Consider the following 109,986-nt stretch of genomic DNA (forward strand, 5'->3'; position numbering starts at 1 on the left):
TCCTCACCCACTCGAGCTGTGAGCCAGGTCGACGCTTCCACAGCTGACCCGATTATCCCGCGGGTGCCTCGGCAGCGCCGTTAGGGTTGGGCCATGGAACACCGCTTCGTAGGATCCTCCGAACTCCGGGTCAGTGTCGTCGGGATGGGCTGCAACAACTTCTCGCGCCGGGGCACACACACCGAGACCCTCGAGGCAGCACGGAGGTGATCCGGGCCGCGGTCGACGCAGGTATCACGTTCTTCGACGGTGCCGACATCTACGGCTCGGCTCCGGGCGGAGCGAGGAATTCCTCGGGCAGGCCCTCGGCCCGGTGCGCGACGAGGTGGTGATCGCCACCAAGTTCGGCCACGAGGACTTCGACATGCCCGGCACGGAGGGCTGGGGCCCGAAGGGCGGGGAGCGCTATGTCCGGGGTGCGGTCGAGGCCTCGCTGCGACGCCTCCGGACCGACCGGATCGACCTTCTCCAGATGCACACACCCGACCCGGAGACCCCATCGAGGAGACCCTCGGGCCCTGACCGAGCTGGTGGGCGAGGGAAAGGTGCTCTACATCGGGCACTCGAACTTCACGGCTGACCAGGCAACCGAGGCGGCGGAGGTGGCGACCCGGGACGGCTACGAGTCGTTCATCTCGACGCAGAATGAATACTCCCTCGTGGCGCGCGACTTCGAAGCCACCATGGCGCCGGTGGCGGCCGCGTACGGTCTCGGGATCTTCCCCTACTTTCCGCTGGGAAACGGCCTGCTGACCGGCAAGTACACCCGCGAAGGAGGGGAGAGGGGCGGCTCACCCGGCTGAAGCCAGCGCTGCTCGAGGCGGCGGACTGGGACACGCTGGAGACCTACCAACAGATCTGTGACCACGCCGGCCACAGCATGCTCGACGTCACGTTCGCCTGGATGCTGTCCCGGCCGGGCATCGCCTCGGTCATCGCCGGGGCGACCCGGATCTCGCAGGCTTCGCAGAACGCCGCGGCTGGCAGGGCCCATGTCTCACCCGAGGTGGTCGAGGCCGTCGACAGGCTCTTCAAGCCATGAGCGGCCGGCCCGCGGCGGGGCAGCTGCGGGCGATCCTCGAACTTGGAGGCAGGCGGGCCGAGAGCGAGCTGCGAAGCCTCCGTGACGCCGCCATCGGCACGGCGAGGGACGAACTCTCCACCCAGGTGGCCCGCGCCCTCGGCCTGCAGGGCCGCTACGAGGAGGCGGACGCCGAGTTGGACGCGATCATGTCGTCCGCGCCGGTGGTGCTGCAGCGCATCGAGTTGGAGCGGGGAGACTGCTGAACAGCTCGGGGCGCGCGGAGGAGGCGATCGCCCATTTCGTCGAGGCCCGGCGCATCGACGCCGATCTCTACCTCAGTGTCGACGCGCTGCACATGCTCGCGATCGTCGATCCCGCCAACTCCGAGGACTGGACCCGACGCGGCCTCCACCGGGCCTTGACGAGCAGTGATGCCGAGGTGGAGGCGTGGCAGGGGAGCCTGCTCAACAACCACGGCTGGAACCTGGCCGACGCGGGCCGTGAGGTCGAGGCGCTGCACTTCCTCCGGCGTGCCGAGGTGTGGTTCAGCGACCACGGCACCGAGCGTCAGCGGGTGCTGGCGCTCTGGTCGGTGGCGCATCTGCAACGCAGGACGGGTGACAACCAGGGTGCGCAGAGGACCCTGGAGGCGCTGCTCGACGAGCACCCGGGCGAGCAGTTGGCGTTGGACGAGTTGAAGCTGCTCAGATAGTCGTGAACAACGCGTCGCCCGTTGCGACGTCCTGGCCGAGCACCTCGGAGGCGATCGTGTCCGGTTTCTGGTCCATCAGGACCACCAGCACGGTGCGTTCCATGTCGGGATCCGTCACCGAGGCCGGGTCCCACGCGACGACGGGGTCGCCGGCCTTGACGCTCTGGCCCTGTTCGGCCAGTAGTTCGAACAGGCTGCCCTGCAACCGGACGGTGTTGATGCCGACGTGCACGAGGATGCCGATTCCGTCGTCGACCAGCAGGATGAAGGCGTGCGGGTCGAGCTTCAGCAGCCTGCCGTCCGCCGGGGCGACGACGATCTGACGGCCGTCGGCCGGTTCGATGCCGACGCCCGGGCCGACAAGCTGACCCGAGAACGTCGGGTCGTTGACCTCGGTGATGGCGACGACGCGGCCGTCGCACGGTGAGAGCACCTGCATGGTGGGAGTCCCTTCGTTCGTTGGTGTGAGCCTAACGAACGCACGGTGCCGTTTCTGCATCAGGTGTGTTGAGGATCGCCCGATGGACGCGGTTCCTGCTCAGCCGTATGGCCGATAAGCGACATTATGTCATTTTCCAGGCGTAGGTGGGCTGCCGGCTGAAATCTGGGTCCTCCCCACGCTGGTTCCAACGGCCAAAGGTCACAGGGCTGCGAGGCACCTCTGGCAGGTCACGTCGCTGATGGCTTCAGATCCCCGCCGCCGCTGTCGAAGTCCCCACAAGCGGCGATTGGTTCTTCATCGTCGTCTACGCCTACCACGAAGTGGCATAGGGTTCGGAAGTACTCCTCGGCATCACGTTGCTGCTCGTATCCGGTGTCGAAGTGACCGTGCGGATCGTGCTCGTCGACGTCGGCTTCTTCTCCGCAAATGGGGCATGACTCACTGGCCATGAGGGTCTCCTTCTCGCTGCAGTCGAGCCTATTGCCACCTAGCTAGCTAGAAGAGCTTGATCAGGATTGGGTGTAGGTCGCCAACCACTCGTGCAACTTCGCCGCAGCGGCCCGGCCTGGACGACAACCACTTGATCAGGGACTCGATGCCGTGGCGGTATTCCGAGTCGGTCCGCATTCGATCACGGTGCAGGCCTACTTGCCCCTTTGTCCACATAGCCAGTCTCGTCGTGGCGTCCACCCGTCGGCCCCTCTGCTCGTCTACTACAGGCCACCTGTTGTAACCTGATGTACCTAGGTTGCCACTGAAACGCCGAATGCGCAAGGCTCCGACAGGTACTGGTCGTAGTCCTGTTGGCAATTGAGTATGCTGGTTGGCATGGGTGATGGCGACGAGGTCTGGTTGATTGCCGGTGGGCGGCCGGGGCCGTGCGATTTGGGCAGCTCATGCAGAGCCTTCGCAGGCAGCAGGGGCTTTCGGTCGAGAAGGTTGCAGCTGAGACTGAGTTGTCGGTGGGCAGTGTTCGTGCGATCGAGCAGGGAAGGCGTGCACCATCGGAGGCATCGGGTGTCAGGCTGCTTCGGGCGCTGCTTCCCGAGACGAAGGTTTCCAAGGAGGAGCCGGATGGGGAGGTCTTCCCGCCCTTGCCGACTTACTCCTTCATCGAGCCCAACTCTGGGGCACTTGTGCGTCTTCTGTTTCAGGCCAGGACCGCAGGTGACAATGCTAGCTGGGCCCAGCAACGAGCCACCCGGTCCAAGCTCGAAGCCTTAGCCACCGAGCTCTTTAAGGACCCTGCCCGCCGTGAGGCGCTTGCGGCGGCAGGGGAACAGCTTGCAGGGAACTTTGCCATGGTGCTTGAGCTCGCAGAACGACCCGCACGTGACGCTGAATTGGGTGCCATCGTGAGGCGCCTAGCCACGGTGCCCGCTCGTCGCATCTGGACCCTCGAAACCCTACTGGAGCTGTGGGTCCGAGTGGATGGAGGTACCGCGTCGGAGTACGAGCGCGACAAGGAAGCGCAGCTGAACGGCTTCTTCAACGAGTTCCAGATCACGTACCGCCGACCGGACGAGTCCTGGGATTAGCCGACTCGGTCGTGCGTTCCGGGCAGCTCGGAGTAGTCCCGCCATGCCAGCGTTTACATACCCGTCAGGTCGATGGGATGGTGCGACTAGCGGACGTCCCTCCCCGACGGCCTGTCCCGCCTGATCACCCAAGCCGGCCTCGACGCCACAGGCTTCTCGGTAGCCGCTCCGACCCGATGCGCAGCTTCGCAACGCACACCTCAGCGATGGATCCCAGCGCGGCGTCAGCTTCATGATGCGAGGTGGCTCAGGGTTCGCGGGTCACTTTGATGACGAGTCTCCCGTCGGCGCTCGAAGAGCGGATATGCAGCAGTCTCAAGAACCTCCCGCCCACGACGATGGTGCAGCCAGCACCTGTGCTGCCTCAGTAGAGATCACGTCAGCATTTCGCTCTGATCTGGGTCGGTCGCAGCTGCCCGCGCGTTCGGTGGCGTAGGGGCGACTGACCCAAGCTCGAATGTGGCCGAAACGCCTCCCGTATTACATCGGATTATCCAGAGAATCCGATGTAATAACCGGTAGGATCCCGGCATGGCCACCCGACGCCGACAGCAACTCGTCACCCGCGACGACGTGCCGCTGCCCCCGTACGAGTGGAGCCACGACCGCTCCGGTCCGAAGTCCGCGTGGGGTGTGAACCTGCCGATCTCGGAGCGCCATGATCTGCAGCTGATGGCCCAGCGCGGCACCGCCGGCCGCTGGACCTGGACGCTCACCATCTACCGCACCGGCAGCACCGACCAGGTGACCCGCATCGCCCGCGGCGTCCAGCCCACCCTGACAGCCGCCAAACCGGCGGCCGAGGCCGCCACCCGTACCTGGCTCGCCGAGCAGCTTGAGCTCCCCGACGAGTGCCATGTTTGAGGGCACCCAGTAGCCCTGGACAGTGCGGCTGGTGGTCTGGTCGCCGCTGATCATCAGGCTGGGATGTTGCTGCCGGAGGACTTGTCGCTGGATGCGGCCGAGGCTGCGTTCGCCTCGGCGTCGCGGGCCTCCTCGACGCTGCGCGGGTACCGCTCCGACTGGACCGAGTTCATCACCTGGTGCCGTGACAACAATCACACCGCGCTGCCCGCCACCGACATCGCGATCTCCCGCTACATCTCTGCCTTGGCCACCGCCGGCGCGAAGGTCGGCACGATCAGCCGTCGCCTCTCCACGATTCGGTTCGCCCACAAGGTCCGTAACCATCCCGACCCCACCCAGACCGCACGCGTGATCGCCGTCTGGGAAGGGATCCGCCGCCAACTCGGCGCTCCCCCGGATCAGGCCCGCCCCCTCATGCCCCGATCCTCCTCGACGTGGTCGACGCCTGCCCCGAGATGACGAAATGGAAGACCCGCGATGATGAACCCTCGCTCAGCGGGATCCGGGACCGGGCACTCCTGATGGTCGGGTTTGTCTCCGCGCTACGCGCCTCCGAACTCGCCGCCCTCGAGGTCGATCAGATCAAACCCCACGAGCGCGGCCTGGTGATCGAGCTCACCCACTCCAAGACCAACCAGACCGGAGACCTCGAGCTCGTGGTCCTCCCTGGGGCGCCCGCCCGGCTTACTGCCCCGTCACGGCATTGCGCCACTGGCTCACCACGGGCGGGATCACCGAAGGCCTGGTCTTCCGTTCCATTTCCAAAGGCAACCGGGTCAGCAGCCGTGGCCTCACCCCCGACGGCCTGTCCCGCCTGATCACCCAAGCCGTCACCCGGGCCGGTCTCGACGCCACCGGGTTCTCGGCCCACTCGCTGCGCGCGGGTTTTGTCACCTACGCCGCCAAACGCGGCGCCACCTCCCTGCAGATCGCCCGGCAGACCCGCCATAAGGACCTGGCCTCCATCGGCATCTACACCCGCATCGAAGACGCCTGGGAAGAGAACGCAGCCACCCAACTCCCCTGTGAAGAGGTCGGCGGGCTTGGCCTCGAATCGTCCCGGGGCCCGGCCGGAGGCCTCCCTGGCCACCCCGCTTCACTCTCATGCCGAGAGTCGGACGTTGTCGCTGTAGGCAGAAACCGCATCGCCGAGGCCACTGGAAGAACAGCTATGGTCTCGTCATGCCGTCGTTTTCAGATGAAGTCATCAAGTCCCACGGGTCGTACTTCGCCCTCTGACCGAGGCGGATGTGCCGGCGATCGCGATCGCCTGCTCCGACCCGCAGACCCAGAAGTGGCTTCCCTGCCCCAGCCCTATACCGAGGAATCCGCACGGTTCTTCGCGCTGGAGATCGCGCCTCAGGAGTTGGCCAGCGGCACAGCCTTGGAACGAGCTATCGAGGTCGACGGGCAGTTCGTCGGCGTGATCGGACTCAAGAACACCGACTGGGACGTGGCCAAGACTGAGGCCGGCTACTGGCTCGGGCCTTGGGCCGAGGCCGCGGCATCACCGCGCGAGCACTCGCCGCCATCACCGACTGGGCGCTCGACTCCCAAGGCATTGGCCGCGTGGAGGTCCTCGTCGCCACCGGCAACGCCGCCTCGCTGGCCACGGCCCGCAAGGCGAGGTTCATCCAAGAAGGTACGCTCCGTCGCGCCGGCTATGTCCATGACGGCAAGGCCGATCTCGTCATCTTCAGCCGGCTTGACGACGATCCCCGACCCCAGTTCTGACGCGCACCATTGCCGCCGACCGCGCGCTACTGGGAGTCGGGGCGGAGAAGGCGCCAAGTGCGGGTCGGGCGGCCGTACACGCTCGACGTGTTCGGATCAGGGACGAAGCCACAGAGCCGGTGGAGCCGCACGGCATCGAGTCGACCATCCTCGAATTCATTGATGGCCACTGCTGCCTCGGTGTCCTGCCAGACCCGTTCGAGCAGGAGATGCATGAACCTCATGCCAAGCCCACTTCCCGCCGAGCAGGTATCACGTTGAGCCCAATGTGAGCCGTGCCGTCGGTGTGGAGTTCGTAGTGGACATGGCCCAAGAACTCACTGGTCTCGTATTCTTGAACGAAGTACTAACCCTGCTGTGACGCCGGTTGCGCGAGTCGCGCCTCAAATGCCAGCCAGGCATCCTCCGGCCAGTCGATACAGCCTGTGGCGGGGTCGTACCCAGCAGAGGAGATCTGCCAGCCAGCGTTGTATGCCATCATTTCTGGATCGAGCAGCCATGCCTGACGGATCGAGAACTCGTCTCGGGAGGGAACATGAAGCCGAAGCACGTCTTCAGGCTACTGACCCTGGCTCATCCCGCGATCCCAACATCCTGTATTGCCTCGAACCTGGCGGTCTCAGGTGGTGGGTGTGTCCGGGGCTACTTTGCTTGCGTGCTGAGGATGGTCAGCCGCGCGGCGAGCCGCCGCATCGTGGGGATCCCGCGGCAGGTGACCGGGACGCCGATCAACCGGCTCAATACGGGCCCGGCGGAGATACCTGCGCCGGTGACACTCGTGACCGCGTGGCCGGAGGTGAGTTCGTGCACTACGAGCTCGCCGGTAGGAGCGCGTTCGACGTGAGGCAGGACGAGCTCGGGGAGTCGGTCGGCGTTGAAGAGGGCAACTTCTCCGGTGGGTAGGTCGGGGTCAATGTGTCCGACTGTGTCGATGAGCCAAGCTGTGGAGCGGACCACGACGAGGTGGGTGTAGGCCGTGGCTGCTGTGAGGCGGGTCACGACGGACTCCGCGAGTGCTGCTGGTTCGTCGCCGGAGAAGATCACGGTGCCGTTGGTCTGGAAGTTCACTGCGCTGGTCGCGCCGGCGGCTGCGAAGGCATCCAGCAGCTCGGGACTGCGCGGCGATCGGCTCCGCGCCTGGCCGAGGTTCATGTTCCGGAAGAACGCCACCTCGATGCTCACGTGCCGATCGTCCCATGCCGCCCCGGTCGAACATCCGCAATTGCCGCATATTGGTAGAGCTTTCCCCTTCCAGAGGTAATCCTGTGGCACTTGTTACCTGGGATGGGAGTTGCGGCGTAGAACAGATATAGAAGCGCTCGCAGTCGAAGGGACAGTGCATGGCGGCGGTGGAGGAGTTCGAGGCATGGCCAGGAGGGCCGTGCCGACGCTCTACTCGCGGGCCTGCCTGCTCGTCGGCGAGCCGCATCTGGCCGAGGATCTGGTTCAGGAGACCTTGACGAAGGTCTTGTTGCGTGGTCGAGGGTTGATCTAGCAGTCAATGTCGACGGGTACGCGATGAGAACTCTCTACCGCCAGTTCGCGTCCCACTGGCGACGACGCAGTTCGAGGGAGGTAGTGAGTCACTCCCTTCCTGAGCGTCTGCTGCCTGAGGCTGATCCGGCTGCGTGGGTCGATCTTGCCGATGCTATGTCAGAGCTTCAACCAGCCGAGCGGGCGGTCATCGTCAGTCGCTACGTCGACGACCTGTCCATCGCTCGGACTGCCGAGTTGCTGGGCCGCAGCGAGGGATGGGTCAAGGTCACCGCGGCACGGACGCTGGCGAAGCTTCGCCTGATGCCACAACTGTCTGAAAGTCACCGATGAAGGAGCCAGCTATGGATACCCATCTCCCACCGGAACGGGTGGACCGGCTGATCACAACTGCGGTGCGTCGGGGTCGACGTCGGCTGAACCTTCGACGCGCCGCCAGTGGAGCAGCAGCGCTGGCCGTAGTCGCCGTGATCGTTGTCGGGGCTGGCACGTTCCTCGAAAGGGCTGGCTCGGGACCCGCCCAGACTGCAGCAACGCCGGCCGCGACCGCCGGAACACGGTCGCAGTCGGAAGCACCGTCATCACCGGCTTCGTCACCCGAGACGACCGCGTCAAGAGAGCTTCCATCCGACCCTAACGCCACTGGAGACTTCTCCACCTACTCGCCCGCGGAACAGGAGCTCGTCCTCCAACACGTATCTTCCCTCCTCGAAGGGCGGGATCCCAGAGATTTCACAGCGGTCGTGTCTCGCACGACCTGGGTGGACGGTCTTGCGGCGCTCTCCCCGACGTCGAGGTGACGGAAGCAGACGATAGTCCCGCGCTCGCTGTGCGGATATGGGGCCTCTCGGGGAAGCCACGCGCAGGGGACCGCTTGGCGGTGGGAAGACCAGGCCGCCGAAGTGGTCGGTGCGTTCACACTCTTCGGGATCGATGGTCAGGGCTACACGAGCGCCCGCCTCTACCGCGCACCTGACGGCCAGGCCACGACCATGCCGCCCATCGATCTGCGCTACGAGCACAAAGCGGCCGTTATCGACCTCGAGCAGGTTGACTTGCCTCCGCTAGCCACAGCACCTTCCGGACTCTCTGATGACGAGCAAGCAACGGCCAGCCAGCTCGTGAGCCTCGTGGAGGGCTTCCTCCCGGCCGGGGTCGAGCTGGCAAACGTGTTGAGCTCTAGTCCCGACGGCGCGGTGTTCACCCTCACCGGTGCCCGTGGCAACGCCCGCGGCATGCTCGCCCTGTGGCACCTGACCCCCGGCGCCGAGCCCTGCCTCCACAGTCCTGACTGCAACCCAGTGCCGGTCGATGACGGGACGGTCTACATCGACAGCACTTTCGATTCGCCGGAAGCGCCGGCGCGCGAGTACACCTACCGGCGCGGCGACGATACGGCGATCTACTTCACGCTGACCATCCCCCTGGAAGAGATTGAAGCCGCCACGCAAGCGCTGTACCTGCCGCTCAACGACGAACAAGTCGTCTCGCTACTCACCGACCCGGCATGGGCCCCACACTTGGATCGCAAGAAGGCCGAACCACCCCAGTAGCGCTGTCACCGGCGGTCGCAATGTGGGGCTACAACCCGTTCTGACCAACATCCGCACATGCCGCTGGCTGGCTGGCGGGTGGCGGTGTCAGTCGACGCGACAGTGTGTCGGCTCCAGCGAGGGTGGACCTCGTTGGGACCTGCCGGCGCTATGCTACTCGCTCACCTCCCTCATTCATGAGGCGGCTTGAGAGCTGTCAGCTGGGCTGTCGCCCGACCCGATCTGAGGGCGGGTCGGGTGAGGACGTGGTTGTTGGCCGGCTGACGAAATGCCGGACGGCGGTTCGCCAGGTTTCCTCGAGTAGTGGCGGGCTGGGGGTCAGCCCGGTAGTGGGATCGCGGCGATCCGGGCGAACGCGGCCACGAGGTTCTCGACCCAGGGCCAGGTTTTGGTATACGCAGCCTTCGCCGTCGTCCGCCGTGGACGAGCCGGGCCCTGGCCAGGCAGAGACCTGTCACCCTCGAAATATGCGGAGGAGCTCCGGACTCGGCACAACCGGAATCTTGAACTCGCCAGCTGTGCGTTGCACCGCTTGATCATCCGTAACGATCGTCCACTCTTGCGGGATGAGTCGATCGCACTCGTCTTGAATCAGGGCTAGCTAGCCGACGCCCTCGTCCTTGAATGAAGAGTGACGCCTGTGATGACCTGGGATATGGTGGCTGCGGTCCCGTTCAGCCACTCCCCCGCAAGCGTGCACCAAGGATGTCCATCTGTCTCCACCCAAAGCCGCATTCCCCACCTCCTCGACCCGGGGGTCTGTCCATAGCCTAGGTGCTCGTTGAGTTGTTCGTCGAGGGCTGCTTCGACGACCTGAGCCGTCAATGCTCTCAGCAACCCGTCGGGCCGGTCAGGGCGATACCCGCATCGCGGGCCTGGCGCACCATCTGCGCGATCGCTTCACGCTGGGCCTTGTCGAGCTCGGTCGGCTCCTCCGGGATAGTGATAAATGGGTCACAGCTTCCAGTCTGGCCGACTCTACGGCCGACGAGCTGCTGCTGGTGGTTGTCTCGGTCATCATGACTCCTCCTGCCCTGACGGGCGATGGAGCCACTTACACCGTTTCTCTGACAGACCCTGGGGAACGAGCCCGGAACAAACACCACACTGGGCTAGGGTTGTGCGGATGGGTGGCGAATGCCGTGGTCAAAGTTGATTGCTATGGAGGTGTGTCGGGTGAAGCGGTTGTTGACGGGTGTTGTGGCGCTGCTGGTGGTCGGTTTCGCGGTGGCCGCTGGGTGGTGGGCGGCTCGGGCGACGTTGTCGTCATCGGCGCCGGTGGAGGTTGCCTCGGCTGAGCCGGTGTGGGTGAGGCTGCCGAGGCCACTGTTGGACGCTCGCTGGGGTATGCGACGACGTTGCGGCAGCCAGCGGTAGTGGCCGCGTCGAACGCTTTGGCGGGGTGGTCACGTCGGTTCATCCGGGCGAGGTCAATGTTGGCGATGTGCTGTACACGGTGGGCAACACGCCGGTGCGGGCGGTGCAGTCGGAGCGGCCGATGTGGCGTGACTTGGCGCGCCGCCAGTCTGGCGAAGATGTCGCGGCGCTGCAGCAGATGTTGGCTGGGTTGGGGCATTTCTCCGGCGAGGCCAACGGCACGTTCGGGCGGGACACGCAGCGCGCGGTGATTGCGTGGCAGAAGGCCGAGGGGCGTTCGCAGACCGGCACGGTCGCTCGCGGGAACTCGTTGCGCTGCCGCGCTTTCCGATCACGGTCTCGTTGGGTGAGGACATCGCACTGGGAAGGTGCTTGCCGGGGCGAGGATGCAGTGTTGGCACCGACCGGGGCCAGAGAGTTCGTGCTGGTGTTGACCGATGATCAGGCACGGCTCGTGCCGGCCGAGGCGACGATCGAGGTGACGTTCGAGGACAAGGTGTGGCCGGCGGTGATCGCGGGATCGACACCGGATCAGGGCGGCACGGTGTCGTTCGAGTTGGTCGCGCCTGATGGGGCGAGGTGTGCGGTGGCGATTGCGGCTCGTTGCCGCTCGATCCGCAGGTGACGCTGCGTTCGCAGGTGGTCGTGGTGCCCAGGGTCAGCGGTGTTGGGGTGCCGGCAGCAGCCGTGCGCTCCACCCCTGACGGTGCGACGTTCGTCATCACCGAATCCGGCCAATCGCCCGTGACCGTGCTCGGCTCTGGTCAAGGAATGGTGATCGTCGAGGGCATCGAGGTGGGCACCAAGGTCCAGATCTCCGACGGTTCCGCCGCCCCAGCGGCCGGGGAACCGTCAGCTGAACCGACCGAGGAGGGCTAGCCCGTGTTGGCGGTGGAGGGATTGTCGTTTGCCTACCGGCGCGGCGCCGAGGAGCTGTTCGACGGGCTCACCCACTCGTTCACCCCCGGCGTGATGACCGCGGTGACCGGTCCGTCGGGGCGTGGCAAGTCGACCCTGCTCTACGTGCTCGGCCTGATGTTGACCCCCACGAAGGGCCAAGTGCTGCTCGGCGGGGAACCGGTGTCAACCTGGTCGGATTGGCGCCGCTCTCAGGTTCGCGCCACGAAGATCGGGTTCGTGTTCCAGGATGCAGCCCTCGACCCGGCCCGCAAGGTGGTCGATTCAGTCATCGAGCCCGCCCTCTACGGCGGCGCCACCCCGCGCCAAGCCCGAGGCACAGCGCTGCAGCTGATGGAGCGGATGGGAGTGGCAGCCCGCGCCGATCACCGCCCCGGAGAAGTTTCTGGCGGCCAAGCCCAACGCCTCGCGGTCTGCCGCGCCTTGGTCACCGACCCCGCCGTCGTGCTCGCCGACGAACCCACCGGCAACCTCGACCGCGCCAACGCCGCCGAAGTCCTCGCCGCGCTCTCGGCAGCCGCCGACGGGAAGCGCACCGTCGTCATCGCCACGCACGACCCTTCGTGCTCGACCACGCCGACGAGGTACTGGCGCTATGAAAACCTGGGTCACGCTCCGCGAAGGGCTCGCCACCACCTGGGCCAACAAGGTGCCCACCGCCCTGGTCGCGTTCCTCGTGGCCGTCATGGTTGCCGGCACGCTGGCCACCGTCGGCCGTACCGCCGCCGCTGAGGGCAACTCGAGCAACGCATCGACGCAGCCGGCTCCCGCCAACTCGTCGTCATCGACGCCCGCAACCGTAGCCACCTCAACTCCACTATCGTCACGCAAACCGCCGGTCTCAGCACCGTTGAACGTGCCGTCGGGCTCCTGTCTGCCATCGACACCGTCTCCGGCCCGTGGGCCAAGGCGGTGACCGGGTCGCCACCTGGGGCGTCATCGGCGACATCCAAGCCCTCGCCACCCTCACCGAAGGCCGCTGGCCCGCACCCGGCGAAGCCCTCGTCTCCGAGGCCGCCATGACCACCCTCGGCTTCACCCATCCCTTCGGTTGGGTCACCGAAGCCGCCACGCCCTCGACTCGCGAGTTCAGCGTCGTCGGATCCTTCACCCCGCGCGAGCCCTTCGGCGACTACGGCTCCGGCATCATCTACAACGCTGGCGACGCGACCGCCTCCAGCCTGTCTGTGATCCTCAACCACGCCAGCCACGCCGCCCACACCCAACAAGCAGTCCTCGGCCTCATCGCCGCCACCGACCCCAGCGATCTCAATGTCCAATCGCCCATCGGACTGGCAGAACTCCGCGATCAGGTGCTTGGCGACTTCACCGCCTTCGGCCGCACTCTCCTCCTCGGCGTGCTGGCAGCGGGATCGGTGCTGATCGCGATCGTGGTCTTGGCCGACGTCCTCGTCCGACGCGCCGACCTCGGCCGCCGTCGAGCCCTCGGCGCCACCAGAGGCACCATCATCGCGATCGTCACCACCCGCACCATCGCCCCCGCGATCATCGGCGCAGCCCTCGGCATCGCCGCAGGTCTCCTCATCGCCGAACGCAGCGGCGCCACCCGCCCGCAGCCTTCACCGCGGGCGTGACCATCCTCGCCATCCTCGCCGCGGCCGCCAGCGCCATCCCCCAGCACTCTTCGCAGCCACCAGAGACCCCGTCTCCGTCCTCCGCACACCGTAAGCACTCCCCGACACGCACTTTCACGGTTCCCCACACTCCCCGCAAAGGATCATGGCTCATCACAGATGAGGGTGTAGGGGGCTGTTCGGCGCGTCGGGCCGGGTAGGGGTCGAGGTCTCCCGATGATGGAAGTTCTCACACTGCCCATCTGGAAGACCTCGACGTGTCTGATGCTACCCCTGTGGCGGGTTCGCCTGCCCTGACCTGACCTCGTTCTGTCGGCTCGACGAGCTCGGCTTGGAGGTCACCGGCCAACTGCTGGAGCCTGGCCGCGCGGTCCTCGCCTGCCGGGTGGTGGAGCCGGATCAGTGGTGCCGACGTTGCGGCTGCGAGGGCCTCGCGCGTGACACCGTGACGCGGCCGTTGGCCCACGAGCCGTTCGGCTGGCGGCCGACGACGTTGCTGGTCACGATCCGCCGCTACCGCTGCACCGGCTGCGGGCATGTGTGGCGACAAGACACCAGCCTCGCCGCGGAGCCGCGGGCGAAGCTGTCACGCCGCGGGCTGCGGTGGGCGTTGGAGGGCCTGGTAGTTCAGCACCTCACCGTCGCCCGCGTCGCCGAGGGGCTGGGGTGTCGTGGAACACCGCCAACACGGCGGTCCTGGCTGAAGGCAAGCGGGTCCTGATCGATGACCCGACCAGGTTCGACGGCGTGAAGGCCATCGGCGTGGATGAGCATGTGTGGCGCCACACCCGCCGCGGTAACAAGTACGTCACCGTGATCATCGACCTGACCGGCATCCGCGACCGGACAGGGCCTGCCAGGCTGCTCGACATGGTCGAAGGGCGCTCCAAGCAGGCGTTCAAGCAGTGGCTGTCCGAACGCGACCAGGCATGGCGCGACAGAGTTGAGGTCGTCGCGATGGACGGGTTCACCGGGTTCAAGACCGCCACCACCGAAGAGTTGCCCGACGCGACCGCCGTCATGGATCCCTTCCACGTCGTCCGCCTCGCCGGCGACGCCCTCGACCGATGCCGGAGACGCGTCCAACAGGCCATCCACGGACATCGAGGACGCACCAGTGACCCGCTCTACTCGGCGCGCCGCACCCTGCACACCGGCGCCGACCTCCTCACCGACCGGCAGAAGGACCGGCTCACTGCCCTGTTCGCGGGCGATGATCATGTCGAGGTCGAAGCCACCTGGGTATCTACCAACGGATGATCGCCGCCTACCGTGAACCCGACCGGACCAGAGGCCGGGCCCTGATGACCAGCCTGATCGCCTCGGTCAGCCACGGCGTCCCCGCCGCGTTGAGCGAGGTGATCACACTCGGCCGAACACTGAAGAAGCGAGCAGACGATGTGCTGGCCTACTTCGACCGGCCCGGCACCTCGAACGGTCCGACCGAGGCCCTCAACGGCCGCCTCGAACACCTCCGCGGATCGGCACTCGGCTTCCGGAACCTCACCAACTACATCGCCAGATCACTGCTCGAGACCGGCGGATTCAGACCCCGACTACACCCTGGATTGTGATGAGCCAGGATCATCTAGGCTGCGCACAGGGGTTCGGCACCCCATTGTATGTATTCGAAGGAGAGTCCCATGAAGAAGCGAAATAGGTCAGTACTGTCGGTAGTGATGTTGGCAGCAGTGGCGACCGCTGTGACAGCGCCAGAGGCATCGGCCGACGCATGGGCGCGACAGCTCTCCTGCCCCTTGGGGTACAGCCACTATCAGCAGCAACTCCTCCGTCAACAAGCGTGTCGAACACTACTACGACGGCGTCCTCCGTGGAAGCAAGAACACGGGCGGTTCGTTCACCACGTCCAAGCCGAACGTGTCCGGCTACGTGATGGCTTCGATCACGGCATATGACAAGTTGTTTTCACAATCAGCCAACTGCTACTGCCCTCCCGGGCCAACTGCGGAGGTTGACTCGGGCCTGCCTTCAAGAGGTCCCTAGTTCAAACGTCTTCCCCGGCGTATGTTTGGGCGTTCCGGCATGCCTAGGCCCCAAACAGGGTTGTCTTCGACCGCTTGAACAACCAGCATCACCAAGGCCAGCTAGCGCATGCGGTTGAAGACTTGACTGAGGGCTCCTGCGAACTCCATCCTCGATCTACTTCCACGGAGGCTCCAACAATGAACTCTCCCCGTCCAACGCTGTCGCTGGTCATCTCGGCACTGGTCACCTCACTGGGACTGGTGGGGTGTGCCGGACAGCCCCGGCCAGCAGCGAGTCAGCGAGCAGCATCCCCGCTTCGCAGCCACCTGCAGCCCAAGCGCTGCCCGACACGTGGGACCAGGCTCTCCAAGGCAGGTCCATAGACCAGCTCATTGAGGAGACCCGTCAGCATGAAATGACCCTGGCCCGCGAAGGGGCAGGATTTCTCCAGACCGTAAGTTGGACGTACCTCTGGTGAGAATCGTGGAGCCTCACGAGCATCCGTCTGTCATGGTTGATTGCATGAATGAGCAGGGATTCCACGCTGAGGCTCTAGCGGATGGCTCCCTTCAATTTGGGGATGTTCCTGCTCAGCAGGGAGAATCACTGAACTACGCCTTCTACACGTGTGTGATGTCCTACCCGATCAACCCATACTTTGGGTTGCCGTACCCGAAACAGGCAGCCGAAGAACTGTGGACCTACTGGACCGGTGAAGCGAGCGAATGCGTGAGAGAACATGGATTCGACCCCGGCCAGCCCCGAGCAAAGAGGCTTGGATGGAGGGCATGGCTCAACAACGCGAACTATGGTCGCCATTTACCAACGCTGACACCGACATCGCGAACCCGCCCGCGATGCACTGTTTACCAACTGCCCGAGACACCCTGCCAATTTCTTCCCGCACATCCCACAGCGATGACGCTGACGCAACATCCTGACTCTATAACTCTCTATACCCCTATATGTCCATATGTGGCATATATGGGTATAGCCTCGATATTTCATGACGGCCCTGTGTGGGCTGGTCGGCGCCGGTGGCGTCGAAGTTGAGCTGATTCTTGCAGGTGGGTGCGACAAGACCCGCGTGACGTCTGCGGTGCGGGTTTCCAGGCCGGGAGCTGCCAGATTCAGAGGGACATGTGGAGGAACATAGGGTCAGGTGGCTGGTGCCGGGAGGTTTCGGAGTCGGCTGATGCTGTCGATGATCAGCTCGGCCCAGCGGGATCGGTCGCTGAAGTGGACGACGGTGCGGCGGGCTCTTCTGGCGAGGGTCGCGGGATGGTGTAGAGCCGGTAGCGGAGCCGTTTCGGTTCCCAGCGGCGGGCTTCATGACCGGCCAGCGCCAGCATCGCGCTCCAGGCCTGCAACTCGGAGGCCAGGGCGACGATCTGGCACCAGATCCGATTCTGGTCGAACCCGTGCAACGGGAGGTTGGCCAGGCCTGTGTCTTTCGCGATCCGGATCCGGTCTTCGCAGCGGGCGCGGCGACGATGCCTGAGCTCCAGCTGCTGGAGGGTGCCGAGGGTGGTGTTGGTGGCGAAGGCGGTGAGTCGGTAGCCGTCGACGTCGTCGAACCGCAGCTGAGCGCCGGGGTGAGGGCGTTCGCGGCGGACGATCACCCGCATCCCGGCAGGCCAACCGTCGAGGTTCAGCAGTCCGGTGAAGTCAGCAAGATCGGCCCCTCGCGAGCCTCGCCATCGCTGTTGAGGGCCGGCACCCAAACCGGCTCAGGACCAGGTGGTAGAGGTCGGGGTGTCCATGGGGAGGGTGAAACCGACCGAGTACGCCACCCTGCGCCCGGTCAGCCACTTGGTGAACTCCTTCGTGCCGCCGGCCCCGTCCGCGCGGATCAGCACGCAGCCTCCGGGCCGCGGGTTCCGGTCGGGAGCTGCGCGAGAGCTTGTTTGGTGACGGTGATGTGATCGGCGGCGGTGTTCGAACCGGCGTTCCCAGGGCGTGGGTGGACCTCCAGTGCTTCACCGGTGCCCTCGGGCCCGTGGTCGGCGAACGCCATCAACGGGCGGAACCCGAAGCCTCGTTTGCGTCGCAGCCGCGCTGCTTCTCCGAGTGGGCGGTGATCAGCGACGCGTCGAGATCGATCACCACCGGATCCTCGGCAGTCGACTCGTGGTCGGGGCATGCTCACCGGCCAGCGACCAGACCCTGGCGCGGGCCTGCTGCCTGGCTCCGGCGATCGCCTTGATGGCCTTGTCTGCGTCCTCGGCCAGGGCCGCGATGAGCCGCGACACGGTCGGATCCGACGCCACCGGGCCATAGACCCCTGGTTCAGCGCGCAGGGTAGCGAGGTCACTCAACGCTTCACCGCCGAGCACCAGCGACACCGCCAGATCACAGATGATCTTGCCTGGGTCGTGGACCGCCAACGGTTTCCGCCACCGGGACAGCGCCTCCGACAGGGCCCGGTCCAGGCCGGCCGCGCGGATGGTTTCGGTCAGCAGGATCCCGCCAGCCTGCCCGACCGCGGTCACCTTCGCGGTATCGACATGAACCCTGGGATACGAGCCGGTACTCTTCACCTCGAAGGTGCTCCTCGCTTGTTGAATGATTGTGCTTCGCAAAACACATCATCCTAAGTCAGGGGCACTTTCGCCATCTCAGGCCACTACAGTCCACCCACCGTCATGAAAGCACGAGGCTAGGGCGCAGGCGATGATGGATGGATCAGCGCCACCCTTGTTGCGGTACAGATCCACTAGGCTGCGATCCCCGGGCGCCAGGGTGTCCATAACCTTTACCAGTTGCCTCAGCGTGGCGGGGGTGTTGTGCACCACAAGGTCCTCGAGCCCAGCTTCGATGTAGCCTCGAGTCTCATACATGACGTCCTCGGGATACGGCAATGGAGTGCGAACAGCCTGCTCGTACGCTCCTGGCTGGTGAGCTTCGACAGAGCGTTGCTGTCAACGAGGTACAGGGTGTCGATCATCTGATCGCCCTCCTGAAGTCAGGGATGTCATCGACGCGGATGCGGTTTCCGCAAACGTCGCGGCAGAAGTCTCTGGGGCTCATATGGGCGTCGTCGAGGGCCCGGAGCATGCGCCGAGAGAACTCTCGCCCGTTGTATTTCCGCACTGCGTTGACGGGTAGGGGCTCCTCATCGGCCTGCTCGGGCTGCTCGCGAAGCCCTTCGCCAGTTCCAGCAAATGATCGTTGGCTTCGCCCCAGGAGAGCTGTTTGAGGTGCGCGGCTCGGACCACCACGGCGCTGGGCGTGACTTTGAACTCGTCGGCCACAGTTTGGATGGCAGCCAAGCTGCACATGTCACGAGCACGCATGAGGCTGCTCGGCATGAGCATCTCCGAGACGATTCCGTACTCCCGAGGCGGCGTAGCAGTCAGTTGCGAGGTGCCGACGACGACTGGGGCAAATTGCTTGCGTGCCACGAGCGCAGCCATTAAACCGATGGTGAAGATCTGCCGTCCGAAAGGCTCACCCTTCTCCTCTTCGGACCCGCTTGCGACGAAGATGTAGGGCACCTTGTTGTCCTTGACTGTCAGCCCACTGAACTTCACCTTGCGGAGGCTCTGAGGCATGTACCGGTCCACGCTCAGGGCTACCAGGATCTGGTTGGCCTCCAAGCGCGCAATCAACAAATCCCGAGCGCTCTCCTTGTCACGGCAGGCATGGATGTCGGCTGTGGTCAGGCCCAGCAGGTCGAGCAGTACCTGTGCATCTTCAGCATCGGTTCGTCGGCTCCTGCTCAGCTTGCCCAATATCGGGTTCCTCGGTAGGTTCCGATCGAACTTCTTGACCAGCCCCTGCTTGCGCAGAAGATCTTTGACAATCAGCTCGACGTCGGCCAAGTCGATTGTGTCACGGGAGTTGACCGCGAACGTCCCCTTGGGAACGCCCTGCATGAGGGCTGCGGTTTTTGCTCGAAGCTGCGCCTCAACCACGGGCTCCGGAGCGAAAAACAGTGGGTACGGGATCTCGGCATCGCGTGCCAACTCCAGCAGCATGGTGAAGTGGATGGTGCCGTCGTCCAACGCAGCGTGGTAGCTCGCATACATGCGCTTGACCGAGTTACCCAATAGTCGTTCGAACACACTGCGACGGATGGGGATCCTTTCGTCAGTCAGCAGGATCTCGATCGTCACATAGACCTCACACGGGACGCGGCTAGGTGGTCTCAGAGTACCGTGTGATGTCTCGCGCGCTCCTCTCGCGCCGCGGAGGCGTGGCTTCTCGGTGTTCATATGAGCGCCGACGACTGCTCCGATCTGCTCCTCCCGGAGGCACGCCGATCCACCTGACTAACCGGAGGTAGGCCATGGCTCAGCAGCTAGCCGAAGAAGGAGATCCCGATCTCTACAACGATCCGTCCAAGCACCCAACAACTGCCACCTACCAGGAGCAGCGCCGCGATCCTGGAGATGACGAACCAGGGCGACCTGTCAGCGGGTGGTCCCACCCAATCAGACCCTTGGCCATGTGCCAAACCAGCCGAGCGAAGATCAGGATCAGGTAGGGCAGTACCAGCGGGAATGCGACAAGAGCGAAACGCTCCGCCACCGAGAGGGACCAGAACTCGATTTGTGCCCGGGCAACCTCATCGGAAGAAAAGAAGTTGGTCCCGATGCTAGACACCAGAAGACTCACCAGAACGGTGACTGCCGTGTTGATCGCAACGGTTCTTCCAGACATCTGAACCCCTCCCCAAAGCGGTGTCCCTGACAGCCGTGTCGCATCGAATCCAGCATGACAGGCGTCACCGACAATCCCACCACGACCCGCGTCGCCCAATGCCCGATCTCGGACGCGGCCGCTTGGACACCTTGTGGGTGGGCCTCACCCATATCGCCGGGTAGGGGTAACTTACCGGATCTGCCGCGGGGAGGGGCATTGAAGCTGGTGCGGTTCATCTTGGCGGAAGCAGTGGCCCCGACCTGTACCTCAACCAGCGGCCCGCTTAGCGAGCTTGATCCACGCCACGTTCGATGCTGCCGGACACCTCACGTACTGCCTTCACAAGGTCTTTGATTGAGCCACGAACGTGGTGCAGGGAACCATCGGGCGCATCCCGAGCCTCCCGCCACTGGGAGATGTCTATCTCCGTGGCATGTGCGGGTAGAGGGCCGTGGGGACCGTCGCCTTCGACTAGAACTGTGCACAGCTGGGGAGCTTCGCTGGCGAGAAGTTCGTGGCCCGCTCCAAGAGACCACCGGATTACTCGGTGCGGGGCGAGGGACTTCAGACCGGCGGCCAAAGTGAGCTCAACTTTTCGGATTGGCTCGACATGCTGCGGTCCAACAGGCAGGGAGGGTCGAAGGTCACTCTGACGTTGCGCGCCATGGTAGGGCCGCTATTGCCGACAACGACCTGCAGCATGGAGCCTTGTTGGGTGTCGGGTTGGATGTCGGCCCAAGCATAGGGCTGGGATGCCGCCTCGGCCAATTCGCGCTGGAGGATGGTCTGTTCCCGGGCAGCATTAACCTGTTCACGTTGAATCTCGGTCTGAGCTCGTGCAGCGTCGGCCTGCTTTGCGGTGGCGTATGCGGCCCAAACCGTGAATGGCAATGCGAGCGATGAAACGACGAGAGCGATGATGGAGATGTCGAGCATGGTTTGACTTTCTCACGTCGCACCGACAATCACTTGGCCCGATCGCCACTGAGCATCCGTCGAGACTTGCTCCGATGCAGATGCAGCTCTCTGCGTGGAACACCTACACGCCGCCGGACCATGTGGTTGGCCCCGCAAGAACATCCGATCATGCCGCCGTCGTGATGTCCGCGGCGGATCGACAAAAGCGTCAGTTGAACACCTGACGCGCGATACTGTCACGGTCATGATCACGTGGTTCGCCTACGAGTACTGCACCGACATTGCTGCTACCCGCGACTTCTACCACGACCTCGTGGGACTGGAGCTGATTTGGGATGAGCCCGATGACATCGCGTTCGTCCATGGCTGCGTGCAAATTTCCTTCCAGAGGGCCATCTCGCTCGAGCGCCCGAATGGTTGGGCTTTCCAACCCGGCTGGAGTCAGGGCCAACTCCCGGGCGCACCCGAGACAGAACAGGTGAGATCCATCTCCGTCGCGCTGCCGCCCATCGACTTCCAGAAAGCCGTGGACCGGCTCAAGAAAGCCGGAGTCGAGACGCTGCGAACTGAGCCCTTTTGGGTGGGCTACTGGTCCTTCGTCATCCTTGACCCGGACGGGCGAACAGTGGAACTGACCGACCCGAAATCACCGAGGACGTGATCGGGTCTTCCGTTCGGGGTTCCAAACGCACTCTCTTGCCGCGCCGCGGACAATAGCCGTCGGCTGATCGCCGCCACATCATCTGTCACGGCCAGGGTAGGCGCGCCGAGAAGCGTGAGATCGAGAGCTGGCTCGGCATCAGGTGGCTCGCGCGTGCGGCCGAACTGCCACTATTGCGGAATGACACAAAATGCGACATCGGCGGCCCAGGTCTGCATCTTCTGCGCCATTGCGGGAGGTCAGCACGAGGCCAGCGTGGTGTACGAGGACGAGAGCGTCGTGGCCTTCATGGACCGCTACCCCGTCACACGAGGCCACCTTCTCGTCGTGCCCCGCCTGCACGTGGTGGGCCTCGACGATCTCGACGCAGTCACGAGTGCTCACACCTGGTCGGTCGGCCATGAGATCGCCCGAGCTCTGCGACGCTCAAGCCTGGCCTGCGAAGGGATCAATGTCCTCGTCTGTGACGGCGAAGCCGCCTTCCAATCGGTCTTCCACTTCCACCTTCACATCATCCCCGGTACACGGGCGACGGCTGGACCATCAATCCCGAGACGCAGGAACGCGAGCGGCCACTCCTCGACAACGACGCGCAAGAAATCAAGCACGCCATGACGTCCATAAACCACTGGTGATTCGCGCTCATGCCGCACGTTGTGTGTCTGGAGCAGGCTCCGATACAATGACGTGTATGTCGGACGACGCCATTGACAACGCCATCGCTTCGGTGCTCAGGGTGTCTCCCGACTGGAGCGCTGACCCGGTCTGGGACCCCACAGGAATGGTGGATCTCGACGGTCTGCCGATCACCGAGGCGCTCCGCTCGGACCTGCGCGGGTGGGCCATGACGTGGGAGCAGCTTAGTGGCTGGTCCCCGGTTGAGAGCCCGGTCGCTGACGACGGACCGGCCTGGCAGAAGTGGCGCCGCCACGGGCAGCACCTAGCGAACTGGCTGCAGCGCGAGTTGGGCGAGGGGACCCGCGTCGAATACTGGCTCTGATGTTGTGCGCATTGGCGCATCTCGGTCATGCCGCGACCGACTGGATGGCTTCCGGCACGGCGTCCCCTCTGCCGCGGCGTGCGAAGGCATCTTGCCGGCTCGGTTCCACCCGAGCAGGACGTCCTCCTCTGCCGCGGTGGGTGGAGTTCCCTCGGTCAATCAAGGAGCTCGTCGGCGTGCCCACCATCGTCCAGACGCGAGCAGGACCGCCGCGGTCGCCAACAGCCACCACAGTTCGTCCATCCCTGGTGGATCGGCCCACGGGCCGAAGTAGAACATCGTGACCATGATGGCCGCCGTGACGATCGCCGCCAGGGCGACGCCGACGATCAGCTCGACGATGAATCGCATCACCCTGGGACTCCTTCACCTGCCGGCCGCGCGCACCACGCTGCCGTCGCGACTGCCCTTTCGCGATCACTGACGACGACGTAGCCCCAGTTGAAAACCGGCAACTCCGCTCACGACGAGCGAGCCGGCGAAGACCAGGGCTAAGCCCCAGACTTGTCCGGGCTGCAGCACCATTGTGGTGGACCACGGTTGGTCCGCTAGAGGGCGTAGGCGAACCACCCGAAGGAGCCCGGTCCCGGTGCCGTCATTGCGAAGGTGATGACGCCTGACGCAGTGAGAGCGGCGCCGAAGCCGCCTAGGGCCAACTGCGCTACGGCTCGTGTGTTCGCCATACATAGCAGTGTGGCATGCGTCGAGCGCACCACTTTGGCAGCAACTGCAAAGGCACTCATCTGCCGCCGTGTGCGAGGGTAGCCTTCGGCTTCGGTGTCCCCGAGCACGACCGCCCTCAATTGCCGCGAGTCGCACCTGTAGGGCGACAGCGCCGTGGAACTCCTGGCCGAGAATCTTCGTTATGTCACTACGTACGAACGTCCCCGCTCCTGTCACCTGGCCCACTGTTCCCCAACAGCGCCGGGTGATCAAGGATCAGACGCTGAGCGCGGCCCTGATATCGGCGCGGTGGAGCATGTCCACGCACCAGGCGAAATGTCCCTCGGACAGGTCCCGGCCGAAGACGGCGTGTGTGATCACCGCGTAGGCGCCCCGGTAGAGCGCGTAGGTGTGCTCATCGTGGGAGAACCGATCGACGAAGTACCCGGAGAGTCGATCCTCGGACTGCCGGGCATTGGTGCCGTACATGTCGTAGATGCTCGCCGCGATCGCCGCGTCGAACTGTGGATCTCCCAGCATGGTGAGGAACCCGAAGTCGAGCACTCCGGAGACCGTGTCGTCGGAGACCAGGATGTTCCCCGGTATCAGGTCACCATGGATCAGCGACCGGGTGGGCCCGTCAGGCAGTGCGCTCAGCGCGCCGGTGAGCCTGGCCATGACCCGGTCGATGTCGCGAACGCAGACGCGCAGGCTGTCCGCCGACGCCTCGAAGCGTCGCTCAGCGAGCCGTGCGAGTGCCTGCCCGAATGTCGCTCCGGTCTCGAGTGGTGGCTCCCCCGGCAGGGCCGGCAGGACACCGAGCCTCGGATCCGTCGCCAGCTTCAGCCCGTCGAGTACGTCGCCGATGATCCGAGCCTCCCGTGCCCCAGCGGGCTCCGCGGCGGGTCGCGGGCCCGGAGACAACCGGACCCCGCGCACCTTGCGCTCGATCGTGACGAGTCGGCCATCCAGGTCCAGCAGTTCAACCGCTCCCGCGGTGGCGAACGGGATCGGTGCGGCTCCGAGACCGAGCCCGAACGTCAACAGGGCCGTCAGGTCCTCACGGGAGCGTCCGTGCCAGACCTTCGCCACCAGTGCATCACCGAGGTCGACGACCGTACCCTCCATCCCGGCGCCGAGCACGTCGCCCGGGTGAAGCCCCGGCCAGCAGGGCGGTGAGCACGCGTTCATCCACGCGCTCAGGATATGCGGGCGGGGCCCCGGCGAACTGCCTGGCGGACGCCGACGGCATGGCGTCGGCCATCAGCTCTCCGACGCGTGACCGATGTCCGGAGCAGGTGACATGCTGGGCACATGGCAGAGGCAGTCACCGTTCCCACCGAGGCCGACGTCGAGGCGTTTCTCGAAGGCGTCCCCGAGCGTCGACGTGACGAGGCCGACGTCCTGATCGACCTCATGCGCGGGATCAGTGGCGAGGAGCCCGTCATGTGGGGCCCGAGCATCATCGGGTTCGGCTCGCAGCATTACCGCTACGAGACCGGCCGCGAGGGCGACATGCCGATCCTCGGGTTCAGTCCCCGCAAGGCTCGGCTCACGCTCTACTTCGACGGCTGGGACCGGTACTCGGACCAGTTGGCACGACTCGGCAGGCACAGGCTCGGTGTCTCCTGCCTGTACGTCAACAAGCTCGCCGACGTGGACCTCGACGTGCTCAGGGAGATGCTCGAGGCGTGCCACGCCCGAGGCGTCGCCGCCGACTCCCCGTGGCCGGCGACGATGTCGACCCCGTCGTCGCATACCTGGCAACCGTGCCACCGCAGGCACGGGAAAAGCTGGAGGAACTCCGCTCGCTCGCGGCGGAGGCGATCCCCGACGGGGTCGAGACCATCAGTTACCGGATCATCGGCTACCGGGTCGGCGGCCGGGTGAAGGCGTTCGTCTCGGGCTGGAGGGATCATGTCGCCGTGTACCCCGTTCCCGGTGGGGCCCTGCGAGAAGAGCTCCAGCCGTACGTGCACGGGAAGGGCACCCTCTGGTTCGCTCTGGATACCCCTCTCCCCGCGACCTCATCCTGCGCACACTGACCGCGCTCGCCACTGACTGACCAAGGAGACCACCATGACCGAACAGGGCCAGCCGCCCACGCTGGAGCAACTCCCCGACGACACCTTCGGCCGCGTCCTGTGCGTCGTGGCCCACCCGACGACGTGGAGTACGGGCTCTCCGGATGCGTCAACAGGTGGGTCTCCAATGGTGCAGAGGTCGCCTACCTGCTCCTGACAAGCGGCGAAGCCGGCATGCAGCGGCCCCGGCGGAGGTAGGCCCCTGCGCGCCGAGGAGCAGCGGCGGGCATGCGAGGTGGTCGGGGTGAGCGACCTGACCATCCTCGACCACCCCGACGGCATGCTCGTCCACGGCCCGGAACTGCGCAGGGATGTGGCCCGTCGCATCCGGCAGTTCCGCCCGGACGTCGTGGTGACCGGCACCTGGGAGGTCGAGGCCGGTTGGGGCTGAACCAGGCCGACCACAGGGCGGCCGGGCTCGCCGCCCTCGACGGCTGCCGCGATGCCGACAACACCTGGGTCCATCCCGAGCTGGCCGCGGAAGGTCTCACGAAGTGGGGCGTCACCTGGTTCCTCGTCCACGGCGACGCACGGCCGACGCACTTCGTCGCGCTCAGTGAGGACGACGTGGCGGCAGGTATCCGGTCCCTGGAACAGCACCGCGAGTATCTGGCCGACCTGGGCCGGACTACCCGGGCCCCGGACGAGTTCATCGGTGGGATGCTGCGCCCCGCCGGGGAGGCCGTGGGAGCCGCCGGGGCAGTCTTCCTCCGGGCCCACAGGCTGGCCTGAAGAGGTTGACACGAACTTCACCGGTTTCCGCCTCCCGCTACGGGTGCGACCGGTAGCGTTGCCGCCACGGCACGCGCCGCACGACACCGTCTCTCAGGAGTCACACATGACAGACATCTCGGAGCTGCTCAGCCAGCTGCCCATCGACCAGCTGGCCCAGCAGGTCGGGGCCTCACCCGACGAGGTGCGCGAAGCCGCAGCCAATGCCATCCCGGCCCTGGTGCTCGGCATGGACGCAAACGCCCAGGACCCTGCGGGCGCCGCGTCCCTGCAGGAGGCTCTGGGCCAGCACTCGGGTGATCTCTTCGGCAGCCTGCTGGGAGGGCTTTTCAACCCCGAGTCCGTCGACACCGGTGATGGTGAGAAGATCACCGCGAACATCTTCGGCTCCAACGAGGACGCAGTGATCAGCCAGCTCGGCGGTGCCGGCGGCTCGAGCCTCATCCGTAAGCTCATGCCCATCCTCGCCCCGCTCGTGATGTCGTGGCTGGCCGGGAAGCTGATGAATGTGGACAAGGCACAGGGGCAGCCCCAGCAGTCCTCGGGTGGAGGCATCCTCGGCGACATCCTCGGCCAGGTGCTGGGCGGCGGCGCCCAGCAACCCCAGGTCCAGCAGCAGCCCCAGGTGGTGCAGCAGCCGCAGTTCAAGCAGCAGACCGGCTCGGGCGACATGCCTACCATGCAGATCCCCGACCCCACTCCCCAGTACCAGGAGCAGACCGGAGGCGGCCTCGGTGGGGCATCCTCGGAGACCTGCTCGGCGGGCTCCTCGGCGGAGGACGCCGCTAGAGGACCTGACAACGTCCTAGACTCAGGGTCCGCGCGTCACCTCCGGGTGCGCGCGGACCCTTTGCTGATCCACGACGACACACCCGAGGTTTCATGAGCGGAACAGACGACCTACTTGCGCAGGAGCAGTGGCTGCGGGGAAACGGCCTGCCGCTCGTGGTGCCTGCGTCGAGGAGGTTCCGCGGGTGGTCCCGCGAACCGTTCCGCTGCTCGTCGCGTTCGCGTTCATAGCCACCGGCCTGCTGCTGCTCGACGCGGTCGTCTCGACCGATGAGCCGATCGCTCTGCTCGACCTTCTCGGTCGGCCCGGTACCATCATCGGCTTCCTGATCGCCGGAGTGGTCACCCTCGGGGCATTCCGCTGGCCGTCGCGTACGCCGGACTCCAACGGCGGCTCCAACCCCGCACCCGGTTGGCGTTCGGGCTGGTCATCATGATCTTCTGGATCGTGGGGCTCAGCCTGATCGCGATGGCCACGGGCGTCCACACCGGCATCCATCTCTCGATCGGGATCCGCGCGCTGCTGCTGTTGGGTGCCGCGCTGATCGGCTTCTACGGGCTGGGCAACATGCTGCGCTGGGCCGCCCGACGAGGAGCGCGCGAGCTGGCGGCCGCAGTCCCCGCGATAGCCCGGATCCTGCCGCTGCTGCTTCTCACTGTGCTGCTCGTCTTCTTCACCAACGAGCTGTGGCAACTCGCCGCGACGATCAGCCGCACGCGGATGTGGCTCCTCTCGGGGTTCCTCATCCTCATGACGGTGCTGATCGTGTTGCCCCCGACGCTGGACATGATCGACGATGAGGGCGACCACGACGAGGATCCGCTCCTGGAATCGACCCCGTTCGCGGGTCTGGAGGCGCGCCGCACCCGCCTGTCCCTCGGTGAGAGGTTCAACCTGCTCGCCGTCTCGCTGCTCGTGCAGTTTGTTCAGATCTCCGTCTTCGTCGTCGCCACCTTCGCGGTCTTCGCGGTGTTCGGTCAGATATCCCTGACCGATGAACTGATCTCGACCTGGACGGGCGCGGCCGCCCGACCGCTCGTCATCTGGGGTATCGCCCTCCCGCTCGAAGCCCACATCTTCCGAGTCTGCCTGGTGCTCGCCCTCTTCAGCGGTGTCTCGTTCGCCGCCTCTACGCTGCAGGACAGGTTGTACCGGACCCTCTTCCTCGACCGTGTAGCCGAGGACGTGCGGCGCAACCTCGCCGCGCGGCACCGCTACCGCGCCACCCTCGTCCAGCACGGACGGGCTCCGCAACGATGGCTGGCCGTAGCGGAGGAGTGAGGGGCCGCTGCTCGAACCCGGCTGCAGGCACGGGCCAGCCGCAGGCTACTCGAAGGGGCTCGGGTCTCCAGCGCCCACCCGCTCGACCACAGGCTCGTCGCCACTGAGGTCGACCACCGTTGTCAGACGGTTGCCCGCGTCACCCGAGTCGAGGACAGCATCGATCTGGTGGTCCAGTTCCTCCTTGATGGTCCAGCCGTCGGTCATCGCATCATCCGCGCCGGGCAGGATGAGCGTGGTGGACATCAGCGGGGCCCGACCGTCTCGAGGAGGGCGAGCGTCGTGCGGTGATCCGGGATCCGCACCCCGATGGTGCGCTTCTTCGGATGCTGCATCACCTTCGGGACCTCCCGGGTGGCCTTCAGGATGAACGTGTAGGGCCCCGGGGTCGCCGCCTTGACGGCGCGGAAGATCCAGTTGTCCATCTCCACGAACTGACCGAGCTTCGCGAACTCGTCGACGACGAGGGTGAAGTGGTGCTTGTCGCTCAACTGACGGATGCGGCGGATCCGTTCGAGCCCTCGCCGTTGCCGAGTGCGCAACCCAACGCGAAACCGGAGTCTGTCGGATATGCGACCAGACCGCCGTCCTCGAGGATCCGGGCGACCTGGGCGAGCGAACGCGGCTGGGGGTTCTGGGGTGGACGTCAAAGTACTGGGCCATCTCCCAAGCCTAGCCAGCCTCGGGCTCCCCCACCGGGCCTGCGGCCTAACGGCCCCACCGGGCCTGCGGCCTAACGGCCCCACCGGGCCTGCGGCCTAACGGCCCCACCGGGCCTGCGGCCTAACGGCCCCACCGGGCCTGCGGCCTAACGGCCCGCAGCGGATCGACCGGTGACCGGCGGTCCGCGTCGACGGTGAGCGAACCGGGCATGAACGGCAGCGTCACGTCCGAGAGGTCGACGACACAGGTGACCGAGACCCGCACGCTTCCCCGTTGCCCGGGTGCAAGGGAAATCGCGGCCGCGTCGATCTCGACCTCGTGGTCGGCGCAGGTGAGGCCGTGTTGCGCCAGGCTTGCCGCGACCGCCTCACGGGCCGCGTTGCCGGCGTGGGCCTGCGAGCGCTCGAGCGAGGCGGCCCGGGCCCCTGCGGCCGCGACGGCCCCCACGCTCTGCTCGGCCAGCGCGATGCGGGCGAGGGTGAGCAGCAGCCCGATGAACAGCACAAGCACGGGCAGCACCACCGCCGCCTCGACGGAGACGGCAAGGCCCCGCTGGTTCCGCCCGCTCATGAACCCGTGAGTCGTTCGGTGGGGACGACGACGGTGCTGCGCACGGAACGGGCCCACAGGATCGACCTGGCCCGGCCGGCCACCGTGACGGTGGTGCGGGTGGGGCCCCTGTCGACGGAAACGGAGACCGCGCTGAGCGACCCGTTGCCGGCGACTTCCCGGGCGGCGGCTCCTCCCTGTGCCTCCGTGGCGTCGAGGCGCGCCGTGACGGCGGCCCCTGCTGGGCGGCCGCCAACACCGTCGTGTCCGCCCACGACACGAGCGACCACTGCAGCAACAGCAGGAAGATCCCGAGCGCGACGGGCAGCAGCACGGTGACCTGCACCGATCCGCTCAGCCCCGCTCGTTCCGCATTGGGCCATACTTCCAAACCGACTGCCCGCGCGCTCCCGTTTCCCGATCCCTGTGGACGGCAGCGCCGGCAACGACCCAGCGACGACTCCGCCGGCGGGGTGCAATAAGCTGGGGTCGGCGCGTCCGGCGCCTTGAGAACTCATGAAAGGACCCTCATGGTCAAGAAGGTAGCCATCCTCACGGCCGGTGGCTTCGCCCCCTGCCTCTCCGCCGCGATCGGTGGGCTCATCGAGCGCTACACCGCGATCGCCCCGGAGGTCGAGATCATTGCCTACCGCCACGGGTACCAGGGCTGCTGAAGGGCGACTTCCTCGTCGTCGACGATGCGGTGCGCGCCAACGCCGGTCTGCTGGACAAGTTCGGTGGCTCCCCATCGGCAACTCCCGCGTCAAGCTCACCAACGCGAAGGACCTCGTCAAGCGCGGCCTCGTGGCCGAGGGCGACAACCCCTCAAGGTCGCGGCCGACCGCCTGGTCGCCGACGGCGTCGACGTCCTGCACACCATCGGCGGCGATGACACCAACACGACCGCTGCCGATCTGGCCGCCTACCTCGCCGAGCACGACTACGGCCTGACCGTCGTCGGCCTGCCGAAGACCATCGACAACGACGTGATCCCCATCCGTCAGTCGCTGGGTGCCTGGACCGCCGCCGAGCAGGGGCCATCTTCGCGCAGAACATCGTTGCCGAGCACAACTCCGGCTCCCGCATGCTGATCGTGCACGAGGTCATGGGCGCCACTGCGGCTGGCTGACCGCAGCCACCGCCGCCGAGTACCGCACGTGGGTGGAGGCCCAGCAGTGGCTTCCCGAGATCGGGCTCTCCAAGGAGGCCTGGGACATCCACGGCGTCTACGTGCCCGAGGGCCTCATCGACATCGATGCCGAGGCTGAGCGCCTCAACAAGATCATGGACGAGGTCGGCAACGTCACCATCTTCCTGTCCGAGGGCGCCGGGCTCGACTCGATCGTCGCGCAGCTCGAGGCCGCGGGCGAAGAGGTCCCCGAGACCCCTTCGGCCACGTCAAGCTCGACAAGGTCAACCCCGGCGCCTGGTTCGGCTCGAAGTTCGCCGAGAAGCTGAACGCCGAGAAGGTCATGATCCAGAAGTCCGGCTACTTCTCCCGCTCTGCGGCCGCGAACGACGCCGATCTGGCGCTCATCCGGCAGTGCACCGACCTCGCCGTCGATTCCGCGCTGCGGGTGAGCCTGGTGTCATCGGTCAGGACGAGGAGAACGGCGACGTGCTCAGTGCCATCGCCTTCGACCGCATCAAGGGCGGCAAGCCGTTCGACATCCAGCAGGCCTGGTACAAGGACATGCTGGCCGCGATCGGGCAGGACTTCCCCGCCCCCGCCGAGGCACACTGAGTCTGTTGACCCCGACGCCGGCCGCTCCTCCGGGGCGGCCGGCGTTTCGCACCTACGGCCGACGTTGCCTGGTGAGCCTCCGGGCCGCAGAAACGATGAGGGCGCCCAGCCCGAGGCCGGTGGCGGCGCCGATGCCGTACCCGAGCCCGAGGTTGAAGCGCATCCCGCGGGCGGCGACGCTCTGCCTGACGTAGCCCCGGCGCCCAGGTGTCGGCAGGGCGGTGTCCGCGTCGCGCAGCTCGTCGAGCGAGAGCCGCGCCGCGAGCCTGTCGTCGAGGGCACAGCCTCCGGCTCAGGTTGCGGTGCGGGCACGATGGGGCCACCGGCTCCCTCTCCCGGTGGGCCTTCTCCTCGCGGTCGTCGATCCGGCGCTGACGCGCCGCGCGCCACTCGGTCGACGACCCACCCAGGCTGCCGCGAGCATGATCGTCGTGGCGAGGATGTAGAGCATGATCATCAGCACGATCACGGGGCCGAACACCGAGGCCGCGCTGTTGAATCCGAGAAGGCCCATCAGCAGGCCGGCCAGCTGCTGCAGGACCGTCAGCGCAACGGCTCCCAGCAGGGTCCCGACGAGCCACGGCCAGGGACGGGCCGGTTGGTTCGGCAGGGCGACGAAAAGGAAGGCCATCAGGATCCAGCTCGCGAGCAGCGTCAGGGCGATGCTCAGCAGGAGGAAGAGCGTGTCGATCCCGGGGATGTGCGTCCAGCCGAGGAACTCGAGGGCGGTGCGGGAGAAGGCCGTGCCGATGGTCGCGACGCCGATGCTGAACACCACTGACGCCACCAGACCGAGGAAGATCACCAGGTTGAGAGCCAGCTCCACGAAGAAGTGCTTCCGCTCGGCCGCGTCCTCGAACTCGCGCGACCACATCACGCGCACCGCACGCTTCAGGTTGCCTGCCCACCGTGAGCCCGCGTAGGACCCCGTGATGATGCCCACGCCGAGGGTGGAGGCCCATTGCCGCATCGCGCCCGTGATCAGGTCGCTGATCGACTTGGAGAGATTGACATCGGAGATCAGGGCCTCGATCTGGTCCTGGACGACGTCCATCAGATCAGGGCGGATGATCGTCAGCGTCATCCCGAGCGCGGCGAAGCAGAGCATCAGGATCGGCACCATCGAGAGGATGGAGTAGTAGGCGATCCCGGCGGCGAACTGTGGGCCGAGGCGGGACGAGTACCGCTCGTAGGCGGACAGGGCATGCGCAACGGCGGGCCTGTCCATCAACCGCTCGATCCAGTGCTTCACTCCTGTGACCCTACCGAACGGTCGGGCCGTGGAGGCTACACCGCGCGGGCGCGGCGACGCGCAGCGAGCTCGTCGTCTGGGTGCTCCTCCACCGCGGCCGCTGCGGTCCGCTCGCCGGGGAGCGAGGACAAGGTGCCCTCCAACTCACGCCAGACGCTGCTGACCGAGATCATGAACATGCCCTGGCCACCGCGGGTCAGATCGAACAGCTCGTTGGCCGAGGTGACCTCGTAGACGCTGAACCCGTCGCTGACCAGTGTCAGCTCCGTGAGGTCGTCGACACCCCGGGCGTTCAGGTGTTCGATGGCGACACGGATCTGCTGCAGGGAGATGCCCACGTCCAGGAACCGCTTGACGACCCTCAGCAGGAGGATGTCGCGGAACGAGTACAGCCGCTGAGTGCCGGAGCCCTCCGCGTTGCGGATCGACGGAACGACAAGACCGGTGCGGGCCCAGTAATCGAGCTGACGGTAGGTGATGCCTGCCACGCGGTGCGCGATGGGCCACGGTAACCCGTGTCGCTCGGAACGGGTGCGAAGTCACCGTCAAAGAGCACCTCTTGCAGCGCTGGCTTCTCGGACACCTGAGCCTCACTTCGTCTCGTCGCCGACGGTTCCTCGGCACCCCATGAAACTAATCCCCGTCGAGCGTCGGGGTCAACGACACGCCCAAGCCAAACCCGAAACGGTGGTCACCATTTTTCGGCTACCCTTCGACCTGCCGGGCGGCCTGAGCGGTCAATCCTCATCTGACGAGGGGTTTTCATCCTCGAAGTCGTCCGCGTTGACGCTGTCCAGGAACGCCCGGAACGCCTCGACCTCGTCGGAGGCGACCGCCTCAACCTCAACCCCGACTTGATCCATCAGGGAACGTGGGCACTGGATGGGCCATCCGAGGCGGAGCGCGACGGCGACACAGTCGCTGGGCCGCGCGTCGATGATGTGACCGCCCACGTGCAGTTCGGCCTCGTAGACGCCGTCGTTCATCGCCGTGATCACGACCACCCGTCGACGGGGTCGATCAGGGTGAGGACCGCGGCGAGGAGGTCGTGCGTCATGGGACGCGGCGGCACCTCGTCCTCGAGCGCGGACGCGATGCTGGCGGCCTCCTGGGCGCCGATCCAGATCGGCAGCGAACGGGTGCCGCCCTCCTCACGGAGCAGCAGCACGGGGGATCCTCAGGGGTCAGCAGCCGGATGCCGATGACTTCGAGCACGATCATGGGCTCAACGGTAGCTCAGTGGATCTGCCCGTGCAGGAGCGCCGCGTGGGCCTGCATCACGATCCGGTAGAGATCAGCCGTCACCTCGGGCGGCGGGCCTGAGCGTCGGCGGTACTGCTCGAGGATCTGCTCGACGAGGGCCGCCTCCATGGTGGCCGCCTGCTGCAGTACCCGCAGCTGCCTCAGATCCACCCGTAACTGACCAGCTTCTTCGCCGACTGGGCCAGCGCGACGGCCTCCCTGCCGTAGAGCTGCGAGCCGCGCCTGGGCAGGATGATCCGGAGCCGCTCGAGTTGGATGAACGATGCCTCCCGAGCCCGGACTCATCGAGCACCTGGCGGCGGGTCATCAGCCCGCCCTGCGTGGTGGCACGCGGGGCCTGCCGTGGTTCCGGGGCCTCCTCCTCGACGGGAGCGGCGAGGCTCGCGGGCTGCTCTCCCCTGTCGAGGGCCTCAAGCTCCTCGCGGATCACCTTCAGCGGCAGATACCTGTCGCGTTGGGCGCGGAGAACGTACAGGAGCCGGTCGACGTCGTCCTGGCTGAAGCGCCGGTATCCGGACGGCTGCTGGCGATCAGGGGCGATCAGGCCCTCGGTCTCGAGATATCTCAGCTTCGATACGGAGATGTCGGGAAACTCCGGTCGGATCATCTCCAGTACGCGGCCGATGGTGCGCGCCGCGCCCGGCATCAGCTATGTCCGGGCTCGCTCAGCGAGATCGTGGCACGGTACTTGCCGATCTGGATCTCGTCGCCCTCCCGCAGCACCGTGCGGCCATCCAGGAGGGTGCGGTTCACGTAGGTGCCGTTGAGGCTGCCCAGGTCCTCCAGGTACAGCTTGCCGCCGCTGCGCACGAACTTCGCGTGATGCCTGCTGACGGTGATGTCATCCAGGAAGATGTCCGACTCGGGGTGGCGGCCCACGTTGGTGATGTCGGCGTCGATCAGGAAGCGGTTGGTGTCGCCGGGGCCCCGGTTCACGATGAGAAGCGCATTGCCCGGCGCGAGCTCCTTGACCGCCGCGAGCTCCTGATCGGTCAGCTCGACCGACTCACGCTCGTTGGCGCCGACGGCAATCATGGTTGTCGTGTCGACGGTGGGGTCGGTCAGCGCGGTGCCGCAGACGCTGCAGAAGCGTGCCTCGGCCGAACTTTCAGATCCACACTTGGGGCACTTCATATCTGCTCTTCCTTATCGGCATGGGCTGGGCAACGCATCCACCGCTTCCCGTGGACGCTACCTGAAAACTTAGCATCAGGGCACAACCGCGTTAACGCGGCCGGGCGAACTCATTGACGGGAGTGGCGACGACCGTCGCGATCTCCACGTCGGGCGTCTGCTCGATGGTCACCTTCCCCCGACCCTGTCGCCCTCGATCTCGCTGACGAGCCCGCCCCGGAACCGGGCCCGGCCTCGAGGGTGGCTGGATCGCCGATGGCATCGATGGTGAAGGGAGCCTCGAGGACGGTGCCATCCGCGACGATCCGGCCCTGTTCATCCATCACGAAGGAGGAGCGCATCACCAGGCGGACGGAGTCGTTGAGTTCGATCACCTCGGCGCCGGCATCGCGAAGCTCCTCCACGGCGTCGAGCAGCAACTCGGCCGTCACGCGTGCCTCCGGGTCGCTCACCCGGATCCGCACCCCGGGCCCGACCGCCGGGACCGTACCCGCAAGGATCTGCGCATTACCCAGTCGACGGGCGGCCTCCTCGCGTGCGGCCTGGTCGCGGTCCGCGCCGCTGAGCAGCTCGGTGCGGGCCGTCTCCAGTTCGCTGACCTGATCCTCGAGGCGGCGGGTCTCCGAGGTGACGTCGTCGAGCAGCTGGATCAGGTCGGCCTGGCGGACATTGGCGAACTCCGGCTGGTTGGCCTGCGACCGCAGGGTCATGACCACGATGAAGGCGGTGAGGAACAGCGCCACGCCGATGGCGAGCTGTCCCCGACTGGGTGTGAAGAACGCCCGCAGGAGGCTGGGCGCCCCGGGTCGGCCCGCCGAGGCTCCGCCTCCTCCCGGTCAGGCATGCAGCAGCGCCCTGCGGATCGCGGCGGCGTTGGTGAAGATCCGGATACCGAGTACGACGACCACGCCGGTGGACAGCTGCGAGCCCACGCCGATCTGGTCGCCCACGAACACGATGACTCCGGCTATGACCACATTCGACAGGAATGACACCAGGAACACCCGGTCGGAGAAGACACCCTCGAGGAAGGCCCGCGTGCCACCGAGGATCGCGTCGAACGCCGCGACGATCGCGATGGGCAGGTAGGGGCCAGCACCGGTGGCAACGTGGGCTGCAGGACGATGCCGAGCACGACGCCGAGGACGAGGCCGAGCACTGCGAACACCAGTTCCTCCTATCCCGGCTGCGCGTAGCGCAGCGTCATGCCCGTGTCGGCGGAGAGCGACAATTCGCTGTCAGCCTGCGTGATGGCCATCGTGACACCGTAGTTCTGGGTCAGGAAGTGCCACCAGACGGCCCCGGGGTCTCGTTGAACCGTGCCTGAAGGTTACTAGGGTCCCCAATCACGTCGAGCCGGTAGGGCGGCGTCAGGGACACGTAGTCGACCGTGATCGCCGCGCCCGCGGAACGGATGGGGTCAATGTGGTGAGCCGACGGCCGTTGATGCTGACGGCCTCGGCGCCGGCCAGCCACAGGCCGTTGACGAGCCGCGTGACGTCGCTCGCCAGGATGATGCCCTTGGTCCCCTCGGCGTCGGTGGCGTCATCGACGACCACGACGATGCCGGGCCCGGTGACCGCGCCCGCCCCGCTCGCCAGTTCGAGCCGCTCCAACTCGGCCCGCTGCGCCGGGTCGCCCAGTGCCTCCTGCCCGAGCGCACGCACCTCGGCGTCGAGAGAAGCAGCCGCGTCCGTCAGGTCGCTCTGCCGTTGCCGGGCCGTCCCGATCCGGTCGAGCAGCTCGGCCCTCTGCTCCGCGGCCGCCCCGCTGCCCTGCGTCGTCTGCAGGAAGGCCAGCGTCACGAGCACCGCCACAAGGAGCAGGGCGAGCAGGGCCACAGAAGGGCTGCGACGCCGGTGCGTCGTGGTGCGGTACTCGGGTTCGAGGGCGCCGTCCTGCACATCCGTCAGGAGCGACATGCTCGCGTCAGGACGCGTCGTCGCCACGCCCCAGCCTCACAGCTTCACGCACGTAGATGAACCCTGCCGCCCAGTAGAAGACGGCACCTACGCCACCGAGGATCCAGCCTGCCCAGTGCGCCCACACCCAGGCGAGCGACGTGGGAGCCCCACCAGGATCAACGGAAGCGCAAAAAGAATGAGGAAGGTGCCGATCTTCCCGATCCAGTTCACAGGGAAGGCCACCATGTCGTGGCGCCGTAGGCGTGGCAGCAGCAGCGCGAGCATCACGTCCCTGGCGAGGAGCACGACGACGAACCAGACCGGCACGATGCCGCGCACGAGCAGGGAGATCACCGCGGCGATGATGTAGAGACGGTCGGCCACCGGATCGAGGCGGGCTCCCAGTTCGGTGCGCTGTTTGAGGCGGCGCGCGAGGAAACCGTCGATCCAGTCGGTGGCGCCGAAGGCCGCGAGCAGCACGACGGCCGCCACGTCCTGGCCGAGGATGATCAGGGCACAGAAGACGGGGATGGACAGCAGCCGCACGAACGACACCACGTTGGGGATCGTGAGCACGGCGTCGGTGTCATACTCTTGCGGGGTACGAGCTGGGCGTGCACGTCCCCAGCCTAGGACATCGGCCCAATCCCCGTCGGATGTCACGGGCGCGGAGGTATGCATCCTCCACCGTCGGGCCCACGGCGTCCCAGCCGAAGCGTTGCACACCGGCCCATGCGGCGGTCGGGTCGACCGGGCTTGCGAGACGCTCAGCGATCATCCGCGCGGCGGCGGACGCGTCCCCGACCGGGAAGAACGACGAGGCCGGCCCCTCGGCGACGGCGCGGAAGGCGGGCAGGTCGCTCGCCACCAGAGCGGCGCCGTGCGCGAGCCCTCGACCAGCACCATTCCGAACGACTCCCCGAACAGATTGGGAGCGACCAGGACCGAGGCGGTGCCCAGCACCTCCTCCAAGTCGGCGCGCCCCAGCCTGCCGAGTTCCAGGACGCCTGCGGCGCCCCTCCCACCCGGCCCGACGGCCACGAAGTCGGCGCCGGGCACCTTGGCCGACGCCTCGACGAAGACCCCGTAGCCCTTGCGTGGCTCGTCCAGCCGACCCACGAACACCACGACCGGGCGACCGGGCGGTCGCGGTGACGGAGCAGGGGCAGCCGGACGGCGTTGGGGCAATGGTGGCCGCCACCCCGAGCGTCCCGGTCAGCTCGGCGGCGGCGGTCGAGACGGCCAGGCTCACGCGGTCGGGCAGGCGCGCTGCGCGGGCACGCAGCAGCCGGGCCACCGGTCGCGAAGGCGTGAACGCGGCATGGTGGGTGACGACCAGCGGCGCATGGGTCTGCGCGGCGACCGCGAACGCCACACCTGGCGTGAGTGGCTCGTGGACGTGCACGACATCCGCGCCCACGGTGGCGTCGAGGGCAGCCCTCGCCTGGCCGGGCGAAGGGCCAGCCGGGCCACCGAGCCGTTGAACCTCAGCCCGACGGCGGGTCCGAGCAGCGTGACGGGAACATCGGCATCGGCGGGGCGCTGCCCGGGCGATCAGTCGCGCGTCGTGGCCGCGCCCGTGCAGCCAGCCGGCGAGGCCGAGCGCGTGGGTGGCCACACCCCTGGAACGTCGAGCGAGTAGGGCACGACGAGCGCGATCCTCACCGGAACAGGCTCCGCAGCATCAACCAGTTCGACGGGGATTCGTCGACCGCCGCGGCGAAATGCTGGACCGCGCCCTGCATCATCTCCCCACCGTGCCCGGCTCGATCCGCTCGGACACCAGGATGCGGAGCCGACCGTCCTCGAACCGGGTGGTGGCGACACGCAGATCGGCCCGGGTCCGGCGTGCCAGGAGGGCCGGGCCGGCGGGCACCGACACGGTCCCCGCGCCGGGCCACTCGACGGGAACGCCGTTGCCGGAGAGGTCGCGGTCGCTGAGCAGGCAGATCAACCGACCCGCCCGCACGTCGTCGGCGAGGCGGCGCATCAGGTCGGGCTCGTCGACCGGGTAGATGTCCATCCCCATACCGGCGCGCGCGTCGCGGAACCGTTCGTACAGGCCCGCGGAAGGCGTTCGGCCACCGAGACCACCTTGATGCCGATGCGCGCGCACCAGGCCCCGGCGAAGTCCCAGGAGCCCATGTGTGGCAGGGCGAGGACGAGGCCCGGCCCGGCGAGCGAGGAACGCAGCTTCTCCACGTCGTCGTCGGAGACGGCCACCATGCGGAGGATCTCGTCGTCGCTCCACCGCGCGAGGCTGAACGACCAGGAGGTGTTGCGCAGCCACACCCGGACCAGGTTGCTCCGGTCGCGCCGGGTCATCGGTCGCCCGGTGGCGCGGCCTGCGGTCTGCTCCCAGGCCGCCACTGCCGGCAGCGGGAGCAACGAGATCAGTGGCGCGAGCACCGCCGCAGCCGCATCGCCCACCCGTCGGGGATGCGGCCGCCGACGGCCCACGCGAGGCCGGTCAGCGACACGTCAGTCCTGCCAGGCCTCGGCCAGCAGCGCACGGGCCTCGCCGAGGAGTTGCGGCAGGGCCCGCGTCTGCCCGATGACCGGCATGAAGTTCATGTCTCCGGCCCACCTGGGCACGATGTGCTGGTGGAGGTGCATCGAGATGCCCGCCCCGGCCACCGATCCCTGGTTCATGCCCAGGTTGAAGCCGTGCGGCCCGGAGACGCGCCGCAGCACGCGCATGGCCCGCTGCGTCAGCTCGGCCACCTCTCGTGTCTCGTCGGCCGTCAGGTCGGTGTAGTCGGCCACGTGCCGGTACGGGCACACCAACAGGTGGCCCGGCGAGTACGGGAACAGGTTCATCACCACGTAGGCGTGTTCGCCCCGCGCCACGACCAGGCCGTCCTCGTCGGTGCGCCCGGGTGCGGTGCAGAACGGGCAGTCGTGATCGCCGGTCGGCTTGCCCTCACCGTTGATGTAGACCATCCGGTGGGCGTCCACAGCCGTTGGAAGGCGTCCGGGACGCCCGCGAGGGTGTCGCTCGACTCGATCTCAGGCATCGGCGCTGGGCGACGCGTTGGAGCGCGACGCGATGAAGGCCGCGATCTCCTCGACCGCCTGGTCGACGGGCACGCCGTTGCGCTGCGACCCGTCCCGGAACCGGAACGACACCGCACCCGCGTCGCGGTCGTCACCGCCGGCGATGAGCACGAAGGGGCCTTCTCCTTCGAGGCGTTGCGGATCTTCTTGGCGAACCGGTCATCGGAGAGATCGAGATCGACGCGGACGCCACGGGCCTTCAGCTTGTCGGCGACGGACCCGAGGTACGCGTCGAACTCGGCGGCGACCGGGATCGCGGTGACCTGCACCGGTGACAGCCAGGCGGGGAAGGCGCCCGCGTAGTGCTCGATCAGCACACCCATGAAGCGCTCGATGGAACCGAACTTCGCGGAGTGGATCATCACGGGCTGCTGGCGGGAGCCGTCGGGGGCCGTGTACTCGAGGCCGAAGCGCTCGGGCTGGTTGAAGTCGTACTGGATGGTCGACATCTGCCAGACGCGGCCGATGGCGTCCTTCGCCTGGATGGAGATCTTCGGGCCGTAGTAGGCGGCGCCACCCGGATCGGGGACGACGATGAGACCCGACTCGTCCGCGATCTGCTGCAGGACGGCCGTGGCCTCCTCCCACTGCGCGTCGGAGCCGATGAACTTGTCCTTCTTCTTCCCGTCCTCGTCGCGGGTCGACACCTCGAGCGCGATGTCCGTCATGCCGAAGTCGGTCAGCAGCGACAGGATGAAGCGCAACAGGTGGCGCACCTCATCGGGGCCTGCTCCTTCATGACGTAGCTGTGCGAGTCGTCCTGCGTGATGGAGCGCACCCGGGTGAGGCCCTGCACCACGCCCGACTTCTCGTCGCGGTACACGGTGCCGAACTCGAAGAAGCGCAGCGGAAGCTCACGGTAGGAGCGGCCCCGCGAGGAGAAGATCAGGTTGTGCATGGGGCAGTTCATGGCCTTCAGGCGGTAGGCCTGGCCGCCCTTGACGACGTTGCCCTGCTCGTCGCGCTCCGCGTCCTCCAGGAGGGCGGGAACATCCCGTCGGCGTAGTAGGGCAGGTGGCCGGAGGTGTAGAACAGTTCCTCCTTGGCAATGTGGGGGGTGCCGACGTAGTCGAAGCCCTCCTCGATGTGGCGGGCTCGGACGTAGTCCTCCATGACGCGCTTGATCACACCACCCTTGGGGTGGAACAGGGGCAGGCCGGAGCCGACCAGTTCGTTGAAGCTGAACAGGTCGAGCTCGGTTCCCAGCTTGCGGTGGTCGCGCTTGGCGGCCTCCTCCAGGCGGGTCTTGTAGGCCTGCAGCTCATCCTTGGTGGGCCATGCGGTGCCGTAGACACGCTGCAGGTCCGCCTTGGACTGGTCGCCTCGCCAGTAGGCGGCCGACGTGCGGGTCAGGGCCCAACCGTTGCCGAGGTAGCCGGTGTTGGGCACGTGCGGGCCGCGGCAGAGGTCCTTCCAGGCGACGGAACCATCGCGCCGGACGTTGTCGTAGATGGTGAGGTCGCCTGCGCCGACCTCGACCGATGAACCGTCGTCGGCGGAGGCGCTGCCCTTGTCCGCGATGAGCTCGAGCTTGAAGGGTTCCGACGCCAGTTCGGTGCGTGCCTCATCGTCGGTGACGACTCGGCGCACGAAGCGCTGCTTCTCCTTGACGATCTGGCCCATCCGCTTCTCGATGGCCTTCATGTCCTCGGGCTGCAGGGGCGCGGTCTGGAAGTCGTAGTAGAAGCCGTCGGTGATGGGCGGGCCGATGCCGAGCTTCGCGTCCACGAACAGGTTCTGGAGCGCCTGGGCGGTGACGTGCGCCGCGGAGTGACGCACGATGCTCAGGCCCTCGGGTGAATCGACGAGGATCGGCTCCACCTCGACGCCCGGGGAGAGCTCCCGCTGCAGATCGTGTGCCTCGCCGTCGACGCGCATCGCCACGACGGTGCGGTCGTCGCCGAACAGATCGAGGCCCGTGGTCGTGGCAGTCAGCTCCACCGTTTCCACGTTGTCGTGTCGACGGACTGTGATGACTCCACTCATCGGATGCTCCTCGTTCCTCGGCGCGGCGCGTCTCGCCACCCGCCCCATTCTGCCGCTTCCGGCGGCGGGGGCCACACGGGGCCACTCCCGCCCGCCGAAGACCACGCGCCACCCGTCTGCGGTCAGTAGGCTTGCCCCGGGGAACATCTGTTCAAGGGAGAACACATGACCAGTCAGGCCGATCCGGTGCTGTTCCACGCGGAGGCCGGCATCGGCTTCATCACGCTCAACCGCCCGGAGCGACTCAACGCGTTCAATGCGGACATGGCCGCCGCCTGGGCGGAGGCCGCAGGGCGGCGGTTGCCGATCCCGGCGTGCGGGCCATCATCATCCAGGCTGAGGGTCGGGCCTTCTGCGCTGGGGCGACGTGTTCGCCATGGTGCAGGGAGGCGAGGCTGTCGGAGGTGGCGTCGAGGAACTCGCCGGGGTCATCAACAACGGCATCACGGCGCTGGTCGCCTCCAGCGTCCCTGTGGTCGCGGCGGTCCAGGGCACCGCGGTGGGCGGCGGCCTCGGGATCCTGCTCAGCTCCGACTACGCCGTCGGCGCAGTCGACGCGCGGATCGGCAGCCTCTACGCGGACATGGGTCTCACCCCTGACCTGTCCGTGACTGCGCACCTCTCCCGGGCCGTCGGTGAGCGCAGGGCACTGCAGCTGACGCTCACGTCGCGACTGCTCAGCGCCGACGAGGCGCTCGACTGGGGCTTCTCGCCGAGGTCAGCAACGCGGAGCAGGTGCGAGCCAGGGCGCTCGCCGTCGCCCGCGGCATCGTCGAGGGCGCGGCCTGGGCCTACGGGCAGGCCAAGCGGCTGATCCGCTCGAACCCGACGCGCTCCCTCGCCGAGCAGTTGGCCGAGGAGGCCCGCACCATCGCCCGTGCCGTCGGCACCCCGGATGCGGCCGCCAGAATGTCGGCCTTCGCGGCGAAGGCGGGCTCGTGAGCGGGCTGGAGGGCGCACCATCCTGATGTCCGGCGGCAGCCGGGGCATCGGGCTCGCGATCGCGCTGCGGGCCGCGGCCGACGGGGCCAACGTCACCCTGCTGGCCAAGACGGACACCCGCATCCGACGCTGGAGGGCACCATCCACACCGCGGCCGAGCAGATCCGGGCGGCGGAGGACGGGCCCTCGCCGTCGTCGGCGACGTCCGCAGCGACGAGGACGTGGCCAGGGCTGTCGAGGCGACGCTCGAGGAGTTCGGCGGGATCGACATCGTCGTCAACAACGCCTCGGTGATCGACCTGTCGGGGTCGCTCGACCTGACGGCCAAGAAGTACGACCTGATGCAGGACGTCAACGTGCGTGGCACCTTCATGCTGTCCCGGGCCGCGGTGCCTGCCCTCAGGGAGTCGGAGAACCCGCACATCCTGTCGCTGTCTCCGCCGGTGAACCTCGCCCGCGGTGGCTGGGCGCGCACACCGGCTACACCCTGGCCAAGTACGGCATGACGATGGCGACGCTCGGAATGGCTGCCGAGTTCCACGGGACGGGATCGCGGCCAACACGCTCTGGCCCGAGACGACCATCGCGACGGCCGCCGTCCGCAACGTGCTCGGCGGTGAGCGCCTGATGGCGGTGTCACGGACACCGACCATCTACGCCGATGCGGCCTACCAGGTGGTGACCACCCCGGCGGACCGGCTCACGGGCCACTCCCTGATCGTCGAGGACGTGCTCCGCGCCCGCGGGTCACCGACTTCTCCGGCTACGCGGCCGTGCCGGGCACACCGGACGATGCCCTCTTCCCGGACATCTTCCTGAGTTGAGGTACCTCAGGCCACCAGATCCGCGAACTCCTGATGCCTGTCGATGAAGCCGCGCACGAAGGAGCAGGTCGGGACCACCTTGAGGCCCGAGTCGCGGACGTCCGTGAGCGCAAACCCGGCGAGGCGGGAGGCGAGACCGCGGCCGCCGAACTCCGGCTCGGTCACGGTGTGGTACATCTCGACGGCGCCGTCGTGGTCGCGGTAGTCGAGGTATCCCGCCAGCTCGTCGCCGACAAAGATCTCGTAGCGCCGTCGGGACTTGTGGTGCGAGGTGGTGATGTCGTCTGCCATGCCCCGAGACTAGTGCGCCGCGATTGCCGCCACGCCGGCTTCGGTGATCCTCACGAGATCGGCCGGAGCGAGCTCGATGTCGAGGCCGCGGCGTCCGCCCGACACCAGGATGGTGTCGAAACCGAGCGCGGACGCGTCGAGCACCGTCGGTAGCGCCCGCTTCTGGCCGATCGGGCTGATGCCGCCCACCACCATGCCCGTGACCCGCTCCGCGACGGCGGGGTCGGCCATCGAGAGCCGCTTGTGCCCGGTTGCGGCGGCGAGCGACTTGAGGTCGAGCCTGCCGTCCACCGGGACGATGCCGACCACGAGCGCCTTGTCGTCGGCGGCGAGCAGCGTCTTGAAGACCCGCTCCGGCGGGTAGCCGAGTGCCTCGGCCGCCTCCATCCCGAAGCTGGTCGCGCGGGGTCATGGCCGTATTCGTGGACCGTGTGGCGGATGCCCGCGTCGGTGAGCACGCGAAGTGCCGCGGTGCCGGTGGGTCGCTTAGCCATCGGTGGTGCTCCTTTTCCCCGCGCGGACGGCCCCGATGGACGCCACGATGACGCAGGCCATGGCCACCAACTCCACCGGCCCAAGCCATTCCCCAGCACCAGCCACGCGAAGATGGCCGCAGCCGCGGGTTCGAGGCTCATCAGGATGCCGAACGTCGAGCTCCTGATCGTGCGCCGGGCGTGCAGCTCGAGGGCGTAGGGCACCACGCTGCTGAGCAGCGCGACCGCGGCCATCGTCCCCCACACCCTGCCTTGGACAGGGACTCCCCGCGAGGGCCAGCGCCGGGCCGGCCAACAGCAGCGCCCCGAAGGCGCTGCCCACCGTCAGGCCGCCGATGCCCTCCCACCGTCGGCCGACAGGCCCGCGAGGACGATGTAGCCGGCCCAGAGGGCGCCTGCCAGCAGGGCGAGGCCGGCCCGATCGGGTCGATCCCCGACGGTAGCGCCCCAGCAGCACCACCCCGCGGCCGCCAACCCCACCCAGAGCAGGTCGATCAGGCGCCGGGAACCGATCACGGCGAGCGCGAGTGGGCCGAGGAACTCCAGGGTCACCGCCACCCGATCGGGATGCGGGCGAAGCTCAGGTAGATGGCGGCGTTCATCCCGGTGAGGCATGCCCCGTAGGCGAGGACGACGAGCCAGTCGCGCCCGGATCGCCCCGTCAGGCGCGGGCGGGAGATCGCCGCCAGCACCAGGGTGGCGATGGCGACCCGCAGGTACGCGAGCGTGACGGGCGATGCGTCGTCGAAGATCCCCTTCGCGAGCGCGGCCCGAACTGGACCGACGCGATGGAGATCAGCACGAGCACGACCGGGTTGACGCGGCCCACCGCACCCCTCCGTCCCGTTGCACGACGATTCCGACCGCCGACGATGCTACCCGCCAGAACGGGCCGGCCCATTCTCCTTCCGGCCCGCACCCGGGCCGCCCCTTGGCTGCTAGGTTCCGCGCATGAACAAGCGCAGTCCGGTGCCGGAGATGGTGCTGTGGCTCTTCCCCGTCGCGGTCCTCGCGCTGATCGTGGGGCTCGTGGTCGGGCTCTTCGCCCTCGGGCGCTCCCTCGACTCCGGGACGCTCGGCTACCGCCTCGTCGTCTTCATCGCCGTCCCGCTGGTCATCGCGGTGGTTGCGGGGTGCGGGAGGCGCTGCGGCTGAGGCCGGAGCCGGCCGAGGGCATCGAGGTGGAGCGCGGCGACCACCCGGCACTCTGGGCCAGGTGACGGAACTTGCCGCGCTGGCCGAGACGGCGCCCCCGGATCGCATCGTGATCGTTGCCGAGGTGAACGCGTCCGTCGCCGAGGTGGCCGGGCGCCGGGAGCTGGAGATCGGGCTGCCGCTGCTCGCCGCGATGACGCGTGGTGAACTCCGCGCCGTCATCGCGCACGAGCTGGGCCACTTCGCCGGCGGCGACACCGCCTACTCGTCGCGCATCCGCGGACGGCTCGCGCTCATCTACTCCGTGCGGGAAAGGGTAGGCCCTGTGTGGCGGTGGTTCTTCACCCTGTACGGCGGCCTCTTCTCGCTCGTCTCCGGGGCCGACTCGCGACGGGCCGAACTGCGCGCCGACGAACTGGCGCTCGAGGCGGCGGGGCCGGACGATGCGGCCGGGTCGTTCAGGTCGCTCTACCGGGCGGCGGCCGCGTGGGAGGTCGTCGACGAGCACTACGCGGAGCTGTTCGAGGCCGCCGGTTACCGCGCGTGTCTCAGCGAGGCCGTCGCAATGGTCGCGCGCGCGAACAGGGAGGACATCGACAAGGCCGTGGAGGAGGACATCGCGACCGAGAAGGCGTCCGCGTTCGACACCCATCCCCCGGTCAGGGAACGGATCGCCCGGTTCGAGGCGGCGCGCGGCACCGGACCAAGGCGCACCGACGATGCCCCGGCGCTCGACCTCGTCGGCGGGCGTGGCTGGCCTCCGCCGAGGGTGACCTCCTCGTCCGCAAGCAGCCGCTCGCGGGATGGGACCGGGTGATTCCCGACGGAGTCCGCGGCACCGTCGACCACCAGACGGAGCAGCTGGGCGCCTTCCTCCGCCGCTCGGAGGGCGGCGCCGGTGACCTCGCGCAGATGCTTGCGCTCCTCGACCATGCGGACGGCGCCGTCGCGCATGTCACCGGCGAGTCGGGGACCTGGCCCGCGAGGACACCGTGGACACCCTGCTGGCGCCAGTGCTGTCCGCGTTGCTGGCCGCGGATGTGGCACGGGTCGAGGTGTCCTGGGACAGCCCCTACGCCGTGGTCGCTCCCGACGGCAGCCCACTGGCAGTGCGGGAGGCGGTGGAGGCCGCCGTCGACGCCTCCTCGAGCGCCGGTCTGGTGGCCTGGCTGACGGAGTGCGGGGTCGACGTCACGACGGCGACGCTGGCGCAACCCAGGCAGGCGACGTGGCTGGCCGCGGCCAGCCAGATGACGGGCCGTGGGAGGGACGCCGCGACGTGCACATCTGGAGCACCGGCGTCCTGGCCGGCCCGGAGCTCGACCGGGGTCTCGTGAAGGAGGCCAAGGAGCAGTACAACGAGGAGCACCAGCACCCCGGCTGTACGGGAGGCTGCGCGGGGCCTCGACGCGGGACGCGCGAGGCCGGGGGCTCTCTGGTGGGACGCCGGATCCATCGAGGAGGGCGACGTCGCCTCCCGCCTGACCAAGCTGCGGCTGCGCTTCTCCCTGAGGGAGGGAACCTCACATGAGTTGGTCTCCACCCTCGAGACGGCGATCGTCGACTCCCCCGAGGCGCTGGGTGAGGCATGGAGCTATCTGACCTCACCCAAGGCATGAGTCCCTGGGGTGCCCGGCAGACCGGCGCCCAGGGCGGACCGCCGTCCAACGAAGGAAGGCCGCTCAGGACCTGAGGGACCTTCTCGGTGGGCGATGCCACGGTTGAACCGGCGCTGGTCCGGGTCGGGGAAGCGGCATGTGTCTCTCAGCGTCACTGAGGATCTCGGGAAATCGCGCCGGACAACGGGCGATGACTCACACACCCCGCGGCGATGCAATGGAGTCGGATGGAGCCGTCTCGACTGTCGCATCGGAAACCGTGAAACGCGGCGGCGTGAGGCTACTCAGCCTCGTAGACGCAGTCGGACAGGACGCGCAACGGCGGACGCAGCAGCGACTGCGAAGTAGGGAGCAATCCCCCGTGCAGACGCGCAACCGCGGTCTCCGTGCGGTCGCCAACCCCCAGGTCGTCTCCCCGACGCTACCCGAGGCTGTCAGGGCGTCTGTGTCCGCTTGTCATTTCCAAGCCAACCGACCGAAAAACTCCCGAGAGAAATGATCCACAGGGACCCGGAATACACCGACCACCCGACAAACCACCCGAAGTCCGAGACCCACTCCGACGGATACGGGTAACCACAGTGAACCGATACACCAAGCGCAAGGCAGACCCCCGCTCGAACGGGCCGTGTTCGGCCCGAAGTCAGCAGGCGTGCAATCAACACGGCACCCACCGTGGCCAGGACGGACAGAAGAGGAGGATCCGCTGGTGAGTATCCAAAGAGCCACCCCAGCAAGTTGGGTACCCATGCCAACAGGGGCACCATGGCCACCAAAGGCACTATCCAAGCCAGTTTCGAAACGAGTGGGTTCCGCTCACGAATGGCAAGCCCGAACTGCGGTAGCCCATCATTGCTTCTCCACATTTGTGCATGTGGTTGCGATGCCGATGCTGGTACCTTACCTGGCGCCGCCCTCCCGGCCGGCGATGCCGGTGGCGTTGGCTAGTTCAGCTTGGGTGAAGTGGTCAGCGAGGATGTGTGAGCATTCATGTAGGAGAACTTCGGCTCCGAATCGGACTCCTTCTGCGGCGATGTTGTCGATGTTGAGGTAGAGCCGTCCGTGCCGGTCGACCGCTGCGTACGGTGTCGTGGTGGTGGTGACGGGCCGGAGGGTGTACAGCATTGGCGCCATGTACGGCATCAGGTTCAGCGCGGTGGCGCACCAGGCAGCGAAGTGGCGGTTCTGGTCGTTGGTGAGGGGACGCACACGCGGACTTGTCATGTCGTTCACTGTGTGCGGCGCGGCACTACGGCATGAGCACGAGGGCCCCGAGGGTCGGGCGAGGCGCAAGGCGACCGCAGAGGGCTAGAGCCAGGACCGAGTTGGCCCAACACCTTTGTCAGATGAGCAGTTACTCCCTTCGCCTATCGCGGTCTGAACGTGCGTAAGCGCTTACCGCCCTCCAAGCGTGAAAAATGTGCACGAAAGTAACTCTTGACACATGGTGAAAGAGTCTTAGACTCGCCGTATGTTGCAAACGCATGTGCGATCGTGTATAGCGCGGCCGAGGCTGATTCCCTCCATGATTGCCGTCGCGTCCCTACTCATGATGCCGTCCGCCTCGGATGGGCTGCCCCACTGAGCCCAGACGAAATCGCTGACAGCCCAACTTCTAAGACGGTCAGTCAGATCGTGCGAGGTACGGTCCGCAACAGCGACGGATCACTGGCCGCGGGGCGTCTGTCCTTCTCGTTGAATGGCCCACGCAATCCGAGACTGAACCTCTTCCTCCGATCGGCTCAGAACTCCAGCCTACGGTCCTAGTCAGGGACACAGTAGGCATGTTTGGCGACTTCGTCCTCGACGGAAGACTCCTGCGAGGCAGCACAGATCGACCAGTTGAGCTGGTAGTTGCCAATGGCACCCATGCGCTCACACATTCATTCTCTGTCACAGTCGACAATGTCATAACCGCTGCGCCAGTCGTCAAGGTCAGCTCGTCCGGTTCAGGATCCCCAGGTCTGGCCGTCAGCCTAACCGACGGCGACACGAGCGAAAAGGCTGCGCTAATCGTCGACGCGACCTTCCCAGCCCTGACCTCGAACAACCCGGCGCCGCCCCAGAGTCGCCCGACGCCGCCGTTTCCGAAACTGCCGCTATCACGGCAGGAGACCCCAACTGTAAACTCCTCTCCTACCACTACCCCTGGGCGGTGTTGAACAAGACCTACTCAACCGTCCAGGGCGGTCACACGCGGCAGTTCTACTTCGAAAAGGGCGCGACTACGTCCCTTCAAGCTGCAACATCCGTCACGACTTCCCAGGGCTACTCCTCTAGCGGCTACACGACTGTCAAGAGGAACTCAGTGGTTGCCAGTTGGCCAGTAGCGTCAAACAAGGGCGTCGCGGAACACAAGACGCAGTTTACCTACGGTAAGTATCGATGCACAGTCCCTCCCACATACGCCCAAACGTATTACTCCATGAGGCCCCTTGCTTTCCTTGGGTCAACTGTCAACACACTGAAGACGGATGCAGCCCCTACGGCCACGGTATGCGCGACCCTAAATTCGGGCGGAACGCTAACGAAGATCAAGGGGCGCGGAACAAGCATCGCGAATTCCATTGGTCTCTCGGGAACTATCGGCATAAACCTCGCCTCCAAGACCGATTACTCTACCAGCCACTCGGTCGCCATCAAGTCCACGTCAAGCAGGAAGCTCTGTATCAATGATCCGATTGGCCCGGCCGAAGGAGGAGGGTTCCTCGTTGTCAAGTAAGCGATGGACGATCTCACTCGTTGCGGCGAGCGTGTTGTTGACACTTTTCGCCGCTTCGGGAAGACCCGCGGGCGCAGGCGGGCTGGTTCAGTTTGGGGAGTCATACATCTCGCTCTGTTCACCTACAAACAAGGCCGGCGAGGGACGGCTAATGGGGAGCGCGGTCAAGAACAGCTCGAATCAGTCTATCTTCTTAACGGGAATTCGACTTGACAACGCACGCAATCTAACCTTAGTCAGATCCGCGTTCACGCCGTTCGAGAATGACCAGTCCCTAGTCTCGGCGTACGACGGGACGATGCAGGGGGCTGAAACTCTGACACTGGCGCCGGACCAGTGGGTTCAACTGGAAGTTGTCCTCAAGAACAACGACGTGTCAGAGCCCGGAACTGCTGCAAGCCTCATCGTTGAGGGACGCGACAAGAGGGGAAGAGCTATCGAGGTGAGCGTATGCGCTGGCCACGTCATTCCTCCCGCGGCGGCGCTTGCGGTGACGAATCAGCAGGCCCGGAGACAGACCCTGGCTACCTCATGAGCCTCTGTTGAAGATAGCGCTACCTTGCGTTAAGGATCCTCAGCGAAGGCAATAGCGCTACCTTGCGTTAAGGATCCTCAGCGAAGGCAGAGACTGCTGTCGACTCACCCCAGGTAACAGCAGCGGCTCGCAGGACGGCGTCAAGGATTCCGGACGCCGGTACGTTGCGCCCGACGCCAACGCGGAGGGCTTGTCCGTTGATTGGCGCTCGTGTCGGATACGGTCGCCACAGTGACACTTCGTGCTTGCGTGCAACTGACGGACGTCACGCGGCGCCGCTGCGGCCGTGGTGTAAATCTGGGTTCGTGTACGGCAGTTTGAGAGCAGTACCGATGATGCGGGGCAGGTCTGCCCAGCCGTCCATCCGCACGGGTGCTGGCGGACGTACCGGTTAAAGTCTCGACCGACGAGGACGTGGCGCCAGTCACGGTTCCCGGTGCCGCAGATTTCCGGTTTGTCGTCGAACAGGACGTCTCCCCGGATGACGGTCTTGTCGGTGGTCAGGATCAGCCGCTTGAGCCGGCCTGGGCCGTAGTCGCGGGTCAGGTCCGCCACTTTTCCGGCCACGCAGCCAGGGTTCAGCAGTGCCGGTGTGCTGACGTGGAACACGGGGCAGCCTGCGTCGAGGAATGCCTCGGTTGACTCGATCGCGCCGGGCACTCGGGGCATGTTGTGGTAGAAGTCTGGCCGGTTGAGGGCTCGGTGCAGCGTTGACCGGTCGTAGTCGTCAGTGGCTGCGAAGTGGTTGTAGTTGAGTCGCTGCCCTTCCGGCACGACGGGGAATGTCGGGTCAAGGTCGAGGAGGATTTCGTTGAGGCGTCCGCTCCAGTCGTAGTCGGTGTTGTCCATGTCTTTGAGGATGACCGGTTTGCGTCCGTGGAGTGTTTCGAACTCGTCGACGGCAGCTTGCACTGCTGCGTGTCCGATGTCGTGGCGGGTTGTGGTGTCGTTGTTCTGGTTACTCATGGTGGTCCTGTCCGGTGTTGTGCGGGCGGGTGTCAAGGGCGGCGCGGCAGCGGTGTCTGGTGTTCCATATGCGCAGCCGTACCGGTCACCCTGTGACGTTGTTCTGGGCTCTTTGATGGCGACCTTCGACAGCGGGGCGGCGGATCTGATGGGGCTGAATCCTGCGTCGATGATCTGGCTGCGGACGTTGACGATTTCCTGGAACAGGTCTGCTTCGACGGCTGGGTTCTGCGTGTGGGACAGCTGCTGCAGGAGGGTGGAGTATCTGCGGCGGAGGCCCTGGATGGTGAGGCTGGGGTGTGGCTCGACGATGAGGGTCACCTGGTTGGGGTCGAGGATTTCGATACGGGCGGACCGCAGTTCGGCTTCGTGTCGGGCATGTTCCTGGGCGGTGATGTCGCTGGCGGCGGTGCGGAGTTCGAGACCTTTCGCGACTGCCTTGTCTTGTTCGTCGGCGCGGAACACGTGCTCGTAGAAGTTGCGGATTGGTGGGACGCCGAGCAGGGCACCTAGGTGGTCCCCGGAGTTGTCGAGCCAGTACAGAGGCTCGCCGCATTCGACGTACACGTCACCGTCGACGATGAGGTAGCTACCGAAATGGGAGGTCACGTCTTCTGCTGTCGGGTGGGCACTGGCCGACGGTCAGTCCCTTGGTGCCTGCTTGAAGGAGGAGGTCTTCGGCGTCGTTCTCAACTTCGGTCAGCTTGCGGGCGGCGACTTCGCGGGTGCGGCCAACGACATGCTTTCTGACTCGTCGGCCGGTGACGGGGTGGACGCCGAGGGATGCGTATCCGTGCCAGCGTCCATCTGCTCCGAGGCTGACTCCGGGCGTCCGTTCGGCTGGCGAGGTTTTGTGTTTCTGGGTGGTTCGTTGCCTGTCGCCGGAGTGGAGGCGGCGATGAGCTTTCCAGGTTTCATGGTTCGGTCCTTTGCGTGCCCCTGTGGTCGCCGGTCAGGCCGCCTTGTTCCGGACGGTGGTTCCGACTCGGATTTCGCCGCGGAGGACCGCGTCAACCCAGAAGGCGGGGATCAGGTAGGTGCTGTTGAACGCGTTGAGGGGACGACCGGGTCGCCGTTGTCGTCGACGGTGTTGATCATCCGGTAGATGGACTGGCGGGAGACGCCGAACTTCTTGGCGGTCTCGCTGACGGTGAGCATGCCTTCGTTGGTGGGTTGCCGTTCCGTCGTGGCGATGGTGGTCAGCGTGTCTCGGAGGGTCGCGAGCGCGGTGGCGAGTTCGTCGATCCGTGCGATCGCTGCGTCCAGGGTGGCGGGGTTTCGTCGTTCAGCATGTTCAGCCTGTGTGCGGCAATCGGCTGCGCCCGGACAATTTTGTCTCTGGCTGTCACTCAGACGCCGATTATGTGACGTGAGAGTTGGCACACAATCTGGCACACAGTTGTGGGTGCGAACCTCGCTGTCCGCATCCAACTGGCCTTTCACAAGGCCCTTCTTGGTGGGCGATGCCGGGTTTGAACCGGCGACCTCTTCCGTGTCAGGGAAGCGCGCTACCACTGCGCCAACCGCCCGAGGTGGAGACGGGATTTGAACCCGTGTACACGGATTTGCAGTCCGTTGCCTCGCCTCTCGGCCACTCCACCGCTTGGAGGGGTGTCCTCCACACATGGGTTTGGGAGAGACTTTCTCCGAGCGGACGACGAGATTCGAACTCGCGACCCTCACCTTGGCAAGGTGATGCTCTACCAACTGAGCCACGTCCGCATTGCGCTTCCCGCTTCCGGCCTGTTGCCGTGGCGTTCGGTGCGTTGAGAACTCTAGCGCACGTTTTCAGCCCATGCCAAATCGAGGCCGCGATCCACCACGACGGGCGGCATAATCCCTTTTCAATCGCGTGTTGATGGGCTGACTGCCGGGTGGGGCGCCGTCCGGAGGACTGCGGGTGCGCCCGTGACGGGGCCCGGTTCACGCGTGGGGAGGGCCCGCCTCCGTGGGCCGGTGCGGTGCGGGGCCGGGGTGTCCGGTGTGTCATTCCGGGCAGGGTCGCCCGTGCGTGCTGCCCTGCGCCGGTGGGGCGGATGTACCGGGGCGGCAGCCACCTGGTGCCGGAAGGGCTCCGCTCGGCCCCTGTCCGACTCGCGGGAAGCGTGCCCCGGAGCCCCGGTTCGCAATCCCGCCGGAGTTCCACTAAACTTCGTCAACGCCGGGGCGATTGGCGCAGTGGTAGCGCGCTTCGTTCACACCGAAGAGGTCGGCGGTTCGAAACCGCCATCGCCCACAAGTAGAGGGAGCACCGGCACCCGGACGAAAGTCCGGAGCCGCTCGACCCTCGCACTTGTCAGAGTCACCATCAGATCCCTGCGGGGAAACCCTCCCGAATCCGTCGCAGGAGCGGCGAACAGGAAGGACGGAGATGGCAGCACCGGCAATCATCCTCGTGGCCGATGGGCCGAGAACAAGGACGTCGCCGACACGCTCTTCTCCATCGCCCGAGGCCTCCAGTCCTTCAGGCGCGACCTGCAGGTCCACCTCGGTCGCGTCGGTGGTGGCCGCCCGCGCTCGAGCAGGTCGTCGCCTCTCTCGTGGAGGAGGAGATTGCCGAAGCGGTGCTCGTGCCGCTCGATCTCGTCTCGGCGGCAGAGCATTCCGATGCCCTCGACGACTTCGACCACTCCCCGATATCCACCTTGCTGTGAGCCGGCCCATCGGCCCGGCGAGCGAGGTCCTCAACATCCTCGACGAGCGCGTCCGTGAGGCCCTCCATCGCGGTGGCGCCCTGGAGATCGACGGCCTCATCCTCGCGGCCCCGCAGGCGCCGACGTCCGGGGCAACTCACTCCTCGCACGGCGGGCGCGTCAGTGGTCGGCGCACCACAGGCTTCCGGTCCAACTGGCGGTGGACGAGGGCGAAGGTCGCGTGACCGCGGCCGCGGTCGCCTCGCTGCGGGCCCAGGGCAGGCGGCACATCGCCGTCGGCAGCCTCTTTCTGACCCCGACGCCCGCCTACCAGGCACACGCCCAGGCGGCGCTGCGGGCCGGCGCGATCGCCGTCACCGCCCCGCTCGGGACAGCGAACACCTCCGCCAGTTGATCCTCGCCAGGTACGCCTTCGGTGCCATGGAGCTGCTGGACGGCACCCCACCCAGCTTTCTGTCGAGGACCTGGACGGCGACGAGTCCTGATCACGGTGCTTGCCCGGCGATCTAGGATCGGGGCATGACCGAACAGTACGAGCCGTCGCTCACCAAGCCGGATGCCCAGTGGCGTGAGCAGCTGAGTGATCTTGAGTACCGCGTGCTGCGTCAGAGCGGCACCGAGGCGCCGTTCACCGGCGAGTACACCGACACCGAAACCGAGGGCGTCTACGAGTGCCGCGGATGCGGCGCTGAACTGTTCCGCAGCAACCAGAAGTTCCACTCGCACTGCGGATGGCCGAGCTTCTTCGCGCCGCTCGCCGAGGACCGGGTCCGCTACATCGAGGACCGGTCGCTGCCCGGCCGGCCCCGCGTCGAGGTCCGCTGCGCCAAGTGCGACGGGCACCTGGGCCACGTCTTCGAGGGTGAGGGCTATGACACGCCCACCGATCTGAGGTACTGCATCAACTCGGTGAGCCTGCGCCTGCGCACCCTGAGCTGATGCCGCCTCCGGCGAGTCACTCCGCGGATTCAGGGTCCCGGCGCTCTAGGCTGACCACGTGCCAGCAAACGTCACCAGCTTCACCCCGGAGGCATTCGTCCGCGCCCTCCGCGAGTTGGACGCCATGGAGTGGCGTGAGGGTCTCACCGTCGAGGAGATCGGTTCCCCGCAGCGGATCGCCCCGCATGCGGTCGCGGTGACGGCCGAACTGGAAGGCGATGGCGAGGATGCCGTCGCCACGGCACGCCTCATCCTCCTCCACGACCCTGCAGGCAACCCGCCTGGGGCGGCACATTCAGGATGGTCAGCTACGTGCGCGCGGAGGTTGAACTCGAGATGGTCACCGACCCCTCCTCCCCGACGTGGCCTGGTCGTGGCTGACCGACGCGCTCGCCACCCACGGCTGCGTCGCGGGAGAACTCGCAGGCACCGTCACAGCCTCGTTCAGCAAGGGGTTCGGCGAGATGACCGATTCAGATCGTGCCGAGGTCGAGGTCCGCTCGTCGTGGACGCCGACGCTTGATACCGCCCACCGGCTCACCCCCACCTCGGGGCGTGGCAGGACCTCATCGGGCTCGTCGCGGGCCAGCCACAGCTTCCTCCCGGCCTGGTGAAGCTGCCCGGCGGGTACCGCTGATGACATACGTGGAGAGCAGCCGCGAACCGTTGCGCCCGATCGTCGACACGCCCGCGGCCCTCGACCTCGTGCTCGGGTCCCTCGCATCGGGCAACGGCGACGTCGCCTTCGACACCGAAAGGGCGCACGGGCACCGCTACTGGCCCAAGGCGTACCTGCTGCAGATCCGGCGCCCCGGCGCTGGCACCTGGCTGATCGATCCGGTTCCGTTCGAGGGTGGCTCACAGCTGTCGCGCCTGGTCGAGGTGACCGGCGATGCACCCTGGATCATCCATGCAGCCAGCCAGGATCTACCGTGCATGCAGGAGCTTGGCATCGTCCCAACCGTATCTTCGACACGGAGATGGCCGCGCGGCTGCTCGGGAAGCCCGCCGCCAGCCTCGGGTCGCTCCTGGAGCGCGAGATCGGGATCAAGCTCCGGAAGGCGCACTCCGCCGACAACTGGTCGAAGCGTCCGCTCCCCGAGAGCTGGCTGACCTACGCCGCACTCGACGTCGACTACCTCGTTGAGCTCGCAGACGTCCTCCGTGCAGACCTCGTGGCTGCGGGACGAGCCGAATGGTCGGCCCAGGAGGATGCCGAGACCCTCACGAGATTCTCCGCCCGACCACCCCACGCGTGGACCCGTGGCGCAGGCTCAGCGGCCTCACGACTCTGCGGACCCAGCTCCAGTACGCGATCGCCCGCGAGCTCTGGATGGAGCGCGATGCCATCGCGCAGCGCCGCGACCGGCCGCCCACCTGGATCCTCCCGACGCGGCGATCCTCAGCGTCGCCGCCCTCAATCGGGACGCCGTTCCGACCCGGGACGAGGCCGAGCAACTGCGTGGGCTCCGGTCATCGCCCGGTCAGCGGTTCCTGACCAACTGGTTGGCTGCGCTCGACCGGGTCCGGGAACTGCCCGAGAGCGCCCTGCCACCCAAGCGGGCCCGCACACCGGGCTCGCCCAGCCGCGGTACTGGGACCGGATCAACCCGAGGCCGCTGAGCGGTGGAAGGTCATCCGCCCCGCTGTCGACGGGCTTGCCTGCGAGCTGGGGGCCTCCAACCCTCGATCGTCGCCCGCCACACCCATCCAGCAGGCCGTGTTCAACCATGTGCTCCCCACCCGCGCCCAACTGCTCGAGCTGGGGGTGCGTCCATGGCAGGCCGACTTCCTCGAACCCCTGATCTCGGAGGCGCTCGGCTTCACCACGGGAGAGTAGGCCAGCCGATGGGACGCGGTGCCCGGATTGTCGGGCACCGCAGCGGACGTGGCAGGATTTCAACCATGCGCATCCTCTCGATCCAGTCCTGCGTCTCCTACGGCCACGTCGGCAACTCGGCGGCCGTCTTTCCGCTGCAGCGCCTCGGCCATGAGGTGATGCCCGTCAACACCGTCGTCTTCTCGAACCACACCGGGTACGGCGGGTGGGGTGGCCAGTTGATCACCGGCGACGTGGTGCGCGACATCGTCCGCGGGATCGACGACCGAGGCGGACTCGCCGACGTGGACCTCGTGCTCAGCGGGTACCAGGGCGGCAACGACATCGGCGACGCCATCCTCGACGCCGTCGCGCTCGTCAAGGAACGCAACCCGGGCCGTCTACGCATGCGACCCGTGCTCGGCAGCGCCAAGTCGGGCTGCTTCGTTGCCCCTGAGGTGCAGAGCCTGATCCGTGACCGGGTCGTTCCCCGCGCCGACCTGATCTCCCCAACCAGTTCGAGCTGGGCTTCATCACGGGAACCGATCCCCACACGCTCGAGGAGACGCTGGCGGCGGTCGACATGGTGCGCGCCGTCGGGCCGCAGACGGTGCTCGTGACGAGCGTCTTCCGTCCCGATCGCCCGAGGACACCATCGAGATGCTTGCCGTCACAGGTGAGGGTGCCTGGGTCGTGCAGACGCCGCAGCTGCCGTTCAAGCGCAACGGCTCGGGAGATGTGGCCTCGGCCCTGTTCGCATCGCACTTCCGTGCCACGGGCGATGCCGCGGATGCGCTCGGGCGGACCACAGCCAGCGTCTACGAACTGTTGACGAAGACGTTCGAGGCGGAGGCCACCGAACTGCTGCTCATCGAGTCACAGGATGCCTATGTCGCTCCGGAGCGCGCCTTCGACGTGCACCGGGTCCGCTGAGCCCCGCGGCCTGGTAGCCGCCTCAGGCCCGCGCTCCCGGGAATGCTCCGCGGCCGGTTCGGTGAGGATCACGCCGAGCGCCTCGAGCGCGATCTTCGGGGCGGTCAACCCGACCCGGTCGAGCACCTCGTCGCGTGCGGCATGCTTCAGGAACTGCTGCGGGATGCCGAATGTGAGGACCCTCGAGGTCGAGCCGGCCTCCGCGAGGCGTGAGCGCAGCCGCTGGCCGACGCCCCCTCCACGAGGTTGTCCTCGAGGGTGAGCACAAGATCGAATCCGTCCGCCGCAGCGACGAGGTCGGGGCTGATGGGGAGGGCCCACAGCGGATCCACCACGACCGCGGCCACACCCTGGTCGCGGAGGCGGTCGGCCACCGAGAGCGCCATGCCGACGAACTGTCCGTAACCGACGATCAGCACCTTGGCGGAAGGTTCGTGGCGGAGCACGTCGAGCCCGTTGAAGCCCTGCCCGCGTGCGAGACCGCGCGGATCTCGTCGGGCAGGCGTTCCTTCGAGTAGCGGATCACGGTCACGCCGTCGTCGACGTCGACGGCCTGGTCGAGCGCGGCCACCAGTCGGGCCTGATCCCTCGGGGCCGCGAGCCGGAGCCCGGGCACGATGCCCATCAACGTCATGTCCCACATGCCGTTGTGACTCGGGCCGTCGCTGCCGGTCACGCCGGCGCGGTCAAGCAGAATGGTGATCCCGGCCCGGTGCAGCGCCGCGTCCATCAGGACCTGGTCGAAGGCCCGGTTGAGGAAGGTGGCATACAGGGCCACGACCGGGTGGAGCCCCGCCTTGGAGAGGCCCGCCGCAGACACGATGGCGTGCTGCTCGGCGATGCCGACGTCGAAGATCCGGTCCGGGAATGCGGCCGCGAACCGGCCGAGGCCGACAGGGTTCAGCATCGCCGCGGTGATGGCCACCACGTCGGTGCGCCGCTGCCCCAACTGCACCATGGCCTCGGCCACCGCGTCCGTCCAGGTGGCCTGGACCGACGCCGATAGCGGTTCCCCGGTGAACTCGTTGATCCTGCCGATGGCGTGGAAGCGGTCCTCCTCGTTCTCCTCGGCCGCCTGGAAGCCCTGCCCTTGCGGGTGACGCAGTGCACGATGACGGGCCCACCGAACTCCCGTGCCTGCTCGAGATGGTTGGTCAGCGCCGCTATGTCGTGTCCGTCGATCGGCCCGGTGTACTTGATGCCGAGATCGGAGAACATCGACTGCGGGGCGAGGACGTCCTTCACGCCGGTCTTGAATCCGTGCAGGAGGTCGTAGAAAGGGCGTCCGACCACGGGCAGCCGGGTCACGCCACGCTTGATGAAGGAGAGGGTCTTCTCGTAGCGATGGTCGGTGCGCAGACCGGCGAGGTGATTGGCGAGGCCCCGACGGTAGGCGTGTAGGAGCGGCCGTTGTCATTGACGATCACGACCAGGCGCAGGTCGTCATTGTCCGCGATGTTGTTGAGGGCCTCCCAGGCCATGCCGCCGGTCAGGGCACCGTCACCGATCACCGCGACCACCGTGCGGTCGTCGCCGGTCAGGCGGAATCCCTTCGCGAGCCCTCGGCCCACGAGAGTGAGGTCGAGGCGTGCGAGTTGCTGACCCAGTCGTGCTCGGATTCCGAGGGCTCCGGGTAGCCCGACAACCCTCCGCTCTGCCGCAGCGAATCGAAGCCTGCCATCCGACCCGTCAGCATCTTGTGGACGTAGCTCTGGTGCCCGTGTCGAAGATGACCGGGTCGTTCGGGGAGTCGAACACCTTGTGGATCGCGAGCGTCAACTCGACCACCCCGAGGTTGGGGCCGAGGTGGCCGCCGGTGCGGCTGACCTTCGTCACCAGGAAGGATCGGATCTCCGCCGCCAGCTGGTCGAGCTGTCTGCGTGACAGCGCACGCAGGTCGCGCGGGCTGGAGATCGAATCCAACAAAGACATGACCCCATAGTACGGCCAATCTCGTGGGCGCCAGGGACATCGCGCGGCCCGCCGTCGTCCCCGGGACGCCGACCCGGTCTGCCAGGCGGGAGCGCCCGATCCGGCCGGAAGCCCGCCTACAACTTCGGGGTGAAGCGTGCATCGCGCAGCGCCTGGTCGATCAGGTCGACCCCCGGGCCACCCGGGTGAGCCGTGCCTCCTCCTGCTGCAGCACGCCCGCGGCCTGATCGACCGTCGCTGTGTCCACCACGCCCGCGAGCGACCTGCGCACGCCGGAGAGGCCGCTACGGGTGGCCACCAGTTGGGATGCCACGAACTCGCGCGCCAGGCCGGCCAGCACGACCGGGTGCCTGCGCAGCACCTGGTAGCCCCGGTACTCGGACGGACACACGTCCAGCAGGTACGCCTCCGCCGTCGCCAGCCAGCCCGTCGAGCCCGGTGGTCGGACCGAACCCGGCCAACCCGGAGGGACGTAGACCCGGATCACCTCATCTGCATCGAACATACGTACCATTGCAGCGCACGTGTCGGACATTTCCAAACCCCTCCCCCGCCCGGCCTCCGACACACCGCCCCTGGCAGGTGGGGGCCGGGAACCGACGGACGGCCGCACCCCGGCAGGGTGCGGCCGTCCGTGGCTGATGGATCAGGCCTTGGCCAGGTTCCTCAGCACGTACTGCATGATGCCGCCGTTGACGTAGTAGCCACGTTCCCCGGGGTGTCGATGCGGACCACGGCGTCAAACGAGGTCGTGGTGCCGTCCGGGGCCACCGCGGTGACCCTCATCGTCTTCGGGGTGACGCCGTCGTTGAGTGCCGTGACACCCTCGACGGAGAAGGTCTCCTCGCCGGTCAGCCCGAGCGAGGCGGCCGTCTGACCCTCGGGGAACTGCAGCGGGAGCACGCCCATGCCGATGAGGTTGGAGCGGTGGATGCGCTCGTAGCTCTCGGCGATGACGACGCGGACGCCGAGCAGCGCGGTGCCCTTGGCCGCCCAGTCGCGCGACGAGCCGGAGCCGTACTCCTTACCCGCGAGCACGACCAGGGGACGCCACCGTCGGCGTACGCGACAGAGGCGTCGTAGACGGTGGTGACGGGCGCGTCGGCCTTCGTGAAGTCGCGCGTGAAGCCACCCTCGGTACCGGGGCGATCTGGTTACGCAGGCGGATGTTGGCGAAGGTGCCGCGGATCATGACCTCGTGGTTGCCTCGGCGCGAGCCGTAGGAGTTGAAGTCGCGACGCTCGATGCCGTGGCCCGCCAGGTAGAGGCCGGCCGGGGAATCGGCCTTGATGTTGCCTGCCGGTGAGATGTGGTCGGTGGTCACCGAGTCGCCGAGCTTCAGCAGCACGCGGGCACCCGAGATGTCGTTGACCGGGTCGGGCTCGGCGGGCATGCCATCGAAGTACGGGCCCTTGCGCACATAGGTGGAGGCGTCGTCCCACTCGAAGGTGTTGCCCTCAGGAGTGGGCAGCGAACGCCAGCGCTCGTCGCCGGTGAACACGTCCGCGTAGCGCTCCGAGAACATCTCGGAGGAGATCGACGAACCGACGACCTCTTCGATCTCGGCCTGCGTCGGCCAGATGTCCTTGAGGTAGACGTCCTCGCCCTTGTCGTTGGCGGCGATCGGGTCGTTGAGGATGTCGATGTCCATGGTGCCGCGAGCGCGTAGGCGATCACGAGCATCGGGAGGCGAGGTAGTTCATCTTCACGTCGGGGCTGATGCGGCCCTCGAAGTTGCGGTTGCCCGACAGCACGGCCGTGACGGCCATGTCCTCGTCGTTGACCGCCTTGGAGATCTCGGGATCAGCGGGCCGGTGTTGCCGATGCAGGTGACGCAGCCGTAGCCGACGAGGTTGAACCCGATGGCGTCCAGGTACTGCGTGAGCCCCGCCTTATCGTAGTAGTCGGTGACGACCTGCGACCCGGGGCCAGCGACGTCTTGACCCACGGCTTGCGGTTGAGGCCCTTCTCGACGGCCTTCTTCGCCAGCAGCGCGGCGCCGATCATGACGCTCGGGTTCGACGTGTTGGTGCACGACGTGATGGAGGCGACCGTGACCGCGCCGTTGGTCAGGTCGAATGACGTGCCGTCGGCCAGCGTCACGGGGACGACCTTGCCCGGGTCGGCCGTGTAGCTCGGGACGTGCTCCTCGAAGCTCTCCTTGGCCTCGCTCAGCTTGATCCGGTCCTGCGGGCGCTTCGGGCCGGCGATCGACGGCACGACCGTCGACAGGTCGAGCTCGATGTACTCGGAGTACACGGGCTCGTGCGCGGAGTCGTGCCAGAGGCCCTGGGCCTTGGCGTAGGCCTCGACGAGAGCGATCTGCTGCTCGTCACGGCCGGTGAGGCGCATGTAGTCGGTGGTCTTGTCGTCGATCGGGAAGATCGCGATGGTCGAGCCGTACTCCGGGCTCATGTTGCCGATGGTCGCGCGGTTGGCGAGCGGCACCTGGGCCACTCCCTCACCGTAGAACTCGACGAACTTGCCGACCACCTTGTGCTGGCGCAGCATCTCGGTGATGGTCAGCACGAGGTCGGTGGCGGTGGTGCCCTCGTTCAGCTTCCCCTTGAGCTTGAAGCCGACGACCCGCGGGATGAGCATGGAGACGGGCTGGCCCAGCATGGCAGCCTCGGCCTCGATGCCGCCGACGCCCCAACCGACTACGCCCAGCCCGTTGACCATGGTGGTGTGCGAGTCGGTACCGACACAGGTGTCGGGGTACGCCTGCAGCACGCCGTCGACGGTGCGCGGGAAGATGACGCGGGCCAGGTGCTCGATGTTGACCTGGTGGACGATGCCGGTGCCCGGGGCACGACCTTGAAGTTGTCGAAGGCGGTCTGGCCCCAGCGGAGGAACTGGTAGCGCTCGCGGTTGCGCTGGTACTCGATGTCGGTGTTCTGCTGGAACGCCAGCGGCGTGCCGAACACCTCTGCGATGACGGAGTGGTCGATGACCATCTCGGCCGGCGAGAGCGGGTTCACCTTGTCGGGGTCGCCGCCGAGGCTGACGACGGCCTCACGCATGGTGGCGAGGTCGACGACGCAGGGCACGCCCGTGAAGTCCTGCATGATCACGCGGGCAGGGGTGAACTGGATCTCGTGGTCGGGCTCTGCGGTCGGGTCCCAGTTGCCGAGGAACTCGATATCCTCGCGGGTGATGTTGGCGCCGTCCTCGGTGCGCAGCAGGTTCTCGAGGAGGACCTTGAGGCTGAAGGGCAGCTTCTCGGCGCCCGGCACCGCATCGACGCGGAAGATCTCGTAGCCGGTGCCGTTGACGTCGAGGCTGGACTTGGCCTCGAAACTGTTGACGCTCATCATTCTCCTTCTCAGTGACGACCCGCAAACTCTCTTGACATCAAGATACCACGCTGGGGCATGGCCAGCGGCATCGCCGGACAGGTTCATCCTAGTGTCGTCGCCGCTCCCCGCGCCGCCGGTTGGGGGTTCGATCTCCAACCCGCAGCACACCCGATCAGCGTGCCGGACGCAGGATCGCGACGCATTCGACGTGATGCGTCATCGGGAACAGGTCGAAGCCCCGGATCGAGGTGGCCCGGTAGCCGTGCTCCGCGAAATAGGCGAGGTCACGGGCGAGCGCGGCCGGGTCGCATGCGACGTAGGCGACGGCACGCGGTCCGGTGGCGGCGACGGCCCTGACGACGTCCGCGCCGGCCCCTTGCGGGCGGGTCGAGCACGACGATGTCGGTGCGGTCGGGCAGGCGGCGCAGCGCCCGCTCGAGCGGTGAGGCGATGAACTCGGCCTCGGGAACGTTACGGCGCGCGCGCTCGATGGCCTCCCGGTTCGCCTCGACGCCGAGCACCCTGCACCCCGCATCCGCGAGCGCGCCCGCGAACAGCCCGACCCCGCAGTAGAGATCGAGCGCCCGCTCCCCTGCGGCCGGAGCCAGAGCGTCGAGCACGGCTCGGGTGAGGACCCGGGCGCCTCGCGGTGGACCTGCCAGAAACCGTCGGCCGCGACACTGAACGATCTCTCCCCGACACGCTGGCGCACGGGATCGGGACCGATCCTGGAGCCGTCCCGAGGTAGGTCGTCGCATCGGACCCGACGGCCACGATCACCTCGTCCCCGGGCGGGCAAGCGAGGTCGCCGTGCCGTAGTCGAGCCGGTCGGCGATGAGGCAGCCGCGTTCGGGCAACGCCACGACCCCGTGTGAGCGGCGACCGCGAAGGCCCAGCCAGCCCTCATCGTCGACAGAGAAGCGCATCCTGGTGCGCCAACCCGTGAGTCCTCCCGGAACGGCCTCGACCCGGCCCTCCCAGTCGATCCCCGCGAGCCTGCGCAGCTGCTCGGCCACCACGGCCGTCTTCAGGTCGAGCTGGGTCTCCACGTCGGCGAACTGCCAGTCGCAGCCGCCGCACTCTCCGGCGATCGGGCAGGGTGGCGTCACCCGGCCGGGGGCGGCCTCGAGCACCTGCACGACCCGGGCGCGGTCGAACCGCTTCCCCCGCTCGACGACCTCGACCGCGACGCGCTCCCCTGGCAGCCCGCCGGTGACGAACAGCACCTTGCCGTCCGCGCGACCGACCACGTGCCCGCCGTGTGCCACGGCACCCAGGGTCAATTCGACCGTCATCGCCTGAACCTCTTCTCGGCCGCGGCCCGGGCACGGTCGCGTCGCGCATCGGAGCTGGCCAGCTGGTACGGGACCGACGTCACCATGACGCCCTGCATGAAGTGCAGCCTGGTGCGGATCACGAGGGCGGTCTGGTTGTGCAGCAGCTGTTCCCACCAGTGGCCGACGACAAACTCGGGAATGTAGACGCTCACGATGTCGCGGGGGTTCTCCGTGCGGAGTTTCGCGACGTACTTGAGGAACGGGTTGGTCACCTCGCGGTACGGGGAGGAGATCACCTTGAGTGGCATGCCGAAGTCCTCCGCCTCCCACTGGTCGAGGATGAGTTCGGTCTGGTCGTCGTCGATGGACACCGTGACGCCGATCAGTGACGTGGGGCGGGTGGCCCGCGCGAACGCGATGGCCTTCATGGTGGGGAGGTTCACCTGCTGCACGAGCACGACGCCGCGCACCCGGCTCGGGAGCGCCCTGTCCGACTCCGCGGTCAGGGCGACCTCACGCTCGACGGCCCGGTAGTGGTTCGAGATCGCGAGCATCAGGGCGAAGATGAGGCCCATGGCCACGAGTGCGAGGTAGGCGCCATGGGTGAACTTGGAGACCAGCACGATCACCAGCACGACACCGGTGAGGCTCGCACCGATGATGTTGATGACGCGCGAGCGGATCATCCTCCTGCGGATCGCGGGATCGTGCTCGATCTGCAGTTCCCTCGTCCAGTGCCGCACCATGCCGATCTGGCCGAGGGTGAATGAGATGAACACTCCGACCACGTAGAGCTGGATCAGCGCGGTCACGGAGGCGTCGAAGACGAGCACGAGCGCGACGGCCGCGGCCGCCAGCATCACGATCCCGTTGGAATAGGCGAGCCGGTCGCCGCGCGAGTGGAGCTGACGGGCAGGTAGCCGTCCCGCGCGAGGATCGAGGCGAGCGACGGGAACCCGTTGAATGCGGTGTTGGCGGCCAGGAACAGGATCAGCATCGTCGCGGTGACCACGACGTAGAAGCCGGGGAGAACCAGTCCATGAATACGACGCGGGCGAGTTGGCCCGTGACGGTGGTGGCCGCCGAGTGGATCGTGTTGCCCAGTTCGTCGATGTAGTGCGTGCCCGTGAGTTCGTCGATCAGGTGCACCTTGGTGAGGTTGGCGAGCGCGATGATGCCGAGCAGCATGGAGATGGCGAGCAGGCCGAGCATCCCGAGGACGGCCGATGCGTTGCGGCTCTTGGGCGGCTTGAACGCGGGTACCCCGTTGCTGATGGCCTCGACGCCGGTGAGCGCGGCGCAGCCCGAGGAGAAGGCGCGGGCGAGGATCGCCACGAGCGCCCAGCCATGAGGTCGTCGCCGCCGCCCTCCCGGATGACGGTGAGGTCGGCCGTCTCGCTCATGAGTTCCTGGCCGAGGATGAAGATACGGAAGAGCCCGATCAGCACCATGGTGATCATCGAGACCATGAACACGTAGGTGGGGATGGCGAACGCCGCCCGGACTCACGGACGCCGCGCAGGTTGACGATGGTCAGCACGACGATGACCACAACCGCGGTCCATGCCTCCCTGCCCTCGACGAACGGCAGCATCGCCTTGGCGTTGATCACGCCCGCGGACACGGAGACCGCGACCGTCAGGATGTAGTCGACCAGCAGGGACGAGGCAACCGTCAGCCCCGCGTAGCGACCCAGGTTGATCTTGGCCACCTCGTAGTCACCACCGCCGCTCGGATAGGCGTAGACGGTCTGCCGGTAGGACATGACGACCACCGCGACGACGACGCCGACGGCGAGCCCGATCTGCCACGAGAACGCGAACCCCGCCATGCCCGCAAGGGACAAGGTGATGAGGATCTCGTCCGGGCATACGCGACGGAGCTGAGTGCGTCCGAGGCGAAGACGGGCAACGCGATGCGCTTCGGCAGCAGGGTCTCCCCATCTGCGCGTTCGCAAGACGGCGCCCGAAGAGGAGGCGCTTCATCCCGAGAAGATTTTCACCCGCTCACGGTAGACCCTACTGACGCCAAAGTCATGGCTGTCGTGGTGCTATGTTCACCGTGAGTGAAGGAGGTCCCGGTGCACATCGTCATCATGGGCTGTGGGCGCGTGGGCGCCATGCTCGCGACCGGCCTCGAGAAGCGAGGCCACAGCGTCGCGGTGATCGACGTCAACGTCGACGCTTTCCGCAGGCTGGGCCGTGACTTCAACGGCACGACGGTCAAGGGCGTCGGCTTCGACAGGCAGGTGCTGGAGGAGGCGGGCATCCGCAAGGCGGACGCCTTCGCGGCCGTCTCGTCAGGGACAACTCGAACATTCTCGCGGCGCGGGTCGTGCGCGAGATCTACCACGTGGACAGCGTGGTGGCCCGCATCTACGACCAGGGACGCGCCGCCGTATACGAGCGGCTCGGGATCCCGACCGTCGCGACGGTGAAGTGGACCGTGACGCAGGTGCTGCGCCGGCTGCTGCCCGAGGGCAGCGAGCCCGTCTGGCGCGATCCCACGGGGACGCCCGGCTGCTGCAGGTGCACGTCCACAGCGGTTGGGTGGGCAGGCGCATCCATGAGCTGTCACGCGCGGCTGACGCGCCCATCCCGTTCGTCCTGAGGGTCGGGAGGGGCTCGTGCCCGACCGGGACACGATCTACCAGGACGGTGATCTCATCTATGTCGCCTGCATGACGGAGCGCACCGATGAGATCGAATCGTTGTTCGCCGCCGCGCCGGTGAAGCAGTAGGAGGAGCGGGAATGCGGGTGTGCATCGCGGGAGCTGGCAATGTCGGTCGCTCCATCGCACGGGAACTGATCGCCAATGGGCACCAGGCGCTGCTGATCGACCGTGACCGTGCCGCCATCAAGCCCGACTCGGTGCCCGGCGCCGAGTGGGTCGAGGCGGACGCCTGCGAGTTGCAGAGCCTCGAGGATGCGGAGCTGGAGACCTATGACGTCTCGATCGCCGCGACCGGTGACGACAAGGTCAACCTCGTCTACTCGCTGCTGGCGAAGACCGAGTTCGGCGTTCCGCGCACCGTGGCGCGCGTCAACCACCCTGGCAACGAATGGATGTTCGACGCCCAGTGGGGGTCGACGTGTCCGTGTCGACACCGCGGTTGATGTCTGCGCTCGTTGAGGAGGCCGTCTCAACCGGCGACCTCGTGCGACTCCTGACGTTCAAGCGTTCGACGGCGCATCTCTCGGAGGTGACGCTGCCCGATGAGGGATGGATGGTCGGACGCCGCGTCCGGGACCTTGCCTTCCCGTGGATGCGGTTCTGGTCGCGATCATCCGTGACGGAATCCCGCTCACCCCGGAACGGGACCGCGCGTTCGAGGCAGGCGACGAGTTGCTGTTCGTGGTCACCCAGGAGGCGGAGCCGGAGCTCGCGGAGATGCTGACGCAGGGCGACGACGAGGACAGCCAGTAGCCGACTCCCGCCGCGGGCGGCAGCGGTGGTTCAGAGCAGTTCGAAGTCGGGGTTGTAGATCACCGGCATACCGCCCTCGCTGGCGAGGCGGCCCGCGACGCGGACGTGACGGCCGGGCAGCAGGCACTGGATGTGGTCGCGCCCATCCAGACGAGCCGTACGGTTCCGGTGCCATCGGTGACCTCGGCCTCCAGCCAGCCGTTGCGGGCGTCGGAGGTGATCGACGTGATCGTGCCGCGCAGGGTTACCCGGGAGCGGGGCTGAGCGGTCGCGAGCGTCACGGCCCCGCTGATCACCGACTGCTGACGCAGGTCCTCGGCTTCAAGCTCCTCATGGGAGGCGAAGAACCGACGGAGCTTGCCGGCAAACGAGCCACCGGACATGGATCAGCCCTCCGCCTGAGGCACCTTCATGGGCAGCAGGCTGCCCGGTGCGGCGGGCTGGGATCCGCGACGGACGATGAGGTTGCTGAAGAACTCGAACAGCGCCACCTGCGCATCGGCGTTCTCGGGCTCGAAGGTGGCCTTGCCGAGCAGCACGCCGCGCAGCAGCCAGCCGGGCCGGAGACCATCCAGGTGCGGGAGACGTGCATGGCGGGATTGCCGTTGGGGTCGGTGACCGGCATGGCGCGACGCAGTTCGGTACCGAACGGGCCGTTCACGATCGCGATCTGGCCCTTCTGCTGCTGGGTGGCCTTGATGATCTCCTCGCGGATCTCGGGCGCCATGGACGACTTGGCCGGGCGGCGAACACGGCCACCTCGAGCCCGGAGGCACCGTCGCCCACCAGGATCGACTGCACCTGCTCGTTGTCCCGGTTGACCTGGAGCTGCATGGTCATCCCCTCGAAGGGGGTGACGACCAGGCTACCGAGGTCGATGCGGTTCACCTCGTCCTCATCGGCCTCGAGGTCGACCTCCGCGATGTCGAAGGGGCCCTCCTCGCGGTCGAACGCCTCGTCCCACTCGCGGGCCCTGGCCTCGACCTCGTTCTCCTCCACGGCGGTCTCCTCGACCTCCGCGGCAGACTCCTCGACCGTTGCGTCAGCCGTTTCGACGGCCTCTTCCTTGGCGTTTCGCTTCTTACGTCCGAAAATCACTGCGTTTCCTCCACGACTGGGCGGGTGAAACCGCCGGTAGAACCATAGCCACCCGCACCGCGCACCGTCGCATCGAGGCTGTCCACGGGCAGGAAGGTTGCGGTGACGAACGGCATGATGAGCAGCTGGGCGATGCGGTCGCCCTCGGCGAGGACGATCGGCTCGTCCCGATCGAGGTTGATGAGGCAGACCTTGATCTCTCCGCGGTAGCCGGCGTCGATCACCCCGGGGCGTTGACGATGCTCAGGCCGGTGCGGGCGGCCAGCCCGGAGCGTGGGGTGATGAGGCCGACGTACCCCTCGGGGATGGCCACGGCAACGCCGGTACCCACGAGGTGGCGCTCCCCGGCGCCAGCGTGCAGGACTGCGTCGACGTCAGGTCTGCGCCCGCGTCTCCCGGGTGCGCGTACCGCGGGAGGTGGGCCGCCGCAGCGACCGTCTCGATGTTCACGCGCGGACCTCCGCGATGGCGGCCGCGAGACGCTGCGGGTGCCTGGTGCTCACGAGCCAGTAGGGATGGGGTCGGCCGGATCATCGAGATCGACCCGCACCAACTGCCCGATGAACGGGCGGGTGAAGAGGAATGCACGGTGGTCGGACTCCGGGCCGAGCGCCATCCGGGCCGCATCGCCCTCGAGCGCGGTTGCGCCGCAATGTAGCCGGCCTCGAGATGGTGCCCACCCACGGTGAGCCCGGTGGCGTCCACCGAGAGCCGCGTGCGGCCGTAGGCGACCATCCCCAGGCCGACCGCGATCATGAGCAGGACGGTGAAGGTGATCCCGACCGCTGGCCGCACGTACGCCAGAACGGCGACCGAGAGACTCACGGCGAACAGCAGTCCGAGGAGGGTCCACCACCACGGGGTGGTCAGGCGTTCCGAGTAGGTCACGACCCCGACTCTATCGCTTTGGGCATAATGGCCAGCAAGGACAGGTACGGGTGAAGGGAAATGGCAGATGGCAGCCACCGAGAAGCTGATGTGGAAGCTCTATGCAGGCGCCATCGGCGCCGCGACCACGATCGTGGCGCAGAAGGTCGTCACGAAGATTTGGGAGGCCTCCACGGGGGACACGCCGCCGGACCCGAACGATCCTGAGACCCCGATGATCCAGGCGGTGATCTGGGCCGCGGCGAGCGGGCTGGGGTCGGCATGGCCCAGCTCATGATGAACCGCTACGTGCAGCACCGCTGGGTGCGCAACTTCGAGCACACCGCGCCCGGGAAGCTCCGCAACAAGCTGGACTTCTGACCGGCTGCGGGAGGAGAAGTGGAGCCGGTGGGGAAAATCCCCACCGGCTCTCACACTTTTGCTCATCGCGTCACGGGCTGTGTCGCCCGCTACCGGGCCGACGTGTCGTCAGACGCAGTCGACGCAGTACTGTTCCTTGCCGCGCGTCTCAGCCAACTGGCTCATCGACTTCACCAGGAAGCACGATGCGCAGGTGAACTCATTCGACTGCCGCGGGAGCACCCGCACCGTGAGTTCCTCATGCGAGAGATCGGCGCCGGGCAGCTCGAATGATTCGGCCGCCTCCACCTCATCCTCGTCCACCTTGCCGGAGTTCTTGTCGTTCCGGCGGGACTTGAGTTCCTCGAGGGAATCCTCGCTCATCTCCTCGTCGGTCTTGCGGGAGCATCGTAGTCAGTTGCCATCCGGATCGTCCTTTCTTCGCCTCGACCGGCATATGTGTACCACACCTGGGTGGGAACGGCACCGCGCCACCGATCGACACGGCCATTGTGCACCGCTGTTCAAGCGAAGTACGCGCCACTTCATGCGGTTGGGTGGGCACAGGGCCCGCGCATGGGGCACGCGTGCCGCGCACGCTGGTAGGTTGTGCCCAACCAGCAGACACACACGGACGAGGAACCATGGACAACGCTATGACCCGCGGGAGATTCAGGCCCGGATCCGTTCCGGCGCCTCCGTGGCTGACGTCGCCGCCGAGTCGGGCATGGATCCTGAGCGGATCGAGGCATTCGCCGGCCCGGTGCTCGCCGAGCGGGAACACATCGCGGGCGCAGCCCAGGCGACCACCATCCGCCGCCGCGGTGAGGCCGGCAGCCATCGCAGGCTGGGCGACCTGATCGCAACGCGGCTGCGTTCCCGCGGGATCGACTCGGATCGCGTGGTCTGGGACGCGTGGCGCCAGTCGGACCTCAAATGGCGCGTGGTCGCCAAGCTCGGGAGGACACCGAGACCCGCTCGGCCGAGTTCGTGTTCGACCCGAAGGCCAGGTTCTCCGTCGCCGACAACGCCGATGCACGGTGGATGATCGGTGAGGAGCTTCCGGGCGCGAGGCCCGAGGAGGAGAACACCGTCGACCTGGATGACGAGCTCGCGCTTGTGCGTGCGGTCAGCACCCCCGGCCCGGAGAACCCTGGTGACGACGTCCCCGCCTCCGAGCTCATGCACGACGCCAACGAGGACACCTCTCAGCTCGACCGTCTCTACGACATGCTCAGCGGTATCAGCGAGGATTCGGTGCGCATCTACACCGGGATCCTCGACCCGGTCCTGTACGAGGACCGCAGCGAGCCGACCGAGACGGTGGAGACGCCTGAGGGGGTCGGCGAACACACGCCCGATGATGAGGCGGACGAACCGACCCGCCGCGTCCACCTCGATGATCCGACCCCTGCTGTGGAGGCCCGGGAACCTGAGCCGGCCGTCCCTGCCGTGGAGGACGAGCCCACCCAGGAGGTGCTCGTGGAGGCTGAGGAGGAGCCCAAGCGCCCCCGAAGCCACGCAAGCGTCGCGCAAAGGTGCCGTCATGGGATGAGATCATGTTCGGCGGCCCCACCCCTGACCGTCGACGTCGGCCCGGATCTCCCAGGGATGGCCGGCCCGGTTGCGCCGAATCTGCGGGCGGGTTCCGTCTCAGAAGGCGTCAGGATCGAACGGGAGCGGTTCCGGTGAAAGCGTCGCCCTGGCCCTGGTGGCCGTCATCCTGCGGCGGTGGTGGGCACGACACAGCACCTCATAACGAACGTCACCGCCGGGCTCGGTGTCGCCGACGACAACCTGCGTTCCCTCGGTGACCATGATCCCGTCGAGGGTGCGCGCATTGTGGGTTCCCCGTGACCCGCACCAACAGAGCGGCCCCAGAGGCAGGCTCTCCACCCGGTCGGCCAGCTCGATGAGCCGCTGCGAGCCCGGGAAGAGGCGCGTGCGGAAGTCCGAGAGGATGCCGAATGCGTACACGTCGAGCTGCAACTCGTCGACGATGCGGGCCAACTGGTCGATGTGCTCAGGCGTGTAGAACTGGGCCTCGTCGCACACGATGTAGTCCACCCGCTTCCCCGTGGTGAGCTGCGCGATGATGTAGCGCCACAGGTCGAACTCCTCGCCGACCTCGATGGCCTCAGCGGTGAGCCCGAGACGCGACGTGATGCGGCCCTGGCCTGAACGGTCCTTCGAGGTGAACACCCGCCCGATCCGGCCGTGCGTCGACTGTGTGTAGTCGAACTGCAGGGCCAGGGTCGACTTGCCGCAGTCCATCGGTCCGGTGTGGAAGACCAGCTCAGCCACGCGTCATCCTATTCTTCAAGAGGTCGTTGTATGCCTTCACGTAGCGTTCGGCGGTGCGTTGCGGGCTCAGGTCCTGCAGCAACCCGGCCGAGGCCCCGCTCATCCGACGTCGCCGCTGCGGGTCCATCAGTTCGGCGAACCCTGCAGCCATCGACCGCACATCCGGGCCCGTGAGCAGCGAGCTCCCGGTGGACGTGCCGACGGTCAGCCTGTCGTCGCAGTACATGACGGGGAGCCCGGCCGCGACCGCCTCGGTGATGACGAGCGCCTGGGAGTCGAACCGGTATGAGCTGAGCACGAGCGCGTCGGCGTTGACGAGTTCGTAGGCGATGGCGGGCAACGATGAGAGGTGCCAGCGGAAGTCAATGTTGTCCGCGCCCGCGGCGAGAGCCTTCAGCCGGTCGCGCTGATCACCGTCGCCGACGATGACGAGCTCCGAGTCGGGAAGATCTGCGGCCCGGAACGCCTTGATCAGGACGTCGAGGCGCTTCTCCTTGGCGAGGCGTCCGATCGACAGGAAACGCACCCGGTGATCGGTTCGCTCCCGTCTGGTGTCGCGGATCGCATCCAGCATTCCGCGGTTGTACCCTGTCGGCACCACGTGGCTGGCGAGCGGCCCGGCGGCGGCCTCATCGATGAGGTCCCGCATGAACGGCGAAGGGACGGTGTAGGCGTCGACCCGCTGGGCGATCTGGGCGAAGGACTTCCAATCCGTCCGCGCCGCGAATCCTCCCGTCTCGTGGGAGCGGGCAGGCAGCCTCGTCGGCGCCGTCTTCTGGTCGGTGGCGGCCCGCAGCGCCGGTAGCACCAACGCCCGGTAGCTGAGCGTGCCGAAGATGGCCCGCGGACCGTCTGGTGGGTCCCGGCGATGTTGGCGTGGAAGGTGTGCAGGTGCGGGATCGACTGGAGCCGCGCGATCCTGGCGCCGAGCACCAGCGCACCCCGTTCGGTCTGGCTGTGCACGATGTCGAAGCGACCCACCGAGGAGATGAGTCGGGCCCGCCGGTCCGTGCAGTGCAGGACGCTCAGGTGCGCGGGCAGCCCCTCGAGATAGATGGTGGGGCATTCGATGATCCGGCCCAGCCGCGGCTTCTGCAGGTGCCGGTCCGGGGCGACGAGGGTCACCTCGTGCCCCATCTTCGTCAACTCCTCGAGCTGCGTCTGCACCGAGCGGCCGATCCCTCCGGAGGCGGGGAAGAAGTCATCGATGAGGATCGCGATCCGCAGGCTCACCTCTGACCGCCGAACGTGAGCAGCGGGATCTCCATCTCCGCCGCCGTGAGCGACCCGTGCATGCCGATCAGCCGGAACTCGCCGGGGTGCCGGTGCTCATGGCCGCATGGTCGGCGGTCATCGCCGCCACGACGTCACCGATGCGTGACAGGCTCATGCCCGTCGGCCGGGGCCCGAACCATCCGGCCTCGACGGCCTCCTCGCGGCGCAGCACCTGTCCGCGCTCCCCCAGCACCGACTCCCAGGCCCAGGCCAGCGCGCGTGGATCCTCGCCGTAGATGTGCCGGAACCGGGGCTCACCTCCGATGGCGGTGTGGCCGGTGAGGCGGGACTCCTCCTCGATCACGAGGCGACTGGAGACGGGCACGTTGACCATGCCGTGGTCGCCGGTGACGATCAGGCACACGTCGGAGGGAGCGTCGAAATGAGGTGGGCGATGCTGTCGTCGACCGCGCCGAGCCGATCGAGCCACTGCCAGGACCCGACGCCGAAGCCGTGGCCGTCATGGTCGAGCATCCGCTCGTAGCAGTAGACGACATCGGCACCCGTGAGCGCCTCCGCGACCAGGTCGGCGAAGTGCCCGGGGTCGCCCTCGGCGGAGACCGGGAAGTGGGTGGTGCCTGCGAACGCGAGCCGCGTCAGGGCGCTGTCCGCGAAGCGGTCGAGGGTCACGGCTCCGCTGTCGCGGCCTCCGGATGCGAGCCGCTGGAACACCGTGGGCACCTGCGCGAAACCGCGCACATCGGTTGGCCCGCCATCCAGGTGAGGGCGTTGATCACGCGGTCGACGCTCGGTTCGAAGAAGGTGTAGCCGACGATGCCGTGGTGACCCGTCGGGACGCCGGTGCCGAGCGAGGTCAGCGACGTCGCGGTGGTGGAAGGAACGGAGCAGGTGATCCGCCTGCCGGTGTCCATCGCGGCGGCCATCGTCTCCGCGTGCTCGGCATGTTCGCGGAGTTGGTGCCAGCCGAGGCCGTCCACCAGCAGCACGACATAGCGGGAGGCGCGGGCAGGTCGAGCACCGGATCGGTCCCCTCCAACCTGGCCACGACGCTGGGCAGAAGATTGACGAGGGCCAGGTCCTCGTAGCGTGGCTCGACGAACTGATCCCGCATCAGCCGACCGCGCCCTGGAGGCGGAGGCCGAAGGCGAGCAGGCGCCGGGCGTTCTCGCCGTCGGCCTGACGCGACATCCGCACGGTGATGTCGTCGGGCTGCACGACTCCCGTGTAGCCGTGGTCAGCCTCGCAGGTCGGATCCTCGCAGGAGGCGGGGCCGAGATCGATGCGGCGTGCTGCGCCCCACACGATCGAGAGCCACGCCTCGCTCAACGACTGGAGGTCCTGCGGGTCGGTCATCGATCGCGTCACCACCACCGATCCGATGGTGCGCAGCGGGACGCACTCGACCGTCGACAGCGCCTCCGGCCGGTCGCCCTCCCCTCATCCACGTGGCAGATCACCAGGTGGCGTTCCGTGCGCAGCAGCACGGTGATGTGGCGGTGCAGTTCGTGACCCGCGAACGTCGCCTCATGCTGCACCAGGTAGTCGAGCGTCTCCTGACCGCCGATGCCGAGCTCCGCCGTCTCGGTCACGAGACCCGGGTAGAAGCCGCATTCGTCGATCTCGGCGATCAGCTCCGGGGAAGGGTCGAGTTGAGGTTGGCGGACTGGCTCACCCGCACATCATGGCATGACTGCGTTAGGTTTAGACGCATGCCGTCGCGCCCCTTCATCGCTGCCCGCATCGAGGACCGACTCAACAGCGTCGCCAACAGGATCCTGTTCAGACGCGGCTGGCAGGAGTCCATCATCGCCTTCACCGGCTACGGCACGCCCGAGCAGCTGCGGATCCTCGCGCGGGTGGTGCTGAAGCCATCCGAGGACCTGGGATCGTGCAGGCGGCGCAGGCCGTGATGTACCGGCGCGGGTGGCGCAACTTCATGAACGCCACCGAGGTCGATGCCACCGTCAACGTCGTCATCGGCGACACGCGCATCCCGGTGCAGGCCGACCGGGGCGGCTACATCGACGTGCGGGTCCGCAATCCCGGGCTCGCTCCCGGATGGCACAGCGTCCGGCTCGAGGGGGTCCGCGGGGCGTCCACGATGGCCGATGTCCAGGTGATCGGCCACGACGTGTCCTTCGGCATCGTCAGCGACATCGACGACACGATCATCACCACCCTTCTGCCCCGTCCGCTCCTCGCCGCCTGGAACTCGTTCGTCCTCACCGAGCAGGCGCGCCAGGCCGTCCCGGCATGGCCCGTCTCTACCAGCAGCTCCTCCGCGCCAACCCGGGGCGCCCATCATCTACGTGTCGACCGGGTCCTGGAACACCTACCCGATGATCCAGCGCTTCATGGCACGCCACGGCATCCCGCGGGCGCCATCCTCTTCACCGACTGGGGCCCCACCCAGACCGGTTGGTTCCGCAGCGGCCCCGATCACAAGCGCAGGTGTCTGCGCGAGTTGGCCCGCGACCTCCCCGGAATCAGGTGGCTGCTGGTCGGAGATGACGGCCAGCACGACCCCGACCTGTACGCGGAGTTCGCCTCCCTCCAGCCGGAACACGTCCGCGCGCGGGCGATCCGCCAACTGACCCCCGGCGAGCACACCCTGGCCCACGGGCTCCCCATGGAGGTTGCACCCGAGGCCCGGTGGGAGCCCGACATAGCACCCGAGGTCCGCGCGCCGGACGGTGACGGCCTCGCCGACGGGCTCTCGGAGCTGCTCGGTTGACCGACACTCCATCCCACGGATGCGGGCAGGGCACGCCGCGCGCGATAGGCTCCCAGATTGCGAGCTGCCCAGGGCGAACAAGGAGATGATCCATGGCGAAGCCGACCGTCGACGACGATCTGACGGAGGAGGAGCACATCCTCGACGTCGACGTCACCCAGGAGATGGAGTCGAGCTTCCTCGAGTACGCCTACTCGGTCATCTACTCCCGCGCACTCCCCGACGCCCGCGACGGCCTCAAGCCGGTTCAGCGGCGCATCCTGTTCTCGATGGACGAGATGGGCATCCGCCCGACCGCAGCCACGTCAAGTGTGCCCGCGTCGTCGGGCAGGTGATGGGCGTGCTGCACCCGCACGGGGACACCGCCATCTACGATGCGCTGGTCCGCATGGGCAGTCGTGGTCGGTCCGGCTCCCGCTCATCGACGGGCACGGCAACTTCGGCTCCCTCGACGCCGGCCCGCCGCCATGCGCTACACCGAGTGCCGGATGGCCTCGCCCGCCGTCGCCATGACGCGGGGGCTCGACCTCGACACGGTCGACTTCAAGCCCAACTACGACGGTAAGGAGTCCGAGCCGGTCGTGCTCCCGGCGGCGCTGCCGAACCTGCTCGTCAACGGCGCCACCGGCATCGCCGTCGGCATGGCCACCAACATCGCGCCCCACAACCTCATCGAGGTGGTGGCCGCGCTGCAGCAGCTCCTGCGCAACCCCGGCATCGGGCTCGACGAGCTGATGCGCCACATTCCCGGCCCCGACTTCCCCACCGGCGGAAAGATCATCGGCCTCGACGGAGTCAGGGACGCCTACGCCACGGGGCGCGGCACCTTCAAGATCCGGGCCACCACCCGTATCGAGAAGGTGACCCCCAGGAAGATGGGCATCGTCGTCACCGAGCTGCCCTACATGATCGGGCCCGAGAAGATCATCGAGCAGATCAAGAAGGGCGTCAACGACAAGAAGCTCTCCGGAATCTCCGATGTCAAGGACCTGACCGACCTCGCAAACGGCACCAGGCTGGTCATCGAGGTGAAGAACGGGATCAACCCCGAGGCGCTGCTCGAACAGCTGTTCAAGGTGACCAAGCTCGAAGACACGTTCGCGATCAATGCGGTCGCGCTGGTGGACGGCCAACCCCGGACGCTTACCCTGAAGGAGATGCTCGAGGTCTTCCTCGGTCACCGCCTGGAGGTCACGCTCAGGCGCTCCAACTTCCTGCTCGCCAAGGCCGAGGACCGGCTCCACCTGGTCCGCGGCCTCATCACGGCCATCGCCGACATCGATGACGTGATCGCCATCATCCGGTCGTCCGACGACGCCTCCCAGGCCCGTGAGCGCCTGATGGGCGCGTTCGACCTCACCGAGGTGCAGGCCACCTACATCCTCGACATGCAGTTGCGCAGGCTGACGCGCTACTCCACCATCGAACTGGAGAAGGAGGCCTCCGAGCTGGCCGACGAGATCGCCCGGCTGCGCGACATCATCGACAACGACGCGGTGCTGCGCCGGCTCGTCGGTGAGGAGCTCGCCCAGGTGGCCAGGGAGTTCGGCACCCCGCGCCGCACAGTGCTGCTCGCGGCCTCTGGTGCGACCACTGTGGCAAAGACCCCGCTCGAGGTGCCCGACGACCCGTGCTGGGTGCTGTTGAGTGGCAGCGGCCTGGTGGCGCGCACCGACACCGACCACCCGATCCCGGTCGAGGGCCGTTCGGCCCACGACGTCATCGTCGCCAGGCTAGCCAGCACCGCGCAGGGCGAGTTCGGGGTGGTCACCAACCTCGGACGGCTGATCCGCTGCCGGGCCATCGATCTCCCCACCGTCCCGCTGACGGCGTCGGCGCCGAACCTGCAGGGCGGGAGCCTGGCCCACGAACTGTGGCCGTTGGAGTCGGGTGAACGCCCGGTCGGGCTCACCTCGCTCGATCCCGGGTCGCTCGGGCTCGCGGTCGGCACGGAGCAGGGCGTCGTCAAGCGGGTCAACCCGAGCTCCTGAGCAAGGACGCCTGGGACGTGATCCGGCTCGAGGACGGCGACCGCATCGTGGGCGCCCTCGAACTCACCGATGCCGGGTGCGACTTCGCGTTCATCACCAGCGATGCACAGCTGCTGCACTTCCCGGCCTCCGCGGTTCGCCCCAGGGGCGTTCCGGCGGCGGCGTGGCGGGCGTCAAGCTGTCCCGGGGGCTCGGGTGATCTGGTTCGGCGCCGTCGATCCTGACAACGATCACGTGGTGACGGTGTCCGGAAACTCCACGTCACTGCCCGGCACGGAGACGGGCATGGCGAAGGTGACCCGCTGTCCGAGTACCCCGCCAAGGGCCGTGCCACGGGCGGCGTGCGCGCCCACCGCTTCCTGAAGGGTGAGGACACGCTTCTCATCGCGGCCATCGGGCCCGCCCGGTGGTGGCAGCGGCGGCCAGCGGCTCCCCGGTGGAGCTGCCCACCTCCCGGGGCGTCGGGACGGGTCGGGAACGCCGATGTCGCAGCCGGTCGCGATGCTCGCGGGTCGTTCTGGGCAGCCATCCCCGGGGACCGACACGGGAGTAGAGTCCCTCTTCGACTAGGAAGCGGTGATATGAGTTTTGACGACCTGCTGGCCCGCAACGCGCAATACGCGGCCACCTTTACCGATGCGAACTTCGACGGTGTGGCCCGGGCCGGCGTGTGCATCGTCACCTGCATGGACTCGCGGATCGAGCCGCTCGGCATGCTCGGCCTCCATCTCGGCGATGCGAAGATCCTGCGCTCGCCCGGCGGACGCGTGACCACCTCCGTCATGAACGGCTGTGTGCTCGGCGTCCAACTCCTCCAGGTCGACCGGATCATGATCATCCCGCACACGCGCTGCGCCATGGCAACCGGGACCGACGAGGACGTCCGCAGGAAGATCCGCGACACCAACGGGGTCAACGCATCCTGGATGACCTTCGGGTCGTCACCGGATCAGATGACCCGCGTCCACGAGGACGTCGAAATGGTGCGCTCGCACCCGCTCATCACGGGGCACGCCGAGGTCGGCGGCTTCATGTACGACGTCGACACGGGTCGGCTCGAACAGATCATCTGACAGGTCGCGCCTCAGGGCAGCAGTGCCCGGTGCGCCTGCCTGATGTGGGCCTCGACGCGTTCGGCGGCGAGCCTGCCGTCCCGTTGCCGCAGGGCGTCGAAGATGGCCTCGTGCTCCACGTTCAGCTGGGCGCGCACCACCTCCCAGTCGGGAAGCGCGTTCTCGGCGACGAGGATGGGCTTGGCCACCGCCTCCCGGATCGCCACCGTGACGTCGCGGATCAGCCGGTTCGCACCGAGTCCGGCGATGGCCACATGGAAGCCCGTGTCGAGGGAGTTGAAGGTGACCGAGTCCTTCGTCTCCTTCATCTGGATGACCATCGCCTCCAGTGCGTCGATCGCCGCGTCGTCGAGCCGTTCCACCGCCGCGTAGGCGGCGGCGCGCTCGAGCACCACGCGCGTCTCGGTGACCTCAGAGAACGAGATGGCGTCCAGCGCGACGTGTAGCTTCAACATCCTGCCCAGCGCCGCCCCTGGCTCGCCGCGACCCGTGTGCCACCACCGGGGCCGGTGTGGGAGGTGACGACCCCTGGGTCTGCAGCACCTTGATCGCCTCACGGACGGCGCTGCGGCTCGCCCCAACTGGGAGGCGAGGTCACGCTCGTTCGGCAGCCTGTCCCCCGGAACGACACGCCCATCGAGGATCTCGGTCGTCAGGTGATCAAGAACAGCCTCAAAGCCGCCTGTGCTAGCAGTGTTCATGAGCCAATTGTCACTCATCCGGCAAGGGCTTGCAGCCCAAAGTGGGGTTGGTCTGACCTGTTCCAGGATGACGTGTTAACGTTTGGTCTGACCAGCTTGCCGCTGGTCAGACACACGGACAATGGAGTTCCACACATGTTCACACCTCAACTTGAGCCGCTGGGGAGTCTGACGCTCTCCGCCCTCGTTGCGCTCCTCCCCTCCTGGTGATGTTCTTCACCCTCGGCGTCCTCAAGTGGAAGGCCCACTGGGCCGGCCTCACGTCGCTCGCCACCGCGATTCTGGTCGCAGTCTTCGCGTTCAAGATGCCGGTCGGGCTCGCACTCCTGGCGGGCACCCAGGGTGCGGTATTCGGACTCTTCCCCATCACCTGGATCGTGCTCACGGCCATCTGGCTCTACCAGGTCACCGTCGTGAGCGGACGGTTCGAGGACCTCCGGGCCACCTTCAGCCTGATCTCCGACGACCCGCGCATCCTGGCCATCCTCATCGCGTTCTGCTTCGGCGGCCTGATGGAGGCCCTCGCCGGCTTCGGCGCCCCCGTCGCCATCACCGGCGTGATGCTGATGTCGATCGGTTTCTCCGCCTTCCGTGCGGCCATGGTCGTGCTGCTCGCCAACACCGCACCGGTCGCGTTCGGCGCCGTCGCCATCCCGATCATCACCGCTGGCAACCTGACCGGCATCGACTACCGTGAGATCGGCGCCTACGTCGGCCACCAGTCCCCGTGCTTGCGCTGTTCGTCCCCATGCTTCTCGTGCTCCTGGCCGACGGCAGGAAGGGCCTCAAGCAGGTCTGGCCCGCAGCCCTCGTGATCGGTGGATCGTTCGCCGTCGCGCAGTGGATCTCCGCCACCTACCTGTCGGTCGAGCTCACCGACGTGATCGCGTCGCTGTTCGCCCTCGCGGTCGGCGTCGTGTTCCTCCGCTTCTGGAAGCCCCAGGGTGGAGAAGAGGCCCTCGAGCGGCTGGCCGCCGAGCGCAGCCTCGAGAAGCTCGACGACGTCTCCGAGACCCACGCCCAGCCCGCGCACGCCCTGACCGGCGGCAGGATCTTCATGGCGCTGTTCCCCTACCTGCTGGTCATCGCCATCTTCTCCGCTGCGAAGCTGATCCCGGCCGTCGTGTCGTTCCTCGCCAGCACCGACCTGAAGATCAAGTGGCCCGGGCTGTACGGCAACCTGCTCACCACCGCGGGCGAGGCGTCCCCGTCGGCGATCTACAACTTCCAGTGGCTCTCAAGCCCCGGCACGCTGCTCGTGATCACCGCGATCATCGTCGGCATCGTCTACCGCGTCTCCTTCAAGGACATGGTGGGCGAGCTCTGGCCACCATCCACAAGATGCGCTGGTCGGCACTGACCATCGCGTCGGTGCTCTCGCTGGCCTACGTCATGAACTTCTCCGGCCAGACCATCACCATCGGCTCCTGGATCGCGGGCGTCGGCGTCGCATTCGCCTTCCTGTCGCCGATCCTCGGCTGGATCGGCACCGCGGTCACCGGCTCCGACACCTCCGCCAACGCCCTGTTCGCCACGCTGCAGCAGACCACGGCCAACAAGGTGGGTCTCGACCCGACGCTCCTCGTGGCCGCCAACACCACAGGTGGTGTGGTCGGCAAGATGATCAGCCCGCAGAACCTCGCCATCGCATGCTCGGCCGTCGGCCTGCTCGGTGCCGAGTCGCAGCTGTTCCGCAAGGTCATCTGGTGGAGCCTCGGCATGCTCGCCGTGCTCTGCGTCCTCATCGGCCTCCAGTCCACCCCGGTCCTCAGCTGGATGCTGCCGACCTTCAACTGACGTCAACACCCACGGAAGGTCAGACATGCCAGACGCAGGCATCCGCGTGGCGCTCTTCGCCACGTGCATCAATGACACGATGAAGCCGTCGATCCCGATCGCCACGGTGAAGCTGCTCGAGAGGTTGGGTTGCACGGTCGTCTACCCGAGAAGCAGACCTGCTGCGGGCAGATCATGACCAACACGGGCTACTACAAGGAAGCGATGCCGACGGTGCGCAACTACGTCGATTCGTTCGGCGGGTACGACTACATCGTCGGCCCTCCGGGTCGTGTGTCGGTTCGGTTCGCGAGCAGCACGCCATGCTCGCGAACTGGGCCGGCGACCCGGGTTGGAGAGGGACGCCACCGCGGTGGCGTCGCGCACCTACGAACTCACGGAGTTCCTCATGGATGTGCTCGGCGTCACCGACGTCGGCGCCTACTTCCCCACCGTGTCACCTACCACCCGACGTGTCACTCGATGCGCATCGCGAAGGTCGGTGACCGGCCGCTGCAGCTGCTGCGCGCCGTGCGAGGCATCGATCTGGTCGAGCTGCCGATGGCGGAGCAGTGCTGCGGCTTCGGCGGCACCTTCTCGGTGAAGAATCCGGATGTGTCCATCGCCATGGCGTCGGACAAGGCGCGCCACGTCCGGTCCACGGACGCCGAGTACCTCGTTGCGGGGATCAGGCCTGCCTGATGAACATCGGTGGTGTCCTGCACCGCCAGCGCTCGGGGATCAGGACCATCCACATCGCGGAGATCCTCGCAAGCACCGAAAAGGAGGCTGTGGCATGACCACCACGCATCAGCGCCTCACGCCCGAACCCCGTCCTGGCTGGGCATCCCGCCCTTCCCGGAGGCGGCGAAGGCTGAACTGGCGAAGGCCGAGCAGCGCAAGAACCTGCGCCACGCCACCGGCACCATCCGCGCCAAGCGCATCCTGCGCGCGGCCGAGGTGCCGAACTGGGAGGATCTGCGCACCGCAGGGCCGAGATCAAGGACCGCGTGGGACGCCACCTCGACCACTACCTGATCCAGGCGGAGAAGGCGATGACCGAGGCCGGGTCACCGTGCACTGGGCCCGTGACGGGAAGGAGGCGAACCAGATCGTCGCCCAGATCGCCAAGGCGAAGGGCGTCGACGAGGTCGTCAAGATCAAGTCGATGGTGACGCAGGAGATCGACCTGAACGAGGCGCTCGAAGCCGAGGGCATCGCGGCCTGGGAGACAGACCTGGCGGAGCTGATCGTGCAGCTCGGTCACGACCTGCCGAGCCACATCCTCGTCCCGGCCATCCACCGCAACCGCTCCGAGGTGCGCGAGATCTTCACCACCGAGATGGGCACCTACGGCACGCCCGCGCCGGCCGACGTGTCGGACAACCCGGGCGAGCTGACGGCCGCGGCACGCGCCCACCTGCGGGAGAAGTTCCTGCGTTCCAGGATGGGCGTCTCCGGCGGCAACTTCATCGTGGCGGAGACGGGCACGCTCGTCATCGTCGAATCCGAGGGCAACGGGCGCATGTGCCTCACCCTCCCGGAGACGCTGGTGTCCGTGGTCGGCATCGAGAAGATCGTGCCGACGGTCGAGGACCTCGAGGTGTTCCTGAAGCTGCTGCCCAGGTCGTCGACCGCCGAGCGGATGAACCCGTACACCTCGCTCTGGACGGGTGTCACACCCGGCGACGGCCGCAGGACCTGCACGTCATCCTCCTCGACAACGGGCGCACCGACGTACTGGCCGACCCGGTCGGGAGGGCGGCGCTGCGCTGCATCCGGTGCTCCGCCTGCCTGAACGTCTGCCCGTCTACGAGCGGGTCGGCGGCCACGCCTACGGCTCCATGTATCCGGGGCCGATCGGCGCGATCCTGGCCCGCAGCTGCGGGACTGGAGAACGAGAACGACCGTGCGCTCCCTTCGCATCCAGCCTCTGCGGCGCGTGCAATGAGGTGTGCCCGGTGCGGATCCCGTTCACCGACATCCTCGTGCACCTGCGGCACAAGGTGGCCGACTACAAGACGTCCAAGCACCCACGATCGAACAGACGATCATGAAGGGCGCGGCCTGGGTGATGTCCGATGGCAAGCACCTGGCCGCCGTCCAGAAGGGTTCCCGGATGGCGGGCGCATCTACAAGGACAAGTGGATCGGGCCCATGCCCGTGCCGCTTGCGGGCCGCTGGCTCCAGGCCCGCGACGTCGAGCCGCCACCGACGGAGACCTTCCGTCAGTGGTGGAAGAAGAACCGAGAGGGAGGCGCACGATGAGCGCGCGTGAGGAGATCCTGCGACGCATCCGCAGGGCGACCACCGACGTGGCCCAGAGTGACCCGGCCGTGGACGTGCCCGTGCACTGGTCCTACGGTCAGGCACTTTCCACCGTCGACGTGCTCGCCGACTTCGTGGAGAAGGTCGAGGACTACAAGGCGCGCGTTGTGCGCGTCGACGACGCCGGTGTGGGCCGCGCGATCGTCGAAGCCCTCGAAGGACTCGGCGCGACCAGCGCCGTGCTGCCCGACGGCCTTCCGGCCGAATGGGTGGAGGCCGTCGCCGCGAGCGACGTCGAGGTCCATCGCGACGACCCGGAGTTGAGCTACGCCGAGTTGAACGTGATCGGCGCCGTCGTCACCACGGCAGCGGTCGGGATGGCCGACTCCGGCACCATCGCCCTCGACCACGGCTCCGGCCAGGGTCGCCGCGTCCTGTCCCTGCTGCCCGACTGCCACGTGTGCGTGGTGCGGGCGGAGCAGGTGGTCAGCGACGTTCCGGAGGGCATCGCGAGGCTGGCACCGGCGCTCCGCGCACGGCGTCCGGTGACCTGGTTGAGCGGCGGTTCCGCGACCAGCGACATCGAGCTGAGCCGCGTCGAGGGTGTGCACGGGCCGCGTCATCTGTGGGTGATTCTCGTCGACTGACGGCTCCCCGCCGAGGGTCCGTTCCGCTTCTGCGGGACGGACCCTTCCGCATGTCCGGTGAAGGACGTCGGCCCGCTCAGGCGTCGATGCGGTCGGCCTCGAGCGCGTAGGCGCCCTCGATGATGAACTCCTTGCGGGAGCGACGTCGTTGCCCATCAGCATCTCGAACACCCGCTCGGCGTTGGCGGCGTCGTCGACGGTGAGCCTGCGCAGCGTGCGGTGCCTCGGGCTCATCGTGGTGTCGGCCAACTGGTCGGCGTCCATCTCGCCGAGGCCCTTGTAACGCTGCGGTTCCTTGAACTTCTGGCCCGCTTGGTGAGCTCGGCGAGCTTGCGCTGGTACTCGGCATCCGAATACGTGTAGATGTACTTCTCGAGGCCGCGCTTCGGCTGGATCAGCTCGAAGCGGTGCAGCGGCGGCACGGCCGAGTAGACGCGTCCTGCCTCCACGAGGGGCGCATGTAGCGGAAGAAGAGCGTCGCGAGCAGGCACCGGATGTGTGCGCCGTCGGAGTCGGCGTCGGCCATGAAGATCACCTTGCCGTAGCGGGCGTTCTCCGGGTCGAAGGTGCGGCCCGAACCGGCGCCCACCACCTGGATGATCGAGGCACACTCGGCGTTCTTCAGCATGTCGCCCACCGAGGCCTTCTGCACGTTGAGGATCTTGCCCTGATCGGCAGGAGAGCCTGGAACTCGGAGTTGCGGGCGACATTGGCGGTGCCGAGCGCCGAGTCTCCCTCCACGATGAACAGTTCGGTGAGGTCGACGTTGTTGGAGCGGCAGTCCTTCAGCTTCGGGGAAGGGTCGAGGACTCGAGTGCATTCTTGCGCCGCTGGTTCTCCTTGTGGGCACGGGCCTGGACCCGGGTGCGGGAGGCGGCGACCACCTTCTCCTGCAGCTGACGCGCCACCTGGCGGGTCTTCGGGCTGAGAGGAACGCGCCCAGCTCGCTCTCGACGATGCGGGCGACGAGGCGCTGCACCGGGGCGTGCCGAGCACCTCCTTCGTCTGGCCCTCGAACTGCGGCTCGGCGAGCCGGACGGTCACGACCGCCGTCAGACCCTCGACGCAGTCGTCCTTGACGATCTCCTCACCGGCCTTGAGCAGGCCGCGGGTGCCCTCGAACGACTTCACGAAGGCGCGCGTGAGGCCGCGGTCGAAGCCGCTCACATGGGTGCCGCCCTTGGGAGTGGCGATGATGTTCACGAACGACTTCACGGTGGAGTCGTAACCGGTGCCCAGCGCACGGCGATGTCGACGTCCAGGTCGCGCTCGACGTCGGTGGCGGTCATGGCGCCCGCGTCGTCCAGCATCGGGACGGTCTCGACGAACGAGTCGGTCCCTTCAGCCGGATCACCTCGGTGAGCGGGCATCGGCGGCGAGGAAGTCGGCGAACTCGGTGATGCCGCCCGCGTGGACGAACGACTCGGGCTCGGACGCACCGTCGCGCGCATCGGTCACATCGAGCCGCAGCCCGGGGACGAGGAACGAGGTCTGGCGGCCCGGTCGTGGAGCTGGGTGATGGAGAGGCCGGCGTCGGCGAGGAAGATCTGCCGGTCGGGCCAGTAGCGTACGCGCGTGCCGGTCTTGGCCTTGGCCACGCGGCCGACCTTGCGGAGCCCGCTCTGCGGCGTGAAGGGCGCATCGGGGCCATCGCCGTCGAACACCCCGGGACGCCCCGTCTGAAGCTCATCTCCCAGGTCGCCGAATTGCGGTCCACCTGGACGTCCATCCGGGAGCTCAGCGCGTTGACGACGGAGGCACCGACGCCGTGGAGGCCGCCGGTGGCGTTGTACGAGGAGTTGCCGAACTTGCCGCCGGCGTGGAGCTTCGTGAAGACCACCTCGACGCCGGACAGGCCGGTGCGGGCTCGGTGTCGACGGGGATCCCGCGTGCGTGGTCGTGGACCTCGATGGAGCCGTCGCCGCCGAGCACGATGTCGATCTGGTCACCGAAGCCCGCGAGGGCCTCGTCGACGGAGTTGTCGATGATCTCCCAGAGGCAGTGCATGAGGCCGCGGGTGTCGGTGGAGCCGATGTACATGGCGGGCCGCTTCCGCACGGCCTCGAGCCCTTCCAGGACGAGAAGGTTCTTCGCCTCGTAGTCTCGCGAATGTTGCTGCTTGCCCGTCGTCTGCACCGGTACAGGCTACCCGGCCCCGGCGGTTAGCAGGCCAACGAAACGCGCCGGTGGTGGGTGGGAACATTGAACGGCCCCGGTACGTTGGACAATGGAGAGACGAGATACACGAGACCCGGGAGGACATGATGACTGAACTCGCTATCGACCCGACCCTTACCGCCACCGATCGTTGTGACCGCTGCGGGGCCCAGGCCTACCTGCGGGTCTTCCTCCGCTCCGGAGGCGAACTCATGTTCTGCGCACACCATGCTGCGGCCCACCGCGAGAAGCTGAATGAGGTCGCGGCAAAGATCCAGGACGAGACGAGCAGGCTCAGGGCCAACTGAGCCCAGGCTGAGGTGAGGGGCTCCTACGCCCCGGTGGAACAGGTTCATAACCATGATGACGGCGGCGGGATCGCGGTGGCAACGGCCACCGGCTGACGATCCCGCCGCCGTCTCGCCCCGTCCTCCCGTCCTCCGTCCTCGTCCGGGTCCCCGTCCGGGAGAGGCCTGGCAAAATCGGCCAGTAGCCGATTCTGATCGGTCAGGGTGAAAGTTCCGGCCACTGACCCGCGACCACCCTGACGAGGCGGCCCGCAAAATCGGCCAGTAGCCGATTCGGATCGGTCAGGGTGAAAGTTCCGGCCACTGACCCGCGACCACCCAGACGAGGCGGCCCGCAAAATCGGCCAGTAGCCGTCTCTGTCCGGAAGACTCCAAGCAGGATGGACCCGAGCCCCGAGGGAGGTCGGGGTCAGTGGCCACCATTTCCAGACAGACCGACCAGAATCGGTCAGTGGCCGATTTTTCCGGGTGGTCCAGACGGGAGCTCGTGACGCGTGAACCCGGACCGGGCGCGTCGATCAGAGCCGGCCGAGCCAGCGGTCGATCAGCTGTCGTGCGATGGAGGCCCCTCCAGGCAGGATCAGCCCACCGGATTCGACGGCCTCCGTGAGCTCGGGCCGTGAGTAGTAGGCGGCCCGTAGGATCTCATCGCCGTCAACCATGATGCGATCGTCGACGGCGCGCGCCTCGAAACCCAGCATGAGCGACCTCGGCATCGGCCACGGCTGGCTGCTCACGTAGCCGAGCGACCCGAGCGTGACCCGACCTCCTCGGCCACCTCCCGGTACACCGCCTGCTCGACGGACTCCCCCGCCTCGATGAACCCGGCGATGATCGACACCCGCTGTTCCGGCCAGGCGACGTTGCGGGCCAGCAGCAGCCGGTCGTCGGGATCGGTGATGGCGACGATGACGCACGGGTCGATCCGCGCGAACGACAGCGCGCCGCACCGGGAGCACACCCTACGCACGCCGCCCTGGTCGGGATCGGTGCGGGCACCGCACCGTTCGCAGGCGGGGCCTGCGCGTTCCAGCGGGCCAGGAACACCGCAGCCGCCAGCGGGTCGTAGGCCTGGGGTGGCGCCTCACGCCACGAGATGGACTCGCCGTCGAGCCGGGCGACGGGCCGGGCGAACCACGGTCGGTCACCGAAGACACCGAGATAGATGTCCTGCGGCCCTCGGACGCCTGCCGCAGGGGTCGCCTTCGGCCGTCCACCGTCGGAGGCGACCCTCCCGTCTCCGTCGATGCGGAGCACAAGGGCCGAGCGCCAGGCCTTGTCCAGTTCGCCGGCTTCGCGTGCCCCCGGGACCCGGTCCAGAGACGAGGGCCCCGACCAGTGGCTCACCATCCGCCTCCACTCCTCAGCGCCGCGTCGATCAGGGAGGCCGGCGCGGCGACCACCCGGAGCTGGTCCGCCATGACGTGGTAGAACGCTGCGCCCACCCGTTCCGGATCGACCCCGCGTGCCTCGGCCCACGCCTGACGGTACACCGCCAACTGGAGCGCATCCGCCCTGTGGTCGGACGTCTTCCAGTCGACCACCAGGTAGTCGAGCCCGTCGCGGTTCCAGGCATAGACGGCGTCGATGCGGCCACGCAGCACGTGTCCGCCGCGGCGCATCAGGAACGGCACCTCGACGCCGATCGGCGACAGGTCGGCAAACCGTCCCGCCTCGAAGGCGGCGATCAGCTGCGCCAGTTCGTCGGTCGGTGCCGATGGCCGGCCACCAGCTCGTCGAGGCCGGCCGGAAGCTCGAAGCGTTCCTGTAGCCAGGCGTGGAAGCGGGTCCCGATGCGCGCCTCCATCGACGGACGGCGCGGCATCCGACGCAGCAGGCTCGCGGCGAACTTGTCCGGATCGTTGCGCAGCGCCATCAGGGCGGTCGCGGACAACCCATCGGGCAGCCCGACCGCCCGGTCACGACGGCGCGCGAGCAGGTCGGTGAGGTGCCGGGCGCTCTCGTCCCACGCCGCGACCTGGGCGGCCTCCGTCTCGTTGGTGGTGCCCGACTGCCAGGCCACGCATCGCTGTCGGCGACGGGCACCGCCGCTGCCTCGCGAACCATGGCGACCGCCTCGGCCTCAGCGCCAGCACCTCGGGCGAGAGGCCCGTCGGCCAGGCGAGCCGGATCGGCTCGCTCGGCACCGGGTTGCTGTCGAGCCCACCGGTGGTGGCGTCGAGGAACGTGCGGGCCTCCTCTGCGGCACCGCGCATCACAGTGAAATAGGGCGACTCGGCGCGCGGCCGGATGTTGCCCGGCGTCCAGACGTGGGACGAGGCCACCAGCAGCTGCTTGGCCTGGTGGCGGCCACGTAGGCCAGCCGGTCCTCGGACAGCCGGTGATCCGCCTTCAGCGCGTCGCGGTACCGACCGAGCCCGTCCTTCGTGTGTGCTCCGAGTTGTGGGACGGCGGAGGCATCGCCCCGCAGCGGGGCCGGCATCGACTGCGCCTTCGACGGCCACACTCCGGTGCGGGCATCCGACGGGAACACCTTGTCGACGAGGCTCGGCAGGTAGACCGTGTCCCACTCGAGGCCCTTTGCGCGATGCACCGTCATCAACTTCACCGAATCGTCCTCGCTCGGCACCGCCTGCATCAGGCCTTCGCCGAAGTCCTCCTCGGCATCCAGGTAGGCGAGCAGGCCGGTGAGGGTGCCGTCACCGTCGACGTCGGTGTAGCTCGCCACCTCCGCCACGAACCGGGCGACCTGGCCCGTGTCCCGGTTGCCCGCGATCAACTCAGCCTCGAGGCCCAGGGTGGAGATGACCTCGTCACAAGGTCGGCGACCGGTTCCGCGGCGTGCCTGCGCAGCTCGGTGACCTCACGGTGGAAGCGGGCGAGCCTGCGTCGCGCCTCATCGGTGAGTGGAACCTCCCCGGATCAGCGACGGCGTCCAGGAGGCACAGCGTCTCCCCGGGATCGGCCTGCGTGACGGCGACCAGCAGCGGATCGGCCCCGCTGCCCTCAGCCGACGTACCCCACCGGCAAGTTCCCTCGCCCGCGCGCCGAGAGCCTCGAGATCGGACAGGCCCAGGGCCCACCGCGGCCCGCTCAGAAGCGCGGCCACATCCGGGTTGGCGGCCACGTCGTCCAGTACCCGCAGGGTCGACACGATGGGCGCGATCTCCGGCAGTCCGAGCAGGCCTCCCAGGCCCACGATCTCGACGGGCACGTCACGGTCGCGCAGCGCCTCGAACAGGGGGCGAGCAGGGCGTTGCGCCGCACGAGAACCGCCTGATCTGCCCATCCGACCCCGCCGCGTGCCGGTCGACGATGAACTCGACGAGCCAGTCGACCTCGTCGCGGAAGGTGTCGAACGCGGCGGCCGCCAGGGACCCGGGCCGTGCCCGGGCGGCGCCACCAGGGAGACCCCTTCTCCCCGGGGCCGCCTGGAGCCCGCGGCCAACTGGTTACCGACGTCGAGGATCCGCTGCCCGCTGCGCCGGTTGATGCTGAGGGTCTGCCGCTCGGCGGGTGCGCCGTCGCTTCGTCGGAAGTGGTAGGGGAACTCGAGGATGTTCGCGGCTGCTGCCCCGCGCCACCCGTAGATGGCCTGGTACGGGTCGCCGACCGCGGTGACGGGAAAACCCATCGCATCGGAAGCCGGGGCCCGGTGAACAACTCCCGCAGCAGCCGCGCCTGGGCGGCGGAGGTGTCCTGGTACTCGTCGAGCAGCACCACAGAGAACCGTTGCCGCAGCTCGACGCCGACGGCAGGAACCTCGGTGACCAGACGCACGGCCTCCCGCAGCTGATCGGCGAACTCGACCACCCCAGCTTCTGCTTGAGCTCCTGGTATCTGCCCACCAGATCGAGCAACTCGAGCCGCTCATCGCCCGCGGCGAGGGCGCCGCGGACGTCGGCCATCACCTGTCCGCGGTAAAGGGGCGCCTCCCGGAACGCGTCTGCGGCGCGCAGGGTGGCCTCCACCACCTGGTGCGGTTCGACGAGGTGTGACTGCATCTCGGCGTCGAGGGCCAGGATCCGTTCGGGGATCGAGTGGTGGCTCAGCCGGCTGATCTTGTGGAACGGGCCCGGGGCGTCGGCCACCACCCGGGTCGCGAGCCGGAACCGGGCTGCACCGGTGACCATCACCGGATCACGCTCAATGCCGATCCGGAGCCCGAACTCGCTCACGAGGCGGGCAGCGAACGAGTCGTAGGTCATCACGAGCTCGGCCCGTCGCCGTCGGCCCCGTGAGGACCCCGGCACGCTCGAGCGCCGTGGCGACCCGCTCCGCGAGCTCGGCTGCGGCCTTGCGCGTGAAGGTCAGCCCGAGCACCTGTTCGGGGCTCACCTGTCGGGTACCGACCAGCCAGACGACGCGGGCCGCCATGACGGTGGTCTTACCGCTGCCCGCGCCGGCGATGATGACTGCGGGCTCAAGCGGGCCGTGATGGCCTCGAGCTGCTCGTCGGAGAAGGGATCTGAAGGGCGTCGACAAGCTGGCCGGGGTCTCCAGCATGCGCCGTCGGATGGGATGCAGCGTCATCGGGCCGCCCTCCTTCCGGTCTGGTTGCTCACCGGGCAGGAGGTGGCGAACTGGCAGAACCGGCACGAGTTGCACTCGGCCGCGTCGTAGCGGCCCGACCGGATGATGTCGACGGCCGACGCGATCCGGTCATGCACCCACGTCGGTCCGACGGCCAGCGCCTCGCCCTTCAGCTGCGGGGAGTCGTCGATCGACGGCTGGGACACCACCGTGGGCAGCGCCGTCCCGCCACGTACGAAGGCAAGGGCGGGGGAGCGACCCGCCTCTCCCCGGCGCGACCTCCTCGAATGCGCCGAGGCTCGCGGCCAGCTGGTAGATGCCGAGCTGCGCGTTGTCCACGACATCGGGTTCCCTGAGGATCCTCCTGCCCGTCTTCAGGTCGACCACGCGCAGCCTCCCGTCGCCGTCGCGCTCGAGCCGGTCGACGGTGCCGACGAGCACCACCTCGCGGTCCTCGATCCGCAGGGGGACGGTGAACTCGCGTTCGACGGCGACCACGTCGGCGGTGCCGTGGTACGCCGCGAACCGGTCCAGCGCCTCGTCGATCTCGGCCCGCTCCGTCACTGACAGCCACTCCGCCTCGAACGGGATCTGCTCCCACACCATGTCGAGGCGGGAACGCATCTCGTCGGCGCCGAGGCCCTCCTCGGCCGCCTGCCTGGCGATCACGTGGACGATGTCGCCGACGGAGGCGCGTGACTGTCTCCCACCCTCGGCCTCGCCTTCCTCGAGAGGAACCAGCGGCGGGGACACTCGAGCAGGGCCTCCAGCGAGCTGCCGGTGATGGCGATCGGCCCGGCCGGGGTCGCACTCCCGAGCTGGGCTCGGCGGTGCCCCACCACCCTGCCGGGTCGGCGCCCGGGAAGCCCGCAGATCCGTCCGGGGCCCGCACCCCGGACAGCCGGGCCAACCGCAGGGCAGCGGCGCGCCGCAGCCCGGGAGAGGCGGACTCGTCCTCGATGGTGCGGCGCAGCTCGCCGACCAAGGCCGCGGTCGAGAGCAGCTTCTGGGGCCTGCCGTGGACCCGCTCGACCGGCACCCCCAGTTCGCCGAGGAAGCGGGAAGCGCGGCCACCCTCGCCGTCGACGCCCTGGACCGCGCTGACGGACAGCACCGAACGGGCCCGGGAGCAGGCCACGTAGAACAGTTGGCGCTCCGGCACGAGCTGCGACCCCAGGCCGGGTGGGGCCAGATGGTCGCCCTCGATCCGCTCGGCGTCGAGCAGCAGGCCCGCCCGGGTCAGCCGCGGCCACAGGCCCTCCTGCACCCCGATGACAAAGACGCGCTCGAACTCCAGCCCTTGGTGCGGTGCGCCGTCATGACGCGCACCCCGCGGCCCTCCGCGGTCAGCTCGCGGCCGGTGTCGGCCGGGATCTCCTGACCCGCGACCTCCGTCAGGAAGGTGCGTGCTCCGGCCGAACCGCGCAGCTCGTCGCCCCGTTCTGCCAGATCGAACATCTCGACGATGGCGTCCAGGTCTGCGTTGGCACGTCGCGAGCCGTGCAGTGCCTGCACACGGAGCTGTTCAGGCCAGCCGGTGGCGTCCCACAGCTCCCACAACGCGACCTGTACCTCCGCTCCGCCCTCCAACATCGCGGCGACCCGCCGCAGCAGCGCGGCGAGGGCGGCTGCCCGCTCCGCCTCGGGTAGCTCGATCCCCTCCAGGAGCACCGGCTCGGCGAGGCACCGCCCGAGGAGCAGCGTCGAGCTGCCGAGGGCCTGGTGCCTGCCGAGAAGTGCCCGTGCCAACTTCCGCTGCGCTACACCGTCGAGCCCGCACAGCGGCGAAGACAGCAGAAGACGTGCCTGGTCCGCCTCGGGCCGGGCGCCGTCGGCGGCGACCTGGAGAGCCAGCAGCAGGGTGCCGACCGCCGGCTGTTCGGCGATCGCTATCTCGTCGCCGGACACCTCCACGGGCACGCCGAGCCGGACGAGCTCCTTCGCGACGAGGCTCAGTTGGGTACGTCCCGCGCGGGTCACGACCACGAGATCGGACCAGGTGCACCCGTCGTGCGTGACGGCGTGCCTGAGGTCGGCCGCCAGGTGCGCGAGCTCCGCGGACGTGTCGTCGAAGATCCTGGCCCGCACAACGCCCTCGACGCCCGTCGGCGCCGGGGAGGCAGCCGCACCCCGTCGGTCGAGCCGGGAGTCGAGGTCGGCCAACGCGGCCGCGACAGCCCGGCTGTTACGGAACCCCGTCGTCAGGGTGACCACGCGGGCCCCGGCAGCTCGGCGATGTCCGCGAGCGCGCTCGGGCTGGCACCGCGGTAACCGCCGATCCGCTGGTGCGGATCACCCACTGCCAGCACCGGCAGCCCGGCGCGGGCCAGATCGCCGATGAGGCCGACCTGGGCGGAGTCGGACTCGTGCGCGTCATCGACGATCACCGCGTCGAAGGCTGCACGCACCCCGTCGGCCACCCCCGCTCCGTCAGCAGGAGCCTGGTCCGGTACACCAGCTCGGAGTAGTCGAGGGTGCCGGAGAAGTCGCCGACGGTGAGGTAGCCCTCCATGAACGCGGCCACCGAGGCGAACAGTGGATCCCCGGCGTCACCGGCCAGGGCGGCGAGGCCCTCGGAGTCCAGCGAGAACTGGCGCGCGCGTGCCAGCACCTCACGCAACTGCCGTGCGAACGCGCGGGTACCGAGGGCCAGCCGCACCTCCTCGGGCCAGGCATCCACGGGGACACCCTCGAGCAGCTCACGGATCCTGGACTCCTGCTCGGGGCGCGCAGCAGGCGCCAGGGACTGTCCTCGTGCGGCCGGTAGCGGCTGAGCAGCCCGAGCGACAGTCCGTGCACCGTGGTGACCTGCGCGGAGGTCTGGGCCCGCGGCAGCCGCCTCATGATGTCGCGGCGCAACTGTTGGGCGGCGGTGCGGGAGTGCGCGAGCACGATGACCCGTTCCAGGGAGCTGCCGGCGAGGACCCTTGCTGCCGCGGCCTCGGTGACCACCAGCGTCTTCCCGGTGCCCGGCCCGCCGAGGACCACCGTCACCCCGGTCGTGGATCGGTGGCCGCCGCCTGCTCGTCCGTCAGGCCCGGAAGGGGCGACGGCGGGCGGGGGCGATCCGGAAGCTCATGGCGTCCATGCAACCACCATCAACCGACATTTTCATCCGCGCCCGTGGCATGCTTGCCGCACCGCGACGTGACCCGATCGTCCGCGCGGATGCACGCCGCAGCTGGACGCGTGAGGAGCCGCACATGTCCGAGAGGATCGCCACCGAGGTCGATGGCGTCGCCCTGACGCTCAGCAACCTCGACAAGCCCCTGTTCCCCAACGGGTTCACCAAGGGCGAGCTCATCTCGTACTACGTCGAGGTCGCCGACGCGATGCTCCCCACCTCCGCGACCGCGCCATCACCCGCGTCCGCTTCCCGAACGGAACCGGCAACCAGTCCTTCTTCGAGAAGAACGCCCGGCCGGCACCCCGACTGGGTGTCGACGATGGACGTGGCGACATCAGCCGGGACCGTCAGCTACGTGGTCGCCGACGACCGTGCGACCCTGGCCTGGCTGGCGAACCTCGCCGCCGTCGAGCTGCACACTCCACAGTGGAGGGGCTCCGACGCCTCCGTCGGCGGGCAGGGTGTCATCCTTGACGGCGATCACGAGCCACGTGCGACGACGCTGATGATCGACCTCGACGCAGGGCCCGGGATCACCCTGCCGACTCCGCGCGCGGCGCGATCATCACCGCTACCGTGCTCGCCGAGGTGGGTCTCGAGGCGTTCCCGAAGACGTCGGGCAACAAGGGGATGCAGCTGAGCGTCCCGATCGCTCCGACGCCCGCTTCCCAGGTCTATGCGTTCGCGCTGTCGCTCGCGCGGTACCTGAGCGCGGCCAACCCGAAGCTGTTCATCGCCACCATGAGCCGCGAGGCGCGCAGCGGGCTGATCTTCGTCGACTTCGCCCAGAACCTGGCCGCGCGCAACACGGTGACCGCGTACTCGGTTCGGGGCCTCGAGGCGCCTTCGGTCGCCACTCCCCTGACCTGGGAGGAGGTGGCCGCGCTGCGCCCCGACACGGTGCTGCGGACCTCCCCTCCGAGGCCCTCGCCAGGATCGCCAGGTACGGTGACCTGTGGGCGGCGCAACAGCCCACCACTGAGAGCCCACCGCTGCCCGACCCGCTGACCTGACAAGATGACCCACGATCCACCGAGACGGGAGTGACCCAGCCGATGCGAGCCGACCGCTCTGATCGTTCGCACTACGTGCGCGTGCCCGCCGCCTGGGTGGCGGGCTGCAGCGACACGGGGCTGCGCCACCACACCAACCAGGACGCGATGTGCCTCGCCGTGCGCGACGCGTCGGGCCACACGGCGATACTTGCCGTTGCGGACGGCGTGACCACGGCCCAGGGTTCCGAGGTCGCCTCGCTGGTGGCCGCGGAGACGGTCGTCGAGCAGCTGATCGGCGCCCGCCTGCGCGGACAGGCCACCAACCTGGCGTTCGTGCACGCCTTCGAGGCCGCCAACCGGGCCGTGCTCGACGCCCGCGACGAGCCCTCCGCCTGCACCCTGATCGCGGCCAGCATCGACGGCGGCACCATAGCCGTCGGCAACGTCGGCGACTCGCGTGCCTACTGGCTCGGCGATGACGGCTCCTGCCACCTGCTCTCCACCGACGACTCCATGGCGCAGGCCCGCATCATGCTCGGCATGTCCCGGGACGACGCGGAGAAGTCCAGCCAGGCCCACGCCATCACGAAGTGGCTCGGCCGCAGCGCGACGAACGTCACCCCGTCCGTCATCACGCACCTCCCCCGCTCCAACGGGTGGCTGCTGCTCTGCACCGACGGACTCTGGAACTACGCCAGCTCGCCCGAAGAGATGTCCGCGCTGTTCACACGTACCGTCGCCACCCAGGTGGCACCTGCCGCGGTGGCGGAGGCGCTGGTCGGATGGGCCAACGGGCAGGGCGGGCGGGACAACATCACCGTCGTGGTGGTGCGGATCGAACTCTGAGTGGCTTTGCCGAGTCGCTAGAGTTGCGGACATGGAAGTCAAGTTCGGCATCACAGACACCCCGCGCGAAGTCGCCATCGAAACCACCGCCACGCCCGACCAGGTCGTGGACCAGGTCCGCCAGGCCCTCTCGGAGTCCGGACTCGTCGACCTGACCGATGAAAAGGGCCGGCGGATCCTGATCCCCGCCGCGAAGATCGGCTACGTCGACCTCGGTGCCCCGGCGGCCCGCGCCGTCGGGTTCGGTACGGTCTGAGCCACCGGAGGGGACGCCTGCGTTAGACTGGGGTCGTTCGGGCACCAAACGCCCGTCTCCGACCGCGCCTACGCGCGTCGTGAGTTCCTTTGACTGAAGGTTTGACCCTGAGCGACAACGAGATTGCGGTCGACGATACTTTCGCCGACCTTGGCGTCCACGAATCCATCACGTCGGCGCTGGCTGAGGCCGGCATCGTCCACCCGTTCCCGATCCAGGCGCTGGCCATTCCGCTGGCCCTGGGCGGGAGCGACCTGATCGGCCAGGCCCGTACCGGCACCGGTAAGACCCTGGCCTTCGGCGTCAGCCTGCTGCACCGCATGGTCACCATCTCCGAGGGCGTCAAGCCCTCGCACGGCAAGCCGCGCGCGCTTGTCGTGTGCCCCACCCGTGAGCTGGCGCTCCAGGTCGGCCGCGACATGGATGTGGCCGGGAAGCACCTGAAGATGCGGGTGCTGACCATCTACGGCGGCACCGGCTACGACGATCAGTTGAACACCCTCGAATCCGGCATCGACATCGCGGTCGGCACCCCGGCCGCCTGCTCGATCTCGCCGACCGCGGAGCGCTCGACCTGAGCAGCGTGCAGGTGCTCGTGCTCGACGAGGCCGACGAGATGCTCGACCTGGGCTTTCTGCCCGACATCGAACGCATCCTGCGGAAGACGCCGTCCGACCGGCAGACCATGCTGTTCTCGGCGACCATGCCCGCGCCGATCCTGACGCTTGCCCGCGCCACGCTGAACAAGCCCATCAACATCCGCGCGGAGGGCCACGATGCCCAGATGACCGTGCCGGACATCGAGCAGTTCGTCTACCAGGCGCACGACCTCGACAAGCCGGAGATCATCGCGCGGCTTCTGCAGGGCAGACAGACCACCAAGGTGATGGTGTTCACCCGCACCAAGCGGGCCGCCCAGCGGCTCATGGACGACCTGGTCGACCGTGGCTTCGCCGCCGGGCGCTGCACGGTGACCTGAATCAGCAGGCCCGCGAGCGCGCGCTCAAGAAGTTCCGTGCCGGCACCATCAGCGTGCTGGTGGCCACCGACGTCGCCGCCCGTGGCATCGACATCACCGGGTGAGCCACGTGGTCAACTACGAGTGCCCTGACACCGACGCGACCTACGTGCACCGGATCGGTCGCACCGGCCGCGCCGGGAACTCCGGCGTCGCCGTCACCCTCGTCGACTGGTCGGATCTGCACCGCTGGAAGCTGATCGACCAGGCTCTGGAGCTTCACAAGGGTGAGCCGAAGGAGATGTACTCGACCTCTGCGGACCTGTTCACCGACCTCGACATCCCCGAGGGCACCAGGGCAGGCTCCCCGGTGCGGTCGCGAAGGAGCGTGCCGAGCGCCCGTCGCGTTCCGCGTCCGGTGCCCAGGCCGGCTCCGAGGGCGGTGGCCGTCGGCGCCGCTCGCACCGGACCACCCAGTCCTCCGGTGACCACTCCGCGGCCAAGGTCGCGACCGATGCCCCGGCCAAGCCTCGCCGTCGCCGTCGCCGCATGGTCAACGGTGTCGAGGTGAAGTCCGAGGACGCCAGCTGAGCGGCCCGTGAGAGCCGGAAGCGGCCGCACCCTCCACGGGTGCGGCCGCTTCTTCGTCCTTGGGACTTCAGTAGACCATCTGCATCGCCGCGCGGACCTCGGAGAGGGTCTGCTCGGCGATCGCGTTCGCCCGGGCGTTGCCGTCGGCAAGCACCTGCTCCAGGTAGCCAGGATCGGCCTCGAGCTCGGCCCGGCGTGCCCGCATCGGGGCGAAGTACTCGTTGAGCGACTCGGTGACCATCTTCTTCAGGCCTCCGCCGCCGGCGTCGCCGAGTTCCGCGGCCACATCCGCGGGCGTGCGGTCCTGGGTGAGGGCGGCGAGGTTGACCAGGTTGGAGACCTCGGGGCGGTTGGCCGGGTCGTAGGTGATGTGCCGGTCGGAATCGGTGACGGCGCGCTTGATCAGCTTTGCCGTCTCGTCCGCCGTCATCCGCAGTTCGATGGTGTTGCCCTTCGACTTGCTCATCTTCTGGCCGTCAAGGCCGAGCACGGTGCCGGAGGCGCTGAGGAGGGCGTCGGGTTCGGGGAACACCGGGCCTCAGGAGTGGCGCGGCCGTAGCGCTCATCGAAGCGGCGGGCGATGACGCGCGCCTGCTCGAGGTGCGGCAGCTGGTCCTTGCCGACCGGGACGAGGTTGGCCTTGCAGAACAGGATGTCGGCAGCCTGATGGACCGGGTAGGTGAGCATGAGACCCGACATGGGGCGGCCACCTGTGTCGTCCAGCTCGGACTTGACCGTCGGGTTGCGGCGGAGCTCCGCATCGGTGACCACCGACAGGAACGGCAGCATCAGCTGGTTCAGGGCAGGGATCGAGGAGTGGGTGAAGAAGTTCACCTTCTGTGGATCGAGCCCGACCGCGAGGTAGTCGGTCAGCAGGGAGTAGACGCGCTCGCGGATGGGGCCGACGCCGTCGCGGTCGGTGATCACCTGGTAGTCGGCGATCAGGATCATCGTGTCGATTCCCATGCCCGCGAGCCGGACGCGGTTCTGCAGCGAACCGAAGTAGTGCCCGATGTGCAGATGACCGGTGGGCCGATCGCCCGTCAGGATGCGGAACCTGGTGGGATCCTTGGCGATCTCCGCCTCGATCTCGCGGCTGCGCTCAGTGGAGCGGGCCAGCGAGGCCTCGGCGTCTTGCAAGCCCTGGTCGAGCGACATCGAGTGAACCTTGTCTCTGGGGGTGTTTTTGTGCGTCCCCTACCCTAGCCGACTCCCACCGGGAGCCCGCTCAGACGACGCCCCGCGATGCCGGATCCGACCGATCAGATCGCGGTAGGCGGAGGGCCGCGTCAGGTTCGCCCCAAGCGGGTGGTTCTTCTTCCCGAGGCCGTGGTAGTCGCTGGAACCCGTGCGGACGAGGCCGAGGCGGGCGCCCATCTCGAACAGCAGCGACCGGGTGTCCTCGTCGTGGTCGGGATGGTCAACCTCGATCCCCTCGAGATCATGGGAACGGATCAGTTCCTCCAGATACGGTGCGGGCAACACATCACGGTTGCCCCTGCCCCAGGGGTGGGCGATCACGGCGACGCCCTTCGCGGCGTGCACCAGGTCGATTCCACGCTCCAGCGCGACAGCGTAGCGGTGCACGTAGCCCGGCATACCCTCGGCGAGCCAGGTGCGGAACGCCTCGTCCCGGTCGGCGACGTATCCCTTCGCGACCATCGCGTCGGCGACATGTGGGCGCCCGACGGCCGGGGCACCGCCCGCGGCCTCCATCACGTCCTCGATCGTGATGGGCACGCCCGCGGCGCTGAGCTGCTCGATCATGGCGGGCAGGCGGTCGGTGCGGCCGAACCGGATCCGGCCGAGCTCCTCGTTCAGGGCCCGGTCGAACGGGTCGCAGCCGTAGCCGAGCAGGTGGACGGAGTGCCCGTTGTGCTCGGTCGAGAGCTCGATGCCGCAGAGCACCTTCACCCCCGTGCGCTTGCCCGCCTCCATGGCCTCCGTGATGCCCCGAAGGAGTCATGGTCGGTGAGGGCCACGACGTCGAGCCCGGCCTCCTGTGCCTTCAGCACAAGGCTCGTCGGCGTGTCCGTGCCGTCCGACACGCGCGAGTGTGTGTGCAGGTCGATCCTCATGCGCACATCCTAGTGGGGACCACGCCGACGCATGCGGCGGTTGTGTGGAACGGACCCGGGCCCCGGGTGGTCCAACGACGGCGGATCAGTGGTGACGGCCTCCCCGCCTTCCCTTCGGAGCGGGCCGCTGCCTGCCGGCCGGGCCTTCGGGCCGGGCCGCTGTTTCCCGGCTCCCGTCTCCGGGCCCGGGCCCCGGGGCGTTGCGCCTGTGTCCGGGAGCTGTTGACGGTGCGGCCCCGCACGACGCCGATGAACTCCTCCAGCAGTGGGTTCTCGTCATCGCGTAGCCACGCGAGCACGACGGAGGTGGGTTCGGCGTCGGTGACGAGGCGGTAGACCATGTCGCGGCGCGACCCGTTCCTGGCCACCGACATGGGCACCCGCAGCACGGCGGCGGAGTAGCTGGCCAGGTCGATGCTTGCCTGGTCGGAGGCGTACAGCACGTTCTCGTCGGCGAGGTCGGCCGTCGAGAGTTCGTCCAGCTCGGCCAGCACATGGTCCTTCGACAACCAGGCGACGGGGAGCTCGTCGTAGAGAGGGATGGCGTGCAGGCCCTCCCTGTCGAGGGGCAGCCGGCTGAAACACATGTCGACGCTGCCCGAGACAAGGGCATGGCGCTGGCCGGCCTCGTCGACGTCGACCACCTGCATGGGCACGCCTGGGAACCGCTCGCCCCAGATCCGCTCCCACTTGGTGAGCGTCACGCCTGGCACCTTCCCGATGCGGAGATTCGTCACACCGGTGAGGCTACCCGTAGGCTGCGACCATGAGCCAGAAGCTGAAGCCGATGACCGCCGCGGCGAAGCTGGGCATCTTCCTGCCCGCCGCCCCAGCCGAGTTCCGGGAGTCCCCGCACACCCGTGAGGAGCTCGACGAACTGCGCGACAACCCGCCCGCGTGGCTGGTGGACCTGCGCCGCAACGGGCCGTTCCCGCGCGACGTGGTGGCGCAGAAGCTCGGCGTGTCCCGTTCCGGTCTCGCCCGGCGGGCGTGACCGATGCCCTCACCGCCGACGAGATCGGTGAACTGCTGGCGGCCCGCCGGAGTGGCTGGTGCGCGAGCGTGAGACGCACCGTTCGGTGCTGAGCGAGAAGGCGGCCGAGGGGAAGCGCTGAGCCGGGTTGTTCAACCCCCACGGCTACCCTCCGGGTTGTTCACCCCTCACCGCTACCCTTGGGTGCCATGAAGCTTGACTACGCCCACACCTATGACGCGGACCCGCAGCGGGTCGTCGCCCTGATGCGAACAAAGGACTTCCTCGAGGACGTCGCCAACCATGCCGGCGCCGTGTCCCATGACGTGGAGGTGACCGACGACCACGCGACGCTGGGCATGAAGCTCCCGGTCCCGTCCAGCCTCCGCAAGTTCGTGGGTGAGGCCATCCAGATCAACATGATCTTCCGCTTCGCCGAGGCCCGCCAGGACGGCGTTGTACCCGGCTCGGTGGAGGTGGACGTGCCCGGGATGCCGGTGGAGGTCAACGCCACCGCCGAGCTCCACCCCTCCGGCACCCAGACCAAGGGCACTACGCCGGCGACCTGAGGGTCCGCATCCCGCTCGTCGGCAAGAAGGTGGAGACCCAGGTGGAGCCCTTCATCACCGACGCCTTCGCGGCCTTGAGCGCAGGGCCACCGACTGGTTGGCCCGCTGACCGCTAGGACACCACGAACCCGTCGCCCGCAACAAGCTTGCGGGCGACGTCGGGTGAAGCGTCGGTGAGGAGGAGGAACACCACCTCCTCGTCATCGTCCTCCCCAGGAAGCGTTCGCGCTCCGCCTCGACCCGGTGCCCGGCGGCCTCGAGTGCCGCGCGGGTCTGGTCGGCCTCGTCCTCTTCGTGGAACGAGATCGTGGTGGGGCGCATCAGCCGGCCTTTGCGGCGGCAGCAGCCTCACGACGCTGCTTCGCGGCCTCGACGGATGCCTTGAGCGCGGCCATCAGGTCGACCACGTCCCCGACCGGTGCCGAGGTGTCGGCCGACTCGGGCATGGCGGCACCTGCCAGCTTCGCCTCGACGACCTGCAGCAGAGCCTCCCGGTAGGAGTCGCTGTAGGCGTCGGGATCGAACGTACCCTCCAACTGCCCGATCAGCAGCTTTGCCATCTCGATCTCGGCCTCGGAGACGGAGATCTCCGCCGGGGTGCGGCGAAGCCCCCATCGCGCAACTCGTCCGGCCAGTACATGGTGTGCATCAGGAGCAGGTCGTCCCGTGCCCGGATCAGGGCGAGCGATTCCCGGCTGCGGAGCGCCACCTTCACCACCGCGACCTTGTTCTCCCGGGCGAGCGCGTCGCGCAGCAGCACGTACGGCTTCTGGCCCAGGGTCTCGGCCTCCAGGAAGTAGGTCTTCTGGAAGAAGGTGGGATCGATCTCGACCTCGTCGACGAACTGGACCACGTCGACCGTCTTCAGCGTCGAGAGCGGCAGGTTAGCGAAGTCCTCGTCCTCGAGCACCGCCATCCTGCCGTCCGAGGCCTCGAAGCCCTTCGCGATGTCGGCGAACTGCACGACCTCGCCGCACACCTCGCACACCCTCTGGTACCGGATCCGGCCACCGTCGGACGAGTGCACCTGTCGGAAGCTGACGTCCTTGTCTTCGCTGGCGCCGTAGAGCCTCACGGGATGGAGACGAGCCCGAAGGATATCGTCCCCTTCCAGATGGATCGGGGCATGATGGTGCCTCCCTTACTGCCGCCGGTACTCGACGACGTCGTTCCAGAGCAGGTCGTGGTTGTTGAGCAACTCCTGCACCTGATCGGTCTCCCACACCTGGTCGATGGTCAGGCCCTTGCTGATGGCCGCCGCGTCTGCGGTGTCGGTGCCCGGCTCGTCCGCAAACCAGGCCGTGATGGAGCGGGTCGGGAGCTCGGCCAGCAGCACCTGCCCGTTGCCGGGTCGTCTCCGGCAGAGATGAGCGTGTCGTCGACCTCCGCGACAACCACCAGTCGGATGCCGTGGACAGCCAACCCGGCGACCGAGGCGAGCACGAGCGCAGCGTACTCGGCGTCCTCGGACGCGGCCCCGTCGTAGCCGAGCTCCTCGAGCAGTTCCGGGTCACCGTGTAGGCGGGGCGTGGCATCGCGAGCGGGGCGCCTCCGAGTACCGCTGACTCTTCCTCGGCGATGGGAACGAAAACCAGTTGACGATTCACGCGACCCAGCCTAGTGGCCCGCACCGACCAAAGCTCCCGCGAGGCACATGCGGGACGGGAGGTGTTGTCCGCGGTGTGGAGGGTGTTGTCCGCGACGCCCACGTGTTGTCAGGTGGGGCCCGGGCCGTTCACCGGCCGCGACCCGCTGCCTAGCGTCGGCCCATGACACAACTCACCATTCCCCGCAGGTCCAGATCCGCCGCACCGCCATCCCTGACGCTCCTGCGGAACCGCCTCCCCCGCAGGCCCTGGTGCTGATCTCCGCGGTCGTCGAGGCCATGATGGGGCGGCGGCCGCTGCACCAGCTCCGCCCGCACCTGGAGGTGCCGGCGTTCCACCAACTCGTCCACTACGTCGACGGTGGGGCTTCCGCCACACCCGGATCGCCGGGCTCCGCACCCAGATGCCCACGCTGCGGGCGGTGGAGGCGAGCGTCCGCCTTGCGGAGGCGTCGAGATGGCTCACCTGCGTGATCCGGCTGGACGCCGCGGAGAGCTTCTGGCGTTGCACCGACCTCTACGTGCTGCTCCCGAACCGGCGATGAGGCGGGCCGGGAGTCAGAAGGGGCGGCACCCGGCCACAGCCGGGCACCGCCCCACAATCGCGCCTCAGGCAGCCGACCCGGGCGACCGTGGCAGAGCTTGTATTTCTTGCCCGATCCGCAGGGGCACGGCTGGTTGCGCCCGACCTTCTCGACCGACGAGGCCGTCTGGCCGCCGCTACGAACCGCCTCGCCGCTCTCATCGGGGGCCGAGTAGCTCAGCCGCTGCTCCCCTTGCGCTCGAGGCCCTTGGCCAGGACCGTCGGCGTGGCCTCCTCAGGTTCCTCGTCCGTGGTCTCCACGGCTCCGGTCATGCCCGCCACATCGAGGGCGTGCCCTCGTCGTCGGTGACAAGGCCGACCTTGAGCTCGGGCTCGGCCGGGCGGGGCTTGACCTCCAGGTTGAACAGGTAGCCGATGACCTCCTCCATGAAGGCGTCCATCATGGCGTTGAACATGTCACCGCCCTCGCGCTGGTACTCGACCAGCGGGTCGCGCTGCGCCATGGCACGAAGCCCGATGCCCTCGCGGAGATAGTCCATCTCGTAGAGGTGCTCGCGCCACTTGCGGTCGAGGACGGTCAACAGCACCTGGCGCTCGAGCTCGCGCATGGTGTCGCTGCCCAGCTGCTCCTCGCGGGCGTCGTAGGCCGCCGCGGCGTCGGCCAGGAACATCTCCACGAGTTCCTCCTGCTGGGGCAGGTCGTCCTCGATGTCCTCCAGCTTGATCGACACCGGGTACAGCGTCTTCAACTCGGTGAACATGGTTTCCAGGTCCCAGTCCTCGTGGATGCTCTGGGTATGGGTTCGGACAACCTCGCCGACAACCCGGTCACAGGCCGCACGGAGCTGCTCCGACACGTCGACGCCGTCGATCACCTTGCGGCGGTCACCGTAGATGGTGTGACGCTGACGGTTCATCACGTCGTCGTACTTGAGGACGTTCTTGCGCATCTCGAAGTTCTGCGACTCGACCTGCTTCTGGGCACCCTCGATCGACTTGGAGACCGACTTCATGTCGATCGGGACGTCGTCGGGCACCTTCATCATGAGCAGGGCGCGCTCCAGCAGTTCGGGGCGGAACAGGCGCATCAGGTCATCGCTGAGCGACAGGTAGAACCGGGACTCACCCGGATCCCCTGACGGCCGGAACGGCCACGCAGCTGGTTGTCGATGCGACGCGACTCGTGGCGCTCCGAGCCGATCACGTACAGGCCGCCGGTCTCGACGACCTCATCGTGCTCGGCCCTGGTCTGTTCCTCGAGGGCGTGCAGGGCCGCGCCCCACGCCGCCTCGTACTCGTCCGGCGTCTCGGCCGGGTCGAGGCCCGACTTGCGCAGCTGCAGATCGGCGAGGAACTCGGGGTTGCCGCCGAGCATGATGTCGGTGCCACGGCCGGCCATGTTGGTCGACACGGTGACGGCGCCCTTCCGGCCCGCCTCCGCGACGATCCCCGCCTCCGACTCGTGGTGCTTGGCGTTCAGCACCTGGTGGGGACGTTGGCCTTCTTGAGCATCCCGGACAGCAGTTCCGACTTCTCGACCGAGGCGGTGCCGATCAGGATCGGCTGGCCCTTGGCGTGCCGGTCGGCGACGTCTTCGACGATCGCGTCGTACTTCGCCTCCTGCGTGCGGTAGATGAGGTCGGCCTGATCGACGCGCACCATGGGACGGTTGGTCGGGATCGGGATGACGCCGAGGCCGTAGATCTTCTGGAACTCCGCCTCCTCGGTCTTCGCCGTGCCGGTCATGCCGCGAGCTTGTCGTACATGCGGAAGTAGTTCTGCAGCGTGATGGTGGCCAGGGTCTGGTACTCGTCCTTGATCTGGACCCCTTCCTTGGCCTCGAGGGCCTGGTGCAGGCCCTCGTTGTAGCGGCGTCCGGCCAGGGTGCGGCCTGTGTGCTCGTCGACGATGAGAACCTCACCGGAGGCGAGGACATAGTCCTTGTCCCGCTTGAACAGTTCCTTCGCCTTGATGGCGTTGTTCAGGTAGGAGATCAGGGGCGTGTTGGCCGACTCGTAGAGGTTGTCGATGCCGAGGCGGTCCTCAACCTTCTCGATGCCGGGGCGAGCACCGCGATGGTGCGCTTCTTCTCGTCGACCTCGTAGTCGCGGTCGCGGCTGAGGGTCCGGACGATGCGCGCGAACACCGGGTACCACTCGTGGTTGTCCTCGGCGGGCCGGAAATGATCAGCGGGTGCGGGCCTCATCCACGAGGATCGAGTCGACCTCATCGACGATCGCGTAGTGGTGGCCGCGCTGCACCATGTCGTCCTTGCGGAGCGCCATGTTGTCGCGGAGGTAGTCGAAGCCGAACTCGTTGTTCGTGCCGTAGATGATGTCGCAGGCGTAGGCGACGCGGCGCTGGTCGGGGTCATCTCGGCGAGGATCGCACCGACCTCGAGCCCGAGGAAGTGGTGGATGCGGCCCATCTGCTCCGACTGGTACTTCGCCAGGTAGTCGTTGGTGGTGACGACGTGCACGCCCTTGCCGCTCAGCGCGTTCAGGTAGGCGGGCAGCGTTCCGACGAGGGTCTTTCCCTCACCGGTCTTCATCTCGGCGATGTTGCCCCAGTGCAGGGCAGCCCCACCCATCATCTGCACGTCGAAGTGCCGCTTCCCGAGGACACGCACCGATGCCTCGCGGACGGTGGCGAAGGCCTCCGGCATGATCAGGTCGAGCGACTCGCCGTCCTCGATGCGCTTTCGGAAGTTGTCCGTCTCGGCGCGGAGCTCGGCGTCGGTCATCGCCTGGAACTCCTCCTCGATGGAGTTGACCTGATCGGCCACCTTCTGGAGCTTGCGGAGCTGGGCTCCGGAGCCGAGGCCGCTCAGAAAATCCATGAATCCCACGAGGTTGTCCTTCTGTCCTGCGCCGCTCACACGGCGACGTACCGCCAGCCATCCTAACGCCCACCACCAAGCCACGCAGCACGGCGCCCGCCCCGTGCGGGGCGGGCGCCGTCCTGGCCGGTTCGTCAGGAGACGTTGAGATGGATCACACCGTAGTTGTAGGCCTTGCGACGGTAGACCACCGACGGCCGACCGGAGTCGGCGTCCTTGTAGAGGAAGAAGTCGTGACCGACCAGTTCCATCTCGTCGAGCGCCTGGGCCAGTGTCAGCGGCTCCGCCTCGAACTCCTTCTCACGCACGACCAGCGGCCCGTCGCCCGTGACCACGAGGCCGGCGACGGTGTGGGACTCGACCGAGTCCTCGTTGGCGGCGGGCTCGGCGACCTGCTGTGCCTCTGCGACGGTGGCAGCGCGGAGACCGCGGTGCGTCTTGCGGCGGTCGGCGGCCTTGCGGAGCTGCGCCTTGAGCCGGTCGAGCGCAAGCTCGAACGCCGCCATCTTGTCACTTGCCTTCGCCTCGGCGCGGACGACAGGCCCACGGCTCCGGAGCGTCAACTGCACGGTGATGGCATCTGCCGGGTCCTTCGTGTTGTCCGATGCGCTGAATTCGACCTCGACGCGGATGACGCGGTCGCGCAATCGCTCGACGCTGGTCACGCGCTCGGTGACGAGTTCCTTGAGTTCGGGGCTGATCGTGATTCGACGACCGGTGACGACGATGTCCATGCTTCCTCCGTCTGTCATGGGGCCCGTGGGCCCTACTGCCCGCCGCAGGTCTCTCCCGCTGGCGGATGGAACAACGCCGCAGGCAACCCTTGTCCCGGGTCCACCTGCGGCGCTTCCATGACGTAACGCTACCGTTACCGCGGATCAGTGTCAGCACTTTGTAGCTATCACGCACGAATGTCGACGCGTGCCACGACGGCGGCACCGATCACCGTGACTCCGGCCTCGGTGAGGGCCCTGTGCGCCTCCCGGAGCGTGGCGCCGGTGGTGACGATGTCGTCGACGATCAGGACGGGTGAGGCGGTGTATCCAGCCCGCATCGAGGCGCCGACGTTGCCCTGTCGTGCGGCGCGACCCAGCCCCATCTGGTCGCTCCCGCGCCCAGCCCGACGCGCCAGGGCCGCATGTGCAGTCCGGTGAGCCGGGCCGCACGGCGTGCCAGGCGCGCTGCATGGTCGAAGCCGCGGGCCCGTACCGCCCTCGGCAGCGAGGGAACCGGAACCAGGATCGAGTCCGCCGGCACCCCGGCAGCACCGACCGAGCGGGCGAGCAGTCGGGCCAGGAGGCGTTCGAGTTGGAGCGCACCGTCGTCCTTGTAGCGTGGGATGACGTGCTCCAGCACCGGCCGGTAGGCGCAGGCGGCCACGGCCTCGAACCCACTCGCAAGCGGGACGCGGACCGGCTCACCTTCGAGCTGCAGGGCGCACCCGGTGCAGAGGTTCCACCCGGGTTTGTGGCACCCGGGGCAGACGGAACCCAGCAGGAGGTCCGCGGCCGCGTCGAGGAATGAACTCATGTCCGGATCATCCGGAACGACGGGCGGGCGTGCACCGCCTGTCCACAGGTCAGCCGCTGTAGCCGATGGCGTCCATGTCGTCGCCGATCCGGCTCCACCTGGTGCGCGCGTCGTACCGCCAGACGGTGCCGCCGTCTGTGAGCACGGCGATGGGTCCGCCACCCTGCCTGGCGAGTGCCGTGATGCTCGCCGGCTCCTCCGAGGGCGGCGAGAGGTCCTGGATCCCGGAGCCGTCGACCTTGGTGGTGAAGACGGAGAGGTCGGCATCCGCGGTGCCTATCAGGGCGAGGGACATCTCGTCGGCCCAGGCGACCGAGGTGACGTCGGTGACGGGGCTCTTTCCTCCGCTCAACAGTGCCAGTTCCCGCCACGCCACGACCCGGGCGGGCGTCGTCGACATGACGGTGGCGACGCCCAGCTTCCGACCGCCGGGGCCGGCCAGGATCAGGGCGATGCGAGAGCCTGTGGGTGACACAGCGAAGCCCTCGATCCGCTCCCCCGGCTCATCGTCGAGGATGACCTGTTCCGTCGTCGTGTCCCGCAGGACGCGTAGCAGCACGGGCCGTCCGGTCGCGTCGTCTCCGAGCACCCACGCGACGCCGAGCACGAACTGCGGTCGGCGCAGGTTGGTCAACCCCGTCTCCACGGCGGTCAGCAGCCCGTTGCGTGGCCCGGTGAAGAGTTGGGTGCGGGTCTCGTCGACCAGAGCGATCGTGCCGCCATCGAAGGAACTCGCAAGGTCGGCATAGGCGATCCCGCCATGGGACAGCGGGTCGAACGCATCGGTCAGGATGCCGGGCACGCCTTCGCGGATGGCGAAGAGCTCGGAACTGGGCACCGCCCGCGACAGCACCTGGTAGCCCTGCTGCGTCGACAACTCGAGGACACCCTCGGCGTTTGCCTCCGGAAGAGGAAGTTCATCGCCGCGCTGGTCACGACGAGGCCGGTGACCCGGGCAGTGACGAGAGCGACCAGATCAGTTGGGCACCCATGCGACGCCGCGCCGCGTCGCCCAGCAGCGCGCTGAGACCCACCATGTCGACCGTGACCACCCCTTGGGCGTCGATGACCGCGCCCTCATCTCCGAGGGTCACGCCCGATGGCATGGCGTTGGTGACGGCACGCGCGAGCGGAAGCGACGGCCCGGCGAGGAGCGCCTCCACGATGCTCGTGGGGTGAGCTGGGTCTCCGGCATGTGGATCAGGTCGGGGACGACGTGGGAACCCGCGGTGCTCATGTAGTACACCGGCACCCGCGCGTAGTACCGCTCGAAGAGGTACCGGGAGAGCAGCAGCCCATCGGGGGCAGCCCGATGCGCCACTGGTCGCCCTGGCGCGTCAGCCCGAAGTCGTGCCCCAACTTCTCCGCGACGGCCGTGTAGTGCCCCGTCGGGTCGAGAAGTCCGACGGCGGTGCCGTCGAGGACCCCGCTCCCGGCGTCCCCCGTCACGGTGCCCTCGTAGACGACGGCGCCGTGCGGGTCCCAGGTCCGGTTCGCCTCATCCGTCAGGTACTGCCGCGCCACGGCGTAGTCGCCCTCGGGGTCGGCCATCGCCTGGAGGAAGCCCTCCACGAGTCGCGTCGGGGTGACGCCTGCCTGCGGAGGCTCGGGTGCCACATCGATGCCGGGTGGCTGCGCGGAGAAGGGGACCTCCTCGACCGGGC

Annotated in this window: 119 protein-coding genes, 4 tRNA genes and 40 pseudogenes (1 of these 163 only partly in view); 72 read left to right on the plus strand and 91 right to left on the minus strand. The window is 67.6% G+C overall.

Annotated features, from left to right (window positions below):
• Nucleotides 1-206: 206 nt before the first annotated feature.
• The 6 genes from G7085_RS28840 (at nt 207) to G7085_RS00015 (ending at nt 1,736) form a co-directional block, all read left to right on the plus strand.
• Nucleotides 207-332 (plus strand): hypothetical protein, encoded by a 126-nt coding sequence (locus tag G7085_RS28840; RefSeq protein WP_269451730.1) that lies wholly within the window; start codon nt 207-209, stop codon nt 330-332.
• Nucleotides 329-580 carry an aldo/keto reductase gene (locus G7085_RS28845; protein ID WP_331715370.1) on the plus strand — a complete coding sequence of 84 codons (252 nt, stop codon included), beginning with the start codon at nt 329-331 and terminating at the stop codon, nt 578-580. Before G7085_RS28840 ends, G7085_RS28845 begins: the two co-directional genes overlap by 4 nt.
• Entirely contained in the window at nt 546-803 is a 258-nt protein-coding gene (locus G7085_RS28850; RefSeq protein WP_331715371.1) for an aldo/keto reductase, read from the plus strand. The genes G7085_RS28845 and G7085_RS28850 overlap by 35 nt, the downstream gene beginning before the upstream one ends.
• A 35-nt stretch (nt 804-838) precedes the next feature.
• Nucleotides 839-1,042: an aldo/keto reductase gene (locus G7085_RS28855; RefSeq protein WP_331715893.1), complete on the plus strand. Its 204-nt coding sequence runs from the start codon at nt 839-841 to the stop codon at nt 1,040-1,042.
• Nucleotides 1,039-1,287, plus strand: a complete 249-nt coding sequence (locus G7085_RS00010; RefSeq protein WP_197509554.1) for a hypothetical protein — start codon at nt 1,039-1,041, stop codon at nt 1,285-1,287. The genes G7085_RS28855 and G7085_RS00010 overlap by 4 nt, the downstream gene beginning before the upstream one ends.
• Before the next feature lie 92 nt (nt 1,288-1,379).
• The gene (locus tag G7085_RS00015) at nt 1,380-1,736 is read left to right on the plus strand and encodes a hypothetical protein (RefSeq protein WP_197509555.1); all 357 of its coding nucleotides are present in this window, start codon (nt 1,380-1,382) and stop codon (nt 1,734-1,736) included.
• Here the strand turns inward: G7085_RS00015 and G7085_RS00020 are convergent.
• On the minus strand, nt 1,729-2,169 hold the full coding sequence (locus G7085_RS00020) for a PTS sugar transporter subunit IIA (protein ID WP_197509556.1): 441 nt from the start codon (nt 2,167-2,169) through the stop codon (nt 1,729-1,731). The genes G7085_RS00015 and G7085_RS00020 overlap by 8 nt on opposite strands.
• A 236-nt stretch (nt 2,170-2,405) precedes the next feature.
• The gene (locus tag G7085_RS00025) at nt 2,406-2,627 is read right to left on the minus strand and encodes a hypothetical protein (RefSeq protein WP_197509557.1); all 222 of its coding nucleotides are present in this window, start codon (nt 2,625-2,627) and stop codon (nt 2,406-2,408) included.
• Between the two features lie 429 nt (nt 2,628-3,056).
• Here G7085_RS00025 and G7085_RS00030 point away from each other — a divergent pair, with 429 nt between their 5' ends.
• From G7085_RS00030 to G7085_RS33590, 6 genes and pseudogenes are all read left to right on the plus strand, one after another.
• Entirely contained in the window at nt 3,057-3,716 is a 660-nt protein-coding gene (locus tag G7085_RS00030; RefSeq protein WP_331715372.1) for a helix-turn-helix domain-containing protein, read from the plus strand.
• A 531-nt stretch (nt 3,717-4,247) separates the two neighbouring features.
• Nucleotides 4,248-4,580, plus strand: a complete 333-nt coding sequence (locus tag G7085_RS00035; RefSeq protein WP_197509559.1) for a hypothetical protein — start codon at nt 4,248-4,250, stop codon at nt 4,578-4,580.
• Nucleotides 4,581-4,643: 63 nt separating this feature from the next.
• Nucleotides 4,644-5,042 carry a site-specific integrase gene (locus tag G7085_RS00040; protein WP_197509560.1) on the plus strand — a complete coding sequence of 133 codons (399 nt, stop codon included), beginning with the start codon at nt 4,644-4,646 and terminating at the stop codon, nt 5,040-5,042.
• A complete protein-coding gene (locus G7085_RS00045) occupies nt 5,039-5,401 on the plus strand; it encodes a site-specific integrase (protein WP_197509561.1) in 363 nt (120 codons plus the stop codon). The genes G7085_RS00040 and G7085_RS00045 overlap by 4 nt, the downstream gene beginning before the upstream one ends.
• Nucleotides 5,402-5,812: 411 nt before the next feature.
• Nucleotides 5,813-6,010 (plus strand): annotated as a pseudogene (locus G7085_RS33585) (hypothetical protein); the annotation flags it as partial.
• A 61-nt stretch (nt 6,011-6,071) separates the two neighbouring features.
• A complete protein-coding gene (locus tag G7085_RS33590) occupies nt 6,072-6,317 on the plus strand; it encodes a GNAT family N-acetyltransferase (RefSeq protein ID WP_408647002.1) in 246 nt (81 codons plus the stop codon).
• Nucleotides 6,318-6,959: 642 nt separating this feature from the next.
• On the opposite strand, the gene G7085_RS00060 is transcribed toward G7085_RS33590, so the two are convergent.
• The gene (locus G7085_RS00060) at nt 6,960-7,487 is read right to left on the minus strand and encodes a hypothetical protein (RefSeq protein WP_197509564.1); all 528 of its coding nucleotides are present in this window, start codon (nt 7,485-7,487) and stop codon (nt 6,960-6,962) included.
• A gap of 348 nt (nt 7,488-7,835) precedes the next feature.
• On the opposite strand from G7085_RS00060, the gene G7085_RS33595 reads away from it, so the two are divergent.
• The 7 genes and pseudogenes from G7085_RS33595 to G7085_RS00095 all read left to right on the plus strand — a co-directional run bounded on the left by G7085_RS33595 (nt 7,836) and on the right by G7085_RS00095 (nt 14,828).
• Nucleotides 7,836-8,144: a sigma factor-like helix-turn-helix DNA-binding protein gene (locus G7085_RS33595; protein WP_408647003.1), complete on the plus strand. Its 309-nt coding sequence runs from the start codon at nt 7,836-7,838 to the stop codon at nt 8,142-8,144.
• 569 nt (nt 8,145-8,713) lie between these two features.
• The gene (locus G7085_RS00070; protein ID WP_197509566.1) at nt 8,714-9,364 is read left to right on the plus strand and encodes a hypothetical protein; all 651 of its coding nucleotides are present in this window, start codon (nt 8,714-8,716) and stop codon (nt 9,362-9,364) included.
• A gap of 1,402 nt (nt 9,365-10,766) precedes the next feature.
• Entirely contained in the window at nt 10,767-11,366 is a 600-nt protein-coding gene (locus G7085_RS00075) for a peptidoglycan-binding domain-containing protein (RefSeq protein ID WP_197509567.1), read from the plus strand.
• Entirely contained in the window at nt 11,363-11,620 is a 258-nt protein-coding gene (locus tag G7085_RS00080; RefSeq protein ID WP_197509568.1) for a hypothetical protein, read from the plus strand. Before G7085_RS00075 ends, G7085_RS00080 begins: the two co-directional genes overlap by 4 nt.
• Nucleotides 11,621-11,623: 3 nt before the next feature.
• Nucleotides 11,624-12,391, plus strand: a complete 768-nt coding sequence (locus tag G7085_RS00085; RefSeq protein WP_331715373.1) for an ABC transporter ATP-binding protein — start codon at nt 11,624-11,626, stop codon at nt 12,389-12,391.
• 167 nt (nt 12,392-12,558) lie between these two features.
• The gene (locus G7085_RS00090) at nt 12,559-13,254 is read left to right on the plus strand and encodes an FtsX-like permease family protein (RefSeq protein ID WP_197509570.1); all 696 of its coding nucleotides are present in this window, start codon (nt 12,559-12,561) and stop codon (nt 13,252-13,254) included.
• 298 nt (nt 13,255-13,552) lie between these two features.
• Nucleotides 13,553-14,828, plus strand: a pseudogene (locus G7085_RS00095) (ISL3 family transposase).
• Between the two features lie 1,570 nt (nt 14,829-16,398).
• On the opposite strand, the pseudogene G7085_RS00100 reads toward G7085_RS00095, so the two are convergent.
• From G7085_RS00100 to G7085_RS00110, 3 genes and pseudogenes are all read right to left on the minus strand, one after another.
• Nucleotides 16,399-17,780 (minus strand): annotated as a pseudogene (locus G7085_RS00100) (IS1380 family transposase).
• Between the two features lie 486 nt (nt 17,781-18,266).
• Complete coding sequence (locus tag G7085_RS00105) at nt 18,267-19,358, minus strand: hypothetical protein (protein WP_197509571.1); 1,092 nt, start codon at nt 19,356-19,358, stop codon at nt 18,267-18,269.
• Nucleotides 19,359-20,451: 1,093 nt separating this feature from the next.
• Nucleotides 20,452-20,823 carry a hypothetical protein gene (locus tag G7085_RS00110; RefSeq protein ID WP_197509572.1) on the minus strand — a complete coding sequence of 124 codons (372 nt, stop codon included), beginning with the start codon at nt 20,821-20,823 and terminating at the stop codon, nt 20,452-20,454.
• Between the two features lie 226 nt (nt 20,824-21,049).
• Between G7085_RS00110 and G7085_RS00115 the strand changes: the two genes are divergently transcribed.
• From G7085_RS00115 to G7085_RS00125, 3 genes are all read left to right on the plus strand, one after another.
• Entirely contained in the window at nt 21,050-21,466 is a 417-nt protein-coding gene (locus tag G7085_RS00115) for a VOC family protein (protein WP_197509573.1), read from the plus strand.
• Nucleotides 21,467-21,646: 180 nt separating this feature from the next.
• Nucleotides 21,647-22,081, plus strand: coding sequence for an HIT family protein (locus G7085_RS00120; protein WP_231979069.1), 435 nt, complete (start codon nt 21,647-21,649; stop codon nt 22,079-22,081).
• Between the two features lie 112 nt (nt 22,082-22,193).
• The gene (locus G7085_RS00125; RefSeq protein ID WP_231979070.1) at nt 22,194-22,466 is read left to right on the plus strand and encodes a hypothetical protein; all 273 of its coding nucleotides are present in this window, start codon (nt 22,194-22,196) and stop codon (nt 22,464-22,466) included.
• A 159-nt stretch (nt 22,467-22,625) separates the two neighbouring features.
• On the opposite strand, the gene G7085_RS00130 is transcribed toward G7085_RS00125, so the two are convergent.
• Together G7085_RS00130 and G7085_RS00135 are read right to left on the minus strand one after the other, a co-directional pair.
• On the minus strand, nt 22,626-22,817 hold the full coding sequence (locus G7085_RS00130; RefSeq protein WP_197509575.1) for a hypothetical protein: 192 nt from the start codon (nt 22,815-22,817) through the stop codon (nt 22,626-22,628).
• A 588-nt stretch (nt 22,818-23,405) separates the two neighbouring features.
• Nucleotides 23,406-24,320 (minus strand): phosphotransferase family protein, encoded by a 915-nt coding sequence (locus G7085_RS00135; RefSeq protein WP_197509576.1) that lies wholly within the window; start codon nt 24,318-24,320, stop codon nt 23,406-23,408.
• A gap of 123 nt (nt 24,321-24,443) precedes the next feature.
• Between G7085_RS00135 and G7085_RS00140 the strand changes: the two genes are divergently transcribed.
• The 8 genes from G7085_RS00140 to G7085_RS00170 all read left to right on the plus strand — a co-directional run bounded on the left by G7085_RS00140 (nt 24,444) and on the right by G7085_RS00170 (nt 28,016).
• Entirely contained in the window at nt 24,444-25,019 is a 576-nt protein-coding gene (locus G7085_RS00140) for a DUF1801 domain-containing protein (protein WP_197509577.1), read from the plus strand.
• Nucleotides 24,956-25,174 (plus strand): hypothetical protein, encoded by a 219-nt coding sequence (locus G7085_RS33600; protein ID WP_408647161.1) that lies wholly within the window; start codon nt 24,956-24,958, stop codon nt 25,172-25,174. The genes G7085_RS00140 and G7085_RS33600 overlap by 64 nt, the downstream gene beginning before the upstream one ends.
• A gap of 34 nt (nt 25,175-25,208) precedes the next feature.
• The gene (locus G7085_RS22915) at nt 25,209-25,370 is read left to right on the plus strand and encodes a hypothetical protein (RefSeq protein WP_231979071.1); all 162 of its coding nucleotides are present in this window, start codon (nt 25,209-25,211) and stop codon (nt 25,368-25,370) included.
• Between the two features lie 45 nt (nt 25,371-25,415).
• Nucleotides 25,416-25,604 carry a PIG-L deacetylase family protein gene (locus G7085_RS00150; RefSeq protein WP_269451959.1) on the plus strand — a complete coding sequence of 63 codons (189 nt, stop codon included), beginning with the start codon at nt 25,416-25,418 and terminating at the stop codon, nt 25,602-25,604.
• The gene (locus G7085_RS00155) at nt 25,595-25,945 is read left to right on the plus strand and encodes a hypothetical protein (protein ID WP_197509580.1); all 351 of its coding nucleotides are present in this window, start codon (nt 25,595-25,597) and stop codon (nt 25,943-25,945) included. The genes G7085_RS00150 and G7085_RS00155 overlap by 10 nt, the downstream gene beginning before the upstream one ends.
• A 106-nt stretch (nt 25,946-26,051) precedes the next feature.
• Nucleotides 26,052-26,831: a DUF937 domain-containing protein gene (locus G7085_RS00160; protein WP_197509581.1), complete on the plus strand. Its 780-nt coding sequence runs from the start codon at nt 26,052-26,054 to the stop codon at nt 26,829-26,831.
• An 88-nt stretch (nt 26,832-26,919) separates the two neighbouring features.
• Nucleotides 26,920-27,171: a hypothetical protein gene (locus G7085_RS00165; RefSeq protein WP_197509582.1), complete on the plus strand. Its 252-nt coding sequence runs from the start codon at nt 26,920-26,922 to the stop codon at nt 27,169-27,171.
• The gene (locus G7085_RS00170; RefSeq protein WP_197509583.1) at nt 27,168-28,016 is read left to right on the plus strand and encodes a hypothetical protein; all 849 of its coding nucleotides are present in this window, start codon (nt 27,168-27,170) and stop codon (nt 28,014-28,016) included. The genes G7085_RS00165 and G7085_RS00170 overlap by 4 nt, the downstream gene beginning before the upstream one ends.
• A gap of 45 nt (nt 28,017-28,061) precedes the next feature.
• Here the strand turns inward: G7085_RS00170 and G7085_RS00175 are convergent.
• The 3 genes and pseudogenes from G7085_RS00175 to G7085_RS28860 form a co-directional block, all read right to left on the minus strand.
• A pseudogene (locus G7085_RS00175) lies at nt 28,062-28,679 on the minus strand (L-threonylcarbamoyladenylate synthase).
• A 120-nt stretch (nt 28,680-28,799) separates the two neighbouring features.
• Entirely contained in the window at nt 28,800-29,249 is a 450-nt protein-coding gene (locus G7085_RS00180) for a TadE/TadG family type IV pilus assembly protein (protein WP_197509584.1), read from the minus strand.
• Nucleotides 29,246-29,503, minus strand: coding sequence for a hypothetical protein (locus G7085_RS28860; RefSeq protein WP_197509585.1), 258 nt, complete (start codon nt 29,501-29,503; stop codon nt 29,246-29,248). The genes G7085_RS00180 and G7085_RS28860 overlap by 4 nt, the downstream gene beginning before the upstream one ends.
• A gap of 255 nt (nt 29,504-29,758) precedes the next feature.
• Between G7085_RS28860 and G7085_RS00190 the strand changes: the two are divergent.
• Nucleotides 29,759-30,972: pseudogene (locus G7085_RS00190) on the plus strand (pyrophosphate--fructose-6-phosphate 1-phosphotransferase).
• Between the two features lie 292 nt (nt 30,973-31,264).
• Here G7085_RS00190 and G7085_RS00195 read toward each other — a convergent pair.
• The 18 genes and pseudogenes from G7085_RS00195 to thrS all read right to left on the minus strand — a co-directional run bounded on the left by G7085_RS00195 (nt 31,265) and on the right by thrS (nt 41,568).
• Nucleotides 31,265-32,224 carry a YhjD/YihY/BrkB family envelope integrity protein gene (locus G7085_RS00195; RefSeq protein ID WP_197509586.1) on the minus strand — a complete coding sequence of 320 codons (960 nt, stop codon included), beginning with the start codon at nt 32,222-32,224 and terminating at the stop codon, nt 31,265-31,267.
• A gap of 35 nt (nt 32,225-32,259) precedes the next feature.
• Nucleotides 32,260-32,807, minus strand: a pseudogene (locus G7085_RS00200) (MerR family transcriptional regulator).
• 154 nt (nt 32,808-32,961) lie between these two features.
• Nucleotides 32,962-33,222 (minus strand): bifunctional nuclease domain-containing protein, encoded by a 261-nt coding sequence (locus G7085_RS28865; protein WP_331715374.1) that lies wholly within the window; start codon nt 33,220-33,222, stop codon nt 32,962-32,964.
• Entirely contained in the window at nt 33,219-33,392 is a 174-nt protein-coding gene (locus G7085_RS28870; RefSeq protein ID WP_331715375.1) for a bifunctional nuclease domain-containing protein, read from the minus strand. Before G7085_RS28870 ends, G7085_RS28865 begins: the two co-directional genes overlap by 4 nt.
• A gap of 68 nt (nt 33,393-33,460) precedes the next feature.
• On the minus strand, nt 33,461-33,637 hold the full coding sequence (locus G7085_RS22925; RefSeq protein ID WP_231980807.1) for a hypothetical protein: 177 nt from the start codon (nt 33,635-33,637) through the stop codon (nt 33,461-33,463).
• 316 nt (nt 33,638-33,953) lie between these two features.
• A pseudogene (locus tag G7085_RS22930) lies at nt 33,954-34,133 on the minus strand (MerR family transcriptional regulator); the annotation flags it as partial.
• Nucleotides 34,133-34,621, minus strand: coding sequence for an FHA domain-containing protein (locus G7085_RS00215; RefSeq protein WP_197509588.1), 489 nt, complete (start codon nt 34,619-34,621; stop codon nt 34,133-34,135). The pseudogene G7085_RS22930 and the gene G7085_RS00215, both read right to left, overlap by 1 nt.
• Before the next feature lie 110 nt (nt 34,622-34,731).
• On the minus strand, nt 34,732-35,364 hold the full coding sequence (locus G7085_RS00220; protein WP_197509589.1) for a DUF881 domain-containing protein: 633 nt from the start codon (nt 35,362-35,364) through the stop codon (nt 34,732-34,734).
• Nucleotides 35,365-35,457: 93 nt separating this feature from the next.
• Nucleotides 35,458-35,789, minus strand: a pseudogene (locus tag G7085_RS00225) (DUF1290 domain-containing protein).
• 110 nt (nt 35,790-35,899) lie between these two features.
• Nucleotides 35,900-36,001 carry a hypothetical protein gene (locus G7085_RS33605; RefSeq protein WP_197509590.1) on the minus strand — a complete coding sequence of 34 codons (102 nt, stop codon included), beginning with the start codon at nt 35,999-36,001 and terminating at the stop codon, nt 35,900-35,902.
• Entirely contained in the window at nt 35,992-36,543 is a 552-nt protein-coding gene (locus G7085_RS00235; protein WP_197509591.1) for a DUF881 domain-containing protein, read from the minus strand. The genes G7085_RS33605 and G7085_RS00235 overlap by 10 nt, the downstream gene beginning before the upstream one ends.
• A gap of 87 nt (nt 36,544-36,630) precedes the next feature.
• The gene (locus G7085_RS00240; protein WP_331715376.1) at nt 36,631-37,101 is read right to left on the minus strand and encodes a CDP-alcohol phosphatidyltransferase family protein; all 471 of its coding nucleotides are present in this window, start codon (nt 37,099-37,101) and stop codon (nt 36,631-36,633) included.
• Between the two features lie 198 nt (nt 37,102-37,299).
• A complete protein-coding gene (locus G7085_RS00245) occupies nt 37,300-37,653 on the minus strand; it encodes a glycosyltransferase (RefSeq protein ID WP_331715377.1) in 354 nt (117 codons plus the stop codon).
• A gap of 121 nt (nt 37,654-37,774) precedes the next feature.
• A pseudogene (locus G7085_RS33610) lies at nt 37,775-38,143 on the minus strand (glycosyltransferase); the annotation flags it as partial.
• 126 nt (nt 38,144-38,269) lie between these two features.
• A complete protein-coding gene (locus G7085_RS00255; protein WP_231979073.1) occupies nt 38,270-38,548 on the minus strand; it encodes a lysophospholipid acyltransferase family protein in 279 nt (92 codons plus the stop codon).
• Nucleotides 38,515-38,934 carry a lysophospholipid acyltransferase family protein gene (locus tag G7085_RS22940; protein WP_231979074.1) on the minus strand — a complete coding sequence of 140 codons (420 nt, stop codon included), beginning with the start codon at nt 38,932-38,934 and terminating at the stop codon, nt 38,515-38,517. Before G7085_RS22940 ends, G7085_RS00255 begins: the two co-directional genes overlap by 34 nt.
• A gap of 72 nt (nt 38,935-39,006) precedes the next feature.
• Nucleotides 39,007-39,542: pseudogene (locus G7085_RS00260) on the minus strand (HIT family protein).
• A pseudogene (thrS, locus tag G7085_RS00265) lies at nt 39,535-41,568 on the minus strand (threonine--tRNA ligase). The pseudogenes G7085_RS00260 and thrS overlap by 8 nt, the downstream one beginning before the upstream one ends.
• Before the next feature lie 376 nt (nt 41,569-41,944).
• On the opposite strand from thrS, the gene G7085_RS00270 reads away from it, so the two are divergent.
• From G7085_RS00270 to G7085_RS00285, 4 genes are all read left to right on the plus strand, one after another.
• Nucleotides 41,945-42,382: an enoyl-CoA hydratase/isomerase family protein gene (locus G7085_RS00270; RefSeq protein WP_197509595.1), complete on the plus strand. Its 438-nt coding sequence runs from the start codon at nt 41,945-41,947 to the stop codon at nt 42,380-42,382.
• Nucleotides 42,304-42,510, plus strand: coding sequence for a Clp protease/crotonase-like domain-containing protein (locus G7085_RS00275; protein ID WP_197509596.1), 207 nt, complete (start codon nt 42,304-42,306; stop codon nt 42,508-42,510). The genes G7085_RS00270 and G7085_RS00275 overlap by 79 nt, the downstream gene beginning before the upstream one ends.
• 221 nt (nt 42,511-42,731) lie before the next feature.
• Entirely contained in the window at nt 42,732-43,016 is a 285-nt protein-coding gene (locus tag G7085_RS00280; protein ID WP_331715378.1) for an SDR family oxidoreductase, read from the plus strand.
• 100 nt (nt 43,017-43,116) lie between these two features.
• A complete protein-coding gene (locus G7085_RS00285; RefSeq protein ID WP_197509597.1) occupies nt 43,117-43,329 on the plus strand; it encodes a hypothetical protein in 213 nt (70 codons plus the stop codon).
• Nucleotides 43,330-43,340: 11 nt separating this feature from the next.
• Here the strand turns inward: G7085_RS00285 and G7085_RS00290 are convergent, their stop codons facing one another.
• The 5 genes and pseudogenes from G7085_RS00290 to G7085_RS22955 all read right to left on the minus strand — a co-directional run bounded on the left by G7085_RS00290 (nt 43,341) and on the right by G7085_RS22955 (nt 44,811).
• A complete protein-coding gene (locus tag G7085_RS00290) occupies nt 43,341-43,625 on the minus strand; it encodes a GNAT family N-acetyltransferase (RefSeq protein ID WP_197509598.1) in 285 nt (94 codons plus the stop codon).
• Between the two features lie 9 nt (nt 43,626-43,634).
• Nucleotides 43,635-44,012 (minus strand): aminoacyl-tRNA deacylase, encoded by a 378-nt coding sequence (locus tag G7085_RS00295; protein ID WP_331715379.1) that lies wholly within the window; start codon nt 44,010-44,012, stop codon nt 43,635-43,637.
• Between the two features lie 233 nt (nt 44,013-44,245).
• A pseudogene (locus G7085_RS22945) lies at nt 44,246-44,353 on the minus strand (EamA family transporter); the annotation flags it as partial.
• A gap of 90 nt (nt 44,354-44,443) precedes the next feature.
• The gene (locus G7085_RS22950) at nt 44,444-44,671 is read right to left on the minus strand and encodes a hypothetical protein (RefSeq protein ID WP_231979075.1); all 228 of its coding nucleotides are present in this window, start codon (nt 44,669-44,671) and stop codon (nt 44,444-44,446) included.
• Nucleotides 44,668-44,811: a hypothetical protein gene (locus G7085_RS22955; RefSeq protein WP_231979076.1), complete on the minus strand. Its 144-nt coding sequence runs from the start codon at nt 44,809-44,811 to the stop codon at nt 44,668-44,670. Before G7085_RS22955 ends, G7085_RS22950 begins: the two co-directional genes overlap by 4 nt.
• Before the next feature lie 259 nt (nt 44,812-45,070).
• Between G7085_RS22955 and G7085_RS00305 the strand changes: the two genes are divergently transcribed.
• The 3 genes from G7085_RS00305 (at nt 45,071) to G7085_RS00315 (ending at nt 46,611) form a co-directional block, all read left to right on the plus strand.
• Nucleotides 45,071-45,274 (plus strand): hypothetical protein, encoded by a 204-nt coding sequence (locus G7085_RS00305; protein WP_197509599.1) that lies wholly within the window; start codon nt 45,071-45,073, stop codon nt 45,272-45,274.
• A 61-nt stretch (nt 45,275-45,335) separates the two neighbouring features.
• The gene (locus G7085_RS00310; protein WP_197509600.1) at nt 45,336-46,091 is read left to right on the plus strand and encodes a M48 family metallopeptidase; all 756 of its coding nucleotides are present in this window, start codon (nt 45,336-45,338) and stop codon (nt 46,089-46,091) included.
• Nucleotides 46,092-46,266: 175 nt separating this feature from the next.
• Nucleotides 46,267-46,611 (plus strand): hypothetical protein, encoded by a 345-nt coding sequence (locus tag G7085_RS00315; RefSeq protein ID WP_197509601.1) that lies wholly within the window; start codon nt 46,267-46,269, stop codon nt 46,609-46,611.
• A gap of 1,182 nt (nt 46,612-47,793) precedes the next feature.
• Here the strand turns inward: G7085_RS00315 and G7085_RS00320 are convergent.
• The gene (locus tag G7085_RS00320; RefSeq protein WP_197509602.1) at nt 47,794-48,117 is read right to left on the minus strand and encodes a hypothetical protein; all 324 of its coding nucleotides are present in this window, start codon (nt 48,115-48,117) and stop codon (nt 47,794-47,796) included.
• Nucleotides 48,118-49,649: 1,532 nt separating this feature from the next.
• Between G7085_RS00320 and G7085_RS00325 the strand changes: the two genes are divergently transcribed.
• Nucleotides 49,650-50,150 (plus strand): hypothetical protein, encoded by a 501-nt coding sequence (locus G7085_RS00325; RefSeq protein ID WP_197509603.1) that lies wholly within the window; start codon nt 49,650-49,652, stop codon nt 50,148-50,150.
• 57 nt (nt 50,151-50,207) lie between these two features.
• Here the strand turns inward: G7085_RS00325 and G7085_RS31685 are convergent, their stop codons facing one another.
• From G7085_RS31685 to G7085_RS00350, 5 genes are all read right to left on the minus strand, one after another.
• Nucleotides 50,208-51,725, minus strand: coding sequence for a 5' nucleotidase, NT5C type (locus G7085_RS31685; RefSeq protein WP_197509604.1), 1,518 nt, complete (start codon nt 51,723-51,725; stop codon nt 50,208-50,210).
• A 420-nt stretch (nt 51,726-52,145) separates the two neighbouring features.
• The gene (locus G7085_RS00335; protein WP_197509605.1) at nt 52,146-52,274 is read right to left on the minus strand and encodes an HTH domain-containing protein; all 129 of its coding nucleotides are present in this window, start codon (nt 52,272-52,274) and stop codon (nt 52,146-52,148) included.
• 296 nt (nt 52,275-52,570) lie between these two features.
• Nucleotides 52,571-52,645 (minus strand) — tRNA-Val (locus G7085_RS00340).
• 1 nt (nt 52,646) lies between these two features.
• Nucleotides 52,647-52,717: transfer RNA gene (locus G7085_RS00345), tRNA-Cys, on the minus strand.
• Nucleotides 52,718-52,765: 48 nt separating this feature from the next.
• Nucleotides 52,766-52,838, minus strand: a tRNA-Gly gene (locus G7085_RS00350).
• A 442-nt stretch (nt 52,839-53,280) separates the two neighbouring features.
• On the opposite strand from G7085_RS00350, the gene G7085_RS00355 reads away from it, so the two are divergent.
• The 9 genes and pseudogenes from G7085_RS00355 to G7085_RS22970 all read left to right on the plus strand — a co-directional run bounded on the left by G7085_RS00355 (nt 53,281) and on the right by G7085_RS22970 (nt 57,461).
• A tRNA-Val gene (locus G7085_RS00355) sits at nt 53,281-53,352 on the plus strand.
• A 414-nt stretch (nt 53,353-53,766) separates the two neighbouring features.
• Complete coding sequence (locus G7085_RS00360) at nt 53,767-53,994, plus strand: hypothetical protein (protein ID WP_197509606.1); 228 nt, start codon at nt 53,767-53,769, stop codon at nt 53,992-53,994.
• Nucleotides 53,991-54,164: a hypothetical protein gene (locus G7085_RS00365; RefSeq protein WP_197509607.1), complete on the plus strand. Its 174-nt coding sequence runs from the start codon at nt 53,991-53,993 to the stop codon at nt 54,162-54,164. Before G7085_RS00360 ends, G7085_RS00365 begins: the two co-directional genes overlap by 4 nt.
• Before the next feature lie 125 nt (nt 54,165-54,289).
• A complete protein-coding gene (msrB, locus tag G7085_RS00370) occupies nt 54,290-54,709 on the plus strand; it encodes a peptide-methionine (R)-S-oxide reductase MsrB (protein ID WP_197509608.1) in 420 nt (139 codons plus the stop codon).
• 124 nt (nt 54,710-54,833) lie between these two features.
• A pseudogene (locus G7085_RS00375) lies at nt 54,834-55,323 on the plus strand (DUF3000 family protein).
• A gap of 22 nt (nt 55,324-55,345) precedes the next feature.
• Nucleotides 55,346-55,821: pseudogene (locus G7085_RS00380) on the plus strand (ribonuclease D); the annotation flags it as partial.
• Nucleotides 55,822-56,303: 482 nt separating this feature from the next.
• A complete protein-coding gene (locus G7085_RS00390) occupies nt 56,304-56,549 on the plus strand; it encodes a hypothetical protein (protein ID WP_231979826.1) in 246 nt (81 codons plus the stop codon).
• A gap of 65 nt (nt 56,550-56,614) precedes the next feature.
• The gene (pdxY, locus tag G7085_RS22965) at nt 56,615-57,148 is read left to right on the plus strand and encodes a pyridoxal kinase (RefSeq protein ID WP_231979078.1); all 534 of its coding nucleotides are present in this window, start codon (nt 56,615-56,617) and stop codon (nt 57,146-57,148) included.
• 40 nt (nt 57,149-57,188) lie between these two features.
• A complete protein-coding gene (locus G7085_RS22970; RefSeq protein WP_231979079.1) occupies nt 57,189-57,461 on the plus strand; it encodes a carbohydrate kinase family protein in 273 nt (90 codons plus the stop codon).
• Here the strand turns inward: G7085_RS22970 and dxs are convergent.
• The 7 genes and pseudogenes from dxs to G7085_RS31690 all read right to left on the minus strand — a co-directional run bounded on the left by dxs (nt 57,405) and on the right by G7085_RS31690 (nt 65,954).
• Nucleotides 57,405-59,393, minus strand: a pseudogene (gene dxs / locus G7085_RS33615) (1-deoxy-D-xylulose-5-phosphate synthase). The gene G7085_RS22970 and the pseudogene dxs sit on opposite strands and share 57 nt — an antisense overlap.
• 160 nt (nt 59,394-59,553) lie before the next feature.
• Nucleotides 59,554-59,898, minus strand: a complete 345-nt coding sequence (locus G7085_RS00405; protein ID WP_197509611.1) for a hypothetical protein — start codon at nt 59,896-59,898, stop codon at nt 59,554-59,556.
• Nucleotides 59,899-60,059: 161 nt separating this feature from the next.
• Nucleotides 60,060-60,431 (minus strand): hypothetical protein, encoded by a 372-nt coding sequence (locus G7085_RS33620; RefSeq protein ID WP_408647004.1) that lies wholly within the window; start codon nt 60,429-60,431, stop codon nt 60,060-60,062.
• Nucleotides 60,418-61,044: a hypothetical protein gene (locus G7085_RS33625; protein WP_408647005.1), complete on the minus strand. Its 627-nt coding sequence runs from the start codon at nt 61,042-61,044 to the stop codon at nt 60,418-60,420. Before G7085_RS33625 ends, G7085_RS33620 begins: the two co-directional genes overlap by 14 nt.
• A gap of 201 nt (nt 61,045-61,245) precedes the next feature.
• Nucleotides 61,246-62,797, minus strand: a pseudogene (gene acnA / locus G7085_RS33630) (aconitate hydratase AcnA); the annotation flags it as partial.
• 67 nt (nt 62,798-62,864) lie between these two features.
• Nucleotides 62,865-63,987: pseudogene (locus G7085_RS00415) on the minus strand (class I SAM-dependent RNA methyltransferase).
• Nucleotides 63,984-65,954, minus strand: a pseudogene (locus tag G7085_RS31690) (APC family permease). Before G7085_RS31690 ends, G7085_RS00415 begins: the two co-directional pseudogenes overlap by 4 nt.
• A gap of 80 nt (nt 65,955-66,034) precedes the next feature.
• Between G7085_RS31690 and G7085_RS00425 the strand changes: the two are divergent.
• Both G7085_RS00425 and G7085_RS00430 read left to right on the plus strand, forming a co-directional pair.
• A pseudogene (locus G7085_RS00425) lies at nt 66,035-66,709 on the plus strand (potassium channel family protein).
• A gap of 11 nt (nt 66,710-66,720) precedes the next feature.
• Nucleotides 66,721-67,396 (plus strand): annotated as a pseudogene (locus G7085_RS00430) (potassium channel family protein).
• A 59-nt stretch (nt 67,397-67,455) separates the two neighbouring features.
• Here G7085_RS00430 and G7085_RS00435 read toward each other — a convergent pair.
• The 4 genes and pseudogenes from G7085_RS00435 to G7085_RS33640 form a co-directional block, all read right to left on the minus strand.
• Nucleotides 67,456-67,779 (minus strand): OB-fold nucleic acid binding domain-containing protein, encoded by a 324-nt coding sequence (locus tag G7085_RS00435; protein ID WP_197509612.1) that lies wholly within the window; start codon nt 67,777-67,779, stop codon nt 67,456-67,458.
• 3 nt (nt 67,780-67,782) lie between these two features.
• Nucleotides 67,783-68,494, minus strand: a pseudogene (locus G7085_RS33635) (DUF3710 domain-containing protein).
• Nucleotides 68,491-68,944: pseudogene (gene dut, locus G7085_RS00450) on the minus strand (dUTP diphosphatase). Before dut ends, G7085_RS33635 begins: the two co-directional pseudogenes overlap by 4 nt.
• 49 nt (nt 68,945-68,993) lie before the next feature.
• Nucleotides 68,994-69,460, minus strand: a pseudogene (locus G7085_RS33640) (DUF3093 domain-containing protein).
• Here G7085_RS33640 and G7085_RS00465 point away from each other — a divergent pair.
• Nucleotides 69,450-69,659, plus strand: coding sequence for a DUF4235 domain-containing protein (locus tag G7085_RS00465; RefSeq protein WP_231979084.1), 210 nt, complete (start codon nt 69,450-69,452; stop codon nt 69,657-69,659). The pseudogene G7085_RS33640 and the gene G7085_RS00465 sit on opposite strands and share 11 nt — an antisense overlap.
• 191 nt (nt 69,660-69,850) lie before the next feature.
• Here the strand turns inward: G7085_RS00465 and G7085_RS00470 are convergent.
• Nucleotides 69,851-70,146, minus strand: a pseudogene (locus tag G7085_RS00470) (DUF4193 domain-containing protein).
• 122 nt (nt 70,147-70,268) lie between these two features.
• Here G7085_RS00470 and sepH point away from each other — a divergent pair.
• Entirely contained in the window at nt 70,269-70,769 is a 501-nt protein-coding gene (gene sepH, locus G7085_RS00475; RefSeq protein WP_231979085.1) for a septation protein SepH, read from the plus strand.
• Entirely contained in the window at nt 70,712-71,413 is a 702-nt protein-coding gene (locus G7085_RS00480) for a hypothetical protein (RefSeq protein ID WP_197509616.1), read from the plus strand. Before sepH ends, G7085_RS00480 begins: the two co-directional genes overlap by 58 nt.
• On the opposite strand, the gene G7085_RS00485 is transcribed toward G7085_RS00480, so the two are convergent.
• The 7 genes and pseudogenes from G7085_RS00485 to G7085_RS22995 form a co-directional block, all read right to left on the minus strand.
• Nucleotides 71,375-72,025: a thymidine kinase gene (locus G7085_RS00485; protein WP_197509617.1), complete on the minus strand. Its 651-nt coding sequence runs from the start codon at nt 72,023-72,025 to the stop codon at nt 71,375-71,377. The two genes, G7085_RS00480 and G7085_RS00485, sit on opposite strands and share 39 nt — an antisense overlap.
• Nucleotides 72,018-72,551, minus strand: a complete 534-nt coding sequence (locus tag G7085_RS00490; RefSeq protein ID WP_197509618.1) for a glycosyltransferase — start codon at nt 72,549-72,551, stop codon at nt 72,018-72,020. Before G7085_RS00490 ends, G7085_RS00485 begins: the two co-directional genes overlap by 8 nt.
• Nucleotides 72,497-73,258: a glycosyltransferase gene (locus tag G7085_RS00495; RefSeq protein WP_197509619.1), complete on the minus strand. Its 762-nt coding sequence runs from the start codon at nt 73,256-73,258 to the stop codon at nt 72,497-72,499. Before G7085_RS00495 ends, G7085_RS00490 begins: the two co-directional genes overlap by 55 nt.
• 67 nt (nt 73,259-73,325) lie before the next feature.
• The gene (locus G7085_RS00500) at nt 73,326-73,664 is read right to left on the minus strand and encodes an alkaline phosphatase family protein (RefSeq protein WP_197509620.1); all 339 of its coding nucleotides are present in this window, start codon (nt 73,662-73,664) and stop codon (nt 73,326-73,328) included.
• Nucleotides 73,655-73,930, minus strand: a complete 276-nt coding sequence (locus G7085_RS31700) for an alkaline phosphatase family protein (protein WP_197509621.1) — start codon at nt 73,928-73,930, stop codon at nt 73,655-73,657. The genes G7085_RS00500 and G7085_RS31700 overlap by 10 nt, the downstream gene beginning before the upstream one ends.
• Nucleotides 73,927-74,238: an alkaline phosphatase family protein gene (locus G7085_RS00510; RefSeq protein WP_197509622.1), complete on the minus strand. Its 312-nt coding sequence runs from the start codon at nt 74,236-74,238 to the stop codon at nt 73,927-73,929. Before G7085_RS00510 ends, G7085_RS31700 begins: the two co-directional genes overlap by 4 nt.
• 133 nt (nt 74,239-74,371) lie before the next feature.
• Nucleotides 74,372-74,850 (minus strand): annotated as a pseudogene (locus G7085_RS22995) (DUF5998 family protein).
• Nucleotides 74,851-74,970: 120 nt separating this feature from the next.
• Between G7085_RS22995 and G7085_RS31705 the strand changes: the two are divergent.
• The 4 genes and pseudogenes from G7085_RS31705 to G7085_RS00540 all read left to right on the plus strand — a co-directional run bounded on the left by G7085_RS31705 (nt 74,971) and on the right by G7085_RS00540 (nt 79,059).
• Nucleotides 74,971-75,171, plus strand: coding sequence for a hypothetical protein (locus G7085_RS31705; protein WP_331715383.1), 201 nt, complete (start codon nt 74,971-74,973; stop codon nt 75,169-75,171).
• Nucleotides 75,150-75,995, plus strand: coding sequence for a phosphatase domain-containing protein (locus tag G7085_RS00530; protein ID WP_331715384.1), 846 nt, complete (start codon nt 75,150-75,152; stop codon nt 75,993-75,995). Before G7085_RS31705 ends, G7085_RS00530 begins: the two co-directional genes overlap by 22 nt.
• A gap of 92 nt (nt 75,996-76,087) precedes the next feature.
• A pseudogene (locus G7085_RS00535) lies at nt 76,088-78,556 on the plus strand (DNA gyrase/topoisomerase IV subunit A).
• An 11-nt stretch (nt 78,557-78,567) separates the two neighbouring features.
• Nucleotides 78,568-79,059: a beta-class carbonic anhydrase gene (locus G7085_RS00540; RefSeq protein ID WP_197509626.1), complete on the plus strand. Its 492-nt coding sequence runs from the start codon at nt 78,568-78,570 to the stop codon at nt 79,057-79,059.
• Nucleotides 79,060-79,070: 11 nt separating this feature from the next.
• Here G7085_RS00540 and G7085_RS23005 read toward each other — a convergent pair whose 3' ends face one another.
• Both G7085_RS23005 and G7085_RS33645 read right to left on the minus strand, forming a co-directional pair.
• A complete protein-coding gene (locus tag G7085_RS23005) occupies nt 79,071-79,514 on the minus strand; it encodes a FadR/GntR family transcriptional regulator (protein WP_231979087.1) in 444 nt (147 codons plus the stop codon).
• A gap of 132 nt (nt 79,515-79,646) precedes the next feature.
• Nucleotides 79,647-79,778 (minus strand): annotated as a pseudogene (locus G7085_RS33645) (hypothetical protein); the annotation flags it as partial.
• Nucleotides 79,779-79,895: 117 nt separating this feature from the next.
• Here G7085_RS33645 and G7085_RS00550 point away from each other — a divergent pair.
• From G7085_RS00550 to G7085_RS00565, 4 genes and pseudogenes are all read left to right on the plus strand, one after another.
• Nucleotides 79,896-81,557, plus strand: a pseudogene (locus G7085_RS00550) (L-lactate permease).
• 25 nt (nt 81,558-81,582) lie between these two features.
• A pseudogene (locus G7085_RS00555) lies at nt 81,583-82,336 on the plus strand ((Fe-S)-binding protein).
• Nucleotides 82,326-83,804 (plus strand): annotated as a pseudogene (locus tag G7085_RS00560) (lactate utilization protein B). The pseudogenes G7085_RS00555 and G7085_RS00560 overlap by 11 nt, the downstream one beginning before the upstream one ends.
• The gene (locus G7085_RS00565) at nt 83,801-84,451 is read left to right on the plus strand and encodes a LutC/YkgG family protein (protein ID WP_197509628.1); all 651 of its coding nucleotides are present in this window, start codon (nt 83,801-83,803) and stop codon (nt 84,449-84,451) included. The pseudogene G7085_RS00560 and the gene G7085_RS00565 overlap by 4 nt, the downstream one beginning before the upstream one ends.
• Before the next feature lie 76 nt (nt 84,452-84,527).
• Here the strand turns inward: G7085_RS00565 and G7085_RS00570 are convergent.
• Nucleotides 84,528-86,587, minus strand: a pseudogene (locus G7085_RS00570) (DNA gyrase/topoisomerase IV subunit B).
• A gap of 125 nt (nt 86,588-86,712) precedes the next feature.
• Here G7085_RS00570 and G7085_RS00575 point away from each other — a divergent pair.
• A complete protein-coding gene (locus tag G7085_RS00575; protein ID WP_408647006.1) occupies nt 86,713-86,916 on the plus strand; it encodes a DUF7455 domain-containing protein in 204 nt (67 codons plus the stop codon).
• 518 nt (nt 86,917-87,434) lie between these two features.
• On the opposite strand, the gene G7085_RS00580 is transcribed toward G7085_RS00575, so the two are convergent.
• From G7085_RS00580 to G7085_RS00625, 10 genes and pseudogenes are all read right to left on the minus strand, one after another.
• A complete protein-coding gene (locus tag G7085_RS00580; protein WP_197509629.1) occupies nt 87,435-87,653 on the minus strand; it encodes an NAD(+) diphosphatase in 219 nt (72 codons plus the stop codon).
• Complete coding sequence (locus tag G7085_RS23010; protein WP_197509630.1) at nt 87,650-87,886, minus strand: NUDIX domain-containing protein; 237 nt, start codon at nt 87,884-87,886, stop codon at nt 87,650-87,652. The genes G7085_RS00580 and G7085_RS23010 overlap by 4 nt, the downstream gene beginning before the upstream one ends.
• 373 nt (nt 87,887-88,259) lie before the next feature.
• Complete coding sequence (locus G7085_RS00590; RefSeq protein WP_197512678.1) at nt 88,260-88,691, minus strand: PD-(D/E)XK nuclease family protein; 432 nt, start codon at nt 88,689-88,691, stop codon at nt 88,260-88,262.
• Nucleotides 88,604-88,939, minus strand: a complete 336-nt coding sequence (locus G7085_RS00595) for a hypothetical protein (RefSeq protein WP_197509631.1) — start codon at nt 88,937-88,939, stop codon at nt 88,604-88,606. The genes G7085_RS00590 and G7085_RS00595 overlap by 88 nt, the downstream gene beginning before the upstream one ends.
• A 192-nt stretch (nt 88,940-89,131) precedes the next feature.
• Entirely contained in the window at nt 89,132-89,656 is a 525-nt protein-coding gene (locus G7085_RS00600; protein WP_197509632.1) for a 3'-5' exonuclease, read from the minus strand.
• A 117-nt stretch (nt 89,657-89,773) separates the two neighbouring features.
• A complete protein-coding gene (locus tag G7085_RS00605; RefSeq protein WP_231979088.1) occupies nt 89,774-90,511 on the minus strand; it encodes a UvrD-helicase domain-containing protein in 738 nt (245 codons plus the stop codon).
• Nucleotides 90,512-90,585: 74 nt separating this feature from the next.
• Nucleotides 90,586-90,690: pseudogene (locus tag G7085_RS33650) on the minus strand (hypothetical protein); the annotation flags it as partial.
• A gap of 333 nt (nt 90,691-91,023) precedes the next feature.
• A complete protein-coding gene (locus G7085_RS00615; RefSeq protein WP_197509634.1) occupies nt 91,024-91,410 on the minus strand; it encodes a UvrD-helicase domain-containing protein in 387 nt (128 codons plus the stop codon).
• The gene (locus G7085_RS00620; protein ID WP_197509635.1) at nt 91,407-91,547 is read right to left on the minus strand and encodes a hypothetical protein; all 141 of its coding nucleotides are present in this window, start codon (nt 91,545-91,547) and stop codon (nt 91,407-91,409) included. The genes G7085_RS00615 and G7085_RS00620 overlap by 4 nt, the downstream gene beginning before the upstream one ends.
• Nucleotides 91,540-92,163 carry a RecB family exonuclease gene (locus G7085_RS00625; protein ID WP_331715385.1) on the minus strand — a complete coding sequence of 208 codons (624 nt, stop codon included), beginning with the start codon at nt 92,161-92,163 and terminating at the stop codon, nt 91,540-91,542. The genes G7085_RS00620 and G7085_RS00625 overlap by 8 nt, the downstream gene beginning before the upstream one ends.
• Nucleotides 92,164-92,240: 77 nt before the next feature.
• Here G7085_RS00625 and G7085_RS00630 point away from each other — a divergent pair, with 77 nt between their 5' ends.
• On the plus strand, nt 92,241-92,552 hold the full coding sequence (locus G7085_RS00630; RefSeq protein ID WP_197509637.1) for a hypothetical protein: 312 nt from the start codon (nt 92,241-92,243) through the stop codon (nt 92,550-92,552).
• Between the two features lie 8 nt (nt 92,553-92,560).
• On the opposite strand, the pseudogene G7085_RS33655 reads toward G7085_RS00630, so the two are convergent.
• From G7085_RS33655 to G7085_RS33660, 5 genes and pseudogenes are all read right to left on the minus strand, one after another.
• A pseudogene (locus G7085_RS33655) lies at nt 92,561-92,677 on the minus strand (hypothetical protein); the annotation flags it as partial.
• Nucleotides 92,650-93,624, minus strand: coding sequence for a DEAD/DEAH box helicase (locus G7085_RS00640; protein WP_197509638.1), 975 nt, complete (start codon nt 93,622-93,624; stop codon nt 92,650-92,652). The pseudogene G7085_RS33655 and the gene G7085_RS00640, both read right to left, overlap by 28 nt.
• A complete protein-coding gene (locus G7085_RS00645) occupies nt 93,612-93,797 on the minus strand; it encodes a UvrD-helicase domain-containing protein (protein ID WP_331715386.1) in 186 nt (61 codons plus the stop codon). Before G7085_RS00645 ends, G7085_RS00640 begins: the two co-directional genes overlap by 13 nt.
• Entirely contained in the window at nt 93,794-94,069 is a 276-nt protein-coding gene (locus tag G7085_RS23015) for a hypothetical protein (protein ID WP_231979089.1), read from the minus strand. The genes G7085_RS00645 and G7085_RS23015 overlap by 4 nt, the downstream gene beginning before the upstream one ends.
• Nucleotides 94,070-94,173: 104 nt before the next feature.
• A pseudogene (locus G7085_RS33660) lies at nt 94,174-94,404 on the minus strand (UvrD-helicase domain-containing protein); the annotation flags it as partial.
• A 209-nt stretch (nt 94,405-94,613) separates the two neighbouring features.
• Between G7085_RS33660 and ligD (G7085_RS00655) the strand changes: the two are divergent.
• The 6 genes and pseudogenes from ligD (G7085_RS00655) to G7085_RS33670 all read left to right on the plus strand — a co-directional run bounded on the left by ligD (G7085_RS00655) (nt 94,614) and on the right by G7085_RS33670 (nt 98,163).
• The gene (gene ligD / locus G7085_RS00655; RefSeq protein WP_197509641.1) at nt 94,614-95,177 is read left to right on the plus strand and encodes a non-homologous end-joining DNA ligase LigD; all 564 of its coding nucleotides are present in this window, start codon (nt 94,614-94,616) and stop codon (nt 95,175-95,177) included.
• Entirely contained in the window at nt 95,126-95,545 is a 420-nt protein-coding gene (gene ligD / locus G7085_RS00660; RefSeq protein ID WP_331715894.1) for a non-homologous end-joining DNA ligase LigD, read from the plus strand. Before ligD (G7085_RS00655) ends, ligD (G7085_RS00660) begins: the two co-directional genes overlap by 52 nt.
• 35 nt (nt 95,546-95,580) lie before the next feature.
• Nucleotides 95,581-96,378: a PP2C family protein-serine/threonine phosphatase gene (locus tag G7085_RS00665; protein WP_331715387.1), complete on the plus strand. Its 798-nt coding sequence runs from the start codon at nt 95,581-95,583 to the stop codon at nt 96,376-96,378.
• Nucleotides 96,379-96,409: 31 nt separating this feature from the next.
• Nucleotides 96,410-96,634, plus strand: a complete 225-nt coding sequence (locus tag G7085_RS00670; RefSeq protein ID WP_197509644.1) for a DUF3107 domain-containing protein — start codon at nt 96,410-96,412, stop codon at nt 96,632-96,634.
• Between the two features lie 101 nt (nt 96,635-96,735).
• Nucleotides 96,736-97,613 (plus strand): annotated as a pseudogene (locus G7085_RS33665) (DEAD/DEAH box helicase).
• Nucleotides 97,610-98,163 (plus strand): annotated as a pseudogene (locus G7085_RS33670) (helicase-related protein). The pseudogenes G7085_RS33665 and G7085_RS33670 overlap by 4 nt, the downstream one beginning before the upstream one ends.
• Before the next feature lie 87 nt (nt 98,164-98,250).
• On the opposite strand, the pseudogene trpS reads toward G7085_RS33670, so the two are convergent.
• The 3 genes and pseudogenes from trpS to G7085_RS00690 all read right to left on the minus strand — a co-directional run bounded on the left by trpS (nt 98,251) and on the right by G7085_RS00690 (nt 100,965).
• Nucleotides 98,251-99,341, minus strand: a pseudogene (trpS, locus tag G7085_RS00680) (tryptophan--tRNA ligase).
• A gap of 39 nt (nt 99,342-99,380) precedes the next feature.
• Nucleotides 99,381-100,261 (minus strand): annotated as a pseudogene (locus tag G7085_RS00685) (PHP domain-containing protein).
• Nucleotides 100,258-100,965 carry a LysR substrate-binding domain-containing protein gene (locus G7085_RS00690; RefSeq protein ID WP_197509645.1) on the minus strand — a complete coding sequence of 236 codons (708 nt, stop codon included), beginning with the start codon at nt 100,963-100,965 and terminating at the stop codon, nt 100,258-100,260. Before G7085_RS00690 ends, G7085_RS00685 begins: the two are co-directional and overlap by 4 nt.
• Nucleotides 100,966-101,027: 62 nt before the next feature.
• On the opposite strand from G7085_RS00690, the gene G7085_RS00695 reads away from it, so the two are divergent.
• Entirely contained in the window at nt 101,028-101,255 is a 228-nt protein-coding gene (locus G7085_RS00695) for a DUF5997 family protein (RefSeq protein ID WP_197509646.1), read from the plus strand.
• A 188-nt stretch (nt 101,256-101,443) separates the two neighbouring features.
• Nucleotides 101,444-101,803, plus strand: a complete 360-nt coding sequence (locus G7085_RS00700) for a DUF2505 family protein (protein WP_197509647.1) — start codon at nt 101,444-101,446, stop codon at nt 101,801-101,803.
• A 54-nt stretch (nt 101,804-101,857) separates the two neighbouring features.
• Here the strand turns inward: G7085_RS00700 and G7085_RS00705 are convergent, their stop codons facing one another.
• The 4 genes from G7085_RS00705 to G7085_RS00720 all read right to left on the minus strand — a co-directional run bounded on the left by G7085_RS00705 (nt 101,858) and on the right by G7085_RS00720 (nt 103,139).
• The gene (locus G7085_RS00705; RefSeq protein WP_197509648.1) at nt 101,858-102,124 is read right to left on the minus strand and encodes a hypothetical protein; all 267 of its coding nucleotides are present in this window, start codon (nt 102,122-102,124) and stop codon (nt 101,858-101,860) included.
• The gene (locus G7085_RS00710; RefSeq protein ID WP_197509649.1) at nt 102,124-102,363 is read right to left on the minus strand and encodes a Ku family protein; all 240 of its coding nucleotides are present in this window, start codon (nt 102,361-102,363) and stop codon (nt 102,124-102,126) included. The genes G7085_RS00705 and G7085_RS00710 overlap by 1 nt, the downstream gene beginning before the upstream one ends.
• On the minus strand, nt 102,348-102,878 hold the full coding sequence (ku, locus tag G7085_RS00715; RefSeq protein WP_197509650.1) for a non-homologous end joining protein Ku: 531 nt from the start codon (nt 102,876-102,878) through the stop codon (nt 102,348-102,350). Before ku ends, G7085_RS00710 begins: the two co-directional genes overlap by 16 nt.
• A gap of 66 nt (nt 102,879-102,944) precedes the next feature.
• The gene (locus G7085_RS00720; RefSeq protein ID WP_197509651.1) at nt 102,945-103,139 is read right to left on the minus strand and encodes a hypothetical protein; all 195 of its coding nucleotides are present in this window, start codon (nt 103,137-103,139) and stop codon (nt 102,945-102,947) included.
• 653 nt (nt 103,140-103,792) lie between these two features.
• Here G7085_RS00720 and G7085_RS23020 point away from each other — a divergent pair.
• On the plus strand, nt 103,793-103,954 hold the full coding sequence (locus G7085_RS23020; protein WP_331715895.1) for an Rv3235 family protein: 162 nt from the start codon (nt 103,793-103,795) through the stop codon (nt 103,952-103,954).
• 81 nt (nt 103,955-104,035) lie between these two features.
• On the opposite strand, the pseudogene secA reads toward G7085_RS23020, so the two are convergent.
• From secA to G7085_RS00760, 7 genes and pseudogenes are all read right to left on the minus strand, one after another.
• Nucleotides 104,036-106,801: pseudogene (gene secA / locus G7085_RS00730) on the minus strand (preprotein translocase subunit SecA); the annotation flags it as partial.
• A 125-nt stretch (nt 106,802-106,926) separates the two neighbouring features.
• A complete protein-coding gene (hpf, locus tag G7085_RS00735) occupies nt 106,927-107,526 on the minus strand; it encodes a ribosome hibernation-promoting factor, HPF/YfiA family (RefSeq protein ID WP_197509652.1) in 600 nt (199 codons plus the stop codon).
• A 167-nt stretch (nt 107,527-107,693) separates the two neighbouring features.
• Entirely contained in the window at nt 107,694-107,846 is a 153-nt protein-coding gene (locus tag G7085_RS00740; protein WP_197509653.1) for a ComF family protein, read from the minus strand.
• Nucleotides 107,813-108,322 (minus strand): ComF family protein, encoded by a 510-nt coding sequence (locus G7085_RS00745; RefSeq protein WP_197509654.1) that lies wholly within the window; start codon nt 108,320-108,322, stop codon nt 107,813-107,815. Before G7085_RS00745 ends, G7085_RS00740 begins: the two co-directional genes overlap by 34 nt.
• A gap of 49 nt (nt 108,323-108,371) precedes the next feature.
• Nucleotides 108,372-109,199, minus strand: a complete 828-nt coding sequence (locus G7085_RS00750) for an LpqB family beta-propeller domain-containing protein (RefSeq protein ID WP_197509655.1) — start codon at nt 109,197-109,199, stop codon at nt 108,372-108,374.
• A gap of 55 nt (nt 109,200-109,254) precedes the next feature.
• A pseudogene (locus tag G7085_RS00755) lies at nt 109,255-109,494 on the minus strand (GerMN domain-containing protein); the annotation flags it as partial.
• A 61-nt stretch (nt 109,495-109,555) separates the two neighbouring features.
• Nucleotides 109,556-109,986, minus strand: the 3' portion of a protein-coding gene (locus G7085_RS00760) for a hypothetical protein (protein ID WP_197509657.1). The gene runs 76 nt beyond the window's last position; only the last 431 of its 507 coding nucleotides appear in the window; its start codon lies beyond the right edge, outside the window — the gene reads right to left on this strand; the stop codon is at nt 109,556-109,558.

The organism is Tessaracoccus coleopterorum, from assembly GCF_011174705.1.
Classification (GTDB): domain Bacteria; phylum Actinomycetota; class Actinomycetes; order Propionibacteriales; family Propionibacteriaceae; genus Arachnia; species Arachnia coleopterorum.

Excerpts from the sequence above, each read along its gene's own strand:
- G7085_RS00320 (WP_197509602.1), bottom strand. The coding sequence starts at position 48,117 with ATGACAAGTCCGCGTGTGCGTCCCCTCACCAACGACCAGAACCGCCAC.
- G7085_RS00115 (WP_197509573.1), top strand. The coding sequence starts at position 21,050 with ATGATCACGTGGTTCGCCTACGAGTACTGCACCGACATTGCTGCTACC.
- G7085_RS33625 (WP_408647005.1), bottom strand. The coding sequence starts at position 61,044 with ATGGACATCGACATCCTCAACGACCCGATCGCCGCCAACGACAAGGGC.
- G7085_RS00615 (WP_197509634.1), bottom strand. The coding sequence starts at position 91,410 with ATGACGCTGCATCCCATCCGACGGCGCATGCTGGAGACCCCGGCCAGC.
- G7085_RS00605 (WP_231979088.1), bottom strand. The coding sequence starts at position 90,511 with ATGGGTTTTCCCGTCACCGCGGTCGGCGACCCGTACCAGGCCATCTAC.
- sepH (WP_231979085.1), top strand. The coding sequence starts at position 70,269 with ATGCGGTTGGGTGGGCACAGGGCCCGCGCATGGGGCACGCGTGCCGCG.
- G7085_RS00180 (WP_197509584.1), bottom strand. The coding sequence starts at position 29,249 with ATGAGCGGGCGGAACCAGCGGGGCCTTGCCGTCTCCGTCGAGGCGGCG.
- G7085_RS00160 (WP_197509581.1), top strand. The coding sequence starts at position 26,052 with ATGACAGACATCTCGGAGCTGCTCAGCCAGCTGCCCATCGACCAGCTG.
- G7085_RS00215 (WP_197509588.1), bottom strand. The coding sequence starts at position 34,621 with ATGAAGTGCCCCAAGTGTGGATCTGAAAGTTCGGCCGAGGCACGCTTC.
- G7085_RS00465 (WP_231979084.1), top strand. The coding sequence starts at position 69,450 with ATGGCAGCCACCGAGAAGCTGATGTGGAAGCTCTATGCAGGCGCCATC.
- G7085_RS00235 (WP_197509591.1), bottom strand. The coding sequence starts at position 36,543 with ATGTCGCTCCTGACGGATGTGCAGGACGGCGCCCTCGAACCCGAGTAC.
- pdxY (WP_231979078.1), top strand. The coding sequence starts at position 56,615 with ATGCGCATCCTCTCGATCCAGTCCTGCGTCTCCTACGGCCACGTCGGC.
- G7085_RS00565 (WP_197509628.1), top strand. The coding sequence starts at position 83,801 with ATGAGCGCGCGTGAGGAGATCCTGCGACGCATCCGCAGGGCGACCACC.
- G7085_RS00290 (WP_197509598.1), bottom strand. The coding sequence starts at position 43,625 with ATGGCAGACGACATCACCACCTCGCACCACAAGTCCCGACGGCGCTAC.
- G7085_RS00705 (WP_197509648.1), bottom strand. The coding sequence starts at position 102,124 with ATGCGCCCCACCACGATCTCGTTCCACGAAGAGGACGAGGCCGACCAG.
- G7085_RS00010 (WP_197509554.1), top strand. The coding sequence starts at position 1,039 with ATGAGCGGCCGGCCCGCGGCGGGGCAGCTGCGGGCGATCCTCGAACTT.
- G7085_RS00255 (WP_231979073.1), bottom strand. The coding sequence starts at position 38,548 with ATGGACATCTACCCGGTCGACGAGCCCGACCTGATGCGCCGCCTCGCC.
- G7085_RS00120 (WP_231979069.1), top strand. The coding sequence starts at position 21,647 with ATGACACAAAATGCGACATCGGCGGCCCAGGTCTGCATCTTCTGCGCC.
- G7085_RS00670 (WP_197509644.1), top strand. The coding sequence starts at position 96,410 with ATGGAAGTCAAGTTCGGCATCACAGACACCCCGCGCGAAGTCGCCATC.
- G7085_RS00405 (WP_197509611.1), bottom strand. The coding sequence starts at position 59,898 with ATGTTCGATGCAGATGAGGTGATCCGGGTCTACGTCCCTCCGGGTTGG.
- G7085_RS00140 (WP_197509577.1), top strand. The coding sequence starts at position 24,444 with ATGGCAGAGGCAGTCACCGTTCCCACCGAGGCCGACGTCGAGGCGTTT.
- G7085_RS00305 (WP_197509599.1), top strand. The coding sequence starts at position 45,071 with ATGAACAAGCGCAGTCCGGTGCCGGAGATGGTGCTGTGGCTCTTCCCC.
- G7085_RS00025 (WP_197509557.1), bottom strand. The coding sequence starts at position 2,627 with ATGGCCAGTGAGTCATGCCCCATTTGCGGAGAAGAAGCCGACGTCGAC.
- G7085_RS00170 (WP_197509583.1), top strand. The coding sequence starts at position 27,168 with ATGATCTTCTGGATCGTGGGGCTCAGCCTGATCGCGATGGCCACGGGC.
- G7085_RS22915 (WP_231979071.1), top strand. The coding sequence starts at position 25,209 with ATGACCGAACAGGGCCAGCCGCCCACGCTGGAGCAACTCCCCGACGAC.
- G7085_RS00575 (WP_408647006.1), top strand. The coding sequence starts at position 86,713 with ATGATGACTGAACTCGCTATCGACCCGACCCTTACCGCCACCGATCGT.
- ligD (WP_197509641.1), top strand. The coding sequence starts at position 94,614 with ATGTCCGAGAGGATCGCCACCGAGGTCGATGGCGTCGCCCTGACGCTC.
- G7085_RS33595 (WP_408647003.1), top strand. The coding sequence starts at position 7,836 with ATGAGAACTCTCTACCGCCAGTTCGCGTCCCACTGGCGACGACGCAGT.
- G7085_RS00135 (WP_197509576.1), bottom strand. The coding sequence starts at position 24,320 with ATGAACGCGTGCTCACCGCCCTGCTGGCCGGGGCTTCACCCGGGCGAC.
- G7085_RS31705 (WP_331715383.1), top strand. The coding sequence starts at position 74,971 with ATGCCGTCGCGCCCCTTCATCGCTGCCCGCATCGAGGACCGACTCAAC.
- G7085_RS00335 (WP_197509605.1), bottom strand. The coding sequence starts at position 52,274 with ATGCTCACCGTCAGCGAGACCGCCAAGAAGTTCGGCGTCTCCCGCCAG.
- G7085_RS00435 (WP_197509612.1), bottom strand. The coding sequence starts at position 67,779 with ATGTCCGGTGGCTCGTTTGCCGGCAAGCTCCGTCGGTTCTTCGCCTCC.
- G7085_RS00745 (WP_197509654.1), bottom strand. The coding sequence starts at position 108,322 with ATGAGTTCATTCCTCGACGCGGCCGCGGACCTCCTGCTGGGTTCCGTC.
- G7085_RS22970 (WP_231979079.1), top strand. The coding sequence starts at position 57,189 with ATGCTTGCCGTCACAGGTGAGGGTGCCTGGGTCGTGCAGACGCCGCAG.
- G7085_RS00040 (WP_197509560.1), top strand. The coding sequence starts at position 4,644 with ATGTTGCTGCCGGAGGACTTGTCGCTGGATGCGGCCGAGGCTGCGTTC.
- msrB (WP_197509608.1), top strand. The coding sequence starts at position 54,290 with ATGACCGAACAGTACGAGCCGTCGCTCACCAAGCCGGATGCCCAGTGG.
- G7085_RS00035 (WP_197509559.1), top strand. The coding sequence starts at position 4,248 with ATGGCCACCCGACGCCGACAGCAACTCGTCACCCGCGACGACGTGCCG.
- G7085_RS23005 (WP_231979087.1), bottom strand. The coding sequence starts at position 79,514 with ATGTTGAAGCTACACGTCGCGCTGGACGCCATCTCGTTCTCTGAGGTC.
- G7085_RS00295 (WP_331715379.1), bottom strand. The coding sequence starts at position 44,012 with ATGGAGGCGGCCGAGGCACTCGGCTACCCGCCGGAGCGGGTCTTCAAG.
- G7085_RS00740 (WP_197509653.1), bottom strand. The coding sequence starts at position 107,846 with ATGCGGGCTGGATACACCGCCTCACCCGTCCTGATCGTCGACGACATC.
- G7085_RS00710 (WP_197509649.1), bottom strand. The coding sequence starts at position 102,363 with ATGGCAAAGCTGCTGATCGGGCAGTTGGAGGGTACGTTCGATCCCGAC.
- G7085_RS00045 (WP_197509561.1), top strand. The coding sequence starts at position 5,039 with ATGACGAAATGGAAGACCCGCGATGATGAACCCTCGCTCAGCGGGATC.
- G7085_RS00110 (WP_197509572.1), bottom strand. The coding sequence starts at position 20,823 with ATGCTCGACATCTCCATCATCGCTCTCGTCGTTTCATCGCTCGCATTG.
- G7085_RS00015 (WP_197509555.1), top strand. The coding sequence starts at position 1,380 with ATGCTCGCGATCGTCGATCCCGCCAACTCCGAGGACTGGACCCGACGC.
- G7085_RS00540 (WP_197509626.1), top strand. The coding sequence starts at position 78,568 with ATGAGTTTTGACGACCTGCTGGCCCGCAACGCGCAATACGCGGCCACC.
- G7085_RS00700 (WP_197509647.1), top strand. The coding sequence starts at position 101,444 with ATGAAGCTTGACTACGCCCACACCTATGACGCGGACCCGCAGCGGGTC.
- G7085_RS00270 (WP_197509595.1), top strand. The coding sequence starts at position 41,945 with ATGGTGCAGGGAGGCGAGGCTGTCGGAGGTGGCGTCGAGGAACTCGCC.
- G7085_RS00695 (WP_197509646.1), top strand. The coding sequence starts at position 101,028 with ATGAGCCAGAAGCTGAAGCCGATGACCGCCGCGGCGAAGCTGGGCATC.
- hpf (WP_197509652.1), bottom strand. The coding sequence starts at position 107,526 with ATGGACATCGTCGTCACCGGTCGTCGAATCACGATCAGCCCCGAACTC.
- G7085_RS00130 (WP_197509575.1), bottom strand. The coding sequence starts at position 22,817 with ATGCGATTCATCGTCGAGCTGATCGTCGGCGTCGCCCTGGCGGCGATC.